Raw genomic sequence first — 115,343 nt, 5'->3', positions numbered from 1 at the left:
CAATTTTTTTTTGCACTCCATGCCGATGCCTCCTGCCGATACCTTTTTCTTCTCCCATATCATCCAGGTGCAGCCCTCAGATATCGATGAGCTGCACCACGCCAACAACGTGCAGTACGTGCGCTGGGTGCAGGACGTGGCCGGCGCCCACTGGCTGGCGGCATTCCCTGTGGGAGAGAGGGAGAAGTATATCTGGGTAGTGCAGGAGCACCGCATCAAGTATCTGCGCCCGGCTTTAGAGGGCGAAGCGCTACGCTGCTCTACCTGGCTGGGCGACATCCGCGGGGCGTTGTCGCAACGGTTTACCAGCATAGAGCGCGCCTCCGATAATGTACTGCTGTGCGAGGCGGAAACCTGGTGGGTGTTGCTGGACCCTGCCACTGGCCGCCCCCGCCGCATAGATTCACAAGTGATACAACGTCTTAAGGAGCCTTTACCATAGCTATTATAATTTAGTTGAGCCGGGCATTATTGCCTTTACATAATTTAATAAAGGCCAAACAGGCCCTGGTACTTTTGGGAATACCAGGGCCTGTTTACCTTATATAATTGCCTTTTTACCGCCCGCCGCGGGCATTGCGGGAATAGCCCTCCGAGTAGCCGTAGTAGCCGCCCTGGCCGGAGCGGCCACCGCGCCGTTCGTCGTCGTCTTCATAGCGGCGGCCGTATGGGCTGCGGTTCCGGTCCTCATCAGATGCCTGGAAACGGCCGCGCTCATCCCGGTCTTCGTAGCGAACATTGGAGCCGCGGCCAATGCCGTATGCGGAGCGGCTGCCCCGGTCTTCATCTTCAAAAGTGGAAAACTGGTTGCGGCCGCGGGTGCCGCTTTCGTACATATCACCGCGGTAGCCCTGGCCTATGCCTGCGCCGGGATGCTCCCGTTCATACGAAGAGCCCACACCATAATCGGAACGCCTGCTGCGGTCTTCGTCGACCTCATTATAGCGGCTGCTGGCGCTGCCATAGGGGTTGCCCCAGCTCTGGCTGCTCCGGTTCCGGCGGTTTTCATCTTCGGAATCGTAGCGCACAAACTGATTGCGGGCGCGGTCCTCGTACTGCTCATAGCGGCTGCCGCGGCCCATGCCGGATGAGCCCGAAGACCGGTCACTCATGCCACCAGAGCCGGGTGATCCATAGTTATAAGCACCATATCCCGACGAACCATAGCCGGTGGCACGGCCCAGGTCGTAGTCGGAGCGGTTGCGGTTTTGGGAGGAGCTATACTGATTGCGCATACCCCGGTCTTCGTCTTCGTAGCGGCCGGAATACTGGCTGCGCCCACGCATGTCATAATCCTCGTAGTCCCGATAGTTGCTACGACGGCCCATATCGGAGTCCTGGTAATTATCACGGTAGTAGCCCCGCGAATATTGATTTTCCTGTGCCATAGTATGTGGGTGTTAAATAGTGAATTGATAAGGCACGATTTTACTGATTTCCGGTGGCTTAGGTTAGTGGTTGAGCTTGCTGATAAGGCCTGATCTTTGCTGAAAACAGGGTATATATTTTTGTTTATATATTTATTAATCAACAAATTATAAAAACATATTCGCAGGAGCGAGACAAAATCTTATAACCCATTGGGGCGCAATGCCAGCATTTTATTACGGCTGATTCCTGTTGTATTTCTTTTGCCTTATTACTGCTGCCGGCGGCGTAACTTGCCCCGCTATTCAGCGCCTTTTTTATGCCTGCTACTTTCCGCATTTATTCTTCCTCTGCCGGCTCGGGCAAAACCTATCAGCTCACAAAAGAATATCTGAAGCTGGCCCTGGGCTCGGACGACCCGGCTTATTTTAAGAGCATTCTGGCCATCACCTTTACCAATGATGCCGCCGGCGAAATGAAGGAGCGCATCATTGGCGCCCTGCGGAAGTTTGCCTACCCCGAGGAAGGGAAACCGGATATGCTGCTGGCTGAAGTAACGGCCGAACTAGCCGCCGAAAACCGCCTGCCCCGGCTGGCCCAAACGGTAGCGGAACAGGAGCAGGAAGTGCGCCGCCGCGCCACCGCCACATTCCGGTTGGTGCTGTACCACTACGCCGATTTTGCCGTCAGCACCATCGACTCCTTTGTGCAGCGCATTGTTACGGCCTTCACGCGGGAGCTGGGTTTGCCGGCCTCGTTTGAGGTGGAGCTGGACACGGATACCGTGCTGCAAAGCGCCGTGGCCGTGCTGCTGGACAAAGTAAACCGCGACCCGAACAGTAAGCTGCTTTCCAAAACCCTCTCGGAGTATGCCTTAAGCCGCGCCGACGAAGGCAAGAGCTGGAACAACCTGCCCACCGAGCTGGCGGAATTTGGGCAGTTTCTATTTAATGAAACCGTGCACGAGGCCGTTACGCAACTGCAGAAGCTCACGCTGCAGGACTTCCGCCGCCTGCACGAAACCCTGCGCCAGCGCCGCCAGGAAATTGAAGCCGAATTTCAGGCTGTAGGCGAGCGGGCCGCAGCCGCCCTGCAGGCCTTAGGTGTAACGGAAGCCGACCTGTACCAGGGCAAAAGCGGAATTTTCGGCTACGCCACCAAGTGGGAAGAGCGCCTGCTGCCCGACAAGGACGCCAACTCCTATGTGCGCGCCACCGTGGACCAGGACAAATGGTACAGCGGCAAGGTAAAGACCGAAGCCGACCGCCAGCGCGTGGACGCCGTGAAACCTGCCTTGCTTGCGGCTTATGAGGAGTTTGAGCAGCTGCGGGCCCAGCTCCTCCCCCACTATATTCTGCTCTCGGCCATGCAGCCGTACCTGTTTCACGCCTCGCTGCTGAATGAGCTGAACAAAGTAGTGGAGCAAATCAGCAGGGAGCGAAACGTGGTGCTTATCAGTGAGTTTAATCGCCGCATTGCCAGCATTGTCCTCACCGAGCCCGTGCCGTTTCTGTATGAGCGCCTCGGCGACCGGTACTTACATTTGCTGATAGATGAGTTTCAGGACACCTCGGTGCTGCAGTGGAACAACCTGCTGCCACTGGTGGAAAATGCCGTATCCACCGGCAACCTCTCCCTGGCCGTAGGCGACGCCAAACAGGCTATTTACCGCTGGCGCGGCGGCGAAATGGAGCAGATTCTGCGCCTGCACCAGGGCCAGACGGAGATACTGGTAAACCGCGCCAACGACCCCGAACTGCAGGAGCTGCTGCGCGAGCGGTACTACACCCTGGACCAGGTGCTGGAGCCGGCCGCGCTCAACACCAACTTCCGCTCCGCTGCCGAAATCATCAGCTTCAACAATGCTTTCTTTGAGCACGTCAGTCAGCGCCACGCCATGCTGCCGCTGGTGCAGGGCATTTATGATGCGCATTTCGGGCAGGAAGTAGCACCGCTGGGGCAGTTGCCCGGCCACGTGGAGTTGCTCTTTACCCAGGACAATACCCCCGCCCGCCGCTACGATGCCCGGGCCGGGCACTACACAGAAGAAATGCTGCCCGGCCACCTGCCCGATGCCAAGCTGGACTACGACGAAAGCACCCTGTATCTCACGCTGCAGCTGGTAGAGCAGGCCATGGCCGATGGTTTCCGGGCGCAGGATGTGGCCGTGCTCTGCCGCACGCGCCGGGGCAGCCGTTTGGTGGCTAAATTCCTGAAGGAGCGCGGCTACCAGATTATTTCCGCCGACTCTTTGTCCCTGGAATTTGCGGAGGTGGTGAATTTGCTGGTGGCCATTTTCCGGGTGCTCAACCAGCCCGCCGATACGCTGGCCCGCGCCGAAGCCATGCTGCTGGTGGATAAAGTAGTGCGCCGCCTGGCCCCTACGCCGGCCCGGGCGCGCCACATTGCCGGACTGGCTAACGCCCCGCATGCCCGGGAATTTTACGACGAGCTTCGCACACTGGGCTATGATGTGCGGGAGCAGGAAACCGGCAACCTGGGATTGTATGAGCTGACGGAGCGCCTCATTGGCACCTTTAGGCTGCTGGGCCGCAACGCGGAAAGCGAGTACCTGTTCCGCTTCCTGGATCTGACCCTGGAATTCAGCCTGCGTCAGGGCAACAACCTCAACAACTTCCTGACTTACTGGGACCAGCGCAAAAGTGCGCTCAGCATCAACGCCCCGGCCGGCCGCGACGCCATTACCATTACCACGGTACACAAAGCCAAAGGCCTGGCCTACGGGGTAGTAATTGTGCCCTACGCCGACTGGAGCCTGGAGCCCTACCGGGGCACGCTGCTGTGGGGCCGCCTGGAAGAGGATGAAAAGCCGGTACCGGAAATGCCGGGCGTGGCCGTGGTAGGCCTCACCAAAGCCCTGCAGCGCACCCCGCTGGCCGCCCAATACGTGGAGGAGCGCGAAAAAACCTTCCTGGAGGGCCTGAACATGCTCTACGTGGCCTTCACCCGCCCGCGCCAGCGCCTCTACATCATCAGCAAACGCCCCGACACAAAGAAGAAAACGGAAGACGCCACGGCTAGCACCGACCCGGCCCGCTCCGTGGCGGAATTGCTGCATCAGTACTTGGTAAACCTGGGCGAATGGGAGGAGGAGCGCCTGGCCTTTACCCTCAGCCAGGGCAGTATGGCGCCGGCAGGCAGCAGCGGCAGGCCCAAGACCGGCAGCTACCCGCTCACTAACCTTACCTCCGTACCCTGGGAGGAGCGTTTGCGCCTGCGTCGGCACGCATCCACGGTGTTTGATTTTGATGAGCAGGAGCAGCTAGGCGAGTGGAACCGCAAGCTGCACTACGGCTTGCGCCGCCTGCACCGGGCCACGGAGGTGGAGCGCGTAGCCGGGCAACTGGCCGCCGAAGGCATCATCAGCACCAAGGAAAAAGCCGAAATGGTGCAGAAGCTGCGTCAGGTAGTAAGCCACCCGCAGTTGACACCCTATTTCGGGCCGCAGGTAAGCGTGGAGACGGAGCGGGAAATCCTCATCGGCGGCGTGCGGCGCCGCGACTACAAGCCCGACCGGGTAGTATTTGAAACCGGCGCCGCAGCCGGGCGCAACGGCACCCGCGTTACCATTCTCGACTTCAAGATTCCGCCGCCCAAGCCTCAGCACCGGCACCAATTGCAGCAGTATGCGCAGCTCTTCCGGCAGCTGGGCTATGCTGAGGTGCAATGCGTGCTGTATTATTTTGGAACCGAGGAAGTGGTAGTGTTTTAACCAGATTTACACCCGGCTATTTCCGTTTACTTATTCAAAAAATCTTTGATTTTCGGCTGAGACATGAGCTTGTAAACAAACAGGATAACACCCGTGATAGTGAGCACCATGCCTGATATTATAAGGATATCAGCCCCAGTCCAAAGCATTATCTTAAAGAGTGACCCAACCACGCTCAGGAACAAGCCTAAAGCAAGACAAAGGATGGCATATTTAGCTTTCATAAAATTTGGTTGGGACGAAATATGGAGACTTTTCTAAACGATATGTATTCCGCAAATAAGTACCTTTTTTCTGTGTGACATCCCAAATCTGAAACAGTACCTTTTCATTACCCTGCCGCATGCCATCTATCTTAGCCAGCCTTAATTCATCTGCTATTTCCACCGGTTCTGCCACCACCTCCTTCCTCGCCCAGGTGGCGCAGGACCTTACGGCGCGCTACTCTGCCGAGGAGCTGTCTGATTTGGTGGTGGTGGTGCCCACGCGCCGGGCGGTGGTGTATCTGAAGAACGAGTTGGCCATGAGCCTGAGCGCGGGCGAGGCGCTGTGGAGCCCCCGCGTGGCGGCCATGGAAGACTACATGGTAGAGTTGGCCGGCGTGCAGGTGGAAGAGCCTATTGCCCTGCAGCTGCTACTCTTTGATATTCTCAAGGGCATTGATCCTAACCTGGACTTCGACCGGTTTGTGGGCTGGGCCGGGCTGTTGCTCGCTGACTTTTCCAACCTGGACCAGAACCTGGCGCCGCCCCATAAGGTGTTTGAATACCTCACCCAGGCCAAGGCCCTGGAGCGTTGGGACCTGACCAAAACCCCCGAGCCTGATTCCATTACCGGTCAGTATTTCCGGTTCTGGGACGACCTGGAAAAAGTGTACCGCCGCCTGCAAAAGCAGATGCTGGCCCAGCACCTCGCCTACCCCGGCCTGGCCTACCGGTTGGCGGTGGAAGGCATGGAAAAGCGCCTGTTGCGCGGCGAAGAACCGGCCCGCCACGTGTTTGTGGGCCTGGGAGCTTTATCGAGGGCGGAGGAGCGGCTGGTGCGCCTGCTACTGAAGCACGGCCGCGCCGAAGTGCGCTTCGATGGCGACCCGTTTTACCTGGAAGCCGACTCGCCCAACCGCGCCGGGCAGTACCTGCGGCGCTACCTCACCCGCTGGGAGCTTTCGCGGGAGGCGTTTGGCGGCAACGTGGAATGGCTGCGCGGCCTGCCCCGGACCATGCGTTTTGTGGGCGTGGCCAATGCCTCCATGCAGGGCAAAGTAGCCGGACAGCTCTTGGCTGAATCGCGGCAGCAAAACCCCAACGCCACGGTGGCCGTGGTGCTGCCCGATGAAACCCTGCTGCTGCCCGTGCTGCACGGTCTGCCGCCGGAGCACGTGCCCAGCTACAACGTCACCATGGGTTTGAGCTTCCAGAGCACGCCGCTTTTTAACCTGGTGGATCTGCTGTTTGAAGTGCACCTGACCGGCATTCGGGAAGGCGGCGAAGGACCGGACTACGGGGTACCGCGCTACCACCACCTGGCCGTTACCAAGCTGCTGGCTCACCCCTTCCTTCGGCGCTATCAGCAGTGGCTCGATCATCAGCCCAACGAAAAATACCATGGGCTGCTGGACCGGGTGTGCCGCCAGATTGTGCAGCGCAACGCCGTGCTGCTGCCAGCCCGCGAGCTGCTGGAGCTGGGCCATCATCACCCTATTATCGAAGCCCTTTTCCGCACCTGGAACGACTGCGACGATATTATCCGGGCCTGCTACACGCTTATTGATCTGCTGAAGCAGGTGTATGAGGAGCAGCACTCGGCTATTGAAGCGGAATACCTGTATCTGTTTTACACGCTGGTTAAGCAGCTGGATTCGGCGTTTGACTGCCGGGAGCAGCGGCTGTCGGTGCGCTCTTTCCGGCGGTTTCTTTATGAGCAGATGCGCACCACGCGCCTGCCCTTCAGCGGGGAGCCCATTGCCGATGTGCAGGTGATGGGCCTGCTGGAAACCCGGGCCCTGGATTTCGACCACATCATCATTCTCAGCTGCAACGAAAATGTGCTGCCGGCGCCCAAGCGGCATGGCTCCCTGTTTCCGTATGATGTGCTGAAAGAGTTCCGCATGCCCACGTACGCCGACCAAGAATCGGCTACGGCGTATCACTTCTGGCGCCTGCTGCAGCGCGCCCGCCGCGTAGACTTGGTGCACGTGCTGCCCGGCGCGGAAGGCACGCGCACCGGCGAGCGGAGCCGTTTTCTGCTGCAGATTGAGAATGATTTGCTGCCCCAGAGCCCTAACATGACGCTGGAAAAGCTTACGGCTCTGGTAGAGGCAGATACCGAAGGCAGCGGCCACCCGCAGCCCCAGGCCCTGCCCCAGCAAACCGCCGGCGACCTGGTGCTGGAAAAGGACGGCGAGATGCTGCAGGCCCTGCGCGCAGTGCTCGACAAAGGCCTCTCCCCTTCAGCCCTAAATCAGTACCTGGCCTGCAACCTGCAGTTCTATTTTGCGCGCATAGCTAAGTTTCAGGAAAACGAGGAAGTGGAAGAGCACTTGGGTGCCGATACTTTTGGTACGGTAGTGCACGAAGCCCTTGAGCACCTGCTCACGCCTTTTGTTCAGGAGAACCGCCCGCTGACGGCCGAGGACCTGCCCGGCCTGCTGAAACAGGCGCCGGCCGCCGTGCAGCAGGCCCTGCGCCAGGAAGAAACCGACCGCCACGCCCGCGCCGACGAAGGCCTGAACCACGTGCTGGGCCAGGTTGCCACGCAGCTGGTGCGCCGCTACCTGGAAGGCCTGGCCGAGCAGCCCGGCGGCCTGCCGCTGCGCATTCATGCCCTAGAAGAGCGCCTGCACGCCACCGTATTTGTGCCCCGCCCCGACGGCGAGAAGCTGCCCATGCGCCTTATCGGCTACGCCGACCGCCTGGATGAGCTGCCGGATGGTCGCCTGCGCGTTATCGACTATAAAACCGGGATGGTGCAGGCCGCCGAGCTGCGCCTGCAAAAGCGCGGCGAAGGCCCTGCCGAAGCAGTGGAGCGGCTGCTGCATGACTCTACCTCCGCGGCTGATAAAGTGCGGCAGCTGTGGCTGTATCGCTTCATGCTGGAGCAAAACGGCCGCCCCGCCGCCGATGCGGCTATTATCTCCCTGCGCAACCTGAGCGCGGGCCCCATGTCGGCGGATATGGGCTTTCTGACGGAAGAAGGCACGTCGTTTATGGCGCGCAGCGAGGAGCTATTGGGTCAATTGGCAAACCGCATGCTGGACCCACAGGAGCCCATCCGCAAAACCGATGATCTGGAAAAGTGTCAGTACTGTCCGTACCGGGGTATTTGCGCGCGGTAAGAAATTCAGGCGCAACTCCGGTTTCTGAGTGGGCCTCTGTACCTTGCAGCCTTTCCTTTTTTCACTGACTGAACACGCCTAAGCGCATTTCTATAAAGACTACTATGGACGAATTCATGCAGGCCGCCATTGACGAAGCCCGCCAGGGCCGCAAAGAAGGCGGTATTCCGATTGGCTCAGTGCTGGTGCGCAACAGCCAGATTGTGGCCCGCGGGCACAACAAGCGCGTGCAGGAAAACAACGCCATTAAGCACGGCGAAATGGACTGCCTGAACAATGCCGGCCGTCAGCACACCTACCGCGACACCGTGATTTACAGCACCCTGATGCCCTGCTATATGTGCGCCGGCACCATTGTGCAGTTCAAAATACCCAAAGTAGTGGTAGGCGAGTCGCGCACGTTTGACGGGGCCCGGGAATTTATGGAAAGCCACGGCGTGGAAGTAGTAGACCTGGATTTGCCGGAGTGCGTGCAGATGATGGAAGAGTTCATCGAAGCCGAGCCCGCCCTCTGGAACGAAGACATCATGGAAGAATAAAAAGAAGGCCAGCGGAGTCATTGCTCTGCTGGCCTTCGTCTTTTTTCACCTTACCCATTTACGCATGAGCGCTCCACTTTCTGCATCGAAGAAATGCCCGCATTGCGGGCACTGGTCGGAGTGGCAGCAGCGCCCCGATGACCGGTGTGCGCGGTGCGGCCAACTGCTGGACCCCGTGCGCAACCGCAGTGAGCAGGCCCGGGAACAACAAGCGCAGGAGCCTATTTCGGGCATCATGCTCATTGAAATAAACCCGGAGGATGGGGCGCTGCTGCGGTTTTTTAAATACATCATTCGGGGCGGGCAGCTGGCGTTTGCGGCCCTGCTGGCGTTTATGCTATGGCTGGTAACAGCACTGGCCGGTTAAAATTCCCCGCCGAGCTGCGGCACCCGCTGTTCCTGCTGGGCACCGTGCTGTACCTTTTTGCGTGCATCAACCGGTACTGGGCCCACTGGCAGCTGCCCACCCTTATTAATTCCCACCTGGCTGATCTGGTAGACCTGCCCCTGCAGCTCACGCTGCTGCTCTGGTTTATGCGCCGGCTTTATTTCCGCCAACCCTCCTTTGTGCTGCCGCTTTCCTGGATCATCAGCTCCTGGGTGGTTATAGCCATTTGGTTTGAGCTGATTATGCCGCATTTTAATTCCCGGATGGTGGCAGACCCCTTAGATGTAGTGGCTTATACCCTTGGATGCTTCGTATTCTGGCGCTGGATGAACCAACCGGCGTAGGCGCCAGAGAAAAAAAGCACTGTTTTTGCAGTGGGTTTTATAATTTGTCCGTTATCGTTACCACGGTTACGCGCCCTCTCCTACCTGTTCTTCGGAAGTGAATTAATTCCTCATGCCCAAAAGCATCGTTCATCGACTCCTGGGTCCGCTGCTCCTGTGGCGCTTACGCTACATTAACGACAGGGCCTATCTGATTCTGTTGAGCGTTTTGGTGGGGATAATGGCCGGCTTAGCCGCCGTACTGCTCAAAAACTCGGTTCATTATTCGCAGTACCTGATTTTTGCCTGGGTACCGGAGCAGTACCGCGTCTTTGCCCTGTCGCTCTACCCTATTATTGGTATTTCGCTGTCGGTGCTGTTTACGCGCTATGTGCTGGGCGGCACGCTCAGCCGGGGCATTGGGCCTATTGTTTACAACATTGCCCGCCAGAACAGCATTGTGCCGCGCAGCAAGCTGTTTTCGCAAATGGTGACGTCCTTTTTCACGGTCACGTTTGGCGGCTCGGCTGGTCTGGAGGCCCCTATTTCCGTTACGGGCTCGGCCATCGGCTCCAACGTAGCGCGCATTCTGCGCGTGGGTAAGCGGGAAAGACGCTTGCTGGTGGGTTGCGGCGCGGCGGCCGGTATTGCGGCTATCTTCAACAGCCCCATTGCAGGGGTTCTGTTCGCGGTGGAGGTTATTCTCTCCGAGCTTTCGGCCCCGTTTTTCATTCCGCTGCTCATTGCCTCGGCCACGGCCACGGTGGTGTCGAAGCTGCTCTATGCCGGGCAGCCCTTCGTGCTCATTACCACCAGCTGGCCGGTAGAAGCTATTCCCTTGTATCTGCTGCTGGCGCTGTTCACGGCCCTGCTCTCCGTGTACATGATTCGCGTGTACTTTGCCGCCGAGCGGTTTTATGAGCGGTGGCCCGGGGCCTACCACAAAATCCTGTTTGGCGGCCTGGCCCTGGGGCTGCTGGTTTTCCTGTTTCCGCCGCTGTACGGCGAGGGCTACAACATTGTGCAGCTGCTGCTGAGCGGGCAGTCCAGCCACCTGGTAGATGGCTCCCTTTTCTCCGTGTACGGTGATGAAAGCGTGGGCCTGGTGCTGCTGGTAGCCATTGGCAGTATGCTGCTGAAAGTAGTGGCTACCACCGTTACGGTAGGTTCGGGCGGCAACGGGGGTATGTTCGGCTCCTCGCTGTTTGTGGGGGCGCTGGCGGGTTTTGTGTATGCCCGTATCATTAACCTGAGCGGGATAGATACCGTGCCCGAGGTACACTTCATTGTGCTGGGCATGGCGGGCATGCTGGCGGGCGTTATTCACGCCCCCCTAACAGCCATCTTCCTGATTGCGGAAATCACCGGCGGGTATGCGCTGTTCGTTCCACTCATGGCCGTTACTTCCTTTTCTTATCTGATTACAAAGTACTTCGAGCCTTATTCAGTGTACACTCGCAAGCTGGTGAAACAGGGAATTTATATGCACGCCGACCGGGACCGGGGGCTGCTGGCCCAGTTGGACCTGCACCACCTGATTCAGCGGGACTTTGTGAGCGTGCGCCCCGAAACAACCCTGGGCGAACTGGTGGACATTTTCCGGCACGCCACCCGCAACCTGTTCCCGGTAGTCAATAGCGAAGGTGAGCTGCAGGGCATTGTAACGCTGGATACCGTACGGGATGCCCTCTTCGACGATGAGCACTATAAAACCACCCTAGTGCGCGACCTGATGATTCAGCCCCCCGCCATTGTAAACCCCGACGACACCATGCTGGACACCCTGCGCTGCATGGAGCAGGTAGGCGCCTGGGCCCTGCCGGTAGTAGACCATGGCCGCTACGTCGGGTTTCTGCTGAAATCCGCTATTCTGGCCGGCTACCGGAAGCAGCTGATAAAGGAAACGGATTAGGAGCGGTAGACTTGCCAGCTGGCAGGAAGCACTTAGTTGTACTGATAGCAAAATACCCTTGCCCTCTGATTAGAGAGCAAGGGTATTTTTATAGAGTCCACGGAGCAGCTTTCTATTTCAGAGAACCACAATTATTGCTGGATTTTCGCCTCAATATTCGCCCAGCTCGGGCTCCCGGCCGGCCAGCAGCAGCCCCACCATCATCATCACGCCGGTAAGCAGAATAACCACGAAGAGGATGTTTTCGCTGACTTCACCGATGAGATGCTGCTGCGGAATGCTGTAAAACAGCAGCACACTGATCAGCCCCTTGGGCGCAATAAACAGCTCCGGCACCAGATCGGTGCGGGCGGCATAGCGCAGGTAGAAAAACCGGATGAGCGTGAGGATGCCTACGATGAGCAGGCCCTGCACGATGAGACTCAGGTTGAGGACGTTGGCCAGCGTGATGGAAAAACCGAACAGCAGGAAAAAGAACGTGCGAATGAGGAAGGCTGATTCAGCGGTGATGCTTTTGAGCTGGTGTAACTCGGCGGCCAGCCGCTCGGGGTGTACCAATCGGCGCAGCCAGCCTTTCAGGAAAACATCAGCGTTGTTCACGGCCAGCCCAAATACCAGCACCAGCACCAACGACGAGAGGTGAAACTTCTTGGCCAGCGAATAAATTAAGATCAGGAAGGCAAAAATCAGGAAGAACTTGACGTGCAGCCGAATACGGTGCAGCAGGAAAGCCAGCACCACGGTACTCACCACGGAAAGCACCAGCACCGCCACCACATCCCGCGAGAAGGTAATAACCGAGACTCCCTGCGCGAAATTATCCTGAATGGCAAAGTTGAAGAGCATAATGCCCAGGATATCGGAGAAGGTACTTTCATACACAATGAACTCCTGCTTTTCGCCCGTGAGGTTGGCCACGCTGGGTATGGCAATGGCGCTGCTGATAACCGTGAGGGGCACGGCATTTACCAGGCAGCTTTGAAAGGAGACGCCTAAATATGCTTTCAGCAGCAGGGCAATGGCCACCGTTTGCACCAGCAGCATGAGCGCCGCCGCAAAAAACGCCCGCCGGATTAAGGGGGCTTTGCCGGCCTCCAGCCTTAGGTCCAGGGCGCCTTCCAGCACAATCATAATCAGGCCGATAATCCCGAAGATTTCCAGCACCACGGAAGGAATATTCAGGGAAGCATCGAAGTAGTCGGCGGCTTGGCGCAGGGCAATGCCGGTGAGCAGCAGCATGAGCACCGAAGGCACCTTGGTGGCCCGGGCCGCCATATCAAACAGATACGACAGAATAACCGCAATACTCAGGTAAATCAGAATAGAATAAGGACCCATAGGCAGAGGTATGTTGGGTTAGGATGTACGCGCCCCGGGCCGGAAAGTAGGAAAACCACCGAACTTTACTGCCGCAATGCATTGTATCTTGCCGCCCCGGGTGATGAGCAGATCTACATTTTTGAAGGCGGAAGTAGTAATTGTGGGCGGCGGGCCGGCCGGACTGCTGGCGGCGCAGCGGCTGGCGGAAGCGGGGCATCAGGTAATACTTTTTGAGGCACAGGCCACCGTGGGGCGCAAGTTTCTGGTGGCCGGGCACGGCGGTTTTAACCTGAGCAACGCCGAGCCGGAAGCCCCTTTCGCCACCCGTTATGGCCCGGACAGCACCGCATTTTCCCAATTTCTGACGCACTTCTCCCCCTCTGAGCTGCGCCGCTGGGCTGCCGAGCTGGGCATAGAAACCTTTGTGGGCACCAGCGGCCGCATTTTCCCCCTGGCCGAGCACAAACCCGCCGACTTACTCCGCGCCTGGGTTGCCCGCCTGCAACAGCTGGGCGTGGTGCTGCACACGCGGCACCGCTGGCTGGGCTTTGAGGGCAGCACCGGGCTGCGCATCCAGAACACGGCCTCCGGCGAAGAGCTGGTGATAGAGCCCAAGGTCACCCTATTGGCCCTGGGCGGCGCCAGCTGGGCCAAGACCGGCTCCGATGGTGCCTGGGTACCGGCCTTTGAAAGTATTGGCATGCCGTGTGTGCCGTTTTTACCTTCCAACTGCGGCGCGGAAGTGGCGTGGTCGGCATTTTTTCAGCAGAAAGTGGGCCGGGCCCCGCTCAAAAACATTGCGCTGCGCTGCGGCGCTCAACGGGTGCGGGGGGAGTTGATGCTCACGGAATATGGCGTGGAAGGCACCCCGGTATATGCTCTCACCCCTGCTCTTCGCCAGGAGCTGGCAACAGGCCAGCCGGCCACCCTCTGGCTTGATCTGAAACCCGACCTCACCGATGAGCAGCTTCTCAACCGGCTGCGCACGCCCCGGCGCGGCAAGTCCTTGGCCGATTTTCTAAAACAGGTACTGCACCTAACCTCGCCCGTGCCCACGCTGCTGCGCGAAGTGGCTCCTACCGCTGCCACGGCCTCCCCGGAGGAGCTGGACCGGCTGCTGCGCCACCTGCCGCTCCCCATCACGGCCCTGCGCCCCCTGGACGAAGCTATTTCCACGGCTGGCGGGGTATCCTGGGAGGAGCTAACGCCCGACCTCATGCTGCGCCAGCGCCCGGGTACCTTTGTAGCCGGGGAAATGCTGAACTGGGAAGCGCCTACGGGCGGCTACCTTTTACAGGGATGTTTTAGCACGGGGGCCTGGGCGGCCCAGGCCATGCAGGCGTATTTGCACGCTTAGTCGGGACGGGGAGCCAGCCGGGTGCGTCTTTCGTCCTCGGCCTGCTCGGCGGCGGCCAGGATTTCTTTGGCTTCTTCCAGCAGCCGCTCTCCCTGGTCAATGTGCTTGCGGTAAATCAGGGCAAACAGAATGAAAAAGGAGACGATGGGCAGCAGCCACCCTAGGGAAAACCAGAGCCAGAACGAGCGGCCGTAGCTATGCGCGCAGTAGCCCGTCGTGATGGGGATAAACGACATGGCACAGGCAAATCCCAGCAGAATATCAACAAAAAACATAGTCTGGCAGTTGATAGGCGCGCAAAACGGCTCTTGTCTAATTTACCCAAATTGTGCCGGCAATACAAGCACCGCCCGGGTTTTATACGTTGCTAACCTGCGGCGAGTGAAATGGTTGCGGCTAAATGTCTCCGGCCCTCGTTACCTTTCGGGACTTTTGCCGTAGGTATGCGTGCACTATGCCTTATTGCCGCCCGTCGGCCGCTCACCGTTGCCCATGTGGGATTCTCAAAAAAGCCTTTTCCGCGTCTCAGCCCAGCTCTTTGCCGAAGGAATCTTCAATTTGCTTGACCGCAACCTGCGGCCCGAAGTATTTCTGCTGGGTCTGGCCTCGGCTAAAGAAGGTGCTGAGCCCGGGGCGGTAGTAGTAGAGCCTCCCACCCACCGGTACCAACCCGTCCACTTTCAGGGCGTGAAAGAGCGCGCCTCCCTGCTGGAGCCCGAAGGGCCGCGGGAAGTGGTGTATCATCTGCACCCACTGGACCACGACCGTTACGAAAAAAACCGTTGGTATGGGCTCCTGCGCCGCTCGGTAGCCGAAACCGTGGCCGCACTGGAAACGGCCACGGAGGAACCCCGCGTTTCTTTCTGCTCCTTGCCGGTTACGGTAGATGGCTACCTAGTGCTGGTGGTGGTACAAATGAATGCGGAGGCTTTTCGCGGCCATTATGCCCTGCCGGCGGTACCCAGCGGGCGCCCGGGCTCCCTACTCCAGGCCACTGTGCAGGAGTTTCTGATTGACTGCACCCGCGCCCTGCGCGAAACCGACGGCGACGAAGACCGCCCCATTCTCGACCGGGACTACAACGAGCTGCTGCGCGCGGCTGGCCGCCGGTTTATGCTGGGCGTAGCCAATGGCACCCACGGCCTTTACGATGCCTGCAACGGCGTGGCTGCCCTACGCCACGAGGGCGACGAAGGCATCGGCCTGATGGTTATTGCCCGCCGCCACCACTCCGCTATTCAGCCCATCCTCACGCTGGAAGCCCCTATTCCCCTGCGCGACCACCGCTCCGTTCGGAAGCTGCTGGAGCTCAGCGAAGACAAGGCAGCCCTTATCACGGATGCCACCAATCTGTTTGGCCTGGGCCGGGTAGTAGACCCCGACGACCCGCGCCACGAGCCGCTGTTTACGGTGCATTTCACCAAGCACTATAGCTGGGATTTATCTCACAACGGCGAGGTCATGATGCGGGTGGTATCGAACACGCCGCGCCTGCCCCGCTCCCGCGTGGATGAGTACAACTTTGAGCGGGCCATTCACCGCAGCTGGCCCAACCTGCCCCAGGCTGATATTCAGCACCTTTGGTCTCTTACCCTGAGCGCCACCTCCCAGCCCACGGGCACTATTCTCCTGATTTCAGAAGGAGCCAACCACGAAGCGGCACGCCTTTCCAACCAGTGCTACCGCATCACGCCCTGCCGCATTAACCCCAGCGTAATGCGCCTTATCACCAACATTGATGGGGCTGTGCTCATTGATCCGGCCGGGACCTGCTTTGCCATTGGCGCCATTCTGGATGGTCTGGCCACGGCGAAAGGCGACTCCTCCCGCGGCTCGCGCTTTAACTCCGCACTGCGTTACGTGGAAAGCAGCCGCTACCCCTGTTTGGCTATTGTGGTGAGTGAGGATGGCTGGATTGATTTGCTCCCGCCGCTGCAGAAATAAGTCGTCTTTTTAGTTTTCAGATCCATAAAAAAAAGCCTTTCCTGAGTGGAAAGGCTTTTTTGAATTTTGAAGCCAGCAATGCCCTTTTACTGACAACTAGCAACTACCTACCCGTTTACTGATTTCATCATTTCGGCCGGGTAACGGGAGCCGGCGGCAGCACCTTGGGGGGCAATGGCGTTAATAGCCTGTAGGTCTTCGGGGCTAAGTTGAACGTCGAGCGCGCCCACGTTTTCTTCCAAGTATTCCACTCGTTTGGTACCGGGGATGGGCACAATGTCGTTGCCCTGGGCCAGTACCCAGGCCAGCGCCAGCTGACCGGGCGTGCAGCCTTTTTCGGTGGCCATATCTTTGATGCGCGCCACTAAATCCAGGTTGCGCTGGAAGTTCTCGCCCTGAAAGCGGGGCGTGAAGCGGCGGTAGTCGTCGGCGGCTAGGTCATCAAACTTCTGAATCTGGCCGGTAAGGAAGCCCCGGCCCAGCGGCGAGTATGGCACAAACCCAATACCCAGTTCCCGGCAGGTTTGCAGTACACCATCTTCAGGGTCGCGGCTCCAGAGGGAGTACTCGCTTTGCAGCGCCGTTATGGGGTGCACGGCATGGGCGCGGCGCACGGTGTCCGGCGCGGCCTCTGATAAGCCCAGGAAGCGCACTTTGCCTTCTTTCACCAGCTCGGCCATGGCCCCTACGGTTTCCTCAATGGGCGTGCTGGGGTCTACCCGGTGCTGGTAGTACAGGTCGATGTAGTCGGTTTTCAGGCGGCGCAGACTGGCTTCGCAGGCCTGGCGCACGTACTCCGGGCGGCCGTTGATGCCGCGCTTGGATGGCTCGTTCGGGTCGCGCTGAATCCCGAATTTGGTGGCAATAACAACCTCCGCGCGCTGGCCGGCAAAGGCGTGGCCCAGCAGCTCTTCGTTCACGAAGGGGCCGTACATGTCGGCGGTATCAAAAAACGTAATGCCCAGCTCCACGGCGCGGTGCAGCGTGCGGGTGCTTTCGGCATCGTTGCGCTGGCCGTAAAAATCAGACATGCCCATGCAGCCAAGACCGAGGGCAGAAACTTGCAGGCCATTTCGGCCTAAAGTGCGGGTTTGCATAAGTAAGAAGCTAATGTGAGAAGTGAATAAGACAGGATGGATGAAGCCGGCAGCACCGGCATAACCTTATACTATAGGAACGCCGTTGAAGGGCACATGTTCGGCTAAACAGCTGCCTTTGTCCTTTCGCCGCTATTCTCTCACTTACCATCAGTAACCCATGCCCACGCCTCCTTCTTTCTCTAACGATGAGCGCCTGCGGTGGGTAGAGCGGGTAGCCCGCCTGATGGACAGCCAGTTCCGGCTGCCGGGCACCTCTTTCCGCTTCGGGCTAGACCCGCTGCTGGGCCTGATTCCGGTGGTAGGCGACCTGTCTACTTTTGCGGTGTCGGGAGTGCTGCTGCTGACCATGATGCGCCACGGTGCCAGTGGCCAGCTGGTGGTGCGCATGGCCCTGAACATTCTGCTGGATACCATTATCGGCGCCATTCCCATCATTGGTAACCTGTTTGACTTCGCCTATAAAAGCAACGACCGGAACGTGGAGCTGCTGCGCCGCCACTATGCTGAGGGTAAATACACAGGCAGCGGCAAAGGGCTGATTGCGGTGGTCACCATCGTCTTCCTGGCGTTTTTTGCTTTGCTGTTCTGGGGGCTTTGGGCCGGCACCGTCTGGCTGTGGAACTATGCCCACCTGCGCCACGCCTGGTAGCGGCACGAAATACGGTTCCCGGGCACCGCTGGCAAGCAAACGCGCCGTACCTTTGCGGCGTGAAAAGCACTCTTTCCAACTTCCGTCCGGCGGCTCTGCTTTTGCTGCCGCTGCTGGCTTCTTGCTCGCCTTCGGCGGATGCGCCCGCGCAGGAAGCCGCCGCTGAAAAGCGCGTGCTGGCCGTGCATGACTCCCTGATGCTGCGCATGGACCAGCTCTACACCAGCCGCCAGGTGTTGCAAAAAGCAACGGCCCTGGATACTGCCGCGGCCGGCCGCCAGAAAAGAGCCTTGCTGGCGGCGGAAGCTGCCATGATGAACTGGATGCACCAGTACCGCCGCCCCGCCGATTCGGTAGGGCACCTGCGCAAAATGGTCTATTACACGGTTCAGCAACACAGAATTGATTCCGTAGCGCAGCTGATCCGCACCAGCCTCGATTCGGCGCAGGCCCTGCTGCAGCGCCAGGCTTCTCCTTCCGCGTCTTCCTCCCCCACGCCACCTACCCCATGATGCACCGTTCTTTCCGCCGCGCCCTGCGCAGTGGCCTGTTGGCTGTGGCCGGCACCCTGCTGCTGGCTTCCTGCTCCGATAATAAGGCGGATCAGTCCACTACCCTGCCCTACATTGGCGAGCGTGACGTGCGCGCCCGCCCCGATGGCGGCCCCGCCGATACCATTTACGCCACTATTCCTAGCTTCACGCTGACCAACCAGGAAGGCAAAACGGTTACCAATAACAGCTTGGCGGGCAAAGTCTATGTCACGGATTTCTTCTTTGCTACCTGCCCCAGCATCTGCCCCAAAATGCAGAGCGAAATGCTGCGCGTGTATGAGCAGTACAAGAACAACCCGCGCGTGGCCTTCCTGTCCCATACCATCGACCCGGCCCACGACTCCATTCCGGTACTGCGCGACTATGCCGAGCGCCTGGGCGTGACCAACGCCAGCCAGTGGCAGTTTGTAACAGCTCCGCACGACACCATTTTTGCCCTAGCCCGCGCCTACATGACGGGTGCCGAAGCCGATAAAAAGGCGGCCGGTGGCTTTGCCCACAACGGCACGTTTGCCTTGGTAGACGGCCAGCGCCACGTGCGCGGCCTTTACGATGGCATGAACCCCAAGGAAGTAGACCGCCTGCTGAAAGAGCTGCCGCTGCTGCTGGCCGAAGAAGCCGCCAAACAACCGAAACCCTAATGCCGTCCGCTATCCACCTGCTGCGGGGCGCGGCCGTAGCCGCGGCTATCTGGCTGCTGGCGGGCTGCTTTACCAACAAGCAGAATGAGGGTGCCCGCCTGTACCTGGAGCACTGCTCTAACTGCCACGGCGAGCAGGGTGCCGGCCTGCGCCGCCTGATTCCGCCCCTGGCCCGCGCCGATTATTTAACGAAGAACCGGGCGGGCTTGCCCTGTATTCTGCGCAAAGGCCAGAAAGGGGTGGTGGTAGTGAATGCTGTGGAATATAACCAGGTGATGCCGCCGCACGAGGACCTGACGGACTCCCAGATTACCAACATCTTGAACTTCCTGCAGCAGTCCTGGGGCAACAAAGGGGAGCCATATACCATCCGGGAAGTATCGGATCTGCTGGGCGCCTGCCAGGGCAGCGACGGCCGCTAACGGCACTTTTTAACATCATTTTCCCATAGCTTTTGCCGGTAGTTTTCGGCCGGAATGGCTAGCTTGGGACACCTTTTCATTCGCTACGCATTACCATGGGTCTGTTTGACTTCCTGAAATCCAAGAAAGCCGCTGAGTCTACTCCGGCCGCTGCACCTACTCCCAGCACTCCAAACCCCGGCACTTCTGCCCCGGAAGCGGCCGGTCCGCGCTATAAGCGTCCCAACTACACCTCGCCTGCTCCGGTTGAGCTGCCGCTGCCACCCCTCCCCCCGATGAAGCAGCCCATCATGCCTCCCATGCCCACCTTCGAGCCGAACAATGCGCTGGAAGGGGCGCTATTGCAGGCGGCGCAGGACCCAGCCTCCCGGGCCTTGTTCTACCGGGAGCTGTTGCGACAGAATCTGGTGATTCTCCCGGCTTTTGATGAGGAGAATCCCGCCACCGGCCTGGTTGTTCCGGAGCCCGGCATGCAGATACAGCTGCAAGTGCTGAATGATGGCAAGCTGCCGGTATTCAGCTCCCTGGAGCGGGTGTATGAGAATGGCGCCGTGAGCGGCGACGTGGCCTACATGCTGATTTCCGGCCTGGATTACTTCCGCATGGTGCAGGGCGCAGAGTGCGTGCTGAACCCCTTCTCGCCCTTTGGCAAGCTGCTGACCGTACCAGAGCTGGAAGATTTGCTGGCCGGCAACCTCTCGGGCTCCGATGAGGAGCTGGAAGGCTCGTTGGCCGATAAGCGCGTTTCCCTGGACCAGCCCGACGAGCGGCCGGTGGCTTTAATTGAAGCTGTGCGGGTGTTCTGCGCCGCGCGTCCTGCCATTGAGGCCGTATACCTGGCCCAGCTGACGGTGGAAGACAACCCCGGCCCGGCCCGCCTGCTGTTGGGCTTTACCATTGATAACGATGATGCCTCCATGTTCCCGGAAATGGGACCGGTAGTGCAGGGCCATCTGGCGCAGGATCAGACTATCGACCTGATGCTGATAAACCCCTCCGCCGAGGACCCGCTGGCCAACTACTTCCGCGGAACGGAGCCCATTTACCAGCGCGCTTCTTAACCCACATTTAGCCGTCATAAAAAAAGCCTCCGATTTGCAGCGGGGGCTTTTTTTATGCGTTTTGGATGGCCTTTGCTTTCTGCCGGGCGGCCAGGTGCGCAAACATTGGGCGCAGCACTACAAACAACAGCGGCCCCACCACCGCCGAGAGGCCCAGCCAGAGCAGCAGCGCCCCCAGCTCGGCGCGCCACAGCACCTGCAGGCCTCCGGACCAGTCCTCGGCAAAATAGTAGCGCAGCTTTTCCAGAGTAAGCCCGGAGGTTTTACTATTGGATATCAGTCGCTCGCCCCACTGCAGAAGCGGAATCATCAGCAGCAGCTGCAGGGGGCTCAACAGATGGCTTACCAGCAGCATGGCGGCCACATTCAGGCGCAGGCGCACGGCAGCGACCGTGGCCAGCAGCGTGGTAACGCCCAGCAGCGGCACCAGCCCGCAGGCAGTAGCCAGCGCTACCGTAAGGGCCAGCTGCCGGGGCGAGAGGCCCTGCCGCAACAGGTTCAGCAGCGGCTCCAGGGCACGGCGCCGAAACCAGCCGACCGGTGGCGGTGGAGTGACGGGGGAAGAAGGAAGCAGGTCAGACAAAATCAGGGAGGGCTAAGGGTATAGGCGGATGAGGCGCGGCCGTGTATCTTCGCGCTACGCACCCCCGGCCCGCCGCCGACTGACGGTAGCGAAGCCCATGACAAAAGTACGCGAGCCAGGCGAGCCTCACCCCAAAGCCTGGACGGATTTCTTTGTGCTCCTGCACCGCGCCGGCCGGGTGCTGGCCGCCAACGACCCGCTTCGGCTGGGCGCCGCCACGGCCTTCTTCACCACGTTTGCCCTGCCGCCCATTCTCATCATTCTGGTGCAGATTATCGGCTCTTTCTACTCCACCTCTCTGGTGCGCGGGCTGCTGCTGGTGAAACTTTCCCACCTGCTGGGCGCCTCGGCGGCCGAGCTGGTGCAGCAAATTCTGCAGAACGTATCCAACGTAGAGCGCAGCCGGCTGGTCACGTGGCTGGGCTTTGGGTTTCTCCTGTTTATTGCCACTACCCTATTCGTAGTCATTCAGAACTCGCTCAATCAGCTCTGGAACATCCGGCCCCGCCGGGCCACGCACAAGCTGCAGAAGCTGTTGAAAGAGCGCGCCCGCTCCCTGGGCGCCCTGCTGGCCACGGCTCTGCTCTCGGTGCTGGCGTTTGTCTCGGATACGGGCCTGGCGCTGTTTGCGGATTACATCAAGGATTTTGACCCCACCTTCGGCTATTTTGTTATTCAGGTGCTCAATCAGGTGGTTTCTTTGCTGATTCTCACGGCCTGGTTTACCGCCACCTTCCGCAACCTGAGCCTGGCCAAAGTGCCGTGGCGGGCGGTACTGCGCGGCGCCCTTCTCACCGCCGTCCTCATTGACTTAGGCGAGTTTGTGCTGGGCCACCTGCTGGTGCCACGCAACCTGGGCCCTATCTACGGACCGGCGTCCAGCATTGTGCTGGTGCTGCTATTTGTGTTTTACTCGGCCATGATTTTCTACTTTGGGGCGTGCTTTACCAAGGTGTACGCACACTACATTGGGCTCGATATCCGGGCTAAAAAATCGGCGGTGCGCTACCGCCTGCTGGACATTACTGACGAGTAGACGGGCGGCTATAAACGGGAAAAGCAGTGGCTCCGTAAATCTGCCCTACCTTTGCAGCAAATAACCCGTGTATGTCTACTGCTACTTTCGCCGACCTCGGCCTCGCTCCTTCCTTTCTGCAGGCTCTGGAGGAACTGACTTTTACCACCCCTACCCCCGTGCAGGAGCAGGTAATTCCGTTGGCGCTGGCCGGGCAGGACATTGCGGGCCAGGCCCCCACCGGCTCGGGTAAAACCGCCGCCTACGGCCTCTCCATTCTGCAGCAGCTGGATGTAAAGCAGGATGCCGTGCAGGTAATTGTGCTGGTGCCCGCCCGGGAGCTGGCCCTGCAGGTGCGCGACGCCCTCAAGAAGCTGGGCAAATACCTGCCCAACCTGCGCATAGCGGCCTTTTACGGCGGCCACGCCTTCCGCGAAGAAACCCAAAGCCTCAAGCAGGCCCCGCACGTGGTAGTAGCCACCCCGGGCCGCCTGCTCGACCACTTCGAGCGCCGCACCATCATCCCCAACCAGCTGAAAATTCTGGTGCTGGATGAGGCCGACAAGCTCCTGGAGCTGGGCTTTCAGGATGAGCTGGTGGAGATTGTGAAGCGCCTGCCGCGCCGCCGCCAGACCTTGCTGTTCTCCGCTACCATGTCGGACAAAGTGGTGGATCTGATTCGCAAGAACCTGACCCGCCCCCGCGTGATTGACGTGGGCCATGACGATGACCGCCTGCCCGAAAACCTGCACCTGCTGGGCCATGTAGGCACCCTGGAGCAAAAACCCGCCGCGTTGCTGCACCTGCTGCATCAGCCCGAAACCGGCCGCGCCCTCATATTCTGCAATACCCGCGACCGGTGCGTGGAGCTTACCCGCTTTCTGCAGGGCCGCGGCGTAGCCGCCGAAGTACTGCACGGTAAAATGCCCCAGCCTGAGCGCGACAAAGCCCTCCTCAAGCTCCGCAACGGCTCCAGCCAGGTACTGGTAGCCACCGACGTAGCCGCCCGTGGCATCGACGTAACGCTGCTGGACACCGTGATTCAGTATGATGCGCCGGACAAAGCCGATGGTTTCCAGCACCGGGCCGGCCGCACGGCCCGCGCCGGCGCCGAGGGCACGGCCCACATTCTGGCCACGCCCAAAGAGCAGGCCCACGTGCAGAAATGGCCTATTGCCGCCAGCATTAAGTGGGATGTCATCAAAGCACCTAAGCTGCCGCCCGCCTCGCCTAAAGCCCCCAAGCCAACCAACGTAACGCTGCACATCTCCGCCGGCAAAAAGGAGAAGGTAAGCATTCACGATTTGGTGGGCACGTTTATGGCGCACGGCGGTCTGGAGCGCGACGCCGTGGGTCACATTGAAGTATTTGACCACTACAGCTACGTAGCCGTACCGCGCCAGATGGCGGCCGAGGTAGCAGAGCGGGTAACCGGAGCCAAAATCAAAGGCCGGAAAATCCGGGTTTCGGTGGCGGAATAATCAGCAAATAAAATCTACTGACATAACTCTCCTTCGTTTACCTGAAAGATAAGCTGATCAGTAACTCCTGTCATCCTGAGCTTGCGAAGGACCTTTTCACGACTGAACGACTCGCATCATAACGACTCATTCCAGCGGGATAAGGTCCTTCGCAAGCTCAGGATGACAAACGACAAAGAACCGGGTTCCGAAACACCTTCCAAATTATGAGCTGACCGCTACCATACGTACTGTATGGTAGCGGTCAGTTTGATTTATACAAATTCTTCTTCTAAGTAAGGTTATTGGTTTTCAGTATGAATTCTCGTCAGCTACTCTTCATCTGCAGCCAGAACCGCTGGCGCAGCCTTACGGCAGAGCGGCTTTTTGATGGGCATTCGCACTATGAAGCCCGCTCGGCCGGCACCGAGCCGGGTGCCCGGGTGCGGGTAACGGCCGGGCATCTGGGTTGGGCCGATACCGTGTTTGTGATGGAGCGCCGGCACGCCGATATTATACAGCAGAAGTTTGGGGCGGAGTTGGCCGGTAAGAAAATCATTAACCTGCGCATCCCGGACAAATTCCAGTTTCTCTCGCCCATTCTGCAGGAACTGCTGCGTGAGCGGCTGCGGGAACACCTTGGGCCGGACGTTTGGATGCAGGATCAGGCTTAGAGCAACCGGCTACAGGTTGAGGCGGAGCTGCTGCCCGGCCAGGGGCTCCGCTGAGTCCAGGGAAGAAAGTGACACACCCAGCAGCCGCACGCCTTTTGCCAGGGGCAGTATACCCAGGAGCAAATCGTGGCTCACCTGCTGAAACTGGGCTTTTGAAGCGAAGGGCGCCACGACGGTACGGCTGCGGGTAATGACCTGAAAGTCGTCGTACTTGATTTTCACCGTTGCGGTGCGGCCCCGCACGCCCATTCTTTCGGTGGTTTCCCAAACGTCAGTCAGCTCCGGGTCGAGGCCGGCGAGCAGTTCTTCTACTGTGGTGAGGTCCTGGCTAAAGGTGTTTTCAGAGCCGATGGACTTGCGGACTTGGTCGGCTTCTACCGGGCGGTGGTCCTCGGCGCGGGCCAGGCCATAGTAGTAGCCGCCGGACTTGCCGAAGTGCTGGCGCAGGAAAGCTTCCGACTGCTGGCGGAGGTCCAGGCCAGTGAATATACCCAGCTGGTTCATGCGGGCGGCCGTTACCGGGCCAATGCCGTGGAACTGCCCCACGGAAAGCACCTCCACAAACGCCGGCCCTTGGTGCGGGCGTATCACGAAGAGACCATCGGGCTTGCGGTAGTCGGAGGCTAGCTTGGCCAGCAGCTTGTTGTAGGACACGCCGGCCGAGGCCGTCAGCTGCGTTTCGGCCCGGATGCGCGCCCGGATTTGCTGAGCCAGCTCCGTGGCGGTGGTATGCTGGTCCTGCAGCGTATGCGTTACGTCCAGGTAAGCTTCATCGAGAGAAAGCGGCTCAATGAGAAGCGTGTAGTCTTCCATAATGGCCCGCACCTGCCTGGAAACGGCTTTGTATACATCAAAGCGGGGCTTTACGAAGATCAGCTCGGGGCATTTGCGCTGGGCAATGGTGGAGGGCATGGCGGAGCGCACTCCAAACTGCCGGGCTTCGTAGCTGGCGGCGGCCACTACGCCACGCTGGCGCGGGCTGCCCACCGCCACGGGTTTGCCGCGCAGCTCCGGGTTGTCGCGCTGCTCCACCGACGCGTAGAAGGCATCCATGTCCAGATGGATGATTTTGCGTGTATCAGAGTGCCCAGCTGCCATAGTACGGAAGAGCCACGAAGATACGGCGGCACGGGCAGGAATCCGCCGCGGTTGGGCGGCGCTGCGGCGGCTTTTCAGCCTGCTTTTGCTAGGCCTCTTTCTGCCGCTCCCGTAGCTCTTGGCTCATCTGGTCTATTAATTCCTGCAGCAGCGCCATGGTTTTATCAATCAGGGGCTCCAGAATTTCCGGCTTAAAGTCGCCGGACCATTTATCCAGCTGCAGCACCAGCGGTAGAATGCGGTGCACCTGCACGTGCTCCAGACTGGGCTTGAGTTTGTGCGCGGAGGCGCGCAGCACCTGCACATCCTGCTGCTGGCGGGCGGTGGTGAGCTCCTCTATGGCCTCCTGCGCGCTTTCAATAAACGACTCCAGCATCAGCAGCACAAAGCTTTGGTCGCCCTGCCCTATTTTCTGAATGATTTCCAGGTTGTAGAAAGCCGGTTCTTCCGGCCGACTCAAAGCGGCTGAATCGGCCTGTTCCTGATCCTTGTTACTGGTGAGCCAGGCACCAATGATTTTGAACAGCTCTTCTTCCTGGAAGGGCTTGGTGAGGTAGTCGTTCATGCCCGCCTGCAGGCACTTTTCCCGCTCGCCCTTAATGGCATTGGCCGTGAGGGCAATAACGGGGGTGGTGAGGGCCAGTTGCTGGCGCAGAAAGTGGGTGGCCTCCAGCCCGTTCATTACGGGCATCTGCACATCCATCAGAATTACATCAAATACGTGTTGCCGGGCCAGCTCTACGGCAATGGCCCCGTTTTCTGCCTCCGTAATCTGCATGCCGGCATTGTTGAGGAAGCCTTTGGCAATCTGGCGGTTAAAGGCATTGTCTTCTACCAGCAGAATGTGCTTGCCGCGCAGAATTTCCCGGCTTTCGGGGGTGGCTTCTATCTTTTCCGGCAGATCCAGGGGCGTACCCACCGGCAGCACCAGCATGAACTGGCTGCGGGTGCCATGGTATTTCTGGCTTTCTATCTGAATCTCGCCACCCATCAGCCGTACCAGGCTGCGACTGATGCTAAGGCCCAGGCCCGTACCGCCAAACTTACGGGTAACTGAGGTATCTTCCTGGCTGAACTCCTTGAAAATATCGGCCAGATACTCCGGATCGATGCCGATGCCGGTATCAGAAACGGTGAACTGAATTTCTACCTGGCCCGGGTGCTGCGCCAGCAGCTCACAGGTAATGGCTACCTGCCCTTTTTCCGTGAACTTGATGGCATTGCCGGCCAGATTCAGCAGCACCTGGGTGAGGCGGTATGGGTCGCCGAGCAGTACTTCCGGCAGGCGCGCATCCACGGAGGTGAGGAACAGCAGGCCTTTTTCTTCGGCCTTAAAATGCAGGCTTTTCTGAATCTGGCGCAGCAGGTGGTCCATCGTAAACCCAATGCTTTCAATGGACAGCTGGCTGGCGCCTATTTTAGACAGGTCCAGAATATCATTGATAATCACGAGCAGATTTTCGCCGGAGGAGGCAATGGCCCGCAGGTAATTATGCTGCTCGTTGTTGAGCGGGGTTTTGGCCAGCAGCTGGCCCATGCCCAGAATGGCATTGAGCGGCGTGCGGATTTCGTGGCTCATGTTAGCCAGAAACAGCTCTTTGGAGCGCGTAGACTCCTCGGCAAACTCCTTGGCAGCGCGCAGATTATGCTCCAGCTGCTTCTGGTGGGTGATATCCAGGGTAATGCTGATGGAGCCGTACACCTGCTTCTGGTCGTTGTAAATGGGCCCGGCGGTAATCAGCAGCCATTTTTCTTCCCCGGTTTTGCTGATGATGGCCAGCTCATAGGTATCAGAAACGCCCTGCAGGCGGCTGTTGTTCTTGGCATCCAGGAACGCCACGTCGTCGGCGTGCAGAATCTGATTAACGGCTTCCTGATACAGGAATTCTTCCCGCTGAAAGCCGGTGATTTCGCAGAATGCCTGGTTTACGTAGGTTACTTTGGAGTTCAGGTCCAGCTCTACCAGGCCCAGGTTCATGCTTTCAATAATGGTGCGGTACTTTTCTTCCCGCCGCTTCAGGGCATCTTCATTGTTTTTACGCTCCGTGATGTCCTCGAACTTGCACAGGCTGCCGATGTATTGCTCATCTACCTGAATCGGGACAAAATCACACTGAAGCGTGCGGCCGTTTTTCAGCTTAAAGATTTCGCCGGTTCTTAGCTGGGGGTTATCTCTCAGGGCAACGTAATGCCGGGCAAATTGCGCTTCGTCCTTGAACTGATTACTTACCTGCTGATTAAAAATCAGCGTGTTCATGCCAATCAGCTCTTCCGGGGCATTCGGCAAATTGAAAATCCGACAGATAGCCTCGTTGGCCAGCACCACCTGGTTGTTTTCATCTTCCAGCAGAATACCTTCCTGGAAGTTGGAAATGGTGGTATACAGGCGAAGTGTGGTAGCCTCAATGGCCAGGTTGGCTTTTTTGATTTCGGATATATCGGTGTGCACCCCGGTCATAATCAGGGGGCGGCCCTGCTCATCGTATTTCGTTATCAGCCCCCGGGTGAGCACCCATTTGTACTCGCCGCTTTTGCACAGTAAGCGCCGCTCTACGGAGTACATGGGCACCTGTCCGCTCAGGTAGGCATCGGAAGCCTGTATGCTCAGGGCCTGGTCTTCCGGGTGCACGTGGTGGATCCAGCTTTGCTGCTGACTCTCAAACTCTTCCTGCGTGTAACCCAGCATCCGGATGTAGGCTTTGGAGAAGTACTCCTGCCCGTTCTGGTAGTTAAACTCCCAGGCGCCGTCGCCGAACCGCTCCATAGCCAGCTGCCAGCGCTGTTCATTTTCGCGCACGGTTTCTTCGGCCTGTTTCAGGGCCGTGACATCTAACAGGATGCCACTGAACACACTCCCCTGCGCATCGGTGCTGGAGTACAGGGAGTTGGCGCGGCACCAGCGCAGGGGCTGGCCCGGCACTACCAGGCGGCCTTCAAAAGCCCAGGTATTTCCATCCTTGCGGGCCAGCTCCATGGCGGCCTCCCACTGCGGCCTATCCTCCGGATGGATGATTTCACGCAGGTGCGTGAGCTGCTCCGGCAGGATGCCGAACATCTCGCGCAGCCGGGGGCTGATGTAGGAAAAGCCCGCGGAGCCGTCGTGGTTTTCCCGCCACTGAAACAGTACACCGGGCACCTGCTCCACCAGAAACCGAAACCGCTCTTCGCTTTCGGCCAAAGAGCGCTGGGTGGCTTTCCGCTCGGCTATGTTTTCCAGCAGGCAGGCAAACCGGGGCGCCCCATCGGGGCCAAGGCCCATGGGCTGCACTTTTACCTGCACCCAGCCCATAGAGCCATCCTTATGCGGGGCCAGCACTTCATACCGAAAGGAGGTACCGGCTGCTAACCGCGCCTGCATGTAGTACTCCGGACTTTCGTCGCTGGCCAAATCACTCAGAATCATCCAGACGGGCTGGCCGGCTACTTCGCTATCCTCATACCCAAAAAGAGCCGTGAACCCCTGGTTTACCCACGTGATGTACCCCTGCTTGTCCAGCAGCACAACGGCATCAAATACCTCCTGCACCAGCAGTAACTCCTGTTCCCGCGGGTTAAAATAATAGGAGGAAGCAAGGTCTTTCTCGGTAGTCATTACGCTAATCTAATAGTAGGCTTCCGGCAGGAAGCTCCGGACGGGAGCTGGGTAATTCTGCCCCTGGCGCCAGGTATGGCTGAGGCTGCACATAACCTCAGCCATACCTGGCAATTTGGCTGCAAGTAGCTCATAAATAGCTTCTCGCAGCTATATTATCCTAGATAGTATTTTGCCGCTACAAAAACCAACTGCCTACCGGGGTTCCTGGTACCGGCCCATGCCGCTGCCGGCTGCTTTTGGCCCGCCGCTAGCTACCCTTTATCCCCAGGTTGGTAGTAGTCCCGCCGCCTATCCTCCTTCAGCAAGCGCGGGTTCTTCCCTAATTCCTCCCCTCCGGCGCGCCTCCGAAGCTGGTATCCGCTGACCCTAAGCCTGATAAAAACCCCGGCACAAGAAAAGGTCTTAGTGGAGACTGAATGGAAGTGCTGCTACACTTTATAAGCTACCTACCAATTCAGGGCATGATCAGGGCTACTGAAGGAATTTTAAAAAAATTTGAAATAAGCTGTAACCTTCCCCAAAAGCCGAAGTTTCCACGCTCGAATACGCCAACCACTTATCGACTTCCACTTGAACTCGCTCACGGACAATTCGCTCATGCTGCAAGTGAAGGCCGGCCAGGTCGATAAGATGGGCTTGCTCTTTGAGCGCTACCATCGGCCGTTGTTGGCGTTTTTCTACCACTCTAACGGTAATGCCACGGCCAGCGAAGACCTGGTGCAAAACGTATTTTACCGCATGCTGAAATACCGCCACACCTTCACCGGGGAGGGCGAGTTTCGAACCTGGATGTACCACCTCGCGCGCAACGTGCTAGCCGATGCCGCGAAGAAAAACAAACCCTCGGCCCATCACCAGGACATAGCAGACTGGGCCGAAAAAATTGCAGGCGGGACGACGGCCGACGCCAGTCTGCAGCAGGCACAGGAGGTAGCGCAACTGCACCGGGCTATGGCCCGCCTCAGTGCCGAACAGCGGGAAATACTCGTCATGAGTCGTTTCCAGGAGCTGAAATACGAGCAGATAGCGCAGCTGCTTGATACTACGGTAGGAGCCGTGAAGGTGCGCGCGCACCGGGCCCTCTGCCAATTGAAGGACATTTATTTGCTAATGGAAAATGGAAGCCAAGTTCGGAAACTGTGAGGGAGTGCAAGAAGGGCTGATGGACTTGCTGGCCAACGAATTGTCGGCGCAGGAACAACAGGCAATGCACGCCCATCTGGCGAACTGCCCGGCCTGCCAGCATGAATTGCAGGCCGTTCAAAAGCTCTGGCACACTATGGGAAACCTGCCCGTGCCGGAGCCCAGTGAGCAGCTGCGCCCCCGCTTCTACAGCATGCTGGCGGAGTTTCAGGCCGATGAGCAGCGCAAGCAGCGCTGGTCGTTGGCGGGCATGCTCCAACAACTGCAGGATTGGTGGCAGCCGGAATATGCTACCCGCCTGGCTTACAGCCTTGTGTTGCTGGTAGTGGGCCTGGCGGCCGGCTACCTGCTGCGAGGCCGGGAAACGGCTGCTCCGGCCAATGCCGAACAGCCCATGGCGGTAGTGGAAGCCCCGGACGGAAATGTGCAGCAGGCGCAAATGCTCACGCTGCTGGCTAACCCCTCGGCGGTGCAGCGGCTGCGCGCCGTGAGCTACGCCGAGGAGCTGGCCCCCAGCAACGACCGGGTGGTGGCGGCCCTGCTCAGCACGCTTAACCAGGACCCGAACGTGAATGTGCGGCTGGCGTCGCTGGAAGTACTGGCGGGCCTTTCCCAGGACCCCACGGTGCGCCAGGGCCTGGTACGCTCCTTGGCCCAGCAAGAATCCCCGCTTGTGCAGTCGGCAATGGCCGATGTGATGGTGCAGCTGCAGGAGCGCCGCTCGGTGCGCCCCCTGCGGAAACTACTGCAGCAGGAAAACCTGAACGAGCAGGTAAAAACCAAAATCGAGCAAAGCATTCAGTCTTTGTCTACAGAACGGTCTGCGGACCACTCAACCCCTTCAACCTACGATGAAACCCTTAACCATACTCGGACTGATCTGGACACTTCTGTGGCTGCCTAGCTGCTCTCTGCAGGCCCAGGACCGCGAATCCACAGAGAAAATTAACCGGGAGTTTGCCCTCACCGGGGCCGCCGGAAGTAGCACCCTGGCCGTGTACAACATCTTCGGCTCGGTTACGGTGCAGGGCTATAGCGGCAATAAAGTGGTGGTAGAAGCTACCAGGACTATTAAAGCCGACAACGCCACCCAACTAGAGCAGGGTAAAAAGGAAGCCCAGATGGGCTTTGAGCAGCGCGGTGACAGTGTAATTGTATTCCTGCAGGGCCCCCAGGACTCCCGGCCCCGCCGGAACCGAAACTGGAACAACCACGACATTGACTACGAATATTCCTTCGATATCAGGGTGAAAGTGCCCCGGGATATGAAAGTAAATGCCTCTACGGTAAACGGTGGCGAGATGCAGGTACAGGATGTGACGGGGCTGGTTCAGGCCCGCAACGTCAACGGCCCCGTCATTATCCGAAATGTCAGGGAGGCTACTGTGGCCAAAACAGTGAATGGTAAAATAGAAGTCTCTCTCACCACGGCACCCACGCAGGCAGCCTCCTACCAAACCATCAACGGCGACATTGCGGTGACCTATCCGGCCAACGCCTCCGCGGACCTGCACTTCAAAAGCTTGCACGGCGAGATGTACACTGATTTTCCGCAGACAGAAGTATTGCCGGCCCGCGTAACGCAGAATCAGCAGCGCGAAGGTGCCGGCACCAAGTATAAACTCAACAAAGAGACGGCCGTGCGCCTGGGCAAAGGCGGCCCCGATATCCGCCTGGAAACCCTGAACGGCGACGTCACCATCAAAAAGCAAAACTGATGAACAAGATAGTATTTCGTGCCCTCCTGGCTTTTCTGGTACTTACCTGGGCCCAGCCACTGCTGGCGCAGCAGGCTACCAAAGACCAGATGGTGGTAGCGCTTAGCTCCCCCGGCAAGCCCGGCACCCTGCACCTTAAGCTGGTGGGAGGCGGTATTCGGGTTATTGGTACGTCGGATAAAAACGTCGTGATTGAAACCTCTACCCGGGGCGGGCGGCGCGAGTCCGGCTCCTCGGAAGCGCCCGCCGGCATGCGCCGCATTTCACAGGCCGATAATATGGACGTGACAGCGCAGGAGCGCGCCAACCACGTGTATATCAAAACGCAGTCCTGGCAGCATCCGGTTGATTTCGTTATCCGCGTACCCCGGCAGTTTTCCCTGCAGATTTCTACTGTGCAGGATGGCGACGTGGTAGTAGAAAACGTGGCCGGTGAGTTGGAGGTAGCCAACGTGAATGGCTCTATCCGGCTGAAAGATGTGGCGGGCTCCGCGGTGCTGAACACCGTGAACGGGGAAATAATAGCCGATTTCAACAGCGTAACGGCGGGGGCGCCCATGGCCTTCTCCACCGTGAACGGCAAGCTGGACATCACCCTACCGGCCAAAGCCAAGGCTTCTCTGAAGCTGAAGTCGGATATGGGTGAAATCTACAGCGACTTCGACATGACCACCGACGACAGCGCCCCCAAAGTGACGCGCACCGCCAAGAATGGCACCTACCGCGTGAACACCGACAACTGGACGTACGGCAAGATTAACGGCGGCGGCGCCGAGTTTATGATGAAGAGCTTAAACGGCGACATTTATATCCGCCGGTCCAAGTAAAGCACTAACTTATACGCATATCAGTTAGGTAATTCCCAGTCCCGGCCTCTCTGTTGATACTGCATTATCAGGAGTAAGCTGTGGTGAGTGACTCCGTAACGAGGGAGTTTGCCGGGACTGGGCACTTTATTTCCGGGGCGCCCAGCGTCCCTTCCGCGGGAATCTGCCTTCCGGCAGCATTCCATCCGGCGTCGGCAGCAAGCCCTCTCCTCCTACCGTTCCTTTCGCCGACAGCTTTTCCCAGCGCAGCTTTTTGTTGCTGCCTGCCACGGCTTTGTCCGGTTTGCGGCCCTGTTTTGGGCTGCACCTCCTCGCCCTACTTTCAGTTCCTACCTCCTGAAAACCAGCATCATGTTTCGTATTTCTATTCTTTTTCTGGGCCTCCTGTTTCTGGGCATAAAGGCCCTGGCCCAGGTAGCGCCCGCCCCGGCAGCAGCGGCGCCCAAAAAGCAGCTGCAGGCCCTGCGCATTAGTGGGGGTATTAAGCTGGATGGGCTGCTGGATGAAGCTGTTTGGCAGCAGGCGCCCATTGCTACCGATTTTATTCAGCAGCGGCCCAACCCCGGCGTGCCCGAGAAGCACCGTACCGAGGTGCGCGTGCTCTACGACGACGCCAACCTCTACATCGGGGCCATTATGCACGACTCCTCCCCCGACTCCATTATGCGGGAGATGACCCAGCGGGACCAGTTTGGCAACTCCGACTTGTTTTCCGTGTTTCTGGATACCTACCACGACCAGCTGAACGGCTACAACTTCACGGTAACCACCTCGGGCGTGCAGTTGGATGGGCGCTACTCCCCGGCCGGGGGCGAAGACTTTAACTGGAACGCCGTGTGGGATGCCCGCACCACCCAGCACGGCACCGACTGGGTGGCCGAAATGCGCATTCCGTACTCCGCCATTCGCTTCAGCAAACTACCCGAGCAGCTTTGGGGCCTCAACTTTGCCCGCCAGCGCAAGCGCGACAACCAGCAGTTTTTCTGGAACGAGGTGAAGCCCACTGTGAATGGCTTTGTAAACCAGTGGGGCGAGCTGCGCGGCGTGCGGGACATCAAACCACCATTGCGCCTCTCCGTCACGCCTTACATTTCCGGGTACGTGAACCATAACCCGCTGAATGAGGAAGGCACCAAGCGCACTACCACCTCCTTTAATGGCGGCGCTGACGTGAAATGGGGTATCAATGAAAGCTTTACGCTGGATGCCACCCTAGTGCCCGACTTTGGACAGGTACAGAGCGACAACCAAGTTCTGAACCTCTCGCCTTTTGAGGTGCAGTTCAACGAAAACCGCCAGTTCTTTACCGAAGGCACGGAGCTCTTCAACAAAGGCAACCTGTTCTACTCCCGCCGTGTGGGCGCCACGCCCATCGGGTTTTATGGGGTACGCAGGGGTGCCAATGAGAAGATATTGCGCAACCCGGCCGAAACCCGCCTGCTGAACGCCACCAAGATTTCGGGGCGCACCAAAAAAGGGCTTGGCGTGGGGTTGTTCAATGCGCTTTCCAATGATGTGTACGCCACTGTGCGCAACACCGAAACCGGCGAGGAGCGGGAGGTACTCACGCAGCCCTTCAGCAATTACAACATTGCCGTGCTGGATCAGTCCCTGAAAAACAACTCCTACGTGTCGCTCATCAACACCAACGTCACACGCTGGGGCAGTACCTACGATGCCAACGTGACGGGCGGCCTGTTTCGCTTCAATAACAAGAAGAATTCCTACGCCCTGGATGGCAGCATGGTGTATTCGCGGCGGCGCGGCACGCAGTTCGGCACCGATAAGCCAATTGACGACCAGGATGGCTATAAATACTCCCTGGGCGTGGGCAAAATCAGCGGCAACCTGACCTGGGACATAAACCACAGCATAGAGTCCGATAAGTACAACCCCAACGATTTGGGCCTGCTGTTTTCCAACAACAGCATTTCCCAGTCGTTTAGCGTGGCCTACCGCAAGTACCAGCCGTTCTGGAAGGTGAACAACATGGCATTTTTCGGGCAGGTGGGCCACGAGCTGCTCTACAAGCCTACCCGCTACCAGAGCCTGTATTTCTACAACGGCTTCAACACCACCTTCACCAAGAGCTTTCTGCAGGTGGGCTACGACTTTGTGCTGAGCCCTGTTTCGCACGACTACTTTGAGCCCCGCACCTACCCGCTGGGCGACTACTTTGTGCGGGTGCCCGGCAATGCCGACTTCGTGGCTTTCTTTAACTCCGATACGCGCAAGCGGTTTGCACTGGGTATGAATGCCGGCCTGCAGCGCTTCGGCCTGGATGAGCGGCTGCCGCGCGAGCGACGCCTGAAATACAGCCTGGGCGCCTACCCCCGCTACCGGATAAACAACCACCTCACCTTCAGCTATAGCTTGGACTGGAGCCTGCACCGCAACCAGATTGGCTTTGTAAACGGCGGCCTTAGCCAGCAGGAAGCTCTGGACCTACCCTTCACCGGTCAGATTATGCTGGGCCGCCGCCATGTGGCCACGGTTTCCAACGTAGTATCGGCGGCCTATACCTTCACCAACCGTATGTCGTTCACGCTGCGCACGCGGCACTACACCAGCAACGTGCGCTACGCCGACTTTGCCGTGCTGGGCCCAGATGGCGAGGAACGGCAGGCCGACTACCGCCGCAACCGCGACAATACCTACAATGCTTTCAATGTGGATGCAGTGTACTCCTGGTGGTTTGCGCCGGGCTCACAGGTAAGCATAGTCTGGAAAAACGCTGGCTATACCTTCCTGAATGCCGAAAAAGCCACGCCCCAGTACTTCGATAACTTCAATAACACCATCAATACGCCGCACAATAACTCGCTGTCCGTGAAGGTGCTGTACTACCTTGATTATCTGATGGTGAGAAGGCCTAAATAGCTGCGGGTAGTAAAAAGGCCCATTTCCAAACAAAGCCCTAAACCCAGAGGTCAGTAATAAGGCCTCTGGGTTTTTGGTGTTCCGGTCCCTCAAAAGCCATACAACCTTCCCCGGAAGCCCCCGTTTACTTGGCCCATGCAGTATTTCATTTTTGCGGCGCTGGTGGCCGTTCTGGTGTTTTTCTTTTACCGCTACGCCACGCGCGACGCCCGCCTGCGCCGGCAGGCCCTGGCCGCCGACTTCCCCGAAACCTGGCGGCAGATTCTGGCCGAACGGGTGGCGTTTTATTTGTCGCTTTCCGAGGTTGATAAGTCTCGTTTCGAAAAACGAATCCAGGTTTTCCTGGCCCAGACCCGCATCACCGGTATTCAGACTGAAATTGACGATGTAACGCGGGTGCTGGTGGCGGCCTCGGCCATTATTCCTGTGTTTGGCTTTCCCGATTGGGAGTATGGCAACCTGAGCGAGGTGCTGGTGGTGCCGGATGCCTGGAAGGAAAAACAGGACCCCCACAAGGAGCGAGCCCCGCTGGCCGGCACGCTGCTGGGCTCGGTGCGCAACTTCCAGTCCTCCCACTATATGCACCTGTCCAAAGCCTCCCTGGAGCAGGGTTTCAAGGATTCCCTCGACCGGCAGAACGTGGGCATTCACGAGTTTGCGCACTTGCTGGATGAGGCCGATGGCGTCATTGACGGGGTGCCGGCTCTTACGTTTCCGGCCGCCCTGCGCCCCGAGTGGGAAGCCGTGATGCAGCGCGAAATAGCCGCCATCCGGGCCGGGCGCTCCGAAATAAACGACTACGCGGGCACCAATGAGGCGGAGTTTTTTGCCGTGGTAACGGAGTATTTCTTTGAGAAGCCCGAGAAGCTGCAGACCGAGCACCCCGAGCTATATGGGCTGCTGCTGATGGCCTTCCGTCAGAACCCGCGCAGCCGCTTCGGGCAGTGGGCCACCGACCCGCGCCTGTGGCTAAAGGCACTGCGCAGTCGCCGCAAGTTCGGCCGCAACGACCCCTGCCCCTGCGGCAGTGGCATGAAGTACAAAGAGTGTCATTTGCTGCAGGAAGCCTGAGCTGCCATGGATGCGGCCCGATTTGCCTCGGCGCGGCTATCCTTGCCGGGGAATGCGGAGCAACCGTGCGAATTCCGGGCGGATGGTTAATTTAGGCCTTTCGCCGCCTGGCGGCCTTCCTTTGTCTTACCCTTCTTTCCCACCCATGAAAAAAACCTTGTTATCCGGCCTGGCCTTTGCGGCGCTGGGTACGGGCGTATGGTCGTGTGCTACCACCAGCAAGGCGCCCGTAGCTACTACCCCGGCCCCCACCGAAACGGCGCCCGTTGCGGCCGCACCTTCCTGGAGCCAGCAGGCCGATGATTTCCTGAAGACTTATTCCGCCGAGTACCAGCGCCTCTATACTGCCTCGGCGGAAGCGGAATGGCGCTCTAACACGCATATTGTGGCTGGTGATACGGCCAACTCCGGGGCCACCACCCGCGCCAATGAGCGCATGGCGGCCTTCACCGGCTCGGCAGAAAATATAAAGCGCCTGCGGGAGTTGCTCGACCACAAAGCCGACCTCAGCGAGCTGCAGGTAAAGCAGCTGCAAACGGCGCTGTACAACGCCGCCAACTCGCCCCAGACTATTGCCGATGTGGTGAAGCGCCGCATTAAGGCCGAAGCCGCCCAAACAGAAAAGCTCTACGGTTTCGACTACAAGTACCAGGGCAAATCCGTGACCACCAACGACCTGGACGAGCTGCTGCGCCAAGAGAAAAGCCCCGCTAAGCGCCAGCAGATCTGGGAAGCCAGCAAAGCCATTGGCCCCACGCTGAAAGACGGCCTGCTGAACCTGCGCGACCTGCGCAACCAGACCGTGCAGGCCCTGGGATACCCCGACTACTTCACCTACCAGGCCTCCGACTACGGCATGACCCGCGAGGAGATGATGGCGCTGGTCCGCAAAATAAACGACGAGCTGCGCCCGCTCTATCGGGAGCTGCACACCTACGCCCGCTACGAGCTGGCCAAGAAATACAACGTCAAGCAGGTACCCGACTACCTACCCGCTTCCTGGCTGCCCAACCGCTGGGGCCAGGACTGGAGCGCCATGGTAGACGTGAAAGGCCTGAACATTGACCCCATACTGGCCAAAAAGGGCGCTGAGTGGCAGGTAAAGCAGGCCGAGCGCTTCTACCAGAGCCTGGGCTTCCCGGCCCTGCCCGCTTCGTTCTACGAAAAGTCGAGCCTGTACCCGCTGCCTAAAGATGCCGGGTACAAAAAGAACAACCACGCCTCGGCCTGGCACATGGACCTGGACCACGATGTGCGCAGCCTGATGAGCGTGGAAGGCAACACCGAGTGGTACGAAACCACCCACCACGAGCTGGGGCATATCTACTACTACCTCACTTACACCAACCCCGAAGTGCCCGTGCTGCTGCGAGGTGGTGCTAACCGTGCCTACCATGAGGCCATGGGCAGCCTCATGGGTCTGGCCGCTACCCAAAAGCCCTTCCTGGCGGGCCTGAACCTGGTAGACCCCAAAACCCAGACCGACCAGACCCAGACGCTGCTGAAGGAAGCCTTGAACTATGCCGTGTTCATTCCCTTTGCTTCGGGGGTGATGAGTGAGTGGGAAAACAGCTTCTATGCCGATAAGCTCCCCGCCGACCAGCTGAATGCCCGCTGGTGGGCCCTGGCCAAGCAGTACCAGGGCATTGTGCCGCCCACCACGCGCGGCGAGCAGTACCTGGACCCCGCCACCAAAACTCACATCAACGACGACCCCGCGCAGTATTATGACTATGCGCTGAGCTACGTTATCCTGTTCCAGCTGCACGACCACATTGCCAAGAAAATCCTGAAGCAGGACCCACACGCCACCAACTACTACGGCAGCAAGGAAGTAGGGCATTTTCTGGCCGACATTATGCGCCCCGGAGCAAGCAAAGACTGGCGCACGGTGCTAAAAGAGAAAACCGGCGAAGACCTTTCTGCCCGCGCCATGGTAGATTATTTCCAGCCGCTGATGGCTTACCTGAAGCAGCAGAACAAAGGCCGGAAGTACACCATGTAAGCACCCCGGCTTTGCCGGTTAACCAAAAAGAGCCCGCCATATCCGGCGGGCTCTTTTTTTATATGGATGCCGGAAATACCGACGGCTATTGGCTCTTTACCATATATTTATCCAGCACTTTCTGAATGCTTTCCAGGCGGGTATACACCATATCCAGCACATCGGTATCATAATTAGCCGCGCCCATAGCGCGGGAAGTCAGATAGCGAGCCAGGGTGGTGTTTTCGTTCAGGCGGGCTTCCAGCTCATCGTGGGCGTAGTCCCACTCTGCCAGCTGGCCCTGGGCCAAGAATTGGCCGCGCAGCGCAATGGTCTGGCTAACCAGGTAGGCCAGCCGGGTCAGCAGCACCGACTCCGTTTCCGTAAACTCGCGGGCCTCACGGCCAATCACGCACAGCGTACCAATGTTAGAATCATCGGGCATGCGCAGGGCCGAGCCGGCATAAAACCGCAGCCCCGCCGACTGCGCCACAAAGGGGCTCACCAACCGGCAACGCTCCTTTTCCAGATCCGGATATACAAGGGGCTCATCCTGCAGAATAGCCGCCGAGCAGAGGCTGTCGGGGCGAGCCACGCCTTCCAGGCCGGGCAACCCGGTGTTAGCCTTATACCACACCCTATCCTCATCTACCAAGGAAATCAGGGAGATAGGAACGTTGAAGAGTTGCGCAGACAGGGCGACAAAATCATCAAAAATCTTTTCCGGCGTGGTATTCACAATCTGGTACTGATGCAGCGTCCGCAGACGGGCGACATCTGTATCAGGTATCAGAGAATGGGGAAGCTTATCGCTCATGCTTTTCTATCAAGAACTCTACTTAGAAATCGGCAAAGGGTATTCTAAGCCACCCAATGGCAGCTGCTTGCCGCCAGTGCCTGGCTTACGCCGGTGTGCTCAGGGTGGCTAACACCTGCTTGGCGTTGGCTACGTGGTCGGTGGCCCGGTTAAGGGAGTTAAAGATGTACTGGATAACCCCTTCTTTGTCGATGACGAACGTGACCCGGCCGGGGATTATGCCCAGCAGCGCGCGGGGCACCTCGTAGAGCTTGCGCACCTTGCCGCCTTCGTCAGCCAGCAGCGGGAAGGGCAAACGGTGCTTCTGGGTAAACTTCTGATGCGAGGCCTCGCTATCGGAGCTTACGCCCACCACCTCGGCGCCAAGGTCCTTAAAATCCTCGTACTGGTCGCGGAAAGAGCAGGCTTCGGCGGTGCAGCCGGGCGTATCATCTTTGGGGTAAAAGTATAATACCACGCTGCGCTTGCCACGCTGCTCGGAGAGGCGAAACGTCTCGCCGGTAGTGGTTTTGAGAGTGAAGTCTGGAGCTGAGTTGCCTACCTGTAGCATGTGCTGTTTTTAGTTATCCTGAAGCAATGATGCTAACCGCAGGCAAGGTAGAAAGGTTATGGCTGCCAGCCGTTCCGGCGGCCCCGGGTTGGTTTAGCGAGGCTAGTTACGCCTTACCCGGATACTCACCCGCTCGCCGTTTTCACTGGTCACGGGCTCTATCTCAATTCGGTCTTCCTCGTTATAATACACGGCCAGGCCCCGGATAATGCCTACCGCCAGCGCGCCCATCCGGCGCGGAGAAACATATTCTACCTGCAGCTCATTTTTCCCAAGCCGCTCTACCTGTAGCACGGGCGGGTTATGGCCGGGGTTTTGATGCCGGATATGGACGTGCATATGCTTTTCAGTGTTTTCCACCATCTCCAACGTCCGCCACGTGGGGTCCACCAGCTTGCCGTACATCAGCATCAAGTCGGGCACCAGGTACTCGCCGAATTTCTCGTGCAGCTCTTCAGCCGGCACGCCGGACATTTCGGCGGCGTGGCCCACCAGCGTATACAGGTCCTGATCCGGATACACGGCCTGCACTTCAAAGTCGCTGTAGGTAATGCCGGAGGCCTCTACCAGCCGCACCCAGGTGGCGTGGTCGTATTGCGTCTGTACATAGCGCTTCAGCAGGGTCATGATGGTTCCGTGCACAGCCAAAAACTAAGAGGATAAACAAAAAGCAGCTCCGGCTCTCACCAGGGGTTCTGGTAAAGATACGGAGCTGCTTCTTATGCGCCGGAGCGGCGGAGTTTAGTTCATGTTGCCCAGCACGGCCATGGAAGAAAGCGTGGGGCTGGCACTGCCGCCGGCGGGTTCCACCGTCATGGCAAAGGCCTGCGCGCTGGCAATGGATTTCATAAGCTGCACACTATCCCCCACCATGGTAGCCTCGGCCAGCATACCGGCGTCAATGGGCTTGCCCTTATCCAGGGCCCACAGCTGATACTGTTTGCCTTCCGGAGGCTTGGGCAGGTTGCGCACCTCTACGTACACGGCCCGGGTAGCGGGGTTAAAATGCACCTTGGCCTTAGCGCCTGGGGCGTTGGGTGTGCCCGTCAGCTCTACCATGCGGTAGGCATCATCCCGGAACATAGCCAGCTCGGCGGTGCGCTGGGTCAGCCGCTGCTGCACCACGCGGGTATTGGCCGCCAGCTCGTCGCGGGAGCTTTGCATGGCTACCAGCTCCTGAGAGGCATTCTGCCAGTTGCGGTAGAAAATAAAGTTGCTCACCAGCAGCAGCGCCACGGCAGCGGCCATCAGCCAGGTAAGCACCCGTCCCGTAGAGGGCGCCGCTTCCTGGGGCGGTGGCATGGCAATAACGCGGCCGGGCTCAGCTGCGGGGGGTGCAGCGGTGGGCGGGGCATCGGCCTGAATAGCGGCCTGCCAGCCGGCCAGCACCCGTTCCCGCATGCCGGCGGGCGGCTGGGCGGCGTGGGCCAGCGCATAGCCCTCCAGGGCCTGCGTAATCTGGTCTAGTTCCTGTCGAATCTCGGGGTAGACAGCGGCCTGGTGCTCTACTTCCGCCTGCTCGCGCGGCGTGAGAGTCCCGAGCACATACTGCTCTAAAACGCCTGATTCGATATATTCCTGAATGTTCACGGCTATCGAATCAGTTTTGCGAGTACTTTGATGGCGGCCCGGGCGCGGGTCTTAACGGTGCCGAGGGGTAAATTGAGTTCTTCTGCCACTTCACTTTGCGTAAAACCGCCGAAGTACAATAAGTCGATAATCTCTTTTTGCTCCGGATTGAGCTGTTTAGTTATCTCCTGTATCCCGATATGCTCAGGGCGGAACGCCGTGGGGGCGGCCTGCCACTGTGCCGGGCTGTCTTCCAGCGGCTGTGTACGAGTACCTACGCGGTGCTGACGAGAGCGGATTTTGTCGATAGCTAAATTCCGACAAATGTTCAGCACCCAGGTAAACAGGCGGCCTTTTGACGTATCGTAGCTCAGAAAGGAATGCCAGATTTTAACCAGTGCTTCCTGCAGCACGTCCTCGGCCTCTTCTTCTTTTTTTACAATACGAAGTATGACGCCATAAAGCGCGGTGCCATACTTATCGTAGAACACCGTCATGGCCGACTCGTCTCGGGTCCGCAGCCGCTGTACCAGCTGCTCTTCGGTGATGGAGGCTAATTCTGTGGAGGTTAAAGGCACAAAGTCTGCGTATAAGTAGGACGTTAAACCACACTGGGGGTCGAGCCTATGGCCAAATGTAACATTTACCCCGGTTTCTTGCCACCTAAATACGCAAGGGGGCAACTTTGTTATATATTTTATCACTCCTTGAAGACAAAGCAGCCTTTTAGCAGCCTTTGGGCCGCGGCCTGCGTAAGGCAAAACACCACTTCCCGAACCCTGGCGCCTGTTCGCCCCTTGTCCTCCCGCATATGGCTATTGAATCTTTTAATCCCTATACCAACCGCACGCTCCGCCGCTTCCGGCCTTTCAGCTGGGCCAAAACCGAGCGCATCCTGAGCCAGACGCACCGCGAGGCCGCCCGCTGGCGCACCTCGTCGTTTGCGGAAAGAGCCGTGTGCCTGCAGGCCGCAGGCCGCCTGCTGCGGGAGCGGCAGGATGAGCTGGCCCGCCTCATGGCCCTGGAAATGGGCAAACCCATTAACGACGGGCGCGCTGAGGTGCTGAAATGCGCCCTCACCTGCGACTACTACGCCGAGCATGCCGAGCAATTTCTGGCCGATGAGCTTATCAAAACCGAGGCCCGGCGCAGCCTTATCTCCCACGAGCCCCTGGGCGTGGTGCTGGCCGTCATGCCCTGGAACTTTCCCTTCTGGCAGGTGGTGCGCTTTGCGGCTCCTGCCCTCATGGCGGGCAATGTGGGCCTGCTGAAGCACGCTTCCAACGTGCCGCAGTGCGCCCTGGCTCTTGAGAAGATTTTTCAGGATGCCGGCTTTCCCACCAATGCCTTCCGCACGCTGCTCATTGGGTCTGACTTGGTGGCCAAACTCATTGCTGATGACCGGGTGCGGGCCGTTACGCTCACGGGCAGCGAGGCTGCCGGGGCCAGCGTGGCCGCCACGGCGGGGGCCAACATCAAGAAAACCGTGCTGGAGCTGGGTGGCTCCGATGCCTTTATTGTGCTGGCCGATGCCGACCTGGAGCTGGCTGCCAAAACCGCCGCTCAGGCCCGCATGATAAACGCTGGCCAGAGCTGCATTGCCGCCAAGCGCTTTATTGTTGAGAAGCCTATTCTGAAGGAGTTCATCAGCAAGCTGAAAACGCACCTGCTGGCCCTGCGCACAGGCGACCCGCTGGAGGAAACCACCCAATACGGCCCCCTGGCCCGCCCCGACCTGGCCGATGACCTCACCAAACAGGTAGAGGAATCGGTGAAGAAAGGGGCGCGCGTGGAGCTCTACGGGGGGCAGTCCAAACCCGGCACTGCTTTATTCCGGCCCGTTATTTTATCGAATGTGAAGCCCGGGCAGCCGGCTTACCACGAGGAGTTTTTTGGGCCGGTAGCGCTGGTGCTGGAAGCCCGGAACGCTGACCACGCTGTGCAGCTGGCCAACGACTCGCCCTTTGGCCTGGGTGCCGCCATCTGGACGCGGGATGTGCGCCGGGGCGAAGAGTTGGCGCGTCAGGTAGAAGCCGGCGCTGTGTTTGTGAATTCGTTGGTGAAGTCCTCCCCGGAAATGCCCTTTGGCGGCGTAAAGAAATCGGGCTACGGGCGCGAGCTATCCTACCTCGGCATTCGGGAGTTCGTGAATCAGAAAAGCATCTGGATTGCTAACGAGGCCACGCCTTCCGCTCACAAAACCAAAACCGAATAGCGGGTTGGCCGGTGCGTACAGGCTTTGTCGAATTGCGTTTTCTCTGCCAATAAGGCATTAGCAATACCCCATTAGCTTATAGATGAGGTAGCCGGCTATTTCATGCAGCAGGGTGGTCCAGCGGTCCAGGGCCTGAGCGTTGGGCACCAGCCAGTAATCAGGCGTGGCGCTGGGGTCTCGGGTAAGGAAGCCGGCCGGAAAGGCAGTGGCTGGCAACCCTGCTTTCTCAAAACAGCCCAGGGCCCGGCGCTGATGAAAGGCAGAGGTGATTAGCACCAAGGATTTAATATCGGGGTGGGCCTGTAGCAGCTCCCGCGTGAACAGGGCATTTTCGCGGGTATTGCGGCTGCGGTCTTCTATCAGGATGTTATCCGTGGGCACCGCCGCCAGCCGGAGCAGAATGGCCAGCTCGGCGGCTTCTGAACGCTGGCTACCCTGCAGGGCGCCGGAGCCACCGGAAATGATGATATAGCGAATACGGCCGGCGCGGTACAGCCAAAGGGTGTGCAGGAGGCGGTCGGCGCCTTCACTCAGATACACCCGGTCGTGGGGCGACTTCTTACCGTTGGCGACGCCCGTGAGCAGTACGCCGGCATCGTGGGGGGCAATGCGGCTGATGGGCACCGGCGGCAGTTCCCAGGCCAGCAGTGCCGCGTTGGCCAGGGCCAGGTTGGTGCCGATAATAACGACGGCCAGTGCCGCCAGCCGCCAGCGGCGGCGCCAGAGGGCCCGGCGGTCCAGCACGGCCGCCAGCAGGAGCAGAACAAGCCAGAGGGCCGGCATCAGAGCCCAATCCAGCACTTTGGAAAGCACGAAGAACATGGCCGCGAAGCTACCGCGAATTCCGCATCTGCGCTCAATAGCGCCGTTAGCTAGCGAAAAAGCAGGAACATGATGGCCAGCGTCAGCAGGAAAAAGCCCAGGGCTATGATATCCTTGTGCACGCGAAAGCGCATTACGATGCCTTCGGGGTATACTGGCTCAGCCGCAGGATCATATCCTTCACTTCTTCTTCGGTAAACAGCGCGTCGCACTCCAATAGCTGACCCTGGCAGTAGGAAACGAAAAAGGGCGCTGCTCTCTCCTCCATCAATTGTTTGGCCACGGGATTTTCCTCCGAATTGAGCCGGACAAACAGAATATCGGCAAACGTAGGGTCATTCGAGAACTGAATGAAAGGCTTGGTCAGCTGCTCGCAGGTAGGACAATTCTCGGCAGTAAACTTGGCGAAAACCTTGTGCCTTTCGTGGGTCAGACGGCGGAGGTCTTCATCGTGGGTATCCAGTACACGCATATGCGGGTGTTGCAAAATAGAAAGTAGAGTACGGCCGGCTGGCACACACGCAGACACCAGAGTTGACTGAATAAATCCCGGCCAATAGCTGAATCCGTGTAATATACTGACAATAAAAAGATTAAAGACCCACCAGCAGCCGCTCATACTCTCAGCACCTCTGGGGCTGTGCATCTTAGCATAGGCACAATAGCTGCGCCTTTCCTGCAAACTATTTTCTTCTAACTAAACATCAACGTCATAATATCCCGCTAACATTTTATATATCTAATAATCAGAATATTAAATATCAATCCATATTTTTTTCTCAGCCCGAGGCATCCTTTCCCTCTCTTTTTGCCTCTTGGTTATGGATTTGAGACTGAGCTTTGTAGAGCCAGTGGGTTTGTGATATCTACAGCAGAAGACATGATTTCTACCGCAACACGTTATTCGCTTCTGGAGCAAAAGCACGAGCAGGTAAACCGCCTGCTGCGCACCTGGGCCCTGGTGGGCGCCTCCCTCCTCACGCTGGCTTGTCTTACCTGATTGTAAGGCTGATGAGGTAGCTGCCTACTAATAGCCCCGCTCTCCCGCAGGTGTGCTATTTTTGCGCGGCTTAATTACCCTGAACATGCGCGCTATGCTGCCTCTTACCAGCTTTCTGCTGGGCCTTTCTATTCTGGCCTGCTCTCAGCAGCAACCCCAGAACCTGCCTACGGAGCAGCCTGCTCAAACGCCCGTAGCGGGCCGTTTCCCGGAAACTTTTGAGGCGGGCAGCAAAACCGCGTATGCGGAGGGCGACGAGCAGCTGAGCTCCGGCACTTGGCACTTCACGGATGCCCTGATTGGCTCAGCCCCCGCCGACCATAAAAACGGCACCCACGCCGCGCGTTTGCGGGGCCAGGGTCGGCTGCGCATGAATTTCGATGCTCCGGCCACGGTGCGCACCATTCGCATCAGCGCCGCCAGCTACGGCACCGATGGGGCCAGCACCTGGGAAGTATGGGCCAGCCAGGATGGCGGCCGCCTTTTTTCCCGACTGGGCCAACCGGTGCGCACCAGCGGAGCGCAGCTGGTAACGGCTACTTTTCCGGTAGCTGCCACCCGGCCCTTCCGCCTGGAAATCCGCAAGACCGACGGCGGCAGTGCCCGCCTGAATCTGGATGATATTGCACTGGAAACCACGGCCGGCAGCGCGCCGGCGGCCGTTACGCCCGCTCCCGCTCAGAACCGGCCCCAGGCCGATGCTGTGGTGGTCAGCCGCGACGACAACATGGCGCTGGGCAACCCCAGCGGTGCTACCGGCAGCCTCGATAACCCCACCAACTATCTGATGGTGAAGCCGCAGTACACGCTGAGCTACAACGCCCTGCGCGGCACGCCTACCTGGGTAAGCTGGCACCTCAACCGGGCCTGGATGGGCAGCGCCCCGCGCCAGGATGACTTCCGCCCCGACCCCGCCTTGCCGCGCCAGTTTTACCAGGTAACGCCGCGCAGCTACTCCGGTGGCGGTTTCGACCGGGGCCACAACTGCCCCTCCGCCGACCGCACCACCGACTTGGACGACAACTCGGCCACCTTCCTGATGACCAACATGATTCCGCAAGCCGGCAATAACAACCAGCGCACCTGGTCTAAGTTGGAGGAATATGCCCGCTCCCTGGTGCAGCGCGGCAACGAGGTTTACATCATTATGGGCAGCTACGGGAAAGGCGGCACCGGCACCGCCGGCTTTGCTACCACCCTGGATAATGGCCACGTAACGGTGCCCGCCCGGGTGTGGAAAGTGCTGGTCGTCCTCCCCGAAGGCGCCGATGACCTCACCCGCATCAGCAACGGCAAAGCCCGCATTATTGCGGTAGACACGCCCAACGACCAGAGCGTAAACCCCGACTGGAGCCGCTACCGGGTTTCAGTAGATGCCATTGAGAATGCCACCGGGCTGGATTTGCTGAGCAAAGTGCCTACGATAGTACAGGAGCGGCTGGAAAGCCAGGTAGACATGGGCACAACACGGTAGCTGTTTTGGACTTCAGAAATGTATACCGCTTACTGATCAATGAAATACAGTATCCTATTTTTTAGGTAAACAATAGCAATCTACCGCTGGTTATGCGGGCACCTCTCCCCGGAACTCCTCCGGCAGCGTGCCTTATTTGTGCTATTCTTATATTTAATTATTTGTGTTGATTGTCAAATACTTATATTAAATATCATGGGTTCATAAAGTATCGGCGGTACCTTGCACGATTGATTTAGAAGTACGTTGGATTTAGGTGCGCATGCAAAAATTTACTCTATTAGGAATCCTGTTCTTTTTACTGACAGCTCCGGTTTCATTTGCTCAACGAATTGTATTTAGCGGACATGTCACGGAGGCCGCTACGGGGCAGCCAGTACCTTTTGCCTCCGTGTTTGTGCGCGGCACCAGCCTGGGGGCTACGGCCGATGAAAATGGTCGTTTTCAGCTCACCGTTCCCCAACCGGTTGATTCGCTTACGGCTGGCGCAGTAGGTTTCCGGCCGCTTAGCCGGAAGGTTTCCCGGCAGCCACAGCAAACAGTTGGCTTCGCGCTGAAAAGCAGCTCCTTTGCCCTGGGCGAGGTAACGGTGCACGGGGGCGAGAACCCGGCCTTTGCTATTCTGCGCAAAGTGCAGGCCCACAAGAAAGAGCACGATAAAGCCCAGCTGGGTTCATTTGAGTTCGATAGCTACAACCGCGTTGAGGTTTCCTTATCTGATGTAACGGCCCGCCTGGCCAAGCAAAAGGTTATCCGGGACATGACCTCCGTGGCGCAGACGGTGGGCGAAATGGAGCGCAACGCCAGCGGCAAGCCTACGGTGCCGGTGTTTGCCTCCGAGGTGCTCTCGCGCTACTACGTGCGGCACCGGCCCAACCGGGAGCGGGAAGACATCAAGCACTCCCAGCTGCACGGCGTGGCCCCGCGGGATGGTTCGGTGCTGTCGCAGGTGCTCGGCTCCTCGTTTCAGGATTACGATTTCTACCCCAACTGGCAGATTGTGATGGGGAAAGACTTCATTTCCCCCATTGCCGAGGGCTGGCGCATCACCTATGATTATGACCTGGAAGACTCCGTGCTGGTGGGACAGGACCGCTGCTACCAGCTGAAGGTATTTCCGCGGCGGCCGCAGGATCTGGCATTTACCGGCCGCATCTGGATTACGATGAAAGACTATGCCCTGCGGCGCGTAGACCTGAGCGTAGACCCCAAGGCCAACATCAATTTCGTGGATCAGATTCGGGTGTATCAGGATCTGGCGCCTACCCCGGCCGGTCCTTGGCTGCCGCAGCGCACCCGCGTAGTAGTGGGCCTCAAACCCAATAAAAAGCAAACCGGCCTGCTGGTGCGCTTTAACACCGTCAATTCCAACTTCGCCACAGATCAACCCCACGAGGCCAAGTTCTATGAGCAGCCGTTTGCCTCCGCGGTAGATGCGCTGGAGGTGCCGGCCGGGTTCTGGAACCAGCATCGGCCCGATACCTTGTCGGCGCAGGAAGTACGCACGCTCACGGCCCTGGATTCGGTAGGGAAGCTGCGCTCGGTGCAGTCGGCGCTGGAGCTGGCCGATTTGCTGGTGACGGGCTACAAGCAGGTGGGTAAGCTGGAAATCGGCCCCATTCCCAGCCTGTACACCTACAACAACGTGGAAGGCAGCCGCCTGCAGGTGGGCTTCCGCACCACCGGCGACCTGAGCCCGAACTGGTTTGCGCGCACTTATGTGGCCTACGGTACCAAAGACCGGGACGTGAAGTATGGCCTCTCCGGCTACCGGGTCCTGGCCCGGCGCAACTGGACGCTGCTGCGCTTTGAGCGCAGCCACGATGTAGATCAGGTAGCGCTGCTGGATAACGACTACGCCATTGAAAACCCGCTGTTTGATGCCGCCGTGCGCTTTGGCAATATTAAGCCCGGCCGGCCGCTGTGGCGTGATGTTACCGGCCTCTCAGCCCAGTCCGACCTGTTCCACGGCTTCACGCAGAAGCTCACGCTGCGCCACCAGCGCTTCGATCCGCTCTACGATTTCGCCTACTACACCAGCGACCTGCACCAACCCGGCGCACCTACCGCCGACAAGTTCTCCTTATCCGAAGTTATTCTGGAGTCGCGCTACGCGCCCGATGAGGTGCTCATTCAGAACAAAAACCGGCGCTACGCGGTGGGGCTGCGCAAGTGGCCGGTCTTCACGTTCCGCTACACGCTGGGCATTGATAACGTGCTGGGCAGCGACTTCCAATACCAGAAGTTTAATCTGTTGGTGGCGCAAAGCCTGCCGCTGGGGCAGCTGGGCCGCACCGAGTATACCCTTGATGCGGGCTACATTCCCAGCACGGTGCCCTACCCGGTGCTAAAAACGCACCTGGGTAATGAGTCGCCCATTTATACCAGCAATGCCTACAACCTGATGCGCTACTTCGAGTTTGTGAGCGACCGGTATGCTTCGCTGCATGCTGAGCACTACTTTGAAGGGCTGTTCATCAACTCCGTACCCGTGCTCAAAAAGCTCGACTGGCGCCTGCTGGCCTCGGCCAACGTGCTATATGGCGGCGTGAGCGAGGCCAACCGCCTTGCTACGCCCACCGTGGATTCCCAGGGCCAGAACCTGCCTACTTTCCGCCCGCTGGGCACGGCGCCGTATGTAGAAATGGGCTACGGCGTGGAGAATATCTTCAAGGTGCTGCGCGTCGATTTCATTCACCGCCTCACCTACCTGGATAATCCCGGGGCCAAAAATTTCGGCGTGAAAGTATGCGCTCAGTTTAAGCTGTAGCCTATACACCGCCTGTATCCATTGCCCCAACGTGCCCGCCATGTTGGGGCAACTGTTTTTTGGGCTGAAACTGTAATTTGCCGCCTCCTTCCTTTTCCCGCGGCCATGTCTAACGAAAACATTTACACCGCCCGTCAGCAGCACATCCTGCTTATTGTATGTCTGGTGGGGCTGGCTACTCTTATTCTGGTGGGGCTGGGTAGCTATACTACGGCCTTTTTAGGCTCCGGCATTTTGTATGTAGTGTTCCGCCCGTGGTTTCAGAAGCTGGTAAACGAGCGGGGCTGGAATAAGCAGTTTGTCTCGGCTTTCCTGCTCACTTTTGCCTTTGTGGTTATTATTCTGCCCTTCACGGCCCTCACCTTCATGTTGGTGGACCGCATCCGGCAGTACGCGCAGGACACCAGCCAGATTATGGCCGTGCTGCACCGGGTAGAGGTGCTGATTGGCTATACGTTCACCTCCGAGCAAAATGTGCGCACCATTGTGCAGCAGACCATGAGCTGGCTGAGCCAGCGCATTCCATCCCTGGCCAGCGGGCTCCTGCATTTCACGGTAGTAATTGGCCTTATGCTGTTTGCGCTGTATTTCATGTTTATTGAGGAGGCTGCCTTTCTGCGGGGGTTGCACCGCTACCTGCCCTTCCGCCCCGGCACGCTGCGCGAAATGGGCGAGTCCCTGAAAAACAACGTGAATGCCAACGTTATCGGGTCGGCGCTTATCTCCATTGTCCAGGCTATTCTGACGGGAGGCGCTCTATGGTTTTTTGACGTGAGCGATGCTGATTTCTGGGGGGTGGTGGCTTTCTTTATGGCCTTTATTCCCGTGCTGGGCACTCCGTTGGTCTGGGGGCCGGCCGCCATCATTAAAATTGCGCAGGGCGAGACTTCTCAGGGGGTAGGCCTGCTGCTGGTGGGATTCATCTTCATTATGAACATCGACAACCTGCTGCGCATTGTGCTGGCCAAGCGCATCGGGGATATCCACCCGCTTATCACGCTGGCCGGGGTGGTGCTGGGCGTTGAGATTTTCGGCATTCTGGGTCTGGTTCTCGGCCCTTTGCTCCTCTCCTATTTTATCGTGCTGACTAAGGTTTTTGAGCGCGAAAACCGCAGCCGCCGTGAGTCCGGCATTTGATTTTTATCAACTTTCTCAAGTCCATTTAACAAAGCAGACCACCTTTCCCAAGGTGGTCTGCTTTGGTAAGAATTATTAAGCCTGAGCCTTTCTCAGTTATCCTAGGTTTCCGTCAGCACGGTTTTAAAGCCGGCCAGCTTGCCGTCATCGGTTTTGCCCAAAGCATATACAATTACCTGCGGGCCACCGCCCAGCCGATACACTTTCACGTCCTGCAGCTCCTGTTTCAGGAACATCTGCAGGGCCTTGAAGCGGTTAGCCAGCGCGGGGTCGCCCAGCACGCCGTCGTCGGCAGTGTGGTTGCGCAGGAAGTAGGTCAGCTCCTGGGTTTCCACTTTGGTATCGGCAGGCATACCAACCAGCTTCACCAGCGCTTTGTCCGACAGCGCTCCGTCCGGCGCGGCCAGGCTCACGGCTTCCAGCGGCGCATCCGATTCGCTCATAAAAAACAGCCCTTTGGTGAGCTGCTGCAGCTGATTTAGGGTAGCATCTGCCTCAGCCGATGCCTTGTCTCCGCTGCCCGTGGCTTTGGGGGCAGACACTGTTTTTTCAGCGGCGGCAATACCATTATCGGGTACTTTGGCGGCAATGGCGGCGGCCAGCTCCTTCATGCGCTCCTCGGCCACCTTAATCTTGGGATTGGCGAAGTTCATATCGGAAACCTTGTGCATAGGTATCAAGTGAATGTGCGCGTGCGGCACTTCCAGCCCAATTACGGCCACGCCAATGCGCCGGCAGGGCACGGCAGCCTGCACCCCTTTTGCTACGCGCTGCGCAAACAGGTGCAGGGCAGCCAACTCAGCGGGCGGCAGGTCGAAAATATAGTCTACTTCCTTCTTCGGAATTACTAGGGTGTGTCCTTCTACCAGCGGCGTAATGTCCAGAAAGGCCAGGTGGTGGTCGTCTTCGGCTACTTTGTAGGCCGGTAGCTCGCCGGAAACGATGCGCGAGAAGATAGAAGGCATAATATCAGCGTTTTAAGTGAATGACGAGGGCCCGGAAAATCAGGGCAAAGAGTATAGGCCAGCCAACTCCGGTTCATGGGGCAGCAAGGTGAGGCTTCAGGGCCGAAAATGCAAAGAGGCCAGGGCGCATACGCAGCCTGGCCTCTTGTAGATTAGTTTTTAAGCGAGCCAATGCTGGCTCCGCTTTGCAATCAGCTAGCGCGAAATTTCCAGAATCTCGAACTGCAGCTTGCCGGCGGGTACGGTAATTTCGGCCGTATCGCCAGCCGATTTGCCTAGCAGACCTTTGCCAATGGGAGACTTCACGGAAATCTTACCGGCGGCCAGGTTGGCTTCTTCCTCCGCTACCAGGGTGTAGTCGAGTACCATGTTGTTCTTCAGGTTCTTCAGCTTCACCTTGCTCATAATGAGCACTTTGGTAGCATCCAGGTTGCTTTCGTCCAGCAGGCGGGCATTGCCCAGCACTTCTTCCAGCTTGGAGATTTTCAATTCCAGGTGACCCTGCGACTCCTTGGCGGCGTCGTACTCGGCATTCTCGCTCAGGTCGCCCTTGTCGCGTGCTTCAGCCAGCTGACGGGCGGCCTCGGCGCGGCCGCGGATTTTGAGGTCCTGCAGTTCGTCCTTGAGTCTTTGCAGGCCTTCCGGGGTATAATAGTTGACAGTAGACATGAGCGTGAGATGGTAAGCTAAAAAACAAGGAGAACGGTCAGCAGTGCCGACCGTTCTCCCGATACAGGTTTGAGACAAATATACGAGTCTGCCACTAATGTTGCCATAGGCCGGCTCCCGAAGATTCCTTTACGGACGCAGGAATGCCGCAATTTTATGAGCCAGCACCTGATTAATGCGCTCATAAGACTGGTGCGTCCAGCCCCCGATATGCGGCGAGAGCACCACGTTGGGGGCCGTGGCCAGAAACCCGAAGCGCGCCTGCTGCTCCGGCGAAAGAGCCGGAAGTTTTTCATTTTCGAGCACATCGAGGGCCGCGCCGCGCACCTGCCCTACTTGCAGGGCCCACACCAAGGCCGCGTGGTCCAGCACTTCCCCGCGGGCCGTGTTCAGCAGCCAGATGGGGTTGCGGAAGCCGTTCAGGAACGCTTCATTCACAAAATGATGATTGGCCGCGGTATACGGAATGTGCAGGCTTAGCACTTCGGCCCGGGCTTGCAGCTCCGTTAGGGTTACGGCGCTGGCAAAGCCGCCAGTGTCGCAGAACGGGTCTTGGTCGTAGGTAAGCACCGTGCAGCCAAAGGCGGCCAGGCGGCGCGCAAAGGCTTTGCCCATGTGCCCGCACCCGAGGATACCCACGGTTTTGCCGCCCAGCTCTTCGCCCCGGTTGGCCTCGCGCCGCCACTGGCCCTGCCGTACTTCCTGGTCAGCACGCACGATGTTGCGGAGCAGCGCCAGGAGCAGGCCCAGCGCGTATTCGCCCACGGCGTCGCGGTTGCCTTCCGGCGCGTTCAGCAGAGATACGCCGGCGGCCGTCAGGGCCTCTTCGTCAATGTTATCTACTCCGGCGCCGGCCCGGGCTACGTAGCGCAGTTGGGGGCCGTGCGAGAGCAGGGCAGCCGTAATGCGCAGCTTGCTGCGCACCATCAGGCCATCGTAGGGGTGGGCGGCCAGGGCGGCGGGTACTTCGGCCGCGATCAGATCAGGTCGGTAATGCAGCTTCACCCCTATTTCTGCCATGTAATCGGGCAGGCTGGGGTGCATTTCATCGATAACGAGGCAGAGGGACACTGGCTGAATTTTCTACAACTATTGATGAAGTATGCGGTAACAGGGGGCGGGCGAAAACGGCTAATCGTTATGCCGGAATTTCTCCACGTGCTGCGTCAGCCCCACAAAATCAGCCACGCTCAACTGCTCGGCCCGTTTCTCAAAAATAGGGTCTGTAGTATTCTCCGGCAGCATGCCGAAGGGCTTTAGCGCATTGCGCAGCGTTTTGCGGCGGGTGGAAAAAGCCTGCTTTACCACTTTGAAGAACAGCTTCTCGTCGCAGTCCAGCTTTTCGGTGGTGTTACGGGTGAGGCGTATAACGGCCGACTGCACCTTGGGCGGCGGGTTAAACACGTGCGGGGGCACCGTAAACAGGTATTCTATCTTATAATAAGCCTGCAAAAGCACGCTCAGAATGCCGTACGTTTTGGTCCCAGGCCCTTCCGCTAGGCGGTCGGCTACTTCCTTCTGAATCATGCCCACTACCTCGCGCACCTGCTGGCGGTGGGCCAGCACCTGAAAGTAAATCTGGGTGCTGATGTTGTAAGGAAAATTACCGATGATGCTGATGGGCTGATCATTATAGAGCTTCCCCAAATCCATCTTCAGAAAGTCGGCGGAATGAATACGGCCGTCCAGCGAAGGAAAATGCTGCTGCAGATACGCCACCGATTCGCGGTCAATTTCTACTACTGACGTGCGATACTCAGTGTGCTGCAGCAGGGTACCCGTCAGCACGCCCATGCCCGGGCCAATTTCCAGCACCTCGGTTACGCCATCGGGCAGCTGCAACGATTCCACAATGCGCCGCGCAATGTTTGGATCGGCCAAGAAGTGTTGACCGAGGTGTTTTTTGGCTTTAACTGAATCCATTTTCAGGGAAGGTAAGGCGAGTGATGAGGCGCAGGGCCGTAAAGTGCGTATGCAGAATTTGGGTGAGCAAATGGGGGAAGAAGGCGGCCTACTTATGTCAGCCTTCCTCGTACCAGCATCTCACTTCTACAAAACAACTACCTTGCACGCCCTCAAAGATACGTTTGACTATGTCGCTTCAGCTCGCCTACGCCACCGAATTCCCTAAAAACGCCAACACGGTTTTCCTGCTGCCCGCTAGCACCACCACGCTGCCTGCGGAAGCCACCGCTGATTTACCGGCCCAGGCCCTCCAGTTTGTGGCCGATCAGCTGGCCGCCGATAACAAGCTGTTTTCGCTGAATCATTACTCGCACCGCCATTATTTTGTGGTGGCTGCCGATAAAAAAACACCCTATCAGGTAGCCGAAGACCTGCGCAAGCAGGGCCACAAGCTCCACGCCCAGCTGAAAGCCGACAAGGTAAACGAAGTGTTCGTGCAGGACCTGACGGCCGATGGCGCGGGCGCGCTGCCCTTCGCTGAAGGCCTGGCCCTCACGGCCTACCAGTTTGAAGGCTATAAAACCGATGCGAAGTCGAAAGCCACGGCCGAGCTGACCTCCGTGCATCTCTCCGCCCCTAACCTGACGGAAGCTGCCGTGCAGGAACTTGCAAATATCGTGGACGGCGTAATACTGGCCCGCGACCTGGTAAATGCGCCGCTGAATAAGCTCAACGCCATCCAGTTTGCCGAGCGCATGGCCGAGGCCGGTGAGCAGGCCGGTTTCCACACCGAAATTCTGGATCTGGTGCGCATCGAAGCCCTGCGCATGGGTGGCCTGCTGGCCGTGAACCAAGGCAGCCCCGAGCCGCCCACGTTCACCATTATGGAATACAAGCCGGCAGATGCTAAAAACGACAAGCCGTATGTGCTCGTCGGCAAAGGCGTGGTGTACGACACCGGCGGGCTAAGCCTGAAGCCCACCCCCGGCGGCATGGACACCATGAAGTGCGACATGGCCGGCGGCGCCGCCGTAGTAGGCACGCTCTATGCGCTGGCTAAAAACCAGGTGCCCCTGCACGTCATCGGCCTGGTGCCCGCCACCGACAACCGCCCCGGCGGCCTGGCCTTCACCCCCGGCGACGTGATTACCATGTACAGCGGCCTCACGGTAGAAGTCCTGAATACGGATGCCGAAGGCCGCCTGCTGTTGGGTGATGCGCTGGCCTTCGCCAAGAAATATCATCCTGAGCTGGTAGTTGACGTAGCCACCCTGACTGGTGCTGCTGCCCGCGCTGTGGGCAAAGAAGGCATTGCCGCCATGGGCACTACCGAGGACGACTCAATGGCCGCGCTGAAAACGGCCGGCAACCGCGTGTATGAGCGCATCGTGGAATTCCCGCTGTGGGAAGAATACGCCGAGCACATCAAGAGCGACATTGCCGACCTGGCCAACCTAGGCAAGCCCGAAGCCGGCCAGATATCCGCCGGTAAATTCCTAGAGCGCTTTACCGAAGGCTACCCCTGGATTCACCTCGATATTGCCGCCCCCGCTTACCTCACGGCCCCCGACAGCTACCGCGGCAAAGGCGGCACAGGCACGGCCGTGCGCCTGCTCTATGATTTTTTGAAAGCGAAAGCCTAAGCTTTAGAACCATAATGAAACGGTCATGCTGAGCGTAGTCGAAGCATCTCGCTAGTGTGGTATACAATGATTACCACTGCAACATCAGCACGCGAGATGTCCCGACTTAGCTCAACAGGACAATTGGCAGGCTCAACATGCCCGCCTCAACTAGATAACTCCAAGTAAAACCTCACTCATGCTCCCACGCATTGGTATTTCCGTCGGTGACCTGGCTGGCATCGGGCCGGAAATCATTTATAAGACGTTTCTCGACAGCCGCCTGCTCAAGTACTGCACGCCTGTGGTGTACGGCACGGCAACGGTCCTTTTCGATGAGTTTCCGGTCGACGAGCAGGCCGGGCACCTCACCTTCCGGCAGGTGCGCTCCGCCGCCGATATTGACCCCGGCAAGCTGAACGCGGTAACCTGCTGGGAGGATGATTTCTCCCTCACGCCCGGCCAGCCCAGCGCGGCCAGTGGTGCGGCCGCCCGGCAGTCGTTGCTGGCCGCTGCCCGCGACCTGAAGGCCGGTTTGCTGGATGCATTGGTAACGGCGCCCATCAGCAAGGAAAACACCCAGGCCGATGACTTCCGCTACCCCGGCCACACGGAATTTCTGACCAGCTTTTTTGGTGCCCCCGAAAGCCTCATGCTGCTGGCCAGCGAAGAGCTGCGCGTGGCTACTGTTACGGGCCATATTGCCCTGAAAGACGTGCCCGGCAAAATCACCAAAGAGTTGCTGGCAACCAAGCTGCGCATTCTGCTGAACTCCCTGAAGCAGGACTTTGGCATTCAGAAACCCCGCGTGGCCGTGCTGGGGCTTAATCCCCACGCCGGTGAAAACGGGCTGCTGGGTACCGAAGAGCAGGAGATTGTGGAGCCCGTGATTCAGGATTTTCTGAATGATGGTCACCTGGTTTTCGGCCCGTTCCCGGCCGATGGCTACTTCGGCACCGGCCAGTTCCGGCAGTTTGATGCTACGCTTTCCTTGTACCACGACCAGGGCCTGATTCCGTTTAAAACTCTGGCCTTTGAACGGGGCGTCAACTTCACGGCGGGCCTGCCCGTTATCCGCACCTCCCCCGACCACGGTACGGCATACGGCCTGGCCGGCTCGTTCCGCGCCGATCCAACTTCCTTCCGGGAAGCCCTTTACATGGCCTGCAATCTGGTGCGCGAGCGGGCCGGGCAGGCAGCGCTAAAGGAGAAAAGATAAGGAACTGAAATAAGCACAGAAACGAAACAATCTTTCCAAAATTGAAATTTTATTTGCAGTTTTAAAAATTCAGCCGTAGGTTTGTATTCTCAAATCCGGAGGATGCTGTGCCGGTTTGCTTTTTAACTGCTTTCCATGACGCTCAACACCCCTACTGATTACCGTACTGCGCTCCGCCGACTGGACGCGCTGGTAGCAGCAGGCGTGGAAGGGAATGCCGCTCTGGAAGCCGAGTTTCGGGAGCTGATTATTGCGCTGGATACTTACGAAAGCAAGCTGGGCCTGCTGCCCATTCCCAATCTGCCGACCTCCCTGGCCGAAATGATTGAGCTGAAACGACAGCAGATGCGCCTCAAGCAAAAGGATCTGGCGCAACTGCTGGATGTACCCGCCGGGCGTCTCTCCCAGATTTTGAGTGGCAAACGGCGCGTAACGCTTGACCTGGCCAAACGCCTTTACGAACGGTTAGGCATTCCTTCCGATTTCATTTTAAAGAACGCCTGACCCGCTGTCATAAGCCGCTGTAACTTTTACCAAAGCGGAAATATTCCTACTTTTGCCGCCTGCTATTACCCTATCTGTGAAAAAGGACGCACAATTTGATTTGGCTATTGCCAAGCTCGCGCTTAAAACGCACCCGTTTGCGTTTGAGCTCGACCGTGCATTTTTTGAGCGGTTCGAGCAAAACATCATTCAGGATGGCAACCTGCACGTGGACCTGGCCCTGACCAAGACCGAGCGGGTGCTGACCCTGGATTTTCACATTAAAGGCACCGTGAAGCTGATCTGCGACCGGAGCCTGGACGAGTTCGATTACCCCATTGACGTGCAGGAGCAACTGCTGGTGCGCTACGGTGATAAGGTGACCGAGCTGGACGATAATGTGCTGCAGATTACCCCGGAGACGCAGACGCTGCCCATTGCCGAGCACCTCTTCGATTACATTGCGCTGGCCTTGCCCATGAAGAAGCTGCACCCGCGCTTCCAGAATGAGCCCGACGAAAACCCCGACGCCGATAGTACCTTCATCTTCAGTACCCGCTCGCAGGACGATGCGAATGACGATGATGAGGACACCACGGACCCCCGGTGGAACGCCCTGCGCAACCTCAACTAAGTTTTCTCTCGATTTTTCTTTGTTTTTTCTACTGACTTTTACTCATGGCACATCCTAAGCGGCGCACCTCCAAAACCCGTCGCGACAAGCGTCGCACCCACCAGAACCTGACTCCTAAGGCTATTTCTATCTGCAATACCACTGGTGAGTTGCACCTGCGTCACAAAGCCTATGTGGTTGACGGCGACCTGTACCTGCACGGTAAAGTAGCTATTAAGGGTTACGCTCCCGTAGCTACCGCTGCCGCTGCTCCCGACGAAGAATAGCCCACCGCTTTTCCTCGTTTTGCCGGCCCCAAGCCGGAGTGCTCTCCCGACCATAGACCCCTTGAACTTTCGTACATGAAGATAGCCCTGGACGCAATGGGGGGCGATTTTGCTCCCCAGGCTGCCGTCGACGGCGCTGTGCTGGCCGCTGGTTTGCTGGCTGGCAAAGCTCAGATTGTGCTTATTGGCCAGGAAGATGCCGTGCGGCCCCTGCTTGAAAAGCATGGGCCCGCGGCTGCCAGCCTTATTCTCGTTTCTGCCTCGCAGGTAATTGAGATGGGCGAACATCCGGCCAAAGCCTACCAGCAAAAGCAGGACTCCAGTATTGCCGTTGGCTACCGGATGCTGCATGCCGGCGAGGTAGAAGCCTTCTGTTCTGCTGGCAACACGGGCGCTATGCTGGTGGGAGCTATGTTCAGTGTAAAACCCGTTCCGGGTGTGCTGCGGCCCGCCATTGCCAACTTTGTTCCGAAGCTGGCCGGTGGGTTTGGTATTATGCTGGACGTGGGCGCCAACGCCGACTGCAAACCCGAAATGCTGGAGCAATTCGGGGAGCTGGGCTCCTTGTACGCCCAGTACGTGCTGGGTATTGCGCAGCCAAAAGTAGGTTTGATGAACCTGGGTGAGGAAGAAGGCAAGGGTACGGCCGTAATGCAGGCCGCACACCAGCTGCTGAAAGTCAATCCGCACCTGCACTTCATCGGCAATATTGAAGGTCGTGACCTGTTCAACGACAAAGCGGACGTCATTGTCTGCGACGGCTACACCGGCAACGTGCTGTTGAAAATGGCCGAGTCGGTGTATGAAATCATGGCCGAGAAGAAGATGCAAGACCCCTTCTTCGATAACTTTAACTACGAAGCCATTGGCGGAAGCCCTATCTTGGGTATCAACGACAATGCCATTATCGGACACGGAGTGAGCACGCCGCAGGCTATCTGCAACATGCTGCTGCAAGGGTTCCAGATGGCCGACTCCGGCATATCAGACCAGATAAAAAGCACCTTCAAGTCCTAAAATGACAAAGTCCGGCCCCGGCCGGATTTTTTCTTAGCTGCGTTATCTTCTTTTTGCGATGAATATCACTGCTGCCATTACCGGAGTGGGTGCGTATGTGCCCGACTACGTGTTGACCAATAAAGAGCTCGAGACGATGGTAGATACCAACGACGAGTGGATCTTGAGTCGCACGGGTATCCAGGAGCGCCGCATTCTGAAAGGCGAGAACCAGGGCACCTCGGTTATGGCTATTAAGGCGGTGCAGCTGCTGCTGGCCAAAACGAATACCAAGGCCGAGGATATTGACCTGCTGATTTGCGCCACCACCACTCCGGACCTGGTTTTTCCGGCTACGGCCAACATTATTTCGGCGGCCATTGGCGCCACCAAGTCGTTTAGCTTTGATATGCAGGCCGCCTGCTCCGGCTTCCTGTATGCCCTGGCTACCGGGGCCCAGTTTATCAAAACTGGCACCTACAAAAAGGTCATTGTAGTGGGCGCCGACAAGATGTCGAGCATCATTGACTACACTGACCGCTCCACCTGCATCATCTTCGGCGACGGTTCCGGCGCGGTATTGCTGGAGCCGAATACCGAAGGGCTGGGGCTGATTGATCAGGAACTGCATTCAGACGGTAACGGCGAGCCTTTCCTGCACCAGAAATCGGGTGGCAGCCGCCGCCCGCCTTCCCTGGAAACCGTCCAGAACCGGGAGCACTACGTGTACCAGGAAGGCGCTACGGTCTTCAAATTTGCCGTGAAGAACATGGCTGATGTAGCCGCTCAGGTAATGGAGCGCAACCACCTCACCCACCAGGATGTAGCGTGGCTGGTACCGCACCAGGCCAATAAGCGCATAATTGATGCCACCGCCCACCGCATGGGCGTAGGTCCGGAGAAAGTGATGCTGAATATTCACAAGTACGGCAACACTACCAACGGCACCCTCCCGCTGTGCCTGGCCGACTACGAACAGCAACTGCACAAAGGCGACAACCTGATTCTGGCCGCCTTTGGTGGGGGCTTCACCTGGGGCGCTATTTACCTCAAGTGGGCTTACGACCCAAAACCTGCCGCGCAAAACGCCTGATTCTGGCGGCTCTCACGCGGAAAACTTCTATACTTGCACCCGCTTCTGTTCAGAATTACGAATTATGACCGGGGCAGCCCAACAGTTGTGTTTCCCCAAACCACTCATACTTCCTGATTCTGAATTCCTACCTCAGAATTTACTACCATGGCCACAACCGCAGATTTTCGCAACGGGCTCGTCCTGAACTACAACGGCGACCTGCACGTCATTACCGAATTCCAGCACGTGAAGCCCGGCAAAGGCCCGGCCTTTGTGCGGACCAAGCTTCGTAACATCAAAACCGGGCGGGTAATCGACAACACCTTCAATGCTGGCGTAAAAGTGGAAACTGCCCGCGTAGAGCAGCGCCCCCACCAGTACCTGTTTAAGGACGACTACGGCTACACGTTCATGGATAATGAAACGTTTGAGCAGGTAGTGCTGCCCGAAGCTATGGTACCCTTTGCCGATTTGATGAAGGAAGGCCAGACCGTTACCATTCTGTTCCACGCGGAAACCGAGCAGCCCCTCACGGCCGAGCTGCCAACTACTGTGGAGCTGGTGGTAACCTATACCGAGCCCGGCCTGCGCGGCGACACGGCTACCAACACCCTGAAGCCCGCCACCGTGGAAACCGGGGCCCGCATTCAGGTGCCGTTGTTCATTGATACCGACACTAAAATTCGCATCAAGACCAGCGACTACTCCTATGTCGAAAGAGTTAAATAAGCAGCCGAAACAGCCAGCCGACCCGCCCATGAAAGCCAAAGAACTCCAGGACCTCATTGATTTTATTGCCAAGTCAGGTCTGAACAAAGTCAATATCGAAACCGAGGAGTTCAAAATCTCGGTGCAGCGTGAGCCCAACACCCGAATTGTGGGGGGTACTATGGCTGCTCCGGCCGCGCCCGCCCCTGTGGCCGCTGCCGCACCGGCTGCCCCTGTGGCCGCTGCTCCCGCCCCTGCCGCCGCGCCCGCCCCGGATGCTGCCGGCAGCTATGTGCCGCTGAAAGCACCCATGATTGGCACGTTCTACCGCAGCAACAGCCCGGAGTCGCCGGCTTTTGTGCAGGTAGGCGACCTGGTGGAGAAAGGCCAGGTAATCTGCATCATCGAAGCCATGAAGCTGTTCAACGAAATTGAAGCCGAGCTGTCCGGCCGCGTGGTGAAGGCCATGGTGGAAAACGCTTCGCCCGTGGAGTTCGACCAGCCGTTGTTCCTCATTGAGCCGATGTAATTTTAGAACTTAGCGGTGAGAGCTTAGAGCTTGGACTCCTGAACGGGCATATATCCCTTCACAGTCCGGCCTCTGGGCTCTCACTTCTCACATCTATACCAGAGCTGTGTTCAAGAAAATTCTGATTGCCAACCGGGGCGAAATTGCGCTGCGCATTATTCGTACCTGCAAGGAAATGGGCATCAAAACGGTGGCCGTGTACTCCACCGCCGATAAGGAAAGCCTGCACGTACGCTTCGCCGACGAAGCCGTGTGCATTGGCCCGCCACCGTCTACGCTGTCTTACCTGAACATGCCCAGTCTGATTGCGGCGGCCGAGATTACCAACGCCGATGCTATTCACCCTGGTTATGGTTTCCTGTCGGAAAATGCGGAGTTCTCGCGCATTTGCCAGGAAAACGGCATCAAGTTCATCGGGGCTTCGCCCGAGATGATCAACCAGATGGGCGACAAGGCTTCGGCCAAAGCCACCATGATTGCGGCCGGCGTACCCTGCATTCCGGGCTCCGTGGGTTTGCTGGATTCTGTTCAGCAGGGCCTCAAGATTGCCGCCAAAATTAAGTACCCCGTTATTCTGAAGGCCACGGCCGGCGGCGGTGGGCGCGGCATGCGCATCATCAACTCTGAAGACGAGTTTGAGAAGGCCTGGAACGATGCCCGCACCGAAGCCAAAGCCGCATTCGGCAACGACGGGATGTACCTGGAAAAGTTTGTGGTGGAACCCCGCCACATTGAGGTACAGATTGTAGGCGACCAGTACGGCCGCGTGTGTCACCTCTCGGAGCGCGACTGCAGCATTCAGCGCCGCCACCAGAAGCTGGTGGAAGAGGCTCCTTCGCCCTTCATGACCCCCGAGCTGCGGGAGAAAATGGGTAAAGCAGCCGTGGCCGGCGCCAGCTCTATTGGCTACGAAGGCGTAGGTACCATTGAGTTTCTGGTAGATGCCAACCGCGACTTCTACTTCATGGAGATGAACACCCGCATTCAGGTGGAGCACCCCGTGACGGAGGAAATCATCAACTACGACCTCATTAAGGAGCAGATCAAAGTGGCGGCCGGCATCCCCATTTCGGGGCGCAACTACGAGCCGCAAATGCACGCCATGGAGTGCCGCATTAACGCCGAGGATCCAAAGAACGGTTTCCGCCCCTCGCCCGGCAAAATCACCACGCTGCATATTCCCGGCGGCCACGGCGTGCGCGTAGATACGCACGTGTATGCCGGCTACACCATTCCGCCCAACTACGACTCCATGATTGCCAAGCTCATTACCGTGGCCCAGACCCGGGAAGAGTGCATTGTGAAGATGAAGCGGGCCCTGTCGGAGTTTGTGGTAGAAGGCGTAAAAACCACCATCCCCTTCCACCTGAAGCTGATGGATGACGAGCAATTCAAAGCCGGCAATTTCACCACGAAATTCCTGGAGTCCTTCGACTTCACGAATCTATAAGGAAGAACTTTCAATAGCCAAAAGAAAAGCCCGCCGTTTCCGGCGGGCTTTTCTTTTGGCTGACTTATTAGCATTTTAATAATTGGCCTCCGTAGCGGGCAGGTCAATCAGGATAAACTGGGCGTCTTTGGAAGCGCGGATTTCCAGCACGTGCTCATCGGTCATACGGGCCTGGTCGTTGGGACCCAGCTCGGAACCGTTCACGTAAATGGTGCCTTGCTTCACGTACAGAAAGGTGAGGCGAATGGGAAACGTTTTGAATGCAACGGTCTTTTCCTCGCTCAGATTGCACCAGTATACTGTAGTGTTGGAGTTCATATACACCACATCTTCCAGCACTTTCTGGCCGGAAACCAGTGGGATTAACTCATTCTTGGTATCCAGGAAATCAACGTCCTTCTGCTCATAACTGGGCGCCAGGCCCTTTTGATTGGGCAGAAACCATAGCTGATAGATATGCAGGGGCTTGTCGGAGCGGTTAAACTCGGCGTGCGCCATGCCCGTGCCGGCCGTCATGCGCTGCACTTCGCCTTTGGAGATGGTGGTTTTGTTGCCCATCGTATCCTCGTGCGTCACTTCCCCTTCCAGTACCAGCGTTACGATTTCCATCTCGGCGTGCGGATGCTGCGGAAAGCCGGAATTGGGGGCAATGCTGTCATCGTTAAATACCCGCAGCGGCCCGAACTGTACATTGTTCGCGTCAAAATAATCAGCAAACGAAAACAGGAAATAGCTGCTGAGCCAATGTACGGGGGCCGCGTGGTAGCGGTCGGCGGAGGAAATGTATTTAAGCATAGGGATGAGGCTAAGATGATAAAAGGCACTTACGCAGGCCGAGGGGCGTAAGTTAAGTTTGTAGGGCTGCCAGCCGTTCCAATAGGCATCTAACAAAAAAAGGACTGCCACCTCAGTGTATTGAGGTGGCAGTCCTTTAGGAGGTGAATGCAGGCCGGAACCCGGATTACACTTTCTTCATAGTAGTCATTTGCTGCTGCAGGTCCAGCACAATGCTGGCGAGGCGGTTCAGCGAGAGGTCAGCAATGGGGAAGGTGTTGCTGATGTAGGATTTAGCTTCCCAGATTTCCACCACGTCTTCCACGTCAATTTCGTAGGGCGAGTACACGGGGTTATCGGAGTGCAGGGCCAGCATAGCGGCATCCTTCAGGCGGTTGAACACCCGCTTGAACACAATACCTTCCTTGCTGCTTACTACGATGCACGGTGTGCCATCCTTAATGCTCAGCCAGTCATCTACGTAGCGGCCTACAATCACAGTGCCGGAGGCAATGGGCAGCATAGAGTCGCCGCTGATTTCGAAGGCCCGGTAGGTACCGTTAGTACCCAGCATGGGCAGACGAAACTTGGGCAGCTCCTCCAAATACTCCGGATCGGCGTAGCCGTTGAGGTACCCGGCACTGGCTTTCAGGGGTACCAGCTCTATGTTCTCGTTTTGATCTTTGTCAACGGTCAGGGCCAGTATGCGCAGGTTGCCACCGGGGCGGCTGGCCATAGCGTCCTGAGCGGGCGCGGCATTCTGGTTTTGCATCTGGAGCATAGCCGCTTTAGCATTCTTTTTCTTGCTAAAGTCAGTGGTAACCAGCGCATCCAGGGTGATACCGAACAGGCGGGCCATGTTTACCAAGGTGGTTAGCTTGGGCTCGGCGCGCCCTTCTTCGTAGGCTCCCACCAAAGAACGTTTTATGCCCAGCTTTTCAGCCATCTGGGCTTGCGTCAGGGCTAGTTCACGCCGCCAGAACTTAAGATTCGTGTTGATCATAGCAAATAGGAGCCGGGGAATAAGGTCATTATCAGCAGGTTATTCGGCTCGTGAAAATACTAACAAAGATCGGTGTTTACTAATTCATTTAGCGTAAATTTTTACTAATAATTTTTGACAGAATGCCACTCACTCGAGTAAGACCACAAGCTCACAAAAGCCCATTCCGCGCTACTGCGCCACTTTACTTATTTATAGAATACCTCCGCTAGCTACGCACTACCCCAAACCGCGCCCCTTTGGTATCCAGAATAATAGTGCGGGTGCTGAAGGGCTCATTGCCCAACATACCGCCCATTCCGGAAAAGCGCATCATCAGCTGCTGCGTCATGCTGGTGCCTACTATATGGGTGACCTTCTGCAGAGGCACCGCAGTATTTCCCAGCTGCATGGCGGCAGCGGTGGGAGCAGTGTAGGAAGTCAGAGTTCTGCCAAATGAATTGACGTTGACAGGATGCGCCGGGGCACCGGGTACGGCTAGCTTGTCCCAGTTATCCCGGCTGGTCAGCAGAGAAAAGGCACTGGCGCCGGAATCAAACATCAGCTGCTGCGTCTTGCCCTGCATACCTACGGTCAGCAACACCCGGCGGTCGGTAAAAGCCATGGGCACAAAATCGGTTTGCTGAATCAGGCTATTCGGTACGCTGGCTACCAGGCTAAACCGGCGCTGGCCATAGTCCAGGATAAGGGCGCGGCCCTCCAGCACATCGGTGCCCAGGGTGCCAATAATGAACGGTGCCGCAGTATCGGCGGGCATTTCGGCCGTGCCCATTGATAATACTTTCAGTTTGCGGGCCTGCACTTTGCCCTCGCCAATAGTAAAGCCGAAGTTGCGGACAGTATCGGGCGCCAGCTGGAAGGTACGCCGCGTGGCGGGGTAGCGCTCCTGCAGCGCGGCCAGGGGTTTAGCATACAGAACGGAATACGGGGCGCCCGTATCAAACTGGAGGTAGCACGTGCGGGGGCAGTTGGCCAGCTTCACCGGGACAAGAAGGGCAGCGTGCGGCATAGCGCGCTTGTCCGCGGTATCGGCCAGCCACACAAAGGAGCTGGCGGCTGGCAGCCCGATTACGGTAAGCTGATTGGCAGGTGCCGCGAATTTCTGGCGGGCATAAAAGTAGCCGCCGATGCCGCTAACGATAAGGAATGCCAGCAGGGAGAAGATGATTTTGAGGAACAGTTTCATGAGGAGTAGAGCTGGGTGATTTGATTGGGTCAAAACTACCCGTGCTTCTGCCCTATTCCGTGCGTCATTATTGCGTCATTTTACCGCCATTCATTACAAATAACTCACTTCCAATATATTACATCTGCATCTACAACCGAATCGGATATAGATCCAATCTCCCCTTTTTAAGTTTTCGGTTATAATAAATGATGGTCATTGCATTCACCGCATAGGTAAAAGCGGCTATAACCACATACAAGCCGGGCAATTTCCGGTTGAAATACCGGAAGGCAATTATCTGCCCGAGAAAGGCCAGCGCAAACAACAGGAAGCTGGCAGCCTGCCATAAAATCTGAAAGCCTAACACACGCCGGCCCACCTCTGCCACGTGTTTGGTATCGAGGCGGTGGGCGCGCCAAAGCAGAAACGGCACTACGAGGTTGAGAAAAGGAACCACCAAAAAGCTAAGAGCACTCAGGTTGAGTAGCTGCAGATATTGAGGGTCGGAGCGCAGGGCGGGTTCGGCAGGCATTACCGGAATTGAAGCAGAATCGGACACGGCAGCCGATGCCGATTCGTCCTCCCGCAGTGCTTCCAGCGGTACATCCAGCGCGGCCGCCAAGGCCTGCAGCGTGTGCCCACGCGGCACCGTATCGCCCTGCTCTACCCGCTGAATGGTGCGCAGACTAATGCCGGACTGCTCGGCCAGCAGTTCCTGGGATAAGCCTTTGCTTTTTCGAATAGTCAGGATGCGTTCAGCAGAAAACATAAGCGCGTGTAGCTTTAGAAACCTAGTGGTTCCCAAAGCTACACGCGCTTTTCAGGTAGGCCAATAATTATTCCCCGCTTACTCTCCGCGCAGTCTTTTCTGATACAGCATGGCCATGCGCAGCTTGGAGTAGTCGTATTTTTCCCGCAGGTGGTCGAACAGGTCGCGCAGCAACGGAGCGCCGCCCAGCTGACCGATGGCCGTCTGGATTTCGGCAAACTCATCGGTGGTGAGGAACTCCTCCAGCCGGATCTGGGCGCCTTTGGCGTACAACGACTCGATGTGGGCGCGAATAGTACTGGGGCTCAGAGTACGGCGCTCGGCAATGGCCTCCACGCTCAAGCCCAAGCGGTGCAGCTGCAAAGTAGCTTCGTGGGTGTCGCCGGCTTCTCGCTTGGCGCGTGGCTTGCGGGCAGGCGCTTCTTCTTGCGGTAAATCATCCGCTTCTGAAGCATCCTCGGGGCTGGGTGCGCCGCCCTGCGCCAGAATTTCCCGGATGAATACCTCGCCGTAGTTTTCAAACTTCTTCATGCCCACGCCGGAAATAGCCAGCATAGCCACGCGGGTAACGGGCCGCTCAGTGGCCATTTCCTGCAGGGTGGTATCGGTGAAGATAACGTAGGGCGGCACGCCCTGCTCGTCGGCAATTTGCTTGCGCAGGGCGCGCAGACTTTCGAACAGGCGCGCTTCGGGCGTGGCGGCTACGGCCGTACCCACGGCTTTCTTGCCGCGGACGGGCTTTTCGGCCTTCTCCGTCACCTGGAATTTCTTCATGGAAACGGTGCGCTGGCCTTTCAGGGTTTGCTGGCCCAGCTCCGTGATTTTCAGCGTGTAGCCGTCTTCATAGGCAATGTAGAACAGGCCATCGTTCAGCATCTGGTGGATGTAGCTGTACCAGTCCAGGTAGGGCAGGTCGGCACCGGCGCCGTAGGTTTTAATCTGGTCGTAGCCGCCCATGAGCACGGCCTGGTTGCGCATGCCGCGCAGCACGTCAATCAGCAAGCCAATAGACGCCCGCTCCCGCATGCGAAACACCGCTGACAGGGCTTTTTGGGCCAGCAGCGTGCCATCGAAGGTGGTAGGTGGGTTGCGGCAGATGTCGCAGTTGCCGCAGTCTTCGGCCAGGGTTTCCCCGAAGTAGTTGAGCAGGACTTTGCGGCGGCAGCCGGCGGCCTCGGCAAACTGCTGCATGCGCTCCAGCTTGGTGAGGTTGAGCTGGGTGAGCTGCGGGTTTTCCTTGGTGAGCATTTCCCGCAGGCTCATTACATCGGCAAAGCTGTAGAACAGCACGGCCGCGGCCGGAGCTCCGTCGCGGCCGGCGCGGCCTATTTCCTGGTAGTAGCCTTCAATGTTTTTGGGCAGGTTGTAGTGCATCACCCAGCGCACATTGCTTTTATCGATGCCCATGCCGAAGGCAATGGTCGCCACAATCACCTGCAGATCATCTTTCAAGAAGCCTTCCTGGGCGCTGGCGCGCTGGTTGGGCGTCATGCCAGCGTGATAGAAGCCGGCGCGGAAGCCTTTGGCCTTGATTTTCTGGGTGAGGGTTTCGCACTGCTTGCGCGAGAGGCAGTAAATGATGCCCGGCTCATCGGGGTGGCGGGCCAGGAAATCCAGGATGCCGTCTACCCGGTTCTGGCCGGGGCGCACCATCAGGTTCAGATTGGGCCGATCGAAGGAAGATAGGAAAACCTGAGGGTCGCGCAGGCGCAGCTGCTGCTGAATGTCGCGCTGCGTGAGGCGGTCGGCAGTGGCGGTGAGGGCAATGATGGGCACGTTAGGGAACTGCTCGCGCAGTACGCGCAGCTGGGTGTACTCCGGCCGGAAATCGTGACCCCAGGACGAAATGCAGTGCGCTTCATCAATGGCAAACATGCTCACCTTCAGGCGCTGCACAAACTGCAGAAAGCCATCGGACAGCAGTTTCTCCGGGCTGACGTAGAGCAGCTTCAGCGCCCCGGACTGACAGTCGCGGGCAATACTGCTTTGCTCGCCCTGGGCCACGCTGCTGTTGATGTAGGCCGCCGGAATGCCGTTGGCCATCAGGGCTTCTACCTGGTCCTTCATCAGGGCAATCAGCGGCGAGACTACAATGCAGACTCCCTCCTGCACTACGGCCGGCACCTGAAAGCAGACGGATTTACCACCGCCCGTCGGCATCAGCACCACCGTATCCCGCCCCGCCATAATGTTCTCAATGATATCCTCCTGCATGGGCCGGAAGGTATCGTAGCCGTAGTATTGCTTGAGGACGCGGCGGGCAGATTCTAGCGTGGGTGCGAGGGGCTGGGGAGTAAATAGCATTGCGTAAAAATACGGCGGTTAGCCGGGAAGTCAACGAAAGAAGATAACCCAGCCGTGGTGGGAAAGGTGCACATGTGGCGCGCAATTCTATACTACCCCTTCTTGCTGGTTCACCGTATGTGAAAGGACACTATTCATCTACTTAACCCCCATCAATATGGATTCTCATCAGCTAAACGCCACTTCCTCCTCTACCAAAGCCAACCAAGCCGTGCTGGACGCCCTCTACCGCTGCATAAGCGCCTGCGAGAATTGCGCTACGGCCTGCCTGCACGAAGAAGATGTACAGATGATGACCGGCTGCATTCTGCTGGACCGGGACTGCGCCGATGTCTGCTCCCTCACCGCCCGCCTCGTGGCCCGCGACTCGGAGCACGCCAAGCATATGATGAAGGAGTGTATTGAAATCTGCCAGAAGTGCGCTGCCGAATGCGGCAAGCACGACATGGACCACTGCAAAGAGTGCGCGGAAGCCTGCCGCGCCTGCGCCCACGTCTGCGGTCAGTACGCTGGGTAAGCACGAAAATGAACATAAAAAAGGGCCACCTACAGTTGTAGGCGGCCCTTTTTGTTATATTAAATGTCATGTCGAGCAAAGTCGAGACATCTCGCGGGGGGGTCGTTGCAATAGTATATCACCCTATCTGTCATCCTGAGCTGGCGAAGGACCTTCTCCCGGCTGAACGACCATTGTAAAAACGACTCGTGCTAACAGGAGAAGGTCCTTCCTGCGTCAGGATGACAGGCGTAGCGGTAGAGATGTTTCGCTATGCTCTGCATGACGGTTAAAAGCCCGGTTTACTTAGCTGGCCACTTATTGTTAGCCTCGTCGGCATCCATAAAAATGCCGCCGTCCAGCTTCACGCTCTGAATGGTTTTTGCCGAAGGAATGGTAATTGTGGCCTGCTGGGGGTTGGCCCGCCAGATAATGGGCGTCTGGTGCAGTGTTTCGCGCGTGCCATCGGTGTACTGCACCTGCACATCTACGGGCACGGCAAAGCCTCCGATATTTTTGAGGGTGATGGTAGAGCTGCCCTGCGCCGTGGCTACCTGATCAATGGCCAGATCAATGTAGTTATTGGTGAAAAACCAGTTCTGGAAAAACCAGTTCAGGTTCTGGCCGGCGGCATCGTTAAAGGAGTTGAAGTAGTCCCACGGAATGGGGTGCTTGCCATGCCAGCGGTCCATGTACTCATGCAGCGCCTTGGTAAAGAGCTGCTCGCCCAGCAGGTCGTGCAGGGCCAGGTAGCTCAGGGAGGCTTTGCCGTAGGAGTTGTTGCCGTACCCGCCGGTCAGCTCGTTGGAGGGGTGATAATGGGCAAATCCTGGCTGGTGGATGGGTTGTTTATCCAGCCTTTCACCCGAAACTCTTTGAACAAAGAATCCGCTTCGGCCGGCTTTTTTTCTGTGCGGCCAATCCAGAGCTCAAACGTGGTGGCCCAGCCTTCATCCATGAAAGCATAGCGGCTCTCGTTTATGCCCATATAAAATGGGAACCAGGTGTGGGCAATTTCGTGGTCCTGCACAAACTGCGCGAATTTGGGGTCTTCCTGCGGGCTGTCGTTCACCATCATGGGGTATTCCATATCGGCGAAGCCCTGCACGGCCGTCATCTTGGGGAAGGGGTAAGGCACGCCGGGCTGATTCTTCGAGAACCAGCTCAGGGCGTTGCGGCCGTTCTGCACCGACTGGCGGAAGTCCACGGTTTTATCCTGGTAAGCGGCCTGCATGCTGGCCCGGCGCTGGGTGGCGTCGTCTACCACCACGCTGGCGCCATCCCAGGTATACTGGTCGCTCAGGGCCAAGGCTACGTCGGAAATATCGTTGGCTTTCCATGTCCAGGTATTCTGCTTGCGCTGGGTGGTGACGCGCTTTTTAGCCAGGTCTTCCTTGGTAACGATATGCACCGTCTCGTCGCTGGTCATGGATTTTTCCAGGCGCTGCGCGTAGGTGGGCTGCAGTACTTCCGTGGGGTTTTGCAGGGTGCCGGTGGCCCACACCAGGAAGTTTTTGGGCACTTTCACGTGCAGGGTGTAGTCGTTGAAGTCGTTGTAGAACTCCTGGGCATCGTTGAAATCGAGCCGGTCCCAGCCGTTGTAGTCATCGTAGACCGCCACGCGGGGGTAGAAATATGCCAGGTAATACGTCGTCTTCTCCAGCCTACCTTCTCGTCCGCTTTCCGTGGAAACCGGGAAGTGCCAGGCAAACGACATCTGCACCGAGTCGTGCGGCAGCAGCGGCTTGGGCAGCTGAATCATTTTCCAGGTGGCGCGGCCCTGCTCGTTGGGGAAGGGCTGCGTTTTGCCCCCTACCGTGAACGTATCTACCTTCACGCCCTCGGTGAGGTAGCCCGCCGACGCATCGCCCAAGCGGGTTGCGCCGGGCTTATGAATGTTCTGAATCAGCTTGATTACAATACGCCGGAGCGTATCGGGGCTGTTGTTGATGTAGGTAATTTTCTCGCTGCCCTGGATGTTGCGGCTGGGCGGCGTGGCCCGCACCGTAATGGTATAGCGGGCCCGGTTTTGCCAGTATTTAGGACCGGGGCGGCCATCGGGCGAGCGGGTGCCTTGCTTAAAGGCCTTCTGAATATCGCGCGGCATGTACAAGGATTGCGCCTGCGCGGGCAGCGCCATAGCACTTAGAAACAACCCAACGAGTATAGAACGCAGCATATTTTCGGGTAAGGAGGTGGCTAGGTTAAGGACGTATTCAGCATAGATACTGAAGTAGCGAGAAGACGTCAACTCCGCCAATGGAGTTGCCTTCTGCCTGCTTACGTGCCGGATTAATTTTTCCAGCTTGTGCCAACCCCTACCTGTTTCTCGTACGATACGTGCCGGGCTTTTTTGGCCAATGGTCTTTCCTTAACCTAACGCTTTATGCCCCGCCTTACCCGCATTGGTTTGTATGTGCTTGCTTTGCTGTTTATGGCGGCTGGCATCCTGCACTTTCTCCGGCCCGGGCCCTATGTGCGTATTATGCCGCCTTACCTGCCTTCTCCCCTGTTGCTTGTCTACCTAAGTGGGGTAGCGGAAGTAGGATTAGGCGCTTTGCTGCTCCCCCGCCAGACCCGCCGCTGGGCCGCCTGGGGGCTGATTGCTCTGTTGATAGCCGTTTTCCCAGCCAATATCTACATGGCTCAGCATAACCCGAGCGGCCTAGATGTGCCCGCTTGGCTGCTATGGGCACGCCTACCCCTGCAAGCCGTACTTATCTGGTGGGCATGGTTGTACACCCGCCGGAGGGCAGTGAAGTAACATTCAACAAAAAACATAGGGCGGAAAGGCCGTCATGCAGAGGCGCAGCTGAAGCATCTCCCGTGCTGATGTTGCCACCCTATCTGTCATCCTGAGCTTTGCGAAGGACCTTCTCACCGCAGAACGACCATCGTAACAACGACTCGTTTCAACGGGATAAGGTCCTTCGCAAAGCTCAGGATGACAGGCGAAGCGGTAGAGATGCTTCGGCAAGCTCAGCATGACCGTGTTTTTCAGGACGTTCTTTACCTAACAAAGTCAGCACGCGAGATTGGCTAACGCCTTCGCTCGGAATGACTTTCTATTCAGCTGTTTCTATTACCCTTTATGAAGCTGGCTGCTGGTGCTTGCGGGTGCCCTGGTACAGTTCGTATTTCAGCAGGCGGCAATCAATTGGTCCGTTGAACAGGGGAATGCGGCGGGAGGCTTTCAGGCCCACGCGCTTGGCGGCCTGCAGGTTGCCGGTGAAGATGTAGGCGTCGTAACCCTGGAAGCTGGTTTTCAGGGTGTCGCCGATGGTTTTGTAGAGGGCCTCCATTTCCTCTTCCTCGCCAATTCGCTCCCCGTACGGTGGGTTCATAATCACGATGCCGGGCTCCTCTTTGGCGGGGGCTTTGGCATCTTTCACGTCGCGCACACCTAGCCGGATGAAGTCTTCTAGGTTGGCGGCGGCTACGTTTTCGCGGGCCAGCTCCACAAACTCCGCCGACAAATCAGAGCCGGCAATATAGGCCTGGGGCTCCTCCAGACGCATTTGCCGGGCATCCATCTGCACCGATTCCCACAGGGCTTTGTCGAAATCGGGCCAATTCTCGAAGCCGAATTTCCCCTGGTGATACAGGCCGGGCGCAATGCGCTGGGCAATGAGGGCGGCTTCCGTTAGCAGCGTACCGGAGCCACACATAGGGTCGATGAGGGGCTTTTTGCCGTTCCAGCCGCTGAGCAGCAGCAGGCCGGCGGCCAGCACCTCGTTGAGCGGCGCAGCGTTGGTCTGCTGGCGGTACCCGCGCCGGTGCAAGGACTCGCCCGAGGCATCCAGGCTCAGCACCACCTCATTCTCCAGCATGTGCAGGTGCAGGCGGATATCGGCGTTGCGCACGTCTACGTTGGGACGCACGCCGGTGCGGTTCCGGAACTGGTCTACAATGGCGTCCTTAGTCAGCTGGGCCACATACAGGGAGTGTTCCAGGTTGGATTTATTGACCACGGCCGTAATGGCAAACGTCTGATCCGCGCCGATGTACTTGCTCCAGTCGATGCGGCCTACTTCCCGGTAGAGGGACTTTTCATCGGGGGCGTAGAAGTCGGCGAAGGGCTTGAGGATGCGCATGGCCGTGCGGCACCACAACACCGCCTCGTACATCTGTTGGGTGGTGCCGGTGAACTCCACGGCACGCTGGCCCATCTTTTCAATCTTCGCGCCCAGGGCTCGCAGCTCATCGGCCAGTACTTCTTCCAGCCCAAACTGGGTGGTGGCGGTCATAAAAAACGGGGCGGAGCGGCGGTTATCGGCCATGGGAAGGGAAATCAAGCGTGAATCAGGCTGCAAGTTACGATACACCGCTCGCACCCATGACATCTGTATCTTGCCGCTGGCTACCTTTCCACAAAAGATCTTTCAGGTCACTATCCTTTATCTATATGTATTTCTTGCGCCTGTTCCTTTGTATTGCCTGTTTTACCAGCTTACCTGTGGCTGGATTTTCCCAGCAAGTGCTTCAGCAGGGCTACACCTTTCTGGGGCGCGTCGGGAAGATGACCCGTTTGCTGCAAAGCCACGATACGCTTTATGTGCAGCAGTGCCACCGGCAATTGGCTTGTACTAACAAATATGCCCAGCGCTACCGCATTCTGGCGAGCCGGCAGCAGGATGAATTTCATCTCCTGCAGTTAGAATCATTGGATTCTCTCCAGATGACCCCAGACCCATATCCGCTCACGCGCTTTTCTTTGGTTGTACTGCGCAACCTCACGGCGCAACAGGCAGGCTACTATGTAGCCAGCAAGGGCTCTACGCGGCAGCAAGTAGCAGAGCTGCAACTAAGCTCGGAAGAACTGCGGCACAAATTCTATTTCACTTATTTCAGCGACGCTTACTTAACCACCCTGCGGCAATTACCCTCTCTCACAACCAAGGCGGATGCTGACCGAATAAAGGCCGAAACACAGCAGCCCGAATATGCCGCGCTGATGAAGGCGTGGCAAGCATCCGATAATGGTGATTTGTATGCCACTGGCCTTACGAGGGAAATACTTAATCGGGCCTGTATTAAACTGGGGTTTTCGCCTTGGTTAGCGGACGAGAGCATTGTAAATATTATACGTGCCGAAATAAAACGGTAGCGGCTGTTTCATCCTGTGGTCCATTTTTCCTGGCGGCTTTCTAGCTATGCGGCACTCCTTTCTCTTCGACCCCAACAAGAACTCACTGTTCTATCTGGCGCTGTTTCTGGCGCTGGCCGCCGCGGGCCTCACGGCCTATCATTCCCTGAGCGGCCATTATTCCATTGTGGGCAGCGTGGCATCGTTTCTGGGATTATTTGTGGCGTTTCAGAGCTGGAAAGCGGCCGATGAGGCCTCGCGCAAAACCGATGAAGCCCTGACGCAAATGCACAATTTGGCCGCCGAAACCCGGCAGCTGGTGCAGAGCAGCAATGCCGTAGAGGCCCAGATACAGAGCGCCGTTGTTACCATCAGCGACGCCACCCGCGAGCTGTATAAAGGGTTTGAGCCTATTATGACCGAAATCGGCAACTTCCTGGAAGCAGCCGCAGGCAGCGACTTCCTGGCTGTGCTCACCGATTCGGCTACCATTGGCAAGTTCTACGCGGAGCATCACCAACCGCCCTTCAACCAGCGCGAGATGCTGGGCCTCACCACCCGCATTCACGACCAGCTGGTGGCCCGCGCCCGCGACACCCACGAATTTTACCTGGCTACGTTGGCGGCCGAGGAGGCACCCGCTAATTTTCCGCCGCCCCGCGAGCAGAACCCGCTGTTTCACTCCTTTGTGCAGGGCATCTGGCAGCGCTTCAACCCCAACGTACCCCTGGAAGCGTCTTCCTGGGATAAGCACCGCCTGCAGCACCAGGCCGCGCTGCGGGAGATACAGGCCGCTTTCACTGAAACTGCCGACCTGCACCAGCTGCAGCTGGAAGTTGGCCTCTCGCCGCTGCAGTTTGTGCCGGTGCTGCCCCTGCAGCTCTTTTTGCGCTTTGATGCCAAAGCAAAGGAGCCGTTTCGGGCCCTGGTAGTCTTTCTGGGCCAGTATAACCTCGACCGGGTGGCCGATGCCCGCGGCATGCAGTCGGCGGATCCGGAGCTGGTGCGCTCCTTCATCAGCATGTTTGAAAGCCTCTCCAGCCTGGATGATCAGGCCAGCTACCAGCAGCTGCGGCAGCAGTGCCCGCTGTAACGCGGCACCTTGCTATATTTAAGGCTCTATCCCTCTCACTTTTTGCCTGCATGGCCGCTCCCACCTCTACTTCCCCTACTTCGCTCACCAGCGCCACGCCGGCCCGCTCCTACGCGCTGCCCATGGCAGCCATGACCTCGCTGTTTTTCCTGTTTGGGGCCGTCACGAACTTCAACGACGTGCTGATGCCCTACCTGAAGGACGTGTGCCAGCTCACCGATTTGCAGTCTTCGCTGGTACAATCGGCCTTTTTTGGAGCGTACTTTCTGATGTCGCTGCCGGCTGGTTATGTCCTAAAAAAACTGGGCTACCAGCGCGGTATTGTGCTGGGCTTGCTGGTGATGGCCGTTGGGGCGCTGCTGTTTGTGCCGGCGGCTAACTCGCGCACCTTCGGCATGTTTCTGCTGGGCCTGAGCGTATTGGGCGCGGGCGTTACGCTGCTGCAGGTGGCAGCCAACCCCTACGTTTCTATTCTGGGCCCGGCCAGCCGGGCCGCCAGCCGCGTGAGCATTGTGGGTGTGGCCAATAACTTTGGCGGCACACTCTCCCCACTGCTGGGTGGCATTCTGCTGTTCGGCGGCTCGGCGGCGCTGAAGGCCCGCCTGGCGGCCATGCCCGTGGCCGAGCGTCTGGCCGAAGAATCTACGCTGGTAAAAGGCCCTTACATTGGGCTGGCCATTTTTCTGGCTATTCTGGCCGCGGTATTCTTTATGCTGAAGCTACCCGAGCTGGAAACCTTCACCGATGAGCAGCCGGAAGCCGATGCTATTCCCCTGCGCCGCTCGGCCCTGCATTTTCCGCACCTGGCGCTGGGCGTGGTGGCTATTTTTCTGTACGTGGGGGTAGAGGTTGGCCTCGGTTCCTTCCTCATTCGCTACGGCGAGGCGCAGGGCATTCAGCAGCTCAGCAACTTCACCCAGGCCCTGGTACGGGGCCTGAATGTGGCCGTGAATTTTATTGCTGTGCTGCTGGGCCAGTCGCCGGCTCCTATTGATACCACCGTGGGCTTTACCAAGGCCGTGGGCGCGGTGCTGGTGGCTTCGTATTGGTTTGGCTCGCTGGTGGGCCGCGTGGTGGGCATTCCCCTGCTCGCCCGCCTCAACGACCGCAAAGCCCTGGCCTTTGTATGTACCGTGGGCGTGCTGGCAGTGCTGGCCTCGGTATTCACTTCCGGTGAGGCTGCCCTCTGGCTGATTGTGCTCTGCGGCCTGATGAACTCCATTATGTGGCCCGTCATTTTCCCGCTGGCCATCAAAGGCCTGGGGCCGCTTACCAAGCAAGGCTCTTCGTACCTAATTATGGCTATTGTGGGCGGCGCCATTGTGCCACTGCTCATGGGCTGGGTAGCCACCCACGGCGGCGGCCTGCGCGTAGCCTTCCTGATTCCGGCTCTCTGCTACGCCTACCTGCTGTATTATTCTCTACGCGGCTACCGGGTGCGGTAAGCAGTTTAGGTGCGAACAAGGACGGGGGTTGTGGGGCGGAAATTTTCCGCTCCACAACCCCCGTCCTTGTTTTTATTCCTGTTCCCCGCCGCTTGACACCTCCCTCCTAACCGCAACCCAGCCAGGCAGATGAGGACTTTAAGACTGTTTAATTTTATTGACCAAAACGTTAAACATTTTACTATATATCACAATTACTATTAAAACATTTCAACTCACCCAAACCCTCCAACATCATGAGAACAATGTTTCTCGAAATCATGCGTATCCCGGTTGATGACCCGGTAGCTTTTACCTTCTTCACGGGGTACATGGCTATGGCCGCAGCCTCTGTCTTTTTTCTGTTTGAGCGCAGCACCGTAGCCGACAAATGGAAAACGTCCCTCCTTATTTCGGGGCTGATTACGGGTATTGCGGCGGTGCACTACTATTATATGCGCGACTATTACGTGAGCACGCATGAGACGCCCATTGCCCTGCGCTACATTGACTGGACGCTGACTGTCCCGCTCATGGTAGTGGAGTTTTACCTGCTGGTACGAGCAGCAGGGGCCAAAGCGGCCTTGCTCTGGAAGCTGATTCTGGCGGCCGTGATTATGCTGGTGTTCGGCTACATTGGCGAGGCCTTTACGGATGGCTCTATGAGCCACTCGGTTTTATGGGGCTCACTTTCCACACTCGGCTACATCTACATTCTGTACTCGGCCTGGATGGGCGAAGTGGCGCAGCTGGCCGCGTCGTCCCAATCAGTGGCCGTGCAGAAAGGCGTCCGGGCGCTGGCTTGGTTCGTGCTGGTAGGCTGGGCCATCTACCCCATCGGCTACATGGCCATGCCAGGCGGCTGGCTCGGTCCCGATGGCGCTGGCCTGCTCCGCCCGCACGATCTTGACCTGCTCTACAACATTGCGGATGCCATCAACAAAATCGGTTTCGGCCTAGTGGTGTACGGCATTGCCCGCAGAGAATCAGTGGTGAAAGTGGCTCCGGCCAACGCGGCTTCGGTGGTGTAGCCCTCACAGCTGGCTTTTGCGCAAAATCCCTTTCCTACCTGCCCCTGACCGGGCAACCTGACGAGATACAGGCTGAATTTCACTGCCGCGGCCGTGCAGTTCAGCCTGTTTTCGCCTATACCCACTTCCGCCATGCCGTCTTCCTCTACTCTTTTTGCCACCACCTGGGACCACCGGCGCTACTCCTATGCGGCGGTGCTGGCGGCCACGGGGGTCGGGCTGGCTTTCCCAAACCAGGCGGCGCTGCTGCTGGCCCTGCCGCTGGCTGTGGGCATGGTGGTGCTGGGCATTGCACACGGCGCCTGCGACCAGCTAGTAGTGCCGGCCCGGCAACCAGCCGGCCGGGCCGCTGCTGGCTGGCACTACTGGCTCCGGTTTTTGCTGAGCTACCTGGGGCTGGCGGCCGTGGTGGGCCTACTGTGGTGGCGCTGGCCTGCCACTACCGTGGGGGTGTTTTTTGGGCTCACAATCTGGCATTGGGGCTCCGCCGATGCCCCTTCCTCGGAGCAGGTGCCAGCTGGCTGGTGGCTGCTGCACAGCCTGCTACGGGGCGTGCTCCTGTTTGCCGTACCGGCCTGGTGGTGGCCTACTGAAACGGCGGCCATCGTAAACGGGCTGCTCGCGTTTGCCGGGGCCGCCGCGGTGGCTCCATTGCGGTTTGGGCAGGCCGCGGCCGCCCTGGGGTTGCTGGCACTGGGCGGGCACCTGGTGCTGTGGGGGCGCTACGCCAGCCGCCGCCGCTGGGGGTTATTGCGCACCGAGCTGGTGGAAGTGCCGGTGCTAGTGGCCTTACTGCTGATATTGCCCCCTAAACTATCTGTGTCCGTTTATTTCATATTCTGGCACAGCCTGCAGCACGTGTTGCGCCTCAACGGCTGGTTGGGCTACCCGCGGGCAGCCGGGGTTTCTACCCCGCCGCGCCTACGCTTCAACCTGATGGCCCAGCTCGCTTTTTTTCTACGGCGGGCAGCCCCGTTACTGGCCATCAGCTGCGGGGCGCTACTGGTGCTGGGGCACGTGCTGGCCGACCGGCTATCTGGCGAAACTACCTGGTTCAGCTTAGCGCTGATTGTGGCTTCCATCGTGACGCTACCCCACGCGCTGCTCGTGACGCTGGTCATGGACGCCCACCACTGGCAGCGCCCGCGCTCTGCCTAAGCCGTTCGACGGCAGCCCCTCACCCGGCCTGCTCAAGCGGCAAAGGCTCCAAGGCCACCACGGCATACAGCTGCACTTCGTGGCAGCTTGTATCTTTGCGCCATGTCTACGGCCCCCGTTCTCGAACACCACGTTTCGCTCCGCCCCTACAATACATTTGGCCTTGACGTCAAGGCTCGCCTGTTTGCCCGTTTCACTTCCGTGGAAGAACTGCGCGCGCTGCTGGCGCTGCCCGAGGTGGAGGCCGCCGAGAAGCTGGTGCTGGGTGGCGGCTCCAACCTGCTCTTCACCCGGGACTTCGACGGCGTAGTGCTCAAAAATGAAATCCTGGGGCAGGAAATCATCGGGCAGGATGAAGCTACCGATACCGCCCTGGTGCGCGCCGGGGCCGGAGAATCGTGGCACGGACTGGTACAATACACGCTGGATCAGGGCCTGAACGGCATCGAAAATCTTTCCCTGATTCCCGGCACCGTGGGCGCCGCACCCCTGCAAAATATCGGTGCGTACGGCGCCGAGCTGAAGGATACCTTCGACCATCTGGAAGCGGTAGAAATCAGCACCGGCAAGCTGCATACGTTTACCCACGAGCAGTGCGGCTTCGGCTACCGCGAATCAATATTTAAGGGCGAGTTGAAGAACCGCTACATCGTCACGGGCGTGGTGCTGCGTCTGCACCGCAGCCATCAGCCCAACGTGGGCTACGGAGCCATCCAGACCACCCTGCAGGATATGGGCATTGAGAATGAACCCACCGCCCGCCAGGTGAGCGACGCGGTTATCAGCATCCGGCGCAGCAAGCTCCCCGACCCCGCCCAGATTGGCAACGCCGGCAGCTTCTTCAAAAACCCCGAACTCTCCCAACAGAAATTCGACGAGCTAAAAGCTCAGTACCCCGACCTGCCCGGCTACCCCGTACCTGGCGGCGTGAAGGTGCCCGCCGCCTGGCTCATTGAGCAGTGCGGCTGGAAAGGCCAACGCCGCGGCCCCTACGGCGTCCACGACCGGCAGGCGCTGGTGCTGGTCAACCACGGCGGCGCCCAGGGCCAGGATATCCGCGACCTGGCATATGAAATCATTGCCTCGGTGCGTGAGAAATTTGGTGTGGAACTCCACCCGGAGGTGAATATTCTGTAAGTAGTATTGACTAAAACGAAAGCGGCGGCTCCTTATGCAGGAGTCGCCGCTTTCTTTATTGGTAAAATTGATTCTTCCGTCATGTCGAGCGTAGCCGAGACATCTCGCGTGCTGATGCTAGAACGTAACTCCTGAACGAGTTTTTTATCCCTGCCAGGTATGCAAATCAATTGGCTCCCAGGCTGGGTTAAACTCATTAATTAAACTTGCCTTTTTGGCTCGCCCCCATTTCTTGAGTTGTTTTTCGCGGGTAATGGCTTGCAGTGCATCGGGGGAACTTTCAAAATAGACCAGCAGATTGCATTGGTAGCGGCCGGTAAACTTGCCGGCTTCTCCCAAGCCTTGGCTATGTTCATTCAAGCGGCGCTCAAGGTTATTGGTGACACCGATGTAGAGAACTGTGCGCGCCGTATTGGTAAGGATATACACATGGAAATGCATATAGGAAGATAAGAATTACCTCCACAACTTCAGCACGCGAGATGTCTCGGCTACGCTCGACATGACGGTTTCACGCAAACCTTACTTCAGCACCGCCACCGTAGCACCATCTCCACCCCTATCCGCGTGCTCATCGGCTACGCTGGCAATGGCGCGCTGGCTGCGGAGGTAGTCACGCACTACCTGGCGCAGGACGCCGTTGCCGCGGCCGTGCAGGAACTTGATTTCCGAGATGCCCAGCATAATGGCGTCGTCCACGTAGGCCATTACTTTGTGCAGGGCATCTTCGGCCCGCTCGCCGCGCAGGTCCAGCGTGGTATCAAAGCCCGACATGCGGCCGGTAAGGTCGAGGCTGGCGTTGGCGGCCGGGGCCCGGCGCGCGGTTTCCTTTTCCCGCTCCCGAATCTCGGAGCGGGTGAGTTTCTCCAGCAGACCAATCTTCACAATGGTCTTCATGCCGCCGAAGGAAACCTCCGCCGTTTTGCCCTTCACCGCCATAATCTCGCCGTGCCCTTCCTGCCCGATGAGGGCCACTTTGTCGCCGGGCTTAAGTGTGCCGGCTTCAGCCAGCTCGCGGGTGGCTTTGGGTTTGGGCGGCTCAATCTGCAGCTTCTCGCGCACAAACATATCCAGCTTCTCACGGGCGCCTTTGGTCTTTTCCTTATCGGCCTGCGAGAGGCGAATTTCCTGGATGGTGGCCTCAATCTGCTGGTTGGTATCCTTCAGCAGCATTTTGGCTTTGGCCTTGGCGTCGCGCAGCACATCGAGCGTGGTTTCGTCGAGGTACTTCTTAAGGTCCTGGTATTCCTGGGCGGCCTTTTTCAGGCGGCGCTCGGCCTTGGCGGCTTCGGCGGTGCGGTTTTCCAGCTCGGTTTTCTCCTTCTCCAGGCCTTCCAGCAGCCGGTCGTAGCGGATTTTATCCTTGCCTACCAGCTGAGAAGCGCGCTCCACAATCTGCTTGGGCAGGCCAATTTTGCGGGCAATTTCGATGGCGAAGGATGAACCCGGCTTGCCTATTTCCAGCCGGTAAAGCGGCTGCAGTTGGTCGGGGTCGTAGCGCATACCGCCATTTACGATGCCGGGCGTGCGCTCAGCAAAGTTCTTCAGGTTGGTGTAGTGGGTGGTGATGACGCCAAACGCACGGGCGCGGTTAAGCTGCTCCAGCACGGCTTCGGCAATAGCACCGCCCAGCGCGGGCTCGGTGCCGGTACCAAATTCGTCAATCAGCACCAGGCTGCGCTTGCTGGCCAGCGTGACGAATTGCTTCATGCTGATCAGGTGCGAGGAGTACGTACTCAGGTCGTTTTCCAGGCTCTGCTCGTCACCGATGTCGAGGAAAATATCATCAAACATACCCGCCTCGGAGGTTTCGCCGGCCGGAATCAGCAGGCCGCACTGCAGCATATACTGCACCAGCCCCACCGTTTTCATGGCCACGGATTTACCCCCGGCATTCGGCCCCGAAATCAGCAGAATACGCCGCTCGGGCGTGAGCTCCACATCCAGCGGGACTACCTCGCGCGGGTCGTCTTTGGGGTAGTTCTGAAACGCCAGATACAACAACGGGTGGCGCACCTGCCGCCAGCGCAGCAACGGCCGCCCGCTGAGCGTGGGCAGCGAAGCCTCTAACTGGCGCGCCAACTGCGCTTTCGCCCGTACAAAATCAAGCAGGCCCAGGTACTGGTAGGCCTTACGCAGGTCCGGAATGTGAGGGCGCAGCTGGTCTGTGAGGGCCGTGAGAATGCGCACCAGCTCACGCTGATAGGCATTTTCCAGGTCCTTGATGTCGTTATTCAGCTCGAAGACTGCTTCCGGCTCAATGAATACGGTCTGGCCGGAGGCAGATTCGTCGTGAATGAGGCCCTTTACGCGGCGCTTGTGCTCGGCAATAACGGGCAGCACCAAACGGCCACCGCGGATAGTGGGCTCGGCGCCTTCGGGTACCCAGCCTTCCTGACGGGCGTGGCGCAGAATGCCGGCAATCTGCTTGCGCAGCTGGCCCTGGCGGTTGATAAGCTCCTGGCGGATCTGGCGCAGCAGCGGCGAGGCATCGTCGCGCACGTGGCCTTCGTCGTCCACCACTTTGTCCATGGCAGCCAGCAGGTTGCGGTCTACCTGCACGCCAATGCCCAACAGGCGCAGCGTGGGATACAAGCTTTCCTCGGCCTGCGTGAAGAATACCAATGCCTGCCGGATGGTGCGCAGGGACATTTTTACGGCGAAAAACGCGGGCACGTCCAGATAAGCCCCGGGCAGCGAGGCGCGCACCAAATGCTGGTGTACGTCGTGGTAATGCTGGCTGGGGAAATCAGCGCCGGAGTTGAGCAGCTGGCGGAACTCATCGGTTTGCAGCAGCAGCTTCTGGAGCTGCTCTACATTGGTTTGAAAGTGCATTTTAGCCACAAAATGCCGACCCAGAGCGCTCAGGCACAAGCCATCCAGCATCGTGCGCAGCTGCGCAAAACCAATTTTTTGCTCGAAGTTATTGGGAAGAATCAAGTAAGGTCAGATCAGGGTATTCGAAATAGAATGCTAAGGTAAACACCTGTAAGGACAGGAAAGATTCGGGCGGATGACAAAACCAGCTATTGGTACAAGGCTAAGTATCACTTTTGCCTCTACGAGCATCCAGCCAAGCTCCTAAATAGGCCATTCCATTGCCATAACCCAGTAATACAGAACCCCATTTACCATCTTTCACGCCATGAGTAATTAAGTACCAGGTAAAATACACCAGTCCACCGCTTACCAACCACCCAATTACGTTAGCTAGAGGCTTTTCGAAAAAAGTCTTTTCACGTCGGATAATAATGTTGTTGCTATCTGCAGATGCGAGTGTTGTTCTAATCAGTTCGAATTGATCCACGAATGCACGCATATCATCTGATGGGCAAAAATTAACATTATGAATCAAGGTTATTTTCTTACCTGAACGAAGCCGTATACGGAATGTGGAATTACCATTAAAATTCTGATACTTATAAGATTCAATATCCTTTAACAATAAAACCTCCTTGTTTACTGAATTAGCCAAACCAATACTTATACAAGAGTCACTTAACGTTACTTGCAAAGTATTTACTGTTGCTATTTTTATCAAATAGTAACCCATTCCTAAGCAAAGGCATATCCAAAATATAGCCAAATAACCCGTATGAAAAATTCTTCCAATTAAAACAACTCCCCCAAAAAGTAAAACAATCGAACTAAAAAATATTAATACAAAAATCCAGTATCTAAAAACTGTTACTTTATAATTATACATATTTAAATATTATAAAATTTAATTATAATTATTTACCCCCAGCCCAAACAGGGCGAAATCATACTTCACCGGGTCATTCGCATCGAACTGCCGCAGGTTTTCCGTCAGCTCCTCGGCGGCGCGCCAGTCTACCTGTTCACGCTTTAATAAGCCCAGCATTCGGGCCTGGCGCTCTACGTGCACATCAATGGGGCAGATTAAATCGGCCGGTTTCATGCGTTGCCAGAGGCCAAAATCTACGCCCTGCTCGTCCTGCCGCACCATCCAGCGCAGGTACATATTAATGCGCTTGCAGGCCGAGCCGCGGGCGGGCGTGGCAATATGCTTGCGGGTGCGCTGGGGCGCATCTTCCAAGCTGAAGAATAAGTCATGGAAGTTTTCGAGGCGCTGCTTCTGGGTGCTGCCGTGCAGAAAGGCGTCTTCCAGGGTTTCGTGCTGCTGGTAATACCACCGGAGCCAGTGCACAAAGTACAGCAGGTCGGTGTCGCAGAAGGTGCGGTGGCAGAAGCCCAGCAGGCGCTTTAGGTCATCATCAGAATGCTGCAGAATGAACTGGTGTGGTGCATTATCCATGCGTTGCATCAGCTCCTGGCACTTGTTGATGATGGTTTTGCGCTGCCCCCAGGCCAGCAAAGCCGCAAACAGCCCACTGATTTCTATGTCTGCCCGCTGCGTAAAGCGGTGCGGAATGCTGATGGGGTCGGCTGCAATAAAACCCGGCTGGTTGTAGCGGTGATACCACTCTTCCAGCCGGGCTTTTACTTGTTCGTGCTTCAAGAGGCAGGCCCTTAGGGCATGTAAGACGTTTCTACCCGGAAGCGGGCATCGGGCGTAGACAGCATTTGCACGGCGCGGGGCGAGAGACGAATCAGAATGTTGCTGTTCTCCCCGGTATCGGGCAGCTGGCCAATCACGCGCACATACACCGACACGTTATTCATAATGTTGCGCACCTGCACAATGGTACCTACCGGGGCCGTTTTGTGCAGCGCCAGGTACTTAACCGAGGTAGTGTTAGGAATGACAGCGGCCAGCCCACTTTCCGTCACGCGGCGAATGACCTCGTTGGCCCGCTCCGGACCGCGCTCCTCTTCGGGCTTGGCCGTGGAAGCAGTAGCGGCTTCGTCGTGGGCGGGTTCTTTGCTTTTGGGTTCTTCTTTCTTGGGCTCTTCTTTAGCCACTTCTTTCACCACCGGTTGGGTTTCCCGTTCCGGGCGGGTAGCGGGCAAAGTAGCCGGAGTATGCGGGGGTAGGGCCGTTACCGGCTCGGGGGCCGAAACCGAGGCCGGCGCTGCTGGCTTAACAGCCGCCACGGCTGGCCGGGGCGCGGCCGGCTGGCCGGCCGGAACAATGATCAGGGTTTGACCCGACCTAACGACCCCGCTGGCTGGGAGTCGGTTTTGCCGAATCAACGTGTTGGTGGAAACCCCGAAGCGGCTGGCAATGGAAAAGAGCGTTTGCCCGGGCTTTACTTTATACACGCGGTTGCCGCGGGCATCGGAGGCCAGACCTTTGGTGGCGCCAGCGGCAGCCGCCGGGGCCGCCGGGCGGCGAGCTGCTGCCGTAGTGGCGGCCGGCGCCAGTACAACGCGGGTGCGGGGCACCAGCACAATCTGGCCGGAAAGCAAAGCACCTTTCACCTTCGGGTTTACCTCTAAAATATCTTCTACGGGCACTTTATAGCGCCGGGCCAAACCGTACAGAGTTTCACCGGGCGATACACGGTGCTTAATCAGCATTTTATTATTCTGATACTCCACCCCAATGGAGTCAGCAGGCAATACCGGGAAGGAAGTAGCAGAGGCGGAAAAACCAGCGAGTACGAACGCGGCGAACGGCAACCAAAAACGAATCATGAGCGGTTCGTGAGAAAACGAAAAGTAAAAATGCAACGAGGACGCCGGGCCTCTAGCATAAACATTGCCGAAAGATAAAACATTATCCTGCTCAAGTACCAGAATGCCCCTGTTTTCGATGAAATAACCGTCTAAAAGCCCGTTTTTAGAAGTGCTGATCTGCGGGCCGGTTCATTTACCTTTATGCCCCCGCCACGCTACGCTTCTTTGTATATGCTGAATGCCATTGGAATAATTCCCGCCCGCTATGCCTCTACCCGTTTGCCGGCCAAGCCGCTGGTGGATCTGGGCGGCAAATCCATGATTCAAAGGGTGGTGGAGCAGGCCCGGCAAGCGCAGCTGAGCCGGGTGGTGGTAGCTACGGATGATGAGCGGATTCTGCGCCATGTGCTGGATTTTGGCGGGGAAGCCGTCCTGACCTCCCCAGACCACCCCAGCGGCACCGACCGGGTTTTCGAAGCCTATCAACAGCTGAATACTGGGGCCGACTGCATTATTAATATTCAGGGGGATGAGCCGTTCATACATCCCAGCCAGATAAATGCGCTGGTGCAGCTTTTTGCCGCCGAGCCTCGCCCCCAGCTGGCCACGCTGGTAAAGCCGGTGCTGAATGAGGAAGAACTGTTCAGCCCCCACCTGCCCAAAGTGGTGCTGGATGCGCAGGGCCATGCCTTGTACTTCAGCCGCCACCCCGTGCCGTACCAGCGCCAGCACCCGCAGGAGCACTGGCTGGCGCATCACCGATACCTGCGCCACATCGGCCTCTACGCCTACCGCCCCAATGTGCTGGCCCACATTACGCGGCTGCCTCCCTCCCCTTTGGAGCTGGCCGAATCTCTGGAGCAGCTGCGGTGGCTGGAGAATGGCTACCGCATTCTTACGGCCGAAACCGAGCTGGAAACCATTGGTATTGATACGCCGGAAGATGTAGTGCGGGCCCGACAGTTTCTAGCGCAAGCCTTGCCTCAGTAGCCGACGCTAGCCAGCCGGAGCCTCCGCACTAGCCTCAGAAGGGTTATCGGCTTGCCTGGTTACGTGCTGCTCGTCTGTGATATTCCGCTCATCGCGCATCTCTTTGGAGAGGAAGAAGTTGAGGGCAGTACGAATGACGGCTACGGCACCCAGCTTCCCGATTTGCTCCCACGAGGGCGCAATGGCCGTGGTCAGGATATCGGCACCCAGCTGAAACTCCAGGGCCAGCGCCAGGTACCGGGCCAGAACCAGCCGGATGGACGTAAAGTTAGCCGTGCGCCGTTGCCACAGCGCCAGCAAAAACAGTCGCCCCGCGACCAGAATCCCCAGGCCAATAATAAAGGCGCCTATGGTTTCAATGCTGAGCTTCAGCCACTGCACGGCATTAATTATCCAGTCTTCGGCCAGGGTATGAATGGTAACGGGCTCCAGTAGCAGCATAGCAGTTTGAATAGTGGATTGAGGCAACAAAACTATTGGTATTCCAGCCCGACAAATTCCCCTACGGTTTTCCTAACTGCACAGCCATTCTAGGCCTCGCCGAGCTTTTGATTTCTAAGCACAAGCGCAACCGATACTCGGCTGAATTACCCGCCTATCTTTTTCACCTTGTAGCGCAGATCCGTCAGCACGGCCATTATTTTCTCCCGGAAGTCGCCCTGAATCAGGATTTCGCCGTCTTTGGCGTTGCCGCCTACGCCGCACTTGGTTTTGAGCAGCTTGGCCAGGGTCTGCAAATCCTCGTCTTTGCCTACAAAGCCAGTAATGAGCGTGACCTGCTTGCCGCCCCGGGACTTTTTATCCAGCTGCACGCGCAGGTTCTGCTGCTGGGGGGGCAGCGTAGTGACTTCCTCATCCTGGTTGTACTGGTACTCAAAGTCGGAGCTGGTGGAGTAGACGATTCCGTCCCTTTCGCGCCGGTTTTTATCGTTTTTCATCGGTCATTATTATGGGTGTTGCTGCGGAGTAACAATGGGGGTTCGTTTTAAACAGCTACTTCCAGGGCCAGCGGCAGCAGCTCTACCTCAAATTCGGTGTTCTCGCCCACATAGTCGCCATCTACGTGAAAGCCCAGCGCGGTGGCGGCGGTTACCCGCACCTTACTGGCCGTGTGAAAGGCCGCGGCCCCGGACGTGGGCAGGTCGCCGAGGGCGAGGCCCAAGCCGACGCGCACCGCCCGCATCAGCGGCAAGGCATCAATCAGACACAAATCCAGCAGTCCGTCCCGGATATCGGCCAGGGGGGCGATGTAGGCGTTGTTGCCGTACTGGGCCGCATTGGCAAATGCCAGCACGTAGCAGTCGGTGGTGAGTATTTTTTCGTTGAAGTGCACCTGCACGGGCACGGGCTGAAAGCGGCGATACTCACGCAGGGCTACCTGCACGTAGGTGGCCAGCCCGCGCGTGCCGGCCTCCGCAAAGCATTTGCTCACGTGCGCATCAAACCCCAGGCCCGCCGTGCAGAAGAACTCCCGGCCATTGATGCGGCCCACATCCATGCGCTGAAACTCGGGCTCGTTCAGGCGCTGAATGGCGGCGCCCAGCCCCAGCGGAATGTGCAGGTGGCGGGCCAGGCCGTTGCCGGAGCCGCGCGGCAGAATGCCCAGAGCCGCTTGCGTACCCACCAAGCCGCGGCCCACTTCGTTCACGGTACCGTCGCCGCCCACGGCTACCACAATGCGGCAGCCGCTGTTGGCCGCCTGGCGGGCCAGCTGCACGGCGTGGCCGGCATACTCCGTGTGCAGTACCTCATAGTCTACCGCATCCGGGTGTAGATAGCGGGCCAGCAAGGCGGGCACATCCTGGCGGCGGTTGGTACCGGAGGCCGGGTTCAGAATAAAGCAGATGCGCGGCTTGGCAGGCATAAAAAACAACGGGCAGACGATAGAGATGGAAAAGCCAGACTGCGCACAGCCTCAAACATAAGAAAGCCCGCCCTAACGGGCAGGCTTTCCAGGGATTTCAGGAAGCAGAACTGCTTACTTGGTCATGGCCTCACCCAGCTTCTGGATCAGGTCGGCGGTGCGGGTGCTGTAGCCGGTTTCGTTGTCGTACCATCCAATCACCTTCGCCAGCGTGCCGCTGGCCGAGGTCAGCTCCGAATCGAAGATGCAGCTGTGGGGGTTACCCACGATGTCGATGCTTACGATTGGATCCGTGGTGTACTCAATGATGCCTTTCATAGCACCTTCCGAGGCCGACTTCAGAGCGGCGTTGATCTGCTCTTTGGTGGCTTCTTTCTTCAGCACTACGGTCAGGTCGGTCATGGAACCATCCGGAACGGGTACACGCATGGCCAAACCATCCAGCTTGCCCTTCAGGGTGGGCAGCACCAAGCCTACGGCCTTGGCAGCACCAGTGCTGGTGGGGATAATGCTATAAGCAGCAGCACGGGCACGGCGCAGGTCTTTGTGCGGCGCGTCCTGCAGGTTCTGGTCAGAGGTATAGGCGTGCACCGTGGTGATGTAGCCTTTCTCGATGCCGAACACCTCGTCCAGTACCTTAGCCATGGGGGCCAGGCAGTTGGTGGTGCAGCTGGCGTTCGAAATGATGGTTTCGTCGCCGGTGAGGATGTCCTCGTTTACGCCCAGTACTACGGTCGGAATGTTGCCGGTAGCGGGAGCGGAAATAACTACTTTTTTGGCACCAGCGGTGATGTGCTGGCCGGCACCGGCTTCGTCTACGAAGCGGCCGGTAGATTCCAGCACTACGTCAACGCCCATTTTGCCCCAGGGGAGCAGCTTGGGGTCACGCTCAGCCAGAGCAGCAATGCGCTGGCCGTTCACGGTCAGGCTTTCCTCGTCGTATGCCACAGTGCCATCGAAGCGGCCGTGTACGGAGTCATACTTAAGCAGATGCGCCAGCGTCTTGTTGTCGGTCAGGTCATTAATGGCCACAACTTCTACGTTGTCTCGGCCCAGCAGCGACTTAAACGTCAGGCGGCCAATGCGGCCGAAACCGTTAATGGCGACTTTGATTTTTGCCATGGTATAAAGAGAAAGGGGTTAACGGCCCCGCAACGGGGCCTGATGCAAACGCGGAGCGAAGGTACAGGGCCCCGGTAACTTCGCCAAATGATTTGCGCACCATGTCTAAAATGGCAGGCGAATTTTCGCTTTCGGTACCGTCTGTCACCTGCTGCCGGGCTTGTAAACGGGATAAACAGCGGCTGGGGTTGCCGGGTTTTGAAAAATTCCACCCTGAGAATCAGCCGTTTTTCTGCTGAAACATCATTTTTCTTGCAGCCGGCTATTGCGCTCAAAGATTCGTCTTCTATCTTTGCAGCACCAAATCGGAAAAGGCCTTCATATCTGGTCCGTTCGTCTAGGGGTTAGGACAGTAGATTTTCATTCTACCAACAGGGGTTCGATTCCCCTACGGACTACTCGCCTTCCGCTTTGGCATTGGTTTAAAAACCGCGCTGGTTTACCCCAGGGCGGTTTTTTTATCCGAACCGAGAATACAGACCGCAACCGGCGGATATGTTTTTTCGGCTCTTTTTACTTGAAACGACGGAAATAGCACATAACCTGGTCCGTTCGTCTAGGGGTTAGGACAGTAGATTTTCATTCTACCAACAGGGGTTCGATTCCCCTACGGACTACTTCCCGTCGTTTTGCAAAAAGCCAATTGTTCCGAAAGAGCAATTGGCTTTTTTGCTTTGTATCCCTTTGCATCAGCATACTCCATTTTTTCTTTGAGGAGTGATGCAACGAATTACACCCTCTAGGAGTCCGCTTGTAGATACCCCAGGAAACTCCTTAGTCCACGTCCAAGAAAACCATCTATCTTGAGCGTCTGAATTGGGAACTGAGCGCATGAGCCGAAGGGAGTGCGGGGAAAAAAGAGCTTATTCTATCGTTTTTTTTACATGAAAATACTTTTTCTCTTCATTGCCTTTTTAGGGATGAATGGCGGCTGTGCTTTACTTGCCCAGTCTACTCCTACTGACACTGTTTATTTGGCGCAGGCTCAACAGGTCCTATCTAAGCGCTACACCCAAGCACTTACCAACAATGCCAGCCTTTACACAGGTCCGGAGTATCTAGACTACACAAAGATCTATAGCAAGCGGGAAGGACATCAGTATTTCCTAAGCCAGCAGCAACAGATAGGTGGCATTTTGTACGATGGGGTACAATACGACCGGGTACCCTTATTGTATGATACCCGCCTGGATCAGATAATTACTACTCTGCCCAATAATCCTATGAACGTGCGCCTAAACCGCTCATTGGTACAGAACTTTACTTATGCCAACCATTATTTTATCTATTTGACGCCCGACTCAGCTTCGGCTACTATAGCCCCTGTCGGCTTTTATGATGTAATATTTGACAATAACATACGGCTGTTAGCACACCGGAGCAAACGCATGCAGGAGCACCCCAAAAAAGAAGGGGTAGAAGTTGAGTTTACAGAAACAGATAAGTTTTTCCTGCAAAAGGATAATCTGCTATATCCTATTCAGTCCAAGCAATCTGTCCTGAAAGTTCTGCGTGATAAACGCCGGGAGCTGCAACAATTTGCCCGGGAGCAGAAGCTTTCATTTCAGAAAGACAGCCGTGAAGCAGCTTTTTTGCAGCTGGTAGAGCACTATGTTTCCTTACGGAAATAGTGCCTGTTTAAGAAGTACGATTCTTTGTATTAGCCTTTTCAGAATTAATACATTTCTACATGCTGCAACGTCTTACGCTGCTTATACTGCTGTTGAGTTTATCCCTTGTGAGTGTTGCCCAGCAGGCTGACTCTGCACTTGTTACCGGAAGCTTCAACAAAACGCCCTTCCCTGATTTTGTGAAGGAGCTGGAGAGCCAGACGGCCTACCACTTTTATTTTCTTCCCACCGATGTAGACAGCCTTTCAGTAACGCTAAAGGCCACTGGTAAGCCCCTTGCTACTGTACTTACTGAGGCCCTGAACGGCACCCCACTTAAGTTTGCAATTGATGGGGAGAAGCATGTCTTTGTTACTTCGGGCACTCTAATTCAAACTCAACTGCCCGACAGCTTTTTTCAGCCAGATGCTGCCGGTACCATATTTGCTGCGGAGCCAGAGCCCGAACCACAGGAGAAAAGTCAGCGCCAGAATACCTCAGAACTGAAGCTGTATGAAATCGGCATAGACCGGGGAGATGCTGCTGGCAGTAAAGCCACGCTGGCGGGGTACGTGCGCGACAACAAAAGCGGAGAGCCTATTATCGGCGCTTCCATATATATTGAAAAGCCCTCCATTGGTACTGCTACTGACCAATTTGGATTTTACTCTCTCACCTTACCAACGGGCCGATATGAGTTAAAAATCAGAGGCATCGGGATTAAAAATTCCAAACGCCAGATTGCGCTGCATTCTGATGGCAAGCTTAATATTGAAGTGGAAGAAGATATTGCCCGCCTGCGTGAAGTCATTATTGAGGCTGAAAAGGACCGGAATGTGGCGGGCATGCAGATGGGCGTGGAGAAGCTCGATATCAAAACCATGCGCCAGGTACCTACTACGTTTGGCGAAACGGATATACTGCGGGTAGTGCTTACCCTGCCTGGTGTGAAGTCAGTGAGTGAAGGAACCACGGGCATGAACGTGCGAGGCGGCGCGGCCGACCAGAACCTGATTCTGTTTAATGATGCCACGGTGTATAACCCGGCTCACTTATTCGGTTTCTTCTCTGCCTTCAACCCCGATATCATCAAGTCAGTAGAACTATTTAAAAGCGCCATTCCAGCCAAGTATGGCGGGCGGCTGTCCTCGGTGCTGGATATCAGCACCCGCGACGGCAATAAAAAGAAGTTTGCCGGGGCCGGCGGCATCGGGCCACTCACCAGCCGCCTAATGCTGGAAGGCCCTATTATCAAAGACAAAAGCTCGTTCATTATTAGCGGGCGCAGCAGCTATTCTGATTGGCTGCTCAAGCAGATTCCCAATAAGAGCTACCAGGAAAGCTCGGCTTTCTTTTATGATGTAAATGCACACATCACCCACGATTTCAACAGCAAGAATACCCTGTACCTGACCGGCTACAGCAGCAGCGACAAGTTTCGCCTGGCCAGCGACACTACTTACCGCTACCAGAACCAGAACGCTACACTTAAATTCAAACACGTTTTCGGCAATAAGCTCTACGGCGTGTTTACGGGCACTTATAGTCACTATGCCTATGATGTAGCCAGTCAGCGAAACCCCAGTACCTCCGCTCGCCTCACGTATGGCATTGACCAGACAGGTGGCCAACTGGACTTCAGCTTCTTTCCAAGCTCCAAGCATACCATTGATTTTGGGGCAAGTTCCCTGCTTTACAATATTTCGCCGGGTAGTCTTACACCACTGGGCGGCGAGTCTCTGATGGAGCCAGACGTGCTGCCACGGGAGCGGGGTCTGGAAAATGCCCTTTATATCTCCGATAAGATTGATATTTCTAACAGATTTTCCGTGTATGCGGGCATACGCTTCTCCCTATATGCGGCCCTAGGCCCCCGGGATATTTACCAGTATCTGGCTGGTGCTTCTAAATCAGAAAGCTCCATTACCGACACTATTTCCTATGCTTCCGGCAAGGTAATGGGCACCTACCAAGGGCCCGAATTACGCCTTTCTGCCAAGTATGCGGTAACGGAGAATTCGTCTGTAAAAGTGAGCTATACCCAGATGCGGCAGTATATCCATATGCTGTCAAATACGGCTTCCATGTCGCCAACGGATATCTGGAAGCTGAGTGACCCCAACGTGCGCCCGCAGCTAGGCGACCAGTATTCTATTGGGTACTATCGCAACTATAAGAATAATACTGTGGAAACCTCTGTGGAGGCCTACTACAAAAACATGCGCGACTTTGTGGACTACAAAAGCGGCGCTACCCTCCTGCTGAATCATCATATTGAAACCGATGTGGTAAATGCCAAGGGAAAGGCTTACGGGGTAGAAATGATGCTGAAAAAGCTTTCGGGCAAACTCAATGGCTGGGTTAGTTACACATACTCCCGCTCGTTGGTGCAAGTAAATAATGTAACTACCGGCGACATCGTGAATGGCGGCAAATTTTATCCCAGCAACTTCGATAAGCCGCATGACTTTATGCTGGTTTCGAACTACCGGTTCAGCCGCCGCTTTAGCACCTCATTCAACATGAACTATAGCACCGGGCGACCTATAACGCTGCCTCTGGCGAAATACCAGGTGGGCAATACCGTGCGCGTGTACTACTCGGCGCGGAATGCCTACCGCGTGCCCGACTACTTCCGCACTGACTTCTCGCTCAATATTGAGGGCAACCATAAAGCAAAAAAGGTTGCGCACAGCTCCTGGACGGTGGGCGTGTATAACTTAACCGGGCGCCGTAATCCATTTTCCGTGTATTTCAAGTCGGAGAATGGTCAGATCAAGGGTTACAAGCTGGCCATTTTTGGTACGCCTATTCCTACTGTCACTTATAACTTCAAATTCTAGATGGCTGTATTCCGAAACTTACTAGTGAATGGACTATGCATCCTGCTACTGGGGTTGAGCGGTTGCATCGAGCCGTTCGAGCCGGAAGTGCCGGTGCAGGCCACCAAAGCCCTGGTGGTAGATGGCTTTATCAACAGCAATGGACGCACTACCATCAAGCTCTCCCGCACTTATGACCTGGCCTCCACGGCCGGGCCGCTGACCGTGGATAAAGCTCAGGTCCTGATTCAGGGAGAAGGCAGCGGGGAGGAGTACCTATTGCGTGAGGTAAAGAGTGGTACCTATGTCTCCGACAGCCTGATCTTAAATCCGGGTACTCAGTACCGCCTGTTCTTCCGCACCCGCGACAGCCGCCAGCAGCTGCTGGGCCAGTATGCTTCGGCTTATCTGCCGGTCAAGACCAGCCCACCGATTGAGGCCCTGACCTGGAAAGTGGTGCCGCGCGGCCTGGAGCTGTATGCCAACACCTTCGATGCCACCGGCAACTCCCGCTACTACCGCTGGGACTATACCGAAACCTGGGAATTCACCTCTGCCGGGGAATCCCAGCACGTGTATGAAAATCAACAGATGCGGCGGCGGCGGGCCGATGAGCAAATCTACCAATGCTGGCAAACGGTACATAGCCCGACTATTAAGCTGACGAGCACCAAACGTTTGAGCGAGGACCGGGTGACGGAGTTTCCCCTCCTTGAGTTTCCTGCCGGCGATACCCGTTTGCGCTATAAGTACAGCGTACTGGTGCGCCAGTACACCATGGGAGCCGAGGAGTACGCCTACTGGGAAGCTTTGAAGAAGAACACGGAAACCATTGGCTCCTTGTTTGACCCGCTGCCTTCCCAGTCCACGGGCAATGTGCGCAACCTCAACCAGCCGCAGGAGCCCGTGCTCGGCTTTGTCGGCGTCGGCTCCGTGACTCAAAAACGAATCTTTATTTCCAAGAAAGAATTGCCGGGCGCCTGGACTTTCAAAACCGGCTATGAAGACTGTGGCCTTCTTCCGGTAGATGTGTTGCCTTTAAAGGGAGTTGCTTATTCAGAAGTGCTGTCTGAAACCTTCAGCTCCGGAGATAATATCCCTATTTATCAATATTACAATAGTGAATACGGAAACATTTATACCTCTTATCCGGAGGAATGCGCTGACTGCCGGCTGCGCGGCACGACTACCCGACCAACTTTCTGGCAATAGCTACATGTCCCTCCTATCTACCTCCGTGAGCAAACGTCTGAATTCTACTTCTACTTTACAGGCGTTTCCGATCCAAATAAGCAAGCTGGTGGCCAGCGCTTTCCTGCTGTTAGCCACAGTAGCGGGAAGTACTGCCCAGGCACAGGCCCCGGTCGATTCGCTGAAGAATCAGTTTCAGCGCTATGCGCTGCATGGTCTGCATGAAAAGGTGTTTCTGCACGTAGACCGCCCCACTTATCTGTGCGGCGAGGTGCTTTGGTTTAAGGTGTATGCCGTAGATGGCACTTACCACAAGCCATTGCCTATGAGCAAGGTGGCTTATGTGGAAGTGCTGGACAAAGCGCAGCGGCCGGTCATGCAAAGCAAGATTCCGCTGCAGCAAGCAATGGGTCAGGGCTCTTTCCTGCTGCCGCCCTCGCTGGCATCAGGTACCTACACCGTGCGGGCTTACACAAGCTGGATGAAGAATTTCAGCCCGGACTTTTATTATCAGACCTCTATTACGGTACTGAATCCGGCAGCGGCGTCTTCCCAGTCTACTGCCAAAGACACGCTTGCCTACGACATTCAGTTTTTCCCGGAGGGAGGCAATCTGGTGCGCAGCATCAATAGCAAAGTAGGCTTTAAAATTGCCGACCGGAAAGGGCGAAGCCTGGATGCCGAGGGTACCGTACAGAATGAAAAAGGAGCGGTTGTAGCACGTTTCCGCACCCTGAAATTTGGTCTGGGCTCATTCAGCTTCACTCCGGAGCTATCTGGTACAACATATACGGCATCGGTTAAGCTGCCCAATGGCCGCCTGCTAACGCGCCGGTTACCTGCCGTAGCAGAGCAAGGCATGGTTCTCCATGTGGAGGAAGGCACCGCCGATGAGCTGAACATCCACATATCGGCCATGGGCACCGGACAAACCCTGGAGCCGGTGTATTTACTGGGCCATGCCCGCCAAAAAGTAACGGTAGCCGCTACAGCCACTTTAAATAATGGGCAAGCCGTTTTTCAGGTAAAAAAGCAGGATCTGCCCGATGGAATTTCCCACTTTACCTTGTTTAACAGCCGCCAGCAGCCCGTATGCGAGCGGCTGTACTTTCGCCGCCCCGCACACTTACTACGCATTACGGCTACAACTGATAAAACCCAGTACAGCACCCGCGACAAGGTAAGGCTACAACTGGGCACTGCAACCAGCTCCATGCCACTGGCTCCGGCCAATTTGTCGGTAGCCGTATTCCGGCAGGATTCCCTGGGCACTACCCCTTCAACAGACATCCTAAGTTATCTGTGGCTCACCTCTGATATCAAGGGCACCATAGAAAATCCCAGCTACTACCTCACTAGCTCTGACACTGATGCCCGACAGGCGGCTGATAACCTGATGCTGACGCAGGGCTGGAGCCGTTTCCGGTGGGAAGAAGTGCAAACGGGGAAGGCCCCGGTATTCGAATTTTTGCCTGAAATGAATGGGCATCTTATTCGGGGGCGGATGGTGAATAGTACCACAGGGGCTCCTGTACCTAACGTACACGCATATCTTACTTCGCCAAATCGGCAGGGACGCCTGTTTAGTGCTGTGAGCCGGCCAGATGGAACCCTTCTGTTTGAAGTGAAAGACTTTTTCGGGGCAAAAGACATTGTGGTGCAGCCCAATCACCTCATGGACAGCACGAGCCGTGTAGAGATTCTTAACCCCTATTCCGTAGCCTACTCCAAGGCAGGCCCTCTGCTAGCTCCGCTGCCTCTTACGGTGCGATATAAGGATGCTATAACCCAGCGTTACCTGCAAACCCAGTTGCAGAAGGTGTATTTTAAACGCTATAACAACCAGTACACCTTCCCCGCTCTAGACACGCTACAATACGTGGGCAAACCGGATGAGCACTATAATCTAGATGATTTCATACGCTTCCCAACGATGGAAGACATCATGCGAGAGTATGTGCCAGGAGTGGCCCTTCGGCGGCGGAAAGACGGTTTTCACTTCCTGGTTATCAATGAGCCTCTCAAAACCGTCTTCGTGTCTAATCCACTAGTGCTGCTGGATGGTGTGCCGGTCTTTAACATCAATAAGATCATGGCATTTGATCCACTGAAAGTGCAGAAATTAGACGTGTTTACCCGGCACTATTTTGTAGGTCAGCTGATGTTTGATGGTCTGGTGAGCTATACCACATACAAAGGTGACCTGGCTGGCTTTCCGCTTAGTTCCAACGTGCTGATGCAGGAGTATGAAGGCTTGCAGTACCACCGCGAGTTTTATGCACCGAGCTTCGAAACCACTCAGGACCAAGCCAGCCGTCTGCCCGATTTCCGTACGTTACTCTATTGGAATCCAAACGTAACTACCTCATCAGCAGGCAACAAGCCGCTGGAGTTTTATACATCTGATCAGGCAGGTAAGTATACCGTGGTAATTCAAGGCTTGGCCACCGATGGGTCTGCAGGGCATGCCAGCTTTGATATTGAAGTGAAGCCTACGCCAAAATCCTAAAGGGGGTGCTTACCTATAAATGCTACGTTTAAGTGCAATATCCAAGACTTTATTTGCCGATTATAGCCTGTTATTGTTTGCTGCTGGGTTTGAACGGGTGTATTGATCCGTTCGAGCCGGAAGTAAAGCCACAGGCTTCCAAGGCCCTGGTGGTTGATGGCTTCATTAATAGCAACGGGCGCACCACCATCAAGCTCTCCCATACTTATGACCTGGCCTCCACCAACGGACCAGTTACGGAAGACAAAGCCCAGGTTCTGATTCAGGGAGAAGGCAGCGGGGAGGAGTACTTATTGCGCGAAGTGAAGCTCGGCACCTATGTCTCCGATAGCCTGGTGTTGAACCCAGCTACTCAGTACCGCCTGTTCTTCCGCACCAGGAATAGCCGCAAGCAGTTCACGGGGCAATATGCTTCCAGCTACGAAGCTGTCAAGACCAGCCCGCCGATTGAGGCCCTGACTTGGAAGGTGGTACCCCGCGGCCTAGAGCTCTACGCCAACACTTTCGATGCGACCGGCCAGTCCATTTACTACCGCTGGGACTACACGGAAACCTGGGAATTCACCTCTGCCGGGCAATCTTATTTCGTGTACGAAAACCACAAGATGCGGCGGCGGCGGGCCGAGGAAGATATTTATACCTGCTGGCAGACGGTGCATAGCCCGACTATTAAGCTGACGAGCACCAAACGTTTGAGCGAGGACCGGGTGACGGAGTTTCCCCTCCTTGAGTTTCCTGCCGGCGATACCCGTTTGCGCTATAAGTACAGCGTACTGGTGCGCCAGTACACCATGGGAGCCGAGGAGTACGCCTACTGGGAAGCTTTGAAGAAGAACACGGAAACCATTGGCTCCTTGTTTGACCCGCTGCCTTCCCAGTCCACGGGCAATGTGCGCAACCTCAACCAGCCGCAGGAGCCCGTGCTCGGCTTTGTCGGCGTCGGCTCCGTGACCCAAAAACGAATCTTTATCGTAGCGCGGGAATTACCCCAGTGGTCATTTACCTCTGGGTATGAAAGCTGTGGGTACCTGCCCGAAGATGTAGCTCCGCCTGTTTCGCTGGAAGAAATGTTCGGCAGTGGCGAAAACATTCCGATGTATCTGTATGACCACGAAGAGTACGGTCTAATCTTTAGGTCTTACCCCGTGGAGTGCGCCGACTGCCGGGTGCGTGGCTCTAAGGTTCGTCCCCCTTTCTGGGATTAATTTGGGTGGCATTTAAACCGGAATTTCTAATTGATTTTATTCCCTTAGTTACTTCGTGATATGCCACGGTCTCTTCTGCGCTTTTGTTTCATCGTTTTAAGCGGGGCGCTGCTGGGGTTGAGCGGTTGCATCGAGCCGTTTGAGCCGGAAGTGCCGGTGCAGGCCACCAAAGCCCTGGTGGTAGATGGCTTTATCAACAGCAATGGACGCACTACCATCAAGCTCTCCCGCACTTATGACCTGGCCTCCACGGCCGGGCCGCTGACCGTGGATAAAGCCCAGGTTCTGATTCAGGGAGAAGGCAGCGGGGAGGAGTACCTATTGCGTGAGGTAAAGAGTGGTACCTATGTCTCCGACAGCCTGATCTTAAATCCGGGTACTCAGTACCGCCTGTTCTTCCGCACCCGCGACAGCCGCCAGCAGCTGCTGGGCCAGTATGCTTCGGCTTATCTGCCGGTCAAGACCAGCCCGCCCATTGATGCTTTGACCTGGAAAGTGGTGCCGCGCGGCCTGGAGCTCTACGCCAACACCTTCGATGCCACCGGCAACTCCCGCTATTACCGCTGGGACTACACCGAAACCTGGGAGTTTACTTCGTTTGCGCAGTCCAGGCTACAATATGTAAATGGGCAGATGGAGCCCCGCACTGAGGAGATTTATCGCTGCTGGCAAACGGTACATAGTCCGACCATCAAGCTGACGAGCACCAAACGTTTGAGTGAGGACCGGGTGACGGAGTTTCCCCTCCTTGAGTTTCCTGCCGGCGATACCCGTTTGCGCTATAAGTACAGCGTACTGGTGCGCCAGTACACCATGGGAGCCGAGGAGTACGCCTACTGGGAAGCTTTGAAGAAGAACACGGAAACCATTGGCTCCTTGTTTGACCCGCTGCCTTCCCAGTCCACGGGCAATGTGCGCAACCTCAACCAGCCGCAGGAGCCTGTGCTCGGCTTTGTCGGCGTCGGCTCCGTGACTCAAAAACGTATCTTTATTTCTGCAGATCAGTTGCCGGGCGCCTGGAATTTCAAGACTGGGAATGAGGACTGTGGCGCCCCCGATACAATTGTACCCATTCCTTATATCCCTTTTAAAGAAACATTGGATGCTCAGTTTGGAGGCGGCAAGCACCTCCCAATCAAGCCTCTATATAATGCCGGGGGAGGCGTAACTGGCTATACCTCTTACCCCGTGGAGTGCGCCGACTGCCGGGTGCGCGGCACCACCACCCGACCCTCCTTCTGGAAATAGAAGAGCATCTTAACTCCGTAATTGGTACCCCTGCCATAGTTGACCGAAGTACTTCAAGAAACAGTAATATAACCCGCCAAAAGCCTTTTTTTCCGACTTACCGCCGCTTTTCCCGTACGCTATAGGGATGTTTACCCTTTATCCAGTAGCGTATGTCCAGAACCATTATTGTTTCTAACCGCCTTCCTACCAAAGTACAGCGTACCGAAGACGGCTTAACCTTCCAGCCCAGTGAGGGCGGGCTGGCTACCGGCCTGGGCTCTATTTATAAGCGGGATGGCAACGTGTGGGTAGGCTGGCCCGGCATAGAAGTGCAGGATGACTTGGAAGAGGAATATGTGCGGGAGCAGCTCAAGCCCGACAGCATGGCGCCGGTATTCCTGACGGAAGCAGAAATCCGGGATTTCTACGAAGGCTTCAGCAACTCCACGCTCTGGCCCACCTTTCACTACTTTACTCAGTATGCCACTTATGAGCAGCAGCACTGGGAGGCCTATGTGGCCGTGAATGAAAAATTCTGTCAGGCCGTGCTGGAGCAGGCCGGCCCGCTCGATACCATCTGGGTGCACGATTACCAGTTGCTGCTGCTGCCGGAAATGCTGCGGCGCGCCCGCCCCGATGCTACCATTGGCTTTTTCCTGCATATCCCCTTCCCCTCCTATGAGCTGATTCGGGTGCTGCCCTGGCGGAATGAGCTGCTGCAGGGTATGCTGGGTGCTGATCTGATTGGCTTCCACACGTTCGGCTACATGCGGCATTTCCTCAGCGCGGTGTCGCAGCTGCTGGGGTATTCCTCCCAGAACGGGCAGATTGACACGCCCTCCCGGGCCGTGCTCGTCGATGCCTTCCCCATGGGCATTGACTACAAGCGCTACTCCCGCGCGGCGGCCTCCAAAGTTGCAAAGGAGCATGAAGCTGCTTACCGACAAGCCCTGCAGGAGGTGCGTGTTATTCTATCTATCGACCGGCTGGACTACACCAAGGGCATTGCCCAGCGCCTGCGCGCCTTCGAGCTGCTGCTGCAGCGCTACCCGGAGTGGCGCGAGCAGGTAAGCCTGATTATGGTGGTAGTACCCTCCCGCGACCAGGTGCCGCAATATGCTTCCTTAAAAGAAGAAATTGATGAGCTGGTGGGCCGCATAAACGCCCAGTACCGCACCATTACCTGGAACCCCATTCATTACTTCTACCGCTCGTTCCCGCTGGAAGAGCTGGCCTCCCTGTACCGCCTGGCCGAAGTGGCGCTGGTAACCCCCATGCGCGACGGCATGAATCTGGTAGCCAAAGAGTTTGTAGCCAGCAAGGCCGATCAGTGCGGCGTACTGATTCTGAGCGAGCGGGCCGGCGCCGCCCGGGAGCTTTCCGATGCCATCATCATCAACCCCACCGATGTGGGGCAGCTGGCCGAGGCCATGCATGATGCGCTGGTAATGCCGGAGGAGGAGCAAAAGCAGCGCATGACGTCTATGCAGGCGCTGGTGCGCCAATACAATGTATTTTCCTGGACCAAGCTATTTATGGGCCGCTTGAGTTACAGCAAAATCAAGCAGAAAACCCTGGCCACCGAAATGCTGGATAACAGTGCCTCGGAACAGCTTCTGCAGGACTATCAGGCTTCGGATCAGCGCCTGCTGCTGCTGGATTATGATGGTACGCTGGCCCCCTTCCACCCCGACCCACAGCGGGCCGAGCCCGACCAGGAAACTCACCTGTTGCTGCGGGCCCTGAGCGACAATCCCAAAAACCGCGTGGTCATCATCAGCGGCCGCGACAAGACCACGCTACAGAAGTGGCTGGGGTATCTACCCATTGATTTTATTGCCGAGCATGGCGTGTGGCTGCGCCGCACCGGCGACGACTGGAGCCTGTTCCAGCCCCTGCGCAACGACTGGAAGCGCGAAATACGCCCCGTGCTGGAGCTGTACGTCAACCGCACCACCGGCTCCTTCATTGAGGATAAAGACTATTCGCTGGTGTGGCACTTCCGCCGCGCCGACAATGATTTGGGCGCCATGCGGGCCCGGGAGCTGCTCAGCCACTTGTCATTCATGACCAGCAACACCGATTTGCAGGTGCTGGAAGGCAATAAAGTGGTCGAAATCAAAAATGCCGGCATCAATAAAGGCACTGCCGCTGCCCGCTGGCTTTCCCCGGAGCAGCCCACCTTTATTATGGCGGTGGGAGATGACCGCACCGATGAGGATACCTTCGGGGCTATGCCCTCCCAGGCCTATACCATTAAAGTTGGGGCCGGCGGGCGCTCTAAAGCGCGCTTTCACGTGCGCTCTACGCTGGATGTGCGGAAGCTGCTGCGCAGTCTTCTTTAATAGCTGGTAATTCCCGGAACAGGCGCGTTTACTCCCCATGGTGAGTAGCGCGCCCGTTTTTGTGTGCCCCCAGCCGTAGAAGCTATTCCGCCTGGCGGGGTTTTGCCGTAGCTTGCGACATTTATCAGGCCCCAACTACGCATGCCCCAACTTCAGATAGACGACTTGCAGGTGGAAGTGGTGCGCAAGAACATCCGGACCCTGCGGCTGAGCGTGCACATGCCCGATGGCCGTGTGCGGGTTTCCGTGCCTTTGCGTACTACGGAGGCTGCCATTCGGGAGCTGGTAACGGCCCGCCGCGCCTGGATTCAGAAGCACCAGACCAACTTTGCCGCCCGTGAGCAGCCCCGGCAGTTAACCTACGTTTCCGGCGAGCGGCATGCCTACCAGGGCCAGTCCTACGAGCTGCGCGTACACACCAGCACCGGTCCGGCGCGGGTGGTGCTACAGGATCAGCAGTTTCTGAACTTATATGTGCGGCCAGACAGCACCACGGAACAGCGCGCCCTGGTGCTGGCCGCCTGGTACCGCCAGCGCCTGCGCGAACAGCTCCCGGCACTGCTGGAAAAGTGGCAGCCGGTGGTAGGCGCGCAGGCCAGTGCCTGGGCCATAAAACAAATGAAAACCCGCTGGGGCACCTGCAATATCCAGGCAAAGCGTATCTGGCTGAACCTGGAGCTCATCAAGCGCCCCCTCCCCTGCCTGGAATATGTGGTGGTGCACGAGCTGACGCACTTGCATGAGCGCTACCACAACGCCCGTTTCTGGGGACTGATGGATACGTTTATGCCCAACTGGCGGCAGCACAAAGCAGAGCTGAACCGGGTACACCTCCGGAACAACCCCGGCGCGGATGAGTGCTAACCGTGAGAGTTTTAGCAAGGCGAAAAATGCCATGCCGAGCTTGTGGCTCATCAAGTCAGAGGCGAAGACAACCTGTTAGCTGCCGTTGCCACTTCTCCTGTCATCCTGACGCAGGAAGGACCTTCTCACGCTGAAACGAGTCGTTGTTGCGATTATCGTTTAGCTGTGAGAAGGTCCTTCCTGCGTCAGGATGACAAGTACTTAATGGGAAACGCCATCAGGCGCATTTACAGGAAATTGGGCTGATCCAGCTTTTTGGCAATGCGATACGCGGCATTTACCAGGCCCACGTGACTGTAGGCCTGCGGGAAGTTGCCCCACTGGGAGCCGGTGCGGGCGTCTACGTCCTCGCTGAGTAGGCCCAGGTGGTTGGTGTAGGTGATGAGCTTTTCAAACTCCCGGATAGCATCCTCGGTGCGGCCTACGCAGGCCAGGGTTTCCACGTACCAGAAAGAGCAGATAAGAAAGGTAGTTTCGGGCGTGCCGAAGTCATCGGGGTGGCGGTAGCGGTAGAACAGGCCTTCAGGCGTCATCAGCTCGGCTTCCAGAGCACGCAGGTGGGTGTGGGCCCGCTCGGAATTAGGGTCGAGGTAGCCCATCATAATCAGCTGCAGGGTGCTGGCATCCAGGTGCGGCGAGCCAATGGCATTGGTATATACGCCCCGCTTCGCATCATAGCACTGCTCTATCCGGTCGGCTGCTTTATGCATCAGATCGGTAGCCAGGGCTTCCATATCGGCATTACCCAGGGCTTTTGCCACCTTGCGGGCCGCGTTGCTCCCGGCCCAGTGAAACAGATAGGTATAGCAGTGATACTGCGCAATGTGGCGGAACTCCCAGAGGCCGGCATCGGGCTGGTCCATGGTAGCTTCTATACGGTGCAGGGCCTCATACACCAGCCGGGAAGGGTTGGTCCGCTCCGGGTCGATAAAGCGGCAGTCGACGTACAGCGGCAGAAGGGCCACCAGCACCTGCCCGTACACGTCGTTCTGAATGTGGGTATAGGCATCATTGCCAATGCGCACGGGCTGGTTGCCGAGGTAGCCCGCCAGCGGCAGCTCCTGCTCCGTTAGCTCGGAGGCCCCGCTGATACCGTAGAGCGGCTGGTACTTGTCTTTGACTTTGGTGGAGATGTTGGCGATGTAGTGGAAATACCGCTCCATCTCCTCAAAGTGACCGATGTTGTTGAAGGACGTGAGCGTGTAGTAAGTGTCGCGCATCCAGCAGTAGCGGTAGTCCCAGTTGCGGGTGCTGCCGGGGGCCTCGGGCAGGGAGGTGGTGCTGGCCGCTATAATTGCGCCGGTGTCCTCGTACTGGTGCAGTTTGAGGGCCATGGCCGACCGGATAACGGCTTCCTGGTGAAAATTGCTGATGCTGGTGCTCTTCACCCATTTGCGCCAGTACTCTATGGTGCTGCGCAGAAACCGCTCGGCAGTGCTTTCCAGGGCGGCCTCCAGAGGTGCCCCGTAGGTCAGGACCAGGTAACGGGGCTCATTCAGCACAAAATCCTCACCCTCCAGAATATAAGTCAGGGGAATATCGGTGGTGAGGCGGATTTCTTCATCGAGGCCCAGGAAGGCAATGTGGTTGGAGCTGCGCCGACGGTTGAGCTGCGTCTGGCCGTAGTTGCCCACGGGGTTGCAGCGCACCCGCACCCGGGGAGAGCCAGCCAAAGGCTCCAGCTTCCGGATCAGCATCAGGGGTTTGTAGTACCGCTCGTACTGGGGGAAGCGCGGAGCAAAATCCGTCACGCGGTAGCGGCCATCCTCGGTTTCAATTTCAGTGCAAAGCACATTGGTGTTTTGCAGATAATACTGCCGCGAGTGGTACTCGCCGGAAGTTGCCGGCAGCACGCTGTACTCGCCGCCTTTGTCTTTATCCAGCAAATCGCCAAAGACAAAGCTGCTGTCAAAGCGCGGCCAGCACATCCAGGCCACCGAAGTGTCTTTGCGAATAAGGGCCAGAAAGGCGCAATTGCCAATCAGACCCATCTCATAGGTATGTTTTGCCATAAGGTATCGGGGTAATAATCTGGCTTTTACCGCAAAAGCCAGCTCATAAACCGGTTCAGGTTGTACTAGCCCCCCGCCTTTGGGGTTGTCTCCGGGCTTTATTTGGCTGATATCTGACCGTAGGAATTGCCAGATAAGGAAATAAATAGGCTGTCCTTTATTTTGAATTATTTTAATATTTAATTATCTTCAATAATTCCGATTGTGCTTGTAAGGTCCCACTTCATTCTACTGTATGATGCATTTTCTACTGTGCCTGAGGTGGGTAATATTGCTGATGAGCTTGCCGGCAGGAATTTGCCTGGCAAACCCACTAAGTGTACCCATACCCACCGCGCTGACTTCCTCCGAAAATTACCTCCGGGAGTTGCTGGATACCACCAGTAACCAGGCCACGCTGACTTTTGAACGGCTGGAACTGCGCGCCGGCCGGGGGGTGCGCCAATTTTATGCGCAGCAGGCTTTTCAACCGGTCTGGACTACCAGTACCGGCTGGTCCAGGCCGGCTACCCAGGCCCTGCGGGTACTGGCGGCGGCGCCTGCTTATGGCCTCAGCCCCCAGGAATATAAGTGGGCCCAGCTACAGGCCCTGGCCGATACCCTGGCGCGTACGCAACCGGCCGCCCACGCCCCGTTGCTGGCGGCATATGAGCTTACCCTGACCGATGCGCTGCTGCGCTATGCCCTGCACCTGCGCTATGGGCGCCTGCAAGCCGCTACGCTGCAACCGCAGGTGTACGATTCGGCCGCTACCCTGCAGGCGGCGCAGCACCTGCAGGCAGCCTTAGCAGCGCCGGATTTTGCACAGGCTTTTCTAAGCTGCCAGCCCACCGGGAAGGCCTACCAACGCCTGCTGGCAGCCTGGCACACCCGTATAAACATGAAAAGCCCCGACTCGGTAGCCGTATTAGATGCCTCCCAGCAAGCCGAGTTCAGAAGCGTGGCCATTAACCTGGAGCGGAACCGCTGGTACGCCCAAGCCAAACCGGACACGGCGTATCTGCTGGTAAATATTCCGGCTTACCGTCTGGATGTGGTGGGACAGGGGCGGGTGCTGCGCAGCCACCGGGTGGTGGTGGGCAAACCCGCCCAACCTACCCCGCAGTTTGATGCCCGCTTGTACTTTTTCACGACGGCCCCCGAATGGCGCGTGCCTTCCAGCATTGCCATTCAGGAAATACTGCCCCAGCTCCGCCGCGACCCGGGCTACCTCTACCGGCACCAGTACCATATCTATAACCGACAGGGCCAGTCCATGAATCCCTACCGCATCAAATGGAAAACCATTACGCCGGAAAACTTCCCCTACACCATCCGGCAAATGCCTGGCCCCGATAACTCCCTAGGTAATGTATCCTACTATATGCCCAATGATTACACCGTTTTCCTGCACGATACGCCGGCGCGCAAGCTGTTTGCCCAGCCCCAGCGGGCCTTTAGCCACGGGTGCGTGCGGGTGGAGCAATCGGTAGAGCTGGCGGCTTTTCTGCTGCGCCGCAGCGGCACCCCGGACAGGGCCAAACGGCTGGAGCAGGCCGCCGCCCAGTCCTGGACGAAGCGCATTGATCTGCCCCGCGCCTGGCCCGTGCACGTGCGCTACTACACCTGCGAAGCCGCCGCCAATGGGCTGTTGCGGCACTATCCGGATGTATATGGGCTGGATGCACCCCTGCTGGCGGCTTTCTTTGCCGAGGTGCCGGTGGCAACTCAGATGCCGCCGCGCTAAACTATTCCCGGGTACAGTTGGTATCTTACCTCGCGCACATTAATGCGCTTACTCCCGCATGAAACTTCTTTACGGATACCTCCGGCAATATTGGGGCCTGCTGGCCCTGGCCCTGTTGCTGGCGGCCATCAACCAAGTATTCTCCCTCCTCGACCCCTATATCTTCCGGCAAATCATTGACCGGCACGTGGTAAAGCAAAACGGCACGCTGCACAATCTGTCCTTTTGGGCGTTTCTGGGCGGCGGGGCTGGCATTTTGATCTTGAAGGCCATGGGCGTGGCCATGGTGTCGCGCATCGCCAAAAACTTCCAGGACTACTACGTTAACGTCATTACCCAGCGGCTGGGTGCGCAGCTGTACTCCGATGGCTTGCGCCACTCCCTGGAGCTGCCCTACCAGGTGTTTGAAGACCAGCGCTCCGGCGAAACCCTGGGCAAGCTCCAAAAGGTGCGCTCCGATGTGGAGAAGCTCATTCAGAGCTTCGTGAATGTGCTTTTCATCTCGCTGGTGGGCATCATATTCGTAATGTGGTATGCCGTTAGCGTGTACTGGCCCATTGCGGCGGTCTATTTCCTCACCATTCCGCTGCTGGGCTCCCTGAGTCTGGTGTTGAGCCGCCGCATCAAAGTCATTCAGAAAACCATTGTGGCCGAAACCACAGCCCTGGCCGGCTCTACCACCGAAAGCCTGCGCAACATTGAGCTGATCAAAAGCCTGGGGCTGGCGCAGCAGGAAACTGAGCGCCTGAATGCTACCACGGATAAAATCCTGAAGCTGGAGCTGAAAAAGGTGCGCTACCTGCGCTCCTTGTCCTTTGTGCAGGGCACGTTTGTGAACCTGATGCGCAACGTTATTCTGCTGATGCTGCTGTACCTGGTAGTGCAGCAGATTATTACGGTAGGTGAGTTCTTCTCCTTCTTTATCTACTCGTTTGCCATTTTCGGGCCGCTGCAGGAAATCGGCAGCATCATAAACGTGTACCGCGAAACGGAGGCCTCCCTGGCCAACTTCCAGCTGATTCTGGATACGCCCAAGGATGTGAAGCCCCTGCACCCCAAGGTGATTCAGCAGATTGAAACGCTGGCTTTTGATGATGTGCGCTTTAAGCACCTCTCAGCCACGGCACCCGCCCTGGATGGTATTTCTTTTAGCACGAAGCTGGGCGAGACCATTGCCTTTGTGGGTCCGTCGGGCTCGGGCAAAACCACGCTGGTGAAGCTGCTGGTGGGTTTGTACCCGCCGGCGGCCGGGCGCATTCTCTACAATGGCATTCCCGGCCCGGAGCTGGACCTGGACACGCTGCGGGAACAGATTGGTTTTGTAACCCAGGACACGCAGCTGTTTGCGGGCACCATTCGGGAGAACCTGCGCTTTGTGGCGCCTCACGCCACCGATGCCGAGTGCCTGCACGCCCTGCACCAGGCCGCGGCAGACTCTTTGCTGGCCCGCGCCCCGCAGGGCCTGGACACCGTTATTGGCGAAGGCGGCGTGAAGGTATCCGGCGGCGAAAAGCAGCGCCTGAGCATTGCCCGGGCTTTGCTGCGCCACCCTACCCTGCTGGTGTTTGATGAAGCCACTTCGGCCCTAGACTCCCTCACGGAAGAGGAAATCAGTCAGACGGTGCGGGAGCTTTCCGGCTCGCGCCAGCACATCACCATCCTCATTGCCCACCGCCTGAGCACCATTCTGCACGCCGACCGCATTTTTGTGCTGGAGCGCGGCATTATTGCCGAGCAGGGACGGCACGAAGAGCTGCTCATGCAGAAAGGCCTGTATTACGCCATGTGGCGGCAGCAGATTGGGGAGCGCCCCGCCCCGGCGCAGCCCGCCGCCCGGCTGCAGAAAGTATAGGAAGAAGGTGGCCCGGGAGCTGTACTAAGTGAACTTATCCGTGCGTTAAGCTCCTTACTATAAAGTCTGTTGAAATAAGATTTCGGCAGGATTCTTGACTTACCCGGGCCAAACGAAAGGATATTCTTCATGAACCAACTCCCCTTCTTCCGCCGCTTTGCTGGCTTATGGCTGGCCGGCTGGCTTCTGCTGGCTTCTGCTGCCAACGCTCAGTCGGCGGAGGCAGGAGGCCAGCGCAATATCCTGCAGGAAATCACGGACGTGGTGGGCCTGAAGCCGCGCTTTGATTTGCGCGCTACCAGCGAGGTGCAGAACGCCGCCGCCGTGGTGTACAATGGGCACCGCTTGCTGCTCTATAATCCGCAGTTTGTGGCCGCCGTAAACCGCGCCGGCCGCACAGACTGGGCCGGCATCAGTATTCTGGCCCACGAAATTGGCCACCACCTGAATGGGCACACCCTGCGGGCCGGGGGCTCCCAACCGGCCGATGAGCTGGAGGCCGATGAATTCTCGGGCTTTGTGCTGCGTAAGATGGGCGCCAGCCTGGCCGAAGCGCAAGCCGCCATGGCCGTATTGGCGGAGGATGCGCCTTCTGTAACGCACCCCGGCCGCAACAGCCGACTGCGCTCCATTGGTGAAGGCTGGCAGCGGGCCAACCAGCAAATTGCGGCCAGCACCCGCACCAGTGCCCCCTCGGCCCGGCCAGCCATGCTGGCCAGCCGCCCGACCCCACAGCCGCGCGCTACTGCTGCCCCGGTTAGTGTGGTAGGCCGCATTACCTTCCGGGATAATCCGACGGAGCCCTTTTACGTGACCAACCGTCTGAACGTCATTCGGGTAGGCCAAAGCAATACGCCCGAGGTTATTGGCCGCCTGACCCGCTCTGACAGCCACGACTTTCCCTTTGTGCTGGTAGATGGCCAGCAGCGCCGCCTGTACATCAGCGACACCGGCCGTATTTACAACGCCCGCGGGCAGCAGGTGGGCATGGTTTCTGACCCCTCCTAGCCTACTATTTCAAACATAAAAAAGCCGGCCCCCTAGTAAGAGGGCCGGCTTTTTTCGTATCGGCTGAATCCGCTAAATCATGGCGGGTTCTCTATTCCCCGTCTTCCTCCCTTTCTAGCTCTCCCTAACATGCCGGAATTACCCGAAGTTGAAACCTACCGCCGTTTACTGGATGAATTGCTGGTGCCCCAAACGCTGGTGGCTTTTGAAGTGCTGGATGCGCACGTGCTGGCTACGCCCGAAGACGAGCTGCGCCATGCGCTGGTGGGCACTACCGTAACGGGCACCCGCCGGCTGGGTAAAAACTGCTTTCTGGAGCTTTCTACCGGGCAGGTGCTGGCCCTACACTTTGGCATGACCGGCGACGTAGGCGCCTACCGCCACGACCACGACCGGCCACGCTTTACCCGGGTGGCCTTTCACCTGAGCAACGGCCTGCGCGTAGCCTTTATCGACCCGCGCAAATTCGGCCGTATCCGGCTGGCAGCCAGCCAGGAGGAGTTCAGCAAGGCCAAAAAGCTGGGGCCCGATGCCCTGGCTATTACAGCGGCCCAGCTGCAGCAGGCGCTCAGTAAGCGGAAGCAGGCCATTAAGCCGCTGTTGCTGGATCAGGCCATTACGGCGGGCTTAGGCAACTGGATTGTGGATGAGGTACTATTCCAGGCTCGTATTCATCCGGAGCGACCGGCCAATTCCTTATCTATTGAACATTTCAATGCCTTGTATAACGCTGTTCAGCTGGTACTTACCACCGCCATTGAGCATGAAGCGGTATACCGCTACTTCCCGGCTTCCTTTTTAATACATGCCAGGGAATGGGATATTTCTTCTACACCGGAAACTACAAATCATCTGAATTGTCCTATTCATTCTGATACCATTATAGATAAAACCTATGTTGGTGGCAGAGCTACCTACACTTGCCCGGTCTGTCAGCCTCCCTACAACCACTAGAATAGTGTAAAATTATGTCTCAAAAAAGGGTGATTTAGCGCATTTAGCCCATAAAATACTGCCCTAATGCACTGATAAATACAATATTACCCTGTTTGTAATTTTCCAAATATAATCTTTCAATTATTGTCTTTTACCGATATCAATCAAAATATTGTCTTTACATTTGTGACAGGCAACACAGCTAAGGATGTGGACTTTGCCGCGTTTGAGGTTGAAATGTAGTTGTTGAATAGGTAGCCCCGCTACCATCGCGCACTGTCACTTAATTCATTACTTACCAAAGCTTACTGTACATGAAGAAATTGCCCCTTTTCCTGAGCCTGGCCATGGGCCTTATCTCCCTGGCATCCTGTGAGAAAGAAATTGTTGAAGTAGAGAATCCCGCTCAGAATAAGGCCGTTGCCGCCGCTACTTCGCAGAATGCGGCCCTGCCCGGCGGCACCTGGCGCCTGACCGACATGACGTCCAGTGTTGTATTACCCGGCTCCAATGAGGTTTCTAACACCAGCATGTTTGCCCGCCTGAAGCCCAGCCTGCGCGACAACCAGATCCAATACCAGGAGGGTGGCCAGTACATTGAAAATGAAGGCCAGCTGAAGCAGGACGAAGATGCTCCCCAGCAGAGCACGGGCAGTTGGAAGCTGAACGAAAAAGGTGATTCGCTTACCATCAGCATTGGCCAGAGCGCCCGTAGCTACGCCGTTACTGAGCTAACTGCCAATTCTTTGCGCCTGCGCACCACGCAAAGCATTCCCCAGGGAGCCTCCGTTACCACTACTTCGGTATTTTCCCGCTAATCTGTCATTTTTGCCGGTTCTCATAACCAGGTAAGCAAAACGCCCAGCCGTAGTGGCTGGGCGTTTTTCGTATAAAAATAGCCGGAACACTGGACCTAGGTAAGCCTAAGACGCCGGGGTCGTTTCGTTGTTTTGCCGGGCGGCCTTTTGCGTGAGCGAGGTAATCCAGGACCGGCTGACTGCTGATTCGCTTTCGTAGCCCATGCGGCGCTCATCCCCGGCTTCTTCCGCGGGACCGGGCAAGGTGCGGTTCACCCAGCTCAGCACATCGGCGGTAGTGCCGGGAAACAGGCCGTGCACCGCCGACAGGAGCTTGGCCGGCAAGCCCAGTATCACTTCGGCGTCGCCGCGGCGGCAGGCGTTCCAGATCTGGCGGGCCGCCATGGTGGCATCCATAGAAAGCACCGGCAACGAATCGGCAACAATAAACCAGGCAAATTCCTTCTGGTGCTGGCCTTTTACCTGGGCATTGCGGGCGCTGCCCGTGCGCATCAGGCCCGGGCATACGGTGGTTACTTTGATGCCGTATTGCAGCAGCTCCGAGCGGAACCCTTCGGAAAGGCCCACCAGCGCAAACTTGCTGGCGCTGTAGGGCGCCAGGTGGGGCACGGCTACTTTACCACCCACGGAGGCAATATTCACGATGCGGCCTTCGCCCCGGCTGCGCATGGCCGGCAATACGGCCTGCATGGCATGCAGGGGCGCCCAGAAATGGATATCCATGGAGTCTTCGTACTCACTGACATCCATATGGTCCAGGGGGCCGCCCGTGATAATGCCGGCATTGTTGATGAGGACGTCAATGGTGCCCAGTTTCTGCTGCACTTCTTCTACCAACGCGCGCACCTCGGCCGGCTCGGAAAGGTCGCGCACCAGGGCCATAACTTCGGCGCCGTCGGTGGCCAGCTCCTGGCGGGCGCGCTCCAGCTCGTCGGGGTCGCGGGCACAAATGGCCACTTTGGCACCTTCGGCCACGGCCTGGCGGGCCAGCAGCAGGCCCAGGCCGCGGGAGCCGCCCGTAATCAAAACCACACGGCCGCTAAGGTCATAGGAGCCGCGGCGGTTGCTCCAGAGGGCGGCAGCGACCAGCACACCTGCTCCCGCAGCGGCCAGCCAGTTGTTTCGGGTTTTTCGCTTCATATAATCTTCTAAGCGAAGCGCGTGGCAAAGGTTACAGGCGAGGCCTTTTTTTCCGCAGGATACCTAACTTCGTGGGCCTGCTGCGTTACAGGACCATTGTTTTATATCTGGCATCATATTTACGGTACCATATATCAGGGCCGGGCTTTCGCGCCTTCCTCTTCTCACTTCTGCCTTCTGTTGTTATGAATAAGCTTCTTGTTGCCTTTTCTGCCGCTGTCCTTTTTACTGCTCCCCTAAGCCTGCGCGCACAAACGGTGAGCAGTAAAACCAAAGTCAAAACAGCTGCCGGTACTTCAAAAACCAAGGAAACCGTTCCGGCGCCCGTGGCTACGCGCCCGGCGCCACCGTCAGTTAAAGTAGAGGAGCGCGCCACGGCCCTCACGGCCAACATGCAAAAAGCGCTGGGCCTCACCCCTCAGCAAACGGAAAAAGTACAGCAGATAAACCTGAACAGCGTGCGCAACGTGGAAACCGTGCGGCTGAAATACCGCAACGACCTGCGCAAAATGGCCGCCCTCATTGATGATATCGGCCAGTCCCGGTTGTCTTCTTTGAAAGACGTACTCACTCCGCAGCAGTTTGACCGGTATCAGCGTAAGCGCGAAGAGAAAATGGGCGTGCCTAACGTAACCGGCACCCAGGGCACTCCCGCCCCCGGCCTGCCCGGCCACGATGGAGAGTAGTCAATCCAACATTATTAAAAAAGCCCCGGCATATTCGTACCGGGGCTTTTTTGATGTCATTTAACACGCTTACCCCTGCCAGGTTTCGTAGCCCAGCTTCAGGATTATCCCGCTTACTACTACCAGAAACAGTACCCGCACAAACCCGGTACCGCGCTGCAGGGCTACTTTGGCACCCAGCGTAGAGCCCAGCATATTGCAGGCCGCCATGGGCAGGGCCACTTGGTAGAGAATCTGGTCGGTGAAGGCGAAATAGAGCAGGCTGGCCAGGTTGGTGGCCACGTTTACCAGCTTGGCCGAGGCGGAGGCCGACAGGAAATCGTAGCCAAAAAGCCCTACAAACCCGAATAGCAGAAAGCTGCCGGTGCCGGGCCCGAAGAAACCATCATAAAAACCCAGGCACACGCCCATGAGCAGGCCCATCAGTACTTCGCGTCGGGGAGAAAGCCGGGGGGCGTGCAAAGCGCCGAAATCCTTCCGCCAGAAGGTGTAAATCCCGATAACGACCAGCATGCCCAGCACGAGAGGCCGCAGCATGGCAGCCGGCAGCTGGCTGACCACCCGCGCCCCCAGAAAAGAGAATACCGCCGCAGTAGCCGCGGCAGCTCCTACTGCCTGCCACCGCATGGGCACCCGCCCCGCATAGCGCCGCAGCGCGGCGGCCGTACCCGCTAACGACGATACTTTACCCGTACCTAATATGGTGGGCACCGGCACGCCTTTAAGCAGCAGCAGCATGGCCGGCAGCTGAATAAGACCGCCGCCGCCCACTACGGAGTCTACAAAACCAGCTAAAAAAGCAAAAAGGCAGAGGGCAATCAGCGTCGAGGTCATACTAGCAGACGAAGATAGCGGCGC

At 57.4% G+C, this 115,343-nt stretch carries 99 protein-coding genes and 2 tRNA genes; 63 read left to right on the top strand and 38 right to left on the bottom strand.

What is annotated here, in order from left to right; genetic code table 11:
• The first annotated feature begins 19 nt into the window (after positions 1-19).
• On the top strand, positions 20-442 hold the full coding sequence (locus AM218_RS05455; RefSeq protein ID WP_071843702.1) for an acyl-CoA thioesterase: 423 nt from the start codon (positions 20-22) through the stop codon (positions 440-442).
• A gap of 115 nt (positions 443-557) precedes the next feature.
• On the opposite strand, the gene AM218_RS05450 is transcribed toward AM218_RS05455, so the two are convergent.
• Positions 558-1,388, bottom strand: a complete 831-nt coding sequence (locus tag AM218_RS05450) for a hypothetical protein (protein ID WP_054412579.1) — start codon at positions 1,386-1,388, stop codon at positions 558-560.
• Positions 1,389-1,687: 299 nt separating this feature from the next.
• Here AM218_RS05450 and AM218_RS05445 point away from each other — a divergent pair, with 299 nt between their 5' ends.
• The 6 genes from AM218_RS05445 to AM218_RS05415 all read left to right on the top strand — a co-directional run bounded on the left by AM218_RS05445 (position 1,688) and on the right by AM218_RS05415 (position 11,597).
• Positions 1,688-5,101, top strand: coding sequence for a UvrD-helicase domain-containing protein (locus tag AM218_RS05445; protein ID WP_054412577.1), 3,414 nt, complete (start codon positions 1,688-1,690; stop codon positions 5,099-5,101).
• A gap of 343 nt (positions 5,102-5,444) precedes the next feature.
• Positions 5,445-8,435, top strand: a complete 2,991-nt coding sequence (locus tag AM218_RS05435; RefSeq protein ID WP_082318082.1) for a PD-(D/E)XK nuclease family protein — start codon at positions 5,445-5,447, stop codon at positions 8,433-8,435.
• Between the two features lie 104 nt (positions 8,436-8,539).
• Complete coding sequence (locus AM218_RS05430; protein WP_054412575.1) at positions 8,540-8,974, top strand: nucleoside deaminase; 435 nt, start codon at positions 8,540-8,542, stop codon at positions 8,972-8,974.
• A gap of 64 nt (positions 8,975-9,038) precedes the next feature.
• The gene (locus tag AM218_RS16705) at positions 9,039-9,341 is read left to right on the top strand and encodes a hypothetical protein (RefSeq protein ID WP_157547532.1); all 303 of its coding nucleotides are present in this window, start codon (positions 9,039-9,041) and stop codon (positions 9,339-9,341) included.
• On the top strand, positions 9,314-9,706 hold the full coding sequence (locus tag AM218_RS05420) for a hypothetical protein (RefSeq protein WP_054412571.1): 393 nt from the start codon (positions 9,314-9,316) through the stop codon (positions 9,704-9,706). The genes AM218_RS16705 and AM218_RS05420 overlap by 28 nt, the downstream gene beginning before the upstream one ends.
• A gap of 112 nt (positions 9,707-9,818) precedes the next feature.
• Positions 9,819-11,597, top strand: coding sequence for a chloride channel protein (locus tag AM218_RS05415; RefSeq protein WP_054412569.1), 1,779 nt, complete (start codon positions 9,819-9,821; stop codon positions 11,595-11,597).
• A 150-nt stretch (positions 11,598-11,747) separates the two neighbouring features.
• Here AM218_RS05415 and AM218_RS05410 read toward each other — a convergent pair whose 3' ends face one another.
• Positions 11,748-12,935: a cation:proton antiporter gene (locus AM218_RS05410; RefSeq protein ID WP_054412567.1), complete on the bottom strand. Its 1,188-nt coding sequence runs from the start codon at positions 12,933-12,935 to the stop codon at positions 11,748-11,750.
• A gap of 103 nt (positions 12,936-13,038) precedes the next feature.
• Here AM218_RS05410 and AM218_RS05405 point away from each other — a divergent pair, with 103 nt between their 5' ends.
• On the top strand, positions 13,039-14,274 hold the full coding sequence (locus AM218_RS05405; RefSeq protein ID WP_054412565.1) for a BaiN/RdsA family NAD(P)/FAD-dependent oxidoreductase: 1,236 nt from the start codon (positions 13,039-13,041) through the stop codon (positions 14,272-14,274).
• Here AM218_RS05405 and AM218_RS05400 read toward each other — a convergent pair.
• Positions 14,271-14,549: a hypothetical protein gene (locus tag AM218_RS05400; RefSeq protein WP_054412563.1), complete on the bottom strand. Its 279-nt coding sequence runs from the start codon at positions 14,547-14,549 to the stop codon at positions 14,271-14,273. The genes AM218_RS05405 and AM218_RS05400 overlap by 4 nt on opposite strands.
• Positions 14,550-14,766: 217 nt before the next feature.
• Here AM218_RS05400 and AM218_RS05395 point away from each other — a divergent pair, with 217 nt between their 5' ends.
• Positions 14,767-16,218 carry a DNA integrity scanning protein DisA nucleotide-binding domain protein gene (locus AM218_RS05395; protein ID WP_054412561.1) on the top strand — a complete coding sequence of 484 codons (1,452 nt, stop codon included), beginning with the start codon at positions 14,767-14,769 and terminating at the stop codon, positions 16,216-16,218.
• A 107-nt stretch (positions 16,219-16,325) separates the two neighbouring features.
• Here the strand turns inward: AM218_RS05395 and AM218_RS05390 are convergent, their stop codons facing one another.
• The gene (locus tag AM218_RS05390) at positions 16,326-17,315 is read right to left on the bottom strand and encodes an aldo/keto reductase (protein ID WP_054412558.1); all 990 of its coding nucleotides are present in this window, start codon (positions 17,313-17,315) and stop codon (positions 16,326-16,328) included.
• 160 nt (positions 17,316-17,475) lie between these two features.
• Between AM218_RS05390 and AM218_RS05385 the strand changes: the two genes are divergently transcribed.
• From AM218_RS05385 to AM218_RS05365, 5 genes are all read left to right on the top strand, one after another.
• Positions 17,476-17,967, top strand: coding sequence for a DUF4112 domain-containing protein (locus tag AM218_RS05385; RefSeq protein WP_054412557.1), 492 nt, complete (start codon positions 17,476-17,478; stop codon positions 17,965-17,967).
• 59 nt (positions 17,968-18,026) lie between these two features.
• Complete coding sequence (locus AM218_RS05380; RefSeq protein WP_157547531.1) at positions 18,027-18,479, top strand: hypothetical protein; 453 nt, start codon at positions 18,027-18,029, stop codon at positions 18,477-18,479.
• On the top strand, positions 18,476-19,162 hold the full coding sequence (locus tag AM218_RS05375) for an SCO family protein (protein WP_231717551.1): 687 nt from the start codon (positions 18,476-18,478) through the stop codon (positions 19,160-19,162). Before AM218_RS05380 ends, AM218_RS05375 begins: the two co-directional genes overlap by 4 nt.
• Positions 19,162-19,584: a c-type cytochrome gene (locus AM218_RS05370; RefSeq protein ID WP_054412554.1), complete on the top strand. Its 423-nt coding sequence runs from the start codon at positions 19,162-19,164 to the stop codon at positions 19,582-19,584. The genes AM218_RS05375 and AM218_RS05370 overlap by 1 nt, the downstream gene beginning before the upstream one ends.
• Before the next feature lie 95 nt (positions 19,585-19,679).
• Positions 19,680-20,645, top strand: coding sequence for an enhanced serine sensitivity protein SseB C-terminal domain-containing protein (locus tag AM218_RS05365; protein WP_054412552.1), 966 nt, complete (start codon positions 19,680-19,682; stop codon positions 20,643-20,645).
• Between the two features lie 52 nt (positions 20,646-20,697).
• On the opposite strand, the gene AM218_RS05360 is transcribed toward AM218_RS05365, so the two are convergent.
• Complete coding sequence (locus AM218_RS05360; RefSeq protein WP_054412550.1) at positions 20,698-21,228, bottom strand: DUF2062 domain-containing protein; 531 nt, start codon at positions 21,226-21,228, stop codon at positions 20,698-20,700.
• A 97-nt stretch (positions 21,229-21,325) separates the two neighbouring features.
• On the opposite strand from AM218_RS05360, the gene AM218_RS05355 reads away from it, so the two are divergent.
• The 3 genes from AM218_RS05355 (at position 21,326) to AM218_RS05345 (ending at position 24,377) form a co-directional block, all read left to right on the top strand.
• Complete coding sequence (locus AM218_RS05355) at positions 21,326-22,264, top strand: YihY/virulence factor BrkB family protein (RefSeq protein WP_054412548.1); 939 nt, start codon at positions 21,326-21,328, stop codon at positions 22,262-22,264.
• Positions 22,265-22,335: 71 nt separating this feature from the next.
• Positions 22,336-23,724, top strand: a complete 1,389-nt coding sequence (locus AM218_RS05350; protein ID WP_054412546.1) for a DEAD/DEAH box helicase — start codon at positions 22,336-22,338, stop codon at positions 23,722-23,724.
• A 296-nt stretch (positions 23,725-24,020) separates the two neighbouring features.
• Positions 24,021-24,377 (top strand): low molecular weight protein tyrosine phosphatase family protein, encoded by a 357-nt coding sequence (locus AM218_RS05345; RefSeq protein WP_054412544.1) that lies wholly within the window; start codon positions 24,021-24,023, stop codon positions 24,375-24,377.
• 9 nt (positions 24,378-24,386) lie between these two features.
• On the opposite strand, the gene dinB is transcribed toward AM218_RS05345, so the two are convergent.
• Entirely contained in the window at positions 24,387-25,475 is a 1,089-nt protein-coding gene (gene dinB / locus AM218_RS05340) for a DNA polymerase IV (protein WP_054412542.1), read from the bottom strand.
• Positions 25,476-25,563: 88 nt separating this feature from the next.
• A complete protein-coding gene (locus AM218_RS05335) occupies positions 25,564-29,067 on the bottom strand; it encodes a PAS domain-containing hybrid sensor histidine kinase/response regulator (RefSeq protein WP_054412540.1) in 3,504 nt (1,167 codons plus the stop codon).
• Positions 29,068-29,640: 573 nt separating this feature from the next.
• Here AM218_RS05335 and AM218_RS05330 point away from each other — a divergent pair.
• The 7 genes from AM218_RS05330 to AM218_RS05300 all read left to right on the top strand — a co-directional run bounded on the left by AM218_RS05330 (position 29,641) and on the right by AM218_RS05300 (position 38,714).
• A complete protein-coding gene (locus AM218_RS05330; protein ID WP_316937431.1) occupies positions 29,641-30,213 on the top strand; it encodes an RNA polymerase sigma factor in 573 nt (190 codons plus the stop codon).
• A gap of 4 nt (positions 30,214-30,217) precedes the next feature.
• Positions 30,218-31,117: a HEAT repeat domain-containing protein gene (locus tag AM218_RS05325; protein WP_197274020.1), complete on the top strand. Its 900-nt coding sequence runs from the start codon at positions 30,218-30,220 to the stop codon at positions 31,115-31,117.
• Positions 31,065-31,931, top strand: coding sequence for a DUF4097 family beta strand repeat-containing protein (locus tag AM218_RS05320; protein WP_054412536.1), 867 nt, complete (start codon positions 31,065-31,067; stop codon positions 31,929-31,931). The genes AM218_RS05325 and AM218_RS05320 overlap by 53 nt, the downstream gene beginning before the upstream one ends.
• A complete protein-coding gene (locus AM218_RS05315) occupies positions 31,931-32,758 on the top strand; it encodes a DUF4097 family beta strand repeat-containing protein (RefSeq protein ID WP_054412534.1) in 828 nt (275 codons plus the stop codon). The genes AM218_RS05320 and AM218_RS05315 overlap by 1 nt, the downstream gene beginning before the upstream one ends.
• 351 nt (positions 32,759-33,109) lie before the next feature.
• Entirely contained in the window at positions 33,110-35,638 is a 2,529-nt protein-coding gene (locus AM218_RS05310) for a DUF5916 domain-containing protein (RefSeq protein WP_071843701.1), read from the top strand.
• 135 nt (positions 35,639-35,773) lie between these two features.
• Entirely contained in the window at positions 35,774-36,709 is a 936-nt protein-coding gene (locus AM218_RS05305) for a zinc-dependent peptidase (RefSeq protein WP_054412532.1), read from the top strand.
• A 145-nt stretch (positions 36,710-36,854) separates the two neighbouring features.
• Positions 36,855-38,714, top strand: coding sequence for a M2 family metallopeptidase (locus AM218_RS05300; RefSeq protein ID WP_054412530.1), 1,860 nt, complete (start codon positions 36,855-36,857; stop codon positions 38,712-38,714).
• 85 nt (positions 38,715-38,799) lie between these two features.
• Here the strand turns inward: AM218_RS05300 and AM218_RS05295 are convergent, their stop codons facing one another.
• From AM218_RS05295 to AM218_RS05275, 5 genes are all read right to left on the bottom strand, one after another.
• Positions 38,800-39,510 carry a GAF domain-containing protein gene (locus tag AM218_RS05295; RefSeq protein ID WP_054412528.1) on the bottom strand — a complete coding sequence of 237 codons (711 nt, stop codon included), beginning with the start codon at positions 39,508-39,510 and terminating at the stop codon, positions 38,800-38,802.
• A gap of 85 nt (positions 39,511-39,595) precedes the next feature.
• Positions 39,596-40,060 (bottom strand): peroxiredoxin, encoded by a 465-nt coding sequence (locus AM218_RS05290; RefSeq protein ID WP_054412527.1) that lies wholly within the window; start codon positions 40,058-40,060, stop codon positions 39,596-39,598.
• A gap of 102 nt (positions 40,061-40,162) precedes the next feature.
• Entirely contained in the window at positions 40,163-40,702 is a 540-nt protein-coding gene (locus tag AM218_RS05285) for a heme NO-binding domain-containing protein (RefSeq protein WP_231717550.1), read from the bottom strand.
• Positions 40,703-40,801: 99 nt separating this feature from the next.
• Positions 40,802-41,650 carry an anti-sigma factor gene (locus AM218_RS05280; RefSeq protein ID WP_054412522.1) on the bottom strand — a complete coding sequence of 283 codons (849 nt, stop codon included), beginning with the start codon at positions 41,648-41,650 and terminating at the stop codon, positions 40,802-40,804.
• Between the two features lie 2 nt (positions 41,651-41,652).
• Positions 41,653-42,207, bottom strand: coding sequence for an RNA polymerase sigma factor (locus AM218_RS05275; RefSeq protein WP_044516900.1), 555 nt, complete (start codon positions 42,205-42,207; stop codon positions 41,653-41,655).
• A gap of 233 nt (positions 42,208-42,440) precedes the next feature.
• Here AM218_RS05275 and AM218_RS05270 point away from each other — a divergent pair, with 233 nt between their 5' ends.
• A complete protein-coding gene (locus AM218_RS05270; RefSeq protein ID WP_054412520.1) occupies positions 42,441-43,844 on the top strand; it encodes an NAD-dependent succinate-semialdehyde dehydrogenase in 1,404 nt (467 codons plus the stop codon).
• Between the two features lie 57 nt (positions 43,845-43,901).
• Here the strand turns inward: AM218_RS05270 and AM218_RS05265 are convergent, their stop codons facing one another.
• Positions 43,902-44,666, bottom strand: a complete 765-nt coding sequence (locus AM218_RS05265; RefSeq protein WP_054412518.1) for a YdcF family protein — start codon at positions 44,664-44,666, stop codon at positions 43,902-43,904.
• 133 nt (positions 44,667-44,799) lie between these two features.
• Complete coding sequence (locus AM218_RS05260; protein WP_054412517.1) at positions 44,800-45,138, bottom strand: thioredoxin family protein; 339 nt, start codon at positions 45,136-45,138, stop codon at positions 44,800-44,802.
• 613 nt (positions 45,139-45,751) lie between these two features.
• Here AM218_RS05260 and AM218_RS17020 point away from each other — a divergent pair.
• From AM218_RS17020 to AM218_RS05245, 3 genes are all read left to right on the top strand, one after another.
• Positions 45,752-47,140: a DNA/RNA non-specific endonuclease gene (locus tag AM218_RS17020; protein ID WP_231717549.1), complete on the top strand. Its 1,389-nt coding sequence runs from the start codon at positions 45,752-45,754 to the stop codon at positions 47,138-47,140.
• Positions 47,141-47,402: 262 nt separating this feature from the next.
• Positions 47,403-49,910 carry a DUF5686 and carboxypeptidase-like regulatory domain-containing protein gene (locus AM218_RS05250; RefSeq protein ID WP_071843700.1) on the top strand — a complete coding sequence of 836 codons (2,508 nt, stop codon included), beginning with the start codon at positions 47,403-47,405 and terminating at the stop codon, positions 49,908-49,910.
• Between the two features lie 105 nt (positions 49,911-50,015).
• Positions 50,016-51,047, top strand: coding sequence for an AI-2E family transporter (locus AM218_RS05245; protein WP_054412513.1), 1,032 nt, complete (start codon positions 50,016-50,018; stop codon positions 51,045-51,047).
• Positions 51,048-51,148: 101 nt separating this feature from the next.
• Here the strand turns inward: AM218_RS05245 and AM218_RS17170 are convergent, their stop codons facing one another.
• The 4 genes from AM218_RS17170 to rsmA all read right to left on the bottom strand — a co-directional run bounded on the left by AM218_RS17170 (position 51,149) and on the right by rsmA (position 54,604).
• Positions 51,149-52,012, bottom strand: a complete 864-nt coding sequence (locus tag AM218_RS17170) for a nuclease A inhibitor family protein (RefSeq protein ID WP_071843699.1) — start codon at positions 52,010-52,012, stop codon at positions 51,149-51,151.
• 195 nt (positions 52,013-52,207) lie between these two features.
• Positions 52,208-52,681 (bottom strand): transcription elongation factor GreA, encoded by a 474-nt coding sequence (greA, locus tag AM218_RS05235; protein ID WP_054412511.1) that lies wholly within the window; start codon positions 52,679-52,681, stop codon positions 52,208-52,210.
• A 129-nt stretch (positions 52,682-52,810) separates the two neighbouring features.
• A complete protein-coding gene (locus tag AM218_RS05230; protein ID WP_082318079.1) occupies positions 52,811-53,752 on the bottom strand; it encodes an NAD(P)-dependent oxidoreductase in 942 nt (313 codons plus the stop codon).
• Between the two features lie 60 nt (positions 53,753-53,812).
• Positions 53,813-54,604, bottom strand: coding sequence for a 16S rRNA (adenine(1518)-N(6)/adenine(1519)-N(6))-dimethyltransferase RsmA (gene rsmA, locus AM218_RS05225; protein WP_054412507.1), 792 nt, complete (start codon positions 54,602-54,604; stop codon positions 53,813-53,815).
• 170 nt (positions 54,605-54,774) lie between these two features.
• Between rsmA and AM218_RS05220 the strand changes: the two genes are divergently transcribed.
• The 10 genes from AM218_RS05220 to accC all read left to right on the top strand — a co-directional run bounded on the left by AM218_RS05220 (position 54,775) and on the right by accC (position 63,568).
• Positions 54,775-56,229, top strand: coding sequence for a leucyl aminopeptidase family protein (locus tag AM218_RS05220; protein WP_054412505.1), 1,455 nt, complete (start codon positions 54,775-54,777; stop codon positions 56,227-56,229).
• Positions 56,230-56,407: 178 nt separating this feature from the next.
• Entirely contained in the window at positions 56,408-57,427 is a 1,020-nt protein-coding gene (pdxA, locus tag AM218_RS05215; RefSeq protein ID WP_054412503.1) for a 4-hydroxythreonine-4-phosphate dehydrogenase PdxA, read from the top strand.
• A gap of 135 nt (positions 57,428-57,562) precedes the next feature.
• Complete coding sequence (locus tag AM218_RS05210) at positions 57,563-57,931, top strand: helix-turn-helix domain-containing protein (RefSeq protein WP_054412501.1); 369 nt, start codon at positions 57,563-57,565, stop codon at positions 57,929-57,931.
• 76 nt (positions 57,932-58,007) lie between these two features.
• Complete coding sequence (locus AM218_RS05205; protein WP_054412499.1) at positions 58,008-58,544, top strand: YceD family protein; 537 nt, start codon at positions 58,008-58,010, stop codon at positions 58,542-58,544.
• A 44-nt stretch (positions 58,545-58,588) separates the two neighbouring features.
• Positions 58,589-58,810 (top strand): 50S ribosomal protein L32, encoded by a 222-nt coding sequence (gene rpmF, locus AM218_RS05200; protein ID WP_044513905.1) that lies wholly within the window; start codon positions 58,589-58,591, stop codon positions 58,808-58,810.
• A 75-nt stretch (positions 58,811-58,885) separates the two neighbouring features.
• Positions 58,886-59,827, top strand: coding sequence for a phosphate acyltransferase PlsX (gene plsX, locus AM218_RS05195; protein WP_054412497.1), 942 nt, complete (start codon positions 58,886-58,888; stop codon positions 59,825-59,827).
• 58 nt (positions 59,828-59,885) lie between these two features.
• Positions 59,886-60,899: a beta-ketoacyl-ACP synthase III gene (locus tag AM218_RS05190; RefSeq protein ID WP_054412495.1), complete on the top strand. Its 1,014-nt coding sequence runs from the start codon at positions 59,886-59,888 to the stop codon at positions 60,897-60,899.
• Between the two features lie 147 nt (positions 60,900-61,046).
• Positions 61,047-61,610 (top strand): elongation factor P, encoded by a 564-nt coding sequence (gene efp, locus AM218_RS05185; RefSeq protein WP_054412493.1) that lies wholly within the window; start codon positions 61,047-61,049, stop codon positions 61,608-61,610.
• Positions 61,611-61,638: 28 nt separating this feature from the next.
• On the top strand, positions 61,639-62,118 hold the full coding sequence (gene accB / locus AM218_RS05180; protein WP_054412491.1) for an acetyl-CoA carboxylase biotin carboxyl carrier protein: 480 nt from the start codon (positions 61,639-61,641) through the stop codon (positions 62,116-62,118).
• Positions 62,119-62,224: 106 nt separating this feature from the next.
• The gene (gene accC / locus AM218_RS05175; protein WP_054412489.1) at positions 62,225-63,568 is read left to right on the top strand and encodes an acetyl-CoA carboxylase biotin carboxylase subunit; all 1,344 of its coding nucleotides are present in this window, start codon (positions 62,225-62,227) and stop codon (positions 63,566-63,568) included.
• A 75-nt stretch (positions 63,569-63,643) separates the two neighbouring features.
• Here the strand turns inward: accC and AM218_RS05170 are convergent, their stop codons facing one another.
• The 5 genes from AM218_RS05170 to recQ form a co-directional block, all read right to left on the bottom strand.
• Positions 63,644-64,363, bottom strand: coding sequence for a pirin family protein (locus AM218_RS05170; RefSeq protein WP_054412487.1), 720 nt, complete (start codon positions 64,361-64,363; stop codon positions 63,644-63,646).
• Positions 64,364-64,529: 166 nt separating this feature from the next.
• Positions 64,530-65,345 (bottom strand): helix-turn-helix domain-containing protein, encoded by an 816-nt coding sequence (locus AM218_RS05165; protein ID WP_054412485.1) that lies wholly within the window; start codon positions 65,343-65,345, stop codon positions 64,530-64,532.
• A gap of 208 nt (positions 65,346-65,553) precedes the next feature.
• Positions 65,554-66,531, bottom strand: a complete 978-nt coding sequence (locus tag AM218_RS05160) for a hypothetical protein (RefSeq protein ID WP_054412483.1) — start codon at positions 66,529-66,531, stop codon at positions 65,554-65,556.
• Between the two features lie 130 nt (positions 66,532-66,661).
• Positions 66,662-67,282, bottom strand: coding sequence for a helix-turn-helix domain-containing protein (locus AM218_RS05155; protein WP_054412481.1), 621 nt, complete (start codon positions 67,280-67,282; stop codon positions 66,662-66,664).
• A gap of 78 nt (positions 67,283-67,360) precedes the next feature.
• A complete protein-coding gene (gene recQ, locus AM218_RS05150) occupies positions 67,361-69,586 on the bottom strand; it encodes a DNA helicase RecQ (RefSeq protein WP_054412480.1) in 2,226 nt (741 codons plus the stop codon).
• Positions 69,587-69,743: 157 nt separating this feature from the next.
• Here recQ and AM218_RS05145 point away from each other — a divergent pair, with 157 nt between their 5' ends.
• Positions 69,744-70,103, top strand: a complete 360-nt coding sequence (locus tag AM218_RS05145) for a four-helix bundle copper-binding protein (protein WP_054412477.1) — start codon at positions 69,744-69,746, stop codon at positions 70,101-70,103.
• A 281-nt stretch (positions 70,104-70,384) separates the two neighbouring features.
• On the opposite strand, the gene AM218_RS17005 is transcribed toward AM218_RS05145, so the two are convergent.
• Positions 70,385-70,882: a M1 family aminopeptidase gene (locus AM218_RS17005; protein ID WP_231717587.1), complete on the bottom strand. Its 498-nt coding sequence runs from the start codon at positions 70,880-70,882 to the stop codon at positions 70,385-70,387.
• The gene (locus AM218_RS05140; protein WP_231717548.1) at positions 70,879-72,261 is read right to left on the bottom strand and encodes a M1 family metallopeptidase; all 1,383 of its coding nucleotides are present in this window, start codon (positions 72,259-72,261) and stop codon (positions 70,879-70,881) included. Before AM218_RS05140 ends, AM218_RS17005 begins: the two co-directional genes overlap by 4 nt.
• 207 nt (positions 72,262-72,468) lie before the next feature.
• Here AM218_RS05140 and AM218_RS05135 point away from each other — a divergent pair, with 207 nt between their 5' ends.
• Positions 72,469-72,846, top strand: coding sequence for a DoxX family protein (locus AM218_RS05135; RefSeq protein WP_054412475.1), 378 nt, complete (start codon positions 72,469-72,471; stop codon positions 72,844-72,846).
• 325 nt (positions 72,847-73,171) lie between these two features.
• Here AM218_RS05135 and AM218_RS05130 read toward each other — a convergent pair whose 3' ends face one another.
• A complete protein-coding gene (locus AM218_RS05130; RefSeq protein WP_054412473.1) occupies positions 73,172-74,362 on the bottom strand; it encodes a THUMP domain-containing class I SAM-dependent RNA methyltransferase in 1,191 nt (396 codons plus the stop codon).
• A gap of 125 nt (positions 74,363-74,487) precedes the next feature.
• Between AM218_RS05130 and AM218_RS05125 the strand changes: the two genes are divergently transcribed.
• The 6 genes from AM218_RS05125 (at position 74,488) to murB (ending at position 81,011) form a co-directional block, all read left to right on the top strand.
• Complete coding sequence (locus tag AM218_RS05125; protein WP_054412471.1) at positions 74,488-75,189, top strand: hypothetical protein; 702 nt, start codon at positions 74,488-74,490, stop codon at positions 75,187-75,189.
• A gap of 46 nt (positions 75,190-75,235) precedes the next feature.
• Complete coding sequence (locus AM218_RS05120) at positions 75,236-76,261, top strand: hypothetical protein (protein WP_054412469.1); 1,026 nt, start codon at positions 75,236-75,238, stop codon at positions 76,259-76,261.
• A gap of 50 nt (positions 76,262-76,311) precedes the next feature.
• The gene (locus AM218_RS05115; protein ID WP_054412467.1) at positions 76,312-77,706 is read left to right on the top strand and encodes a sugar MFS transporter; all 1,395 of its coding nucleotides are present in this window, start codon (positions 76,312-76,314) and stop codon (positions 77,704-77,706) included.
• A 236-nt stretch (positions 77,707-77,942) separates the two neighbouring features.
• Positions 77,943-78,716, top strand: coding sequence for a bacteriorhodopsin-like (locus AM218_RS05110; RefSeq protein ID WP_054412465.1), 774 nt, complete (start codon positions 77,943-77,945; stop codon positions 78,714-78,716).
• Positions 78,717-78,848: 132 nt separating this feature from the next.
• Positions 78,849-79,874, top strand: coding sequence for a Brp/Blh family beta-carotene 15,15'-dioxygenase (locus AM218_RS05105; RefSeq protein WP_157547530.1), 1,026 nt, complete (start codon positions 78,849-78,851; stop codon positions 79,872-79,874).
• Positions 79,875-79,976: 102 nt separating this feature from the next.
• On the top strand, positions 79,977-81,011 hold the full coding sequence (murB, locus tag AM218_RS05100) for a UDP-N-acetylmuramate dehydrogenase (RefSeq protein WP_054412462.1): 1,035 nt from the start codon (positions 79,977-79,979) through the stop codon (positions 81,009-81,011).
• Between the two features lie 144 nt (positions 81,012-81,155).
• Here murB and AM218_RS05095 read toward each other — a convergent pair whose 3' ends face one another.
• The 5 genes from AM218_RS05095 to AM218_RS05080 form a co-directional block, all read right to left on the bottom strand.
• The gene (locus AM218_RS05095; RefSeq protein WP_054412460.1) at positions 81,156-81,452 is read right to left on the bottom strand and encodes a GIY-YIG nuclease family protein; all 297 of its coding nucleotides are present in this window, start codon (positions 81,450-81,452) and stop codon (positions 81,156-81,158) included.
• An 81-nt stretch (positions 81,453-81,533) separates the two neighbouring features.
• A complete protein-coding gene (locus tag AM218_RS05090; protein ID WP_054412458.1) occupies positions 81,534-83,951 on the bottom strand; it encodes an endonuclease MutS2 in 2,418 nt (805 codons plus the stop codon).
• 100 nt (positions 83,952-84,051) lie between these two features.
• Positions 84,052-84,717 (bottom strand): hypothetical protein, encoded by a 666-nt coding sequence (locus AM218_RS16700; RefSeq protein ID WP_157547529.1) that lies wholly within the window; start codon positions 84,715-84,717, stop codon positions 84,052-84,054.
• A gap of 18 nt (positions 84,718-84,735) precedes the next feature.
• A complete protein-coding gene (locus AM218_RS05085; protein WP_054412456.1) occupies positions 84,736-85,494 on the bottom strand; it encodes a TIGR02757 family protein in 759 nt (252 codons plus the stop codon).
• A gap of 11 nt (positions 85,495-85,505) precedes the next feature.
• A complete protein-coding gene (locus tag AM218_RS05080; protein WP_082318078.1) occupies positions 85,506-86,573 on the bottom strand; it encodes a LysM peptidoglycan-binding domain-containing protein in 1,068 nt (355 codons plus the stop codon).
• A 183-nt stretch (positions 86,574-86,756) separates the two neighbouring features.
• Between AM218_RS05080 and kdsB the strand changes: the two genes are divergently transcribed.
• On the top strand, positions 86,757-87,545 hold the full coding sequence (kdsB, locus tag AM218_RS05075) for a 3-deoxy-manno-octulosonate cytidylyltransferase (RefSeq protein WP_231717547.1): 789 nt from the start codon (positions 86,757-86,759) through the stop codon (positions 87,543-87,545).
• 6 nt (positions 87,546-87,551) lie between these two features.
• On the opposite strand, the gene AM218_RS05070 is transcribed toward kdsB, so the two are convergent.
• From AM218_RS05070 to gap, 4 genes are all read right to left on the bottom strand, one after another.
• Positions 87,552-87,986, bottom strand: coding sequence for a DUF1622 domain-containing protein (locus AM218_RS05070; protein WP_054412451.1), 435 nt, complete (start codon positions 87,984-87,986; stop codon positions 87,552-87,554).
• A gap of 146 nt (positions 87,987-88,132) precedes the next feature.
• Complete coding sequence (locus tag AM218_RS05065) at positions 88,133-88,483, bottom strand: translation initiation factor (RefSeq protein WP_054412449.1); 351 nt, start codon at positions 88,481-88,483, stop codon at positions 88,133-88,135.
• A gap of 47 nt (positions 88,484-88,530) precedes the next feature.
• Entirely contained in the window at positions 88,531-89,409 is an 879-nt protein-coding gene (locus tag AM218_RS05060; RefSeq protein WP_054415308.1) for a diacylglycerol/lipid kinase family protein, read from the bottom strand.
• 114 nt (positions 89,410-89,523) lie between these two features.
• Complete coding sequence (gap, locus tag AM218_RS05055; protein WP_054412447.1) at positions 89,524-90,531, bottom strand: type I glyceraldehyde-3-phosphate dehydrogenase; 1,008 nt, start codon at positions 90,529-90,531, stop codon at positions 89,524-89,526.
• Positions 90,532-90,857: 326 nt separating this feature from the next.
• Here gap and AM218_RS05050 point away from each other — a divergent pair.
• The 10 genes from AM218_RS05050 (at position 90,858) to AM218_RS05005 (ending at position 104,307) form a co-directional block, all read left to right on the top strand.
• A tRNA-Glu gene (locus AM218_RS05050) sits at positions 90,858-90,929 on the top strand.
• 147 nt (positions 90,930-91,076) lie between these two features.
• A tRNA-Glu gene (locus tag AM218_RS05045) sits at positions 91,077-91,148 on the top strand.
• Positions 91,149-91,415: 267 nt separating this feature from the next.
• Positions 91,416-92,162: a hypothetical protein gene (locus AM218_RS05040; protein ID WP_157547528.1), complete on the top strand. Its 747-nt coding sequence runs from the start codon at positions 91,416-91,418 to the stop codon at positions 92,160-92,162.
• A 92-nt stretch (positions 92,163-92,254) separates the two neighbouring features.
• Positions 92,255-94,984 carry a TonB-dependent receptor gene (locus AM218_RS05035; RefSeq protein WP_316937430.1) on the top strand — a complete coding sequence of 910 codons (2,730 nt, stop codon included), beginning with the start codon at positions 92,255-92,257 and terminating at the stop codon, positions 94,982-94,984.
• A complete protein-coding gene (locus tag AM218_RS05030) occupies positions 94,985-96,175 on the top strand; it encodes a DUF4249 domain-containing protein (protein ID WP_071843698.1) in 1,191 nt (396 codons plus the stop codon). It abuts the gene before it with no gap.
• A 4-nt stretch (positions 96,176-96,179) separates the two neighbouring features.
• Positions 96,180-98,663 carry a hypothetical protein gene (locus AM218_RS05025; RefSeq protein WP_054412438.1) on the top strand — a complete coding sequence of 828 codons (2,484 nt, stop codon included), beginning with the start codon at positions 96,180-96,182 and terminating at the stop codon, positions 98,661-98,663.
• 89 nt (positions 98,664-98,752) lie between these two features.
• Complete coding sequence (locus AM218_RS05020; RefSeq protein ID WP_231717546.1) at positions 98,753-99,868, top strand: DUF4249 domain-containing protein; 1,116 nt, start codon at positions 98,753-98,755, stop codon at positions 99,866-99,868.
• Between the two features lie 60 nt (positions 99,869-99,928).
• A complete protein-coding gene (locus AM218_RS05015; RefSeq protein WP_071843697.1) occupies positions 99,929-101,116 on the top strand; it encodes a DUF4249 domain-containing protein in 1,188 nt (395 codons plus the stop codon).
• Between the two features lie 152 nt (positions 101,117-101,268).
• Positions 101,269-103,443: a bifunctional alpha,alpha-trehalose-phosphate synthase (UDP-forming)/trehalose-phosphatase gene (locus tag AM218_RS05010; protein ID WP_054412432.1), complete on the top strand. Its 2,175-nt coding sequence runs from the start codon at positions 101,269-101,271 to the stop codon at positions 103,441-103,443.
• A 141-nt stretch (positions 103,444-103,584) separates the two neighbouring features.
• The gene (locus tag AM218_RS05005) at positions 103,585-104,307 is read left to right on the top strand and encodes a M48 family metallopeptidase (protein WP_054412429.1); all 723 of its coding nucleotides are present in this window, start codon (positions 103,585-103,587) and stop codon (positions 104,305-104,307) included.
• 227 nt (positions 104,308-104,534) lie between these two features.
• Here the strand turns inward: AM218_RS05005 and AM218_RS05000 are convergent, their stop codons facing one another.
• Positions 104,535-106,319, bottom strand: coding sequence for a glycoside hydrolase family 15 protein (locus AM218_RS05000; RefSeq protein WP_054412427.1), 1,785 nt, complete (start codon positions 106,317-106,319; stop codon positions 104,535-104,537).
• Positions 106,320-106,602: 283 nt separating this feature from the next.
• Here AM218_RS05000 and AM218_RS04995 point away from each other — a divergent pair, with 283 nt between their 5' ends.
• The 5 genes from AM218_RS04995 (at position 106,603) to AM218_RS04975 (ending at position 112,659) form a co-directional block, all read left to right on the top strand.
• Complete coding sequence (locus AM218_RS04995) at positions 106,603-108,045, top strand: L,D-transpeptidase scaffold domain-containing protein (RefSeq protein WP_197274019.1); 1,443 nt, start codon at positions 106,603-106,605, stop codon at positions 108,043-108,045.
• Between the two features lie 58 nt (positions 108,046-108,103).
• Positions 108,104-109,897, top strand: coding sequence for an ABC transporter ATP-binding protein (locus AM218_RS04990; protein WP_054412423.1), 1,794 nt, complete (start codon positions 108,104-108,106; stop codon positions 109,895-109,897).
• 129 nt (positions 109,898-110,026) lie between these two features.
• Entirely contained in the window at positions 110,027-110,905 is an 879-nt protein-coding gene (locus tag AM218_RS04985; protein ID WP_054412421.1) for a M48 family metalloprotease, read from the top strand.
• A 129-nt stretch (positions 110,906-111,034) separates the two neighbouring features.
• A complete protein-coding gene (mutM, locus tag AM218_RS04980) occupies positions 111,035-111,859 on the top strand; it encodes a DNA-formamidopyrimidine glycosylase (RefSeq protein WP_054412419.1) in 825 nt (274 codons plus the stop codon).
• Between the two features lie 296 nt (positions 111,860-112,155).
• Complete coding sequence (locus tag AM218_RS04975; RefSeq protein ID WP_054412418.1) at positions 112,156-112,659, top strand: DUF5004 domain-containing protein; 504 nt, start codon at positions 112,156-112,158, stop codon at positions 112,657-112,659.
• Between the two features lie 105 nt (positions 112,660-112,764).
• Here AM218_RS04975 and AM218_RS04970 read toward each other — a convergent pair whose 3' ends face one another.
• Positions 112,765-113,799 carry an SDR family NAD(P)-dependent oxidoreductase gene (locus AM218_RS04970; protein ID WP_054412416.1) on the bottom strand — a complete coding sequence of 345 codons (1,035 nt, stop codon included), beginning with the start codon at positions 113,797-113,799 and terminating at the stop codon, positions 112,765-112,767.
• Positions 113,800-113,984: 185 nt separating this feature from the next.
• On the opposite strand from AM218_RS04970, the gene AM218_RS04965 reads away from it, so the two are divergent.
• The gene (locus tag AM218_RS04965; RefSeq protein ID WP_054412414.1) at positions 113,985-114,485 is read left to right on the top strand and encodes a DUF4890 domain-containing protein; all 501 of its coding nucleotides are present in this window, start codon (positions 113,985-113,987) and stop codon (positions 114,483-114,485) included.
• Positions 114,486-114,554: 69 nt separating this feature from the next.
• Here AM218_RS04965 and AM218_RS04960 read toward each other — a convergent pair whose 3' ends face one another.
• On the bottom strand, positions 114,555-115,319 hold the full coding sequence (locus AM218_RS04960; protein ID WP_054412412.1) for a sulfite exporter TauE/SafE family protein: 765 nt from the start codon (positions 115,317-115,319) through the stop codon (positions 114,555-114,557).
• Positions 115,320-115,343: the final 24 nt, after the last annotated feature.

The sequence above is a fragment of the Hymenobacter sp. DG25A genome (assembly GCF_001280305.1).
Taxonomy (GTDB): domain Bacteria; phylum Bacteroidota; class Bacteroidia; order Cytophagales; family Hymenobacteraceae; genus Hymenobacter.
The sequence above is the reverse complement of the archived record's forward strand: the minus strand, read 5'-3'. Positions and strand labels throughout refer to the sequence as shown.

Excerpts from the sequence above, each read along its gene's own strand:
- AM218_RS05025 (WP_054412438.1), top strand. The coding sequence starts at position 96,180 with ATGTCCCTCCTATCTACCTCCGTGAGCAAACGTCTGAATTCTACTTCT.
- AM218_RS05415 (WP_054412569.1), top strand. The coding sequence starts at position 9,819 with ATGCCCAAAAGCATCGTTCATCGACTCCTGGGTCCGCTGCTCCTGTGG.
- AM218_RS05220 (WP_054412505.1), top strand. The coding sequence starts at position 54,775 with ATGTCGCTTCAGCTCGCCTACGCCACCGAATTCCCTAAAAACGCCAAC.
- AM218_RS05120 (WP_054412469.1), top strand. The coding sequence starts at position 75,236 with ATGCGGCACTCCTTTCTCTTCGACCCCAACAAGAACTCACTGTTCTAT.
- plsX (WP_054412497.1), top strand. The coding sequence starts at position 58,886 with ATGAAGATAGCCCTGGACGCAATGGGGGGCGATTTTGCTCCCCAGGCT.
- AM218_RS05270 (WP_054412520.1), top strand. The coding sequence starts at position 42,441 with ATGGCTATTGAATCTTTTAATCCCTATACCAACCGCACGCTCCGCCGC.
- AM218_RS05080 (WP_082318078.1), bottom strand. The coding sequence starts at position 86,573 with ATGATTCGTTTTTGGTTGCCGTTCGCCGCGTTCGTACTCGCTGGTTTT.
- AM218_RS05210 (WP_054412501.1), top strand. The coding sequence starts at position 57,563 with ATGACGCTCAACACCCCTACTGATTACCGTACTGCGCTCCGCCGACTG.
- AM218_RS05060 (WP_054415308.1), bottom strand. The coding sequence starts at position 89,409 with ATGCCTGCCAAGCCGCGCATCTGCTTTATTCTGAACCCGGCCTCCGGT.
- murB (WP_054412462.1), top strand. The coding sequence starts at position 79,977 with ATGTCTACGGCCCCCGTTCTCGAACACCACGTTTCGCTCCGCCCCTAC.
- AM218_RS05010 (WP_054412432.1), top strand. The coding sequence starts at position 101,269 with ATGTCCAGAACCATTATTGTTTCTAACCGCCTTCCTACCAAAGTACAG.
- AM218_RS05155 (WP_054412481.1), bottom strand. The coding sequence starts at position 67,282 with ATGTTTTCTGCTGAACGCATCCTGACTATTCGAAAAAGCAAAGGCTTA.
- AM218_RS05335 (WP_054412540.1), bottom strand. The coding sequence starts at position 29,067 with ATGACTACCGAGAAAGACCTTGCTTCCTCCTATTATTTTAACCCGCGG.
- AM218_RS17170 (WP_071843699.1), bottom strand. The coding sequence starts at position 52,012 with ATGCCTTCTATCTTCTCGCGCATCGTTTCCGGCGAGCTACCGGCCTAC.
- AM218_RS05445 (WP_054412577.1), top strand. The coding sequence starts at position 1,688 with ATGCCTGCTACTTTCCGCATTTATTCTTCCTCTGCCGGCTCGGGCAAA.
- AM218_RS05430 (WP_054412575.1), top strand. The coding sequence starts at position 8,540 with ATGGACGAATTCATGCAGGCCGCCATTGACGAAGCCCGCCAGGGCCGC.
- AM218_RS05165 (WP_054412485.1), bottom strand. The coding sequence starts at position 65,345 with ATGATCAACACGAATCTTAAGTTCTGGCGGCGTGAACTAGCCCTGACG.
- AM218_RS05160 (WP_054412483.1), bottom strand. The coding sequence starts at position 66,531 with ATGAAACTGTTCCTCAAAATCATCTTCTCCCTGCTGGCATTCCTTATC.
- AM218_RS05350 (WP_054412546.1), top strand. The coding sequence starts at position 22,336 with ATGTCTACTGCTACTTTCGCCGACCTCGGCCTCGCTCCTTCCTTTCTG.
- AM218_RS04960 (WP_054412412.1), bottom strand. The coding sequence starts at position 115,319 with ATGACCTCGACGCTGATTGCCCTCTGCCTTTTTGCTTTTTTAGCTGGT.
- rpmF (WP_044513905.1), top strand. The coding sequence starts at position 58,589 with ATGGCACATCCTAAGCGGCGCACCTCCAAAACCCGTCGCGACAAGCGT.
- AM218_RS16700 (WP_157547529.1), bottom strand. The coding sequence starts at position 84,717 with ATGTATAATTATAAAGTAACAGTTTTTAGATACTGGATTTTTGTATTA.
- AM218_RS05030 (WP_071843698.1), top strand. The coding sequence starts at position 94,985 with ATGGCTGTATTCCGAAACTTACTAGTGAATGGACTATGCATCCTGCTA.
- AM218_RS05385 (WP_054412557.1), top strand. The coding sequence starts at position 17,476 with ATGCCCACGCCTCCTTCTTTCTCTAACGATGAGCGCCTGCGGTGGGTA.
- AM218_RS05105 (WP_157547530.1), top strand. The coding sequence starts at position 78,849 with ATGCCGTCTTCCTCTACTCTTTTTGCCACCACCTGGGACCACCGGCGC.
- AM218_RS05005 (WP_054412429.1), top strand. The coding sequence starts at position 103,585 with ATGCCCCAACTTCAGATAGACGACTTGCAGGTGGAAGTGGTGCGCAAG.
- AM218_RS04970 (WP_054412416.1), bottom strand. The coding sequence starts at position 113,799 with ATGAAGCGAAAAACCCGAAACAACTGGCTGGCCGCTGCGGGAGCAGGT.
- AM218_RS05290 (WP_054412527.1), bottom strand. The coding sequence starts at position 40,060 with ATGCTACAGGTAGGCAACTCAGCTCCAGACTTCACTCTCAAAACCACT.
- pdxA (WP_054412503.1), top strand. The coding sequence starts at position 56,408 with ATGCTCCCACGCATTGGTATTTCCGTCGGTGACCTGGCTGGCATCGGG.
- accB (WP_054412491.1), top strand. The coding sequence starts at position 61,639 with ATGAAAGCCAAAGAACTCCAGGACCTCATTGATTTTATTGCCAAGTCA.
- AM218_RS05310 (WP_071843701.1), top strand. The coding sequence starts at position 33,110 with ATGTTTCGTATTTCTATTCTTTTTCTGGGCCTCCTGTTTCTGGGCATA.
- AM218_RS05395 (WP_054412561.1), top strand. The coding sequence starts at position 14,767 with ATGTGGGATTCTCAAAAAAGCCTTTTCCGCGTCTCAGCCCAGCTCTTT.
- AM218_RS05405 (WP_054412565.1), top strand. The coding sequence starts at position 13,039 with ATGAGCAGATCTACATTTTTGAAGGCGGAAGTAGTAATTGTGGGCGGC.
- AM218_RS05135 (WP_054412475.1), top strand. The coding sequence starts at position 72,469 with ATGCCCCGCCTTACCCGCATTGGTTTGTATGTGCTTGCTTTGCTGTTT.
- dinB (WP_054412542.1), bottom strand. The coding sequence starts at position 25,475 with ATGGCAGCTGGGCACTCTGATACACGCAAAATCATCCATCTGGACATG.
- AM218_RS17020 (WP_231717549.1), top strand. The coding sequence starts at position 45,752 with ATGCGCGCTATGCTGCCTCTTACCAGCTTTCTGCTGGGCCTTTCTATT.
- AM218_RS05455 (WP_071843702.1), top strand. The coding sequence starts at position 20 with ATGCCGATGCCTCCTGCCGATACCTTTTTCTTCTCCCATATCATCCAG.
- AM218_RS04990 (WP_054412423.1), top strand. The coding sequence starts at position 108,104 with ATGAAACTTCTTTACGGATACCTCCGGCAATATTGGGGCCTGCTGGCC.
- AM218_RS05190 (WP_054412495.1), top strand. The coding sequence starts at position 59,886 with ATGAATATCACTGCTGCCATTACCGGAGTGGGTGCGTATGTGCCCGAC.
- AM218_RS05115 (WP_054412467.1), top strand. The coding sequence starts at position 76,312 with ATGGCCGCTCCCACCTCTACTTCCCCTACTTCGCTCACCAGCGCCACG.
- AM218_RS05070 (WP_054412451.1), bottom strand. The coding sequence starts at position 87,986 with ATGCTGCTACTGGAGCCCGTTACCATTCATACCCTGGCCGAAGACTGG.
- recQ (WP_054412480.1), bottom strand. The coding sequence starts at position 69,586 with ATGCTATTTACTCCCCAGCCCCTCGCACCCACGCTAGAATCTGCCCGC.
- rsmA (WP_054412507.1), bottom strand. The coding sequence starts at position 54,604 with ATGGATTCAGTTAAAGCCAAAAAACACCTCGGTCAACACTTCTTGGCC.
- AM218_RS05300 (WP_054412530.1), top strand. The coding sequence starts at position 36,855 with ATGAAAAAAACCTTGTTATCCGGCCTGGCCTTTGCGGCGCTGGGTACG.
- AM218_RS05015 (WP_071843697.1), top strand. The coding sequence starts at position 99,929 with ATGCCACGGTCTCTTCTGCGCTTTTGTTTCATCGTTTTAAGCGGGGCG.
- AM218_RS05040 (WP_157547528.1), top strand. The coding sequence starts at position 91,416 with ATGAAAATACTTTTTCTCTTCATTGCCTTTTTAGGGATGAATGGCGGC.
- AM218_RS05450 (WP_054412579.1), bottom strand. The coding sequence starts at position 1,388 with ATGGCACAGGAAAATCAATATTCGCGGGGCTACTACCGTGATAATTAC.
- AM218_RS05420 (WP_054412571.1), top strand. The coding sequence starts at position 9,314 with ATGGCTGGTAACAGCACTGGCCGGTTAAAATTCCCCGCCGAGCTGCGG.
- greA (WP_054412511.1), bottom strand. The coding sequence starts at position 52,681 with ATGTCTACTGTCAACTATTATACCCCGGAAGGCCTGCAAAGACTCAAG.
- AM218_RS05145 (WP_054412477.1), top strand. The coding sequence starts at position 69,744 with ATGGATTCTCATCAGCTAAACGCCACTTCCTCCTCTACCAAAGCCAAC.
- AM218_RS04965 (WP_054412414.1), top strand. The coding sequence starts at position 113,985 with ATGAATAAGCTTCTTGTTGCCTTTTCTGCCGCTGTCCTTTTTACTGCT.
- AM218_RS05250 (WP_071843700.1), top strand. The coding sequence starts at position 47,403 with ATGCAAAAATTTACTCTATTAGGAATCCTGTTCTTTTTACTGACAGCT.
- AM218_RS05140 (WP_231717548.1), bottom strand. The coding sequence starts at position 72,261 with ATGCTGCGTTCTATACTCGTTGGGTTGTTTCTAAGTGCTATGGCGCTG.
- AM218_RS05305 (WP_054412532.1), top strand. The coding sequence starts at position 35,774 with ATGCAGTATTTCATTTTTGCGGCGCTGGTGGCCGTTCTGGTGTTTTTC.
- AM218_RS05410 (WP_054412567.1), bottom strand. The coding sequence starts at position 12,935 with ATGGGTCCTTATTCTATTCTGATTTACCTGAGTATTGCGGTTATTCTG.
- mutM (WP_054412419.1), top strand. The coding sequence starts at position 111,035 with ATGCCGGAATTACCCGAAGTTGAAACCTACCGCCGTTTACTGGATGAA.
- AM218_RS05260 (WP_054412517.1), bottom strand. The coding sequence starts at position 45,138 with ATGCGTGTACTGGATACCCACGATGAAGACCTCCGCCGTCTGACCCAC.
- AM218_RS05365 (WP_054412552.1), top strand. The coding sequence starts at position 19,680 with ATGGGTCTGTTTGACTTCCTGAAATCCAAGAAAGCCGCTGAGTCTACT.
- AM218_RS05065 (WP_054412449.1), bottom strand. The coding sequence starts at position 88,483 with ATGAAAAACGATAAAAACCGGCGCGAAAGGGACGGAATCGTCTACTCC.
- AM218_RS04985 (WP_054412421.1), top strand. The coding sequence starts at position 110,027 with ATGAACCAACTCCCCTTCTTCCGCCGCTTTGCTGGCTTATGGCTGGCC.
- kdsB (WP_231717547.1), top strand. The coding sequence starts at position 86,757 with ATGCCCCCGCCACGCTACGCTTCTTTGTATATGCTGAATGCCATTGGA.
- AM218_RS16705 (WP_157547532.1), top strand. The coding sequence starts at position 9,039 with ATGAGCGCTCCACTTTCTGCATCGAAGAAATGCCCGCATTGCGGGCAC.
- AM218_RS05345 (WP_054412544.1), top strand. The coding sequence starts at position 24,021 with ATGAATTCTCGTCAGCTACTCTTCATCTGCAGCCAGAACCGCTGGCGC.
- AM218_RS05295 (WP_054412528.1), bottom strand. The coding sequence starts at position 39,510 with ATGAGCGATAAGCTTCCCCATTCTCTGATACCTGATACAGATGTCGCC.
- AM218_RS05370 (WP_054412554.1), top strand. The coding sequence starts at position 19,162 with ATGCCGTCCGCTATCCACCTGCTGCGGGGCGCGGCCGTAGCCGCGGCT.
- AM218_RS05435 (WP_082318082.1), top strand. The coding sequence starts at position 5,445 with ATGCCATCTATCTTAGCCAGCCTTAATTCATCTGCTATTTCCACCGGT.
- AM218_RS05315 (WP_054412534.1), top strand. The coding sequence starts at position 31,931 with ATGAACAAGATAGTATTTCGTGCCCTCCTGGCTTTTCTGGTACTTACC.
- AM218_RS05245 (WP_054412513.1), top strand. The coding sequence starts at position 50,016 with ATGTCTAACGAAAACATTTACACCGCCCGTCAGCAGCACATCCTGCTT.
- AM218_RS05000 (WP_054412427.1), bottom strand. The coding sequence starts at position 106,319 with ATGGCAAAACATACCTATGAGATGGGTCTGATTGGCAATTGCGCCTTT.
- AM218_RS05130 (WP_054412473.1), bottom strand. The coding sequence starts at position 74,362 with ATGGCCGATAACCGCCGCTCCGCCCCGTTTTTTATGACCGCCACCACC.
- AM218_RS05125 (WP_054412471.1), top strand. The coding sequence starts at position 74,488 with ATGTATTTCTTGCGCCTGTTCCTTTGTATTGCCTGTTTTACCAGCTTA.
- gap (WP_054412447.1), bottom strand. The coding sequence starts at position 90,531 with ATGGCAAAAATCAAAGTCGCCATTAACGGTTTCGGCCGCATTGGCCGC.
- efp (WP_054412493.1), top strand. The coding sequence starts at position 61,047 with ATGGCCACAACCGCAGATTTTCGCAACGGGCTCGTCCTGAACTACAAC.
- AM218_RS05375 (WP_231717551.1), top strand. The coding sequence starts at position 18,476 with ATGATGCACCGTTCTTTCCGCCGCGCCCTGCGCAGTGGCCTGTTGGCT.
- AM218_RS05355 (WP_054412548.1), top strand. The coding sequence starts at position 21,326 with ATGACAAAAGTACGCGAGCCAGGCGAGCCTCACCCCAAAGCCTGGACG.
- AM218_RS04975 (WP_054412418.1), top strand. The coding sequence starts at position 112,156 with ATGAAGAAATTGCCCCTTTTCCTGAGCCTGGCCATGGGCCTTATCTCC.
- AM218_RS05390 (WP_054412558.1), bottom strand. The coding sequence starts at position 17,315 with ATGCAAACCCGCACTTTAGGCCGAAATGGCCTGCAAGTTTCTGCCCTC.
- AM218_RS05095 (WP_054412460.1), bottom strand. The coding sequence starts at position 81,452 with ATGCATTTCCATGTGTATATCCTTACCAATACGGCGCGCACAGTTCTC.
- AM218_RS05265 (WP_054412518.1), bottom strand. The coding sequence starts at position 44,666 with ATGTTCTTCGTGCTTTCCAAAGTGCTGGATTGGGCTCTGATGCCGGCC.
- AM218_RS05320 (WP_054412536.1), top strand. The coding sequence starts at position 31,065 with ATGAAACCCTTAACCATACTCGGACTGATCTGGACACTTCTGTGGCTG.
- AM218_RS05170 (WP_054412487.1), bottom strand. The coding sequence starts at position 64,363 with ATGCTTAAATACATTTCCTCCGCCGACCGCTACCACGCGGCCCCCGTA.
- AM218_RS05110 (WP_054412465.1), top strand. The coding sequence starts at position 77,943 with ATGAGAACAATGTTTCTCGAAATCATGCGTATCCCGGTTGATGACCCG.
- AM218_RS05400 (WP_054412563.1), bottom strand. The coding sequence starts at position 14,549 with ATGTTTTTTGTTGATATTCTGCTGGGATTTGCCTGTGCCATGTCGTTT.